Source organism: Streptomyces monticola (assembly GCF_042665355.1).
In the GTDB taxonomy this organism is placed as follows: Bacteria; Actinomycetota; Actinomycetes; order Streptomycetales; family Streptomycetaceae; genus Streptomyces; species Streptomyces monticola.
Map to the genome: position 1 here is coordinate 57,672 of NZ_JBHTCF010000008.1, position 113,322 is coordinate 170,993.

At 71.0% G+C, this 113,322-nt stretch carries 102 protein-coding genes and 1 tRNA gene (2 of these 103 running past the window's edge); 57 read left to right on the forward strand and 46 right to left on the reverse strand.

Going from position 1 to position 113,322, the window contains the following annotated elements:
* The 3 genes from pepN to ACFQVC_RS19890 all read left to right on the forward strand — a co-directional run.
* On the forward strand, window positions 1-2,116 hold the 3' portion of the coding sequence (pepN, locus tag ACFQVC_RS19880; protein ID WP_381831836.1) for an aminopeptidase N. The gene continues 398 nt to the left of window position 1, outside the view; 2,116 of the gene's 2,514 nt are visible here — the last part of the coding sequence; the start codon falls outside the window, past its left edge; the stop codon is at window positions 2,114-2,116.
* A 388-nt stretch (window positions 2,117-2,504) separates the two neighbouring features.
* Window positions 2,505-3,869, forward strand: a complete 1,365-nt coding sequence (locus tag ACFQVC_RS19885) for a pyridoxal phosphate-dependent decarboxylase family protein (protein WP_381831837.1) — start codon at window positions 2,505-2,507, stop codon at window positions 3,867-3,869.
* On the forward strand, window positions 3,866-5,308 hold the full coding sequence (locus ACFQVC_RS19890) for a lysine N(6)-hydroxylase/L-ornithine N(5)-oxygenase family protein (protein ID WP_381831838.1): 1,443 nt from the start codon (window positions 3,866-3,868) through the stop codon (window positions 5,306-5,308). The genes ACFQVC_RS19885 and ACFQVC_RS19890 overlap by 4 nt, the downstream gene beginning before the upstream one ends.
* Before the next feature lie 12 nt (window positions 5,309-5,320).
* On the opposite strand, the gene ACFQVC_RS19895 is transcribed toward ACFQVC_RS19890, so the two are convergent.
* Both ACFQVC_RS19895 and ACFQVC_RS19900 read right to left on the reverse strand, forming a co-directional pair.
* Entirely contained in the window at window positions 5,321-5,716 is a 396-nt protein-coding gene (locus ACFQVC_RS19895) for a hypothetical protein (RefSeq protein ID WP_381831839.1), read from the reverse strand.
* Window positions 5,717-7,546 (reverse strand): bifunctional metallophosphatase/5'-nucleotidase, encoded by a 1,830-nt coding sequence (locus tag ACFQVC_RS19900; protein WP_381831840.1) that lies wholly within the window; start codon window positions 7,544-7,546, stop codon window positions 5,717-5,719. It abuts the gene before it with no gap.
* A gap of 153 nt (window positions 7,547-7,699) precedes the next feature.
* Between ACFQVC_RS19900 and ACFQVC_RS19905 the strand changes: the two genes are divergently transcribed.
* On the forward strand, window positions 7,700-8,407 hold the full coding sequence (locus tag ACFQVC_RS19905) for an SIMPL domain-containing protein (RefSeq protein WP_381831841.1): 708 nt from the start codon (window positions 7,700-7,702) through the stop codon (window positions 8,405-8,407).
* Between the two features lie 156 nt (window positions 8,408-8,563).
* Window positions 8,564-10,006 (forward strand): pyruvate kinase, encoded by a 1,443-nt coding sequence (gene pyk / locus ACFQVC_RS19910; RefSeq protein WP_381831842.1) that lies wholly within the window; start codon window positions 8,564-8,566, stop codon window positions 10,004-10,006.
* Between the two features lie 61 nt (window positions 10,007-10,067).
* Here the strand turns inward: pyk and ACFQVC_RS19915 are convergent, their stop codons facing one another.
* From ACFQVC_RS19915 to ACFQVC_RS19925, 3 genes are all read right to left on the reverse strand, one after another.
* Entirely contained in the window at window positions 10,068-11,999 is a 1,932-nt protein-coding gene (locus ACFQVC_RS19915) for an alkyl/aryl-sulfatase (protein WP_381831844.1), read from the reverse strand.
* Between the two features lie 120 nt (window positions 12,000-12,119).
* Window positions 12,120-12,863: a helix-turn-helix domain-containing protein gene (locus tag ACFQVC_RS19920; RefSeq protein WP_381831845.1), complete on the reverse strand. Its 744-nt coding sequence runs from the start codon at window positions 12,861-12,863 to the stop codon at window positions 12,120-12,122.
* A gap of 110 nt (window positions 12,864-12,973) precedes the next feature.
* Window positions 12,974-13,046, reverse strand: a tRNA-Leu gene (locus ACFQVC_RS19925).
* A 102-nt stretch (window positions 13,047-13,148) separates the two neighbouring features.
* On the opposite strand from ACFQVC_RS19925, the gene ACFQVC_RS19930 reads away from it, so the two are divergent.
* Window positions 13,149-13,787, forward strand: a complete 639-nt coding sequence (locus tag ACFQVC_RS19930) for an ANTAR domain-containing response regulator (RefSeq protein WP_381831846.1) — start codon at window positions 13,149-13,151, stop codon at window positions 13,785-13,787.
* 294 nt (window positions 13,788-14,081) lie between these two features.
* Here ACFQVC_RS19930 and ACFQVC_RS19935 read toward each other — a convergent pair whose 3' ends face one another.
* The 8 genes from ACFQVC_RS19935 to ACFQVC_RS19970 all read right to left on the reverse strand — a co-directional run bounded on the left by ACFQVC_RS19935 (window position 14,082) and on the right by ACFQVC_RS19970 (window position 23,508).
* Window positions 14,082-14,798, reverse strand: a complete 717-nt coding sequence (locus ACFQVC_RS19935) for an ABC transporter ATP-binding protein (protein WP_381831847.1) — start codon at window positions 14,796-14,798, stop codon at window positions 14,082-14,084.
* On the reverse strand, window positions 14,795-15,682 hold the full coding sequence (locus tag ACFQVC_RS19940) for an ABC transporter ATP-binding protein (protein WP_381832368.1): 888 nt from the start codon (window positions 15,680-15,682) through the stop codon (window positions 14,795-14,797). Before ACFQVC_RS19940 ends, ACFQVC_RS19935 begins: the two co-directional genes overlap by 4 nt.
* 5 nt (window positions 15,683-15,687) lie before the next feature.
* Window positions 15,688-17,478 carry a branched-chain amino acid ABC transporter permease gene (locus tag ACFQVC_RS19945; RefSeq protein WP_381831848.1) on the reverse strand — a complete coding sequence of 597 codons (1,791 nt, stop codon included), beginning with the start codon at window positions 17,476-17,478 and terminating at the stop codon, window positions 15,688-15,690.
* A 5-nt stretch (window positions 17,479-17,483) separates the two neighbouring features.
* Window positions 17,484-18,413 (reverse strand): branched-chain amino acid ABC transporter permease, encoded by a 930-nt coding sequence (locus ACFQVC_RS19950; RefSeq protein ID WP_381831849.1) that lies wholly within the window; start codon window positions 18,411-18,413, stop codon window positions 17,484-17,486.
* Between the two features lie 102 nt (window positions 18,414-18,515).
* Window positions 18,516-19,730: a branched-chain amino acid ABC transporter substrate-binding protein gene (locus tag ACFQVC_RS19955; RefSeq protein WP_381832370.1), complete on the reverse strand. Its 1,215-nt coding sequence runs from the start codon at window positions 19,728-19,730 to the stop codon at window positions 18,516-18,518.
* Window positions 19,731-20,141: 411 nt separating this feature from the next.
* Complete coding sequence (locus tag ACFQVC_RS19960) at window positions 20,142-20,561, reverse strand: hypothetical protein (protein ID WP_381831850.1); 420 nt, start codon at window positions 20,559-20,561, stop codon at window positions 20,142-20,144.
* Window positions 20,562-20,675: 114 nt separating this feature from the next.
* The gene (locus ACFQVC_RS19965; RefSeq protein ID WP_381831851.1) at window positions 20,676-21,146 is read right to left on the reverse strand and encodes a PaaI family thioesterase; all 471 of its coding nucleotides are present in this window, start codon (window positions 21,144-21,146) and stop codon (window positions 20,676-20,678) included.
* 79 nt (window positions 21,147-21,225) lie between these two features.
* Entirely contained in the window at window positions 21,226-23,508 is a 2,283-nt protein-coding gene (locus tag ACFQVC_RS19970; protein WP_381831852.1) for an FdhF/YdeP family oxidoreductase, read from the reverse strand.
* Between the two features lie 131 nt (window positions 23,509-23,639).
* On the opposite strand from ACFQVC_RS19970, the gene polA reads away from it, so the two are divergent.
* The 5 genes from polA (at window position 23,640) to pgfA (ending at window position 31,140) form a co-directional block, all read left to right on the forward strand.
* Complete coding sequence (polA, locus tag ACFQVC_RS19975) at window positions 23,640-26,375, forward strand: DNA polymerase I (RefSeq protein WP_381831853.1); 2,736 nt, start codon at window positions 23,640-23,642, stop codon at window positions 26,373-26,375.
* A 475-nt stretch (window positions 26,376-26,850) separates the two neighbouring features.
* Window positions 26,851-27,825, forward strand: coding sequence for a serine hydrolase (locus tag ACFQVC_RS19980; RefSeq protein WP_381831855.1), 975 nt, complete (start codon window positions 26,851-26,853; stop codon window positions 27,823-27,825).
* A 279-nt stretch (window positions 27,826-28,104) separates the two neighbouring features.
* Window positions 28,105-29,817, forward strand: coding sequence for a lytic transglycosylase domain-containing protein (locus ACFQVC_RS19985; RefSeq protein WP_381831856.1), 1,713 nt, complete (start codon window positions 28,105-28,107; stop codon window positions 29,815-29,817).
* A 165-nt stretch (window positions 29,818-29,982) separates the two neighbouring features.
* A complete protein-coding gene (locus ACFQVC_RS19990; RefSeq protein ID WP_381831858.1) occupies window positions 29,983-30,117 on the forward strand; it encodes an SPW_0924 family protein in 135 nt (44 codons plus the stop codon).
* A gap of 15 nt (window positions 30,118-30,132) precedes the next feature.
* The gene (gene pgfA, locus ACFQVC_RS19995; RefSeq protein ID WP_381831859.1) at window positions 30,133-31,140 is read left to right on the forward strand and encodes a cell envelope lipid trafficking protein PgfA; all 1,008 of its coding nucleotides are present in this window, start codon (window positions 30,133-30,135) and stop codon (window positions 31,138-31,140) included.
* Window positions 31,141-31,153: 13 nt separating this feature from the next.
* Here pgfA and hrpB read toward each other — a convergent pair whose 3' ends face one another.
* Window positions 31,154-33,688, reverse strand: a complete 2,535-nt coding sequence (hrpB, locus tag ACFQVC_RS20000; RefSeq protein WP_381831861.1) for an ATP-dependent helicase HrpB — start codon at window positions 33,686-33,688, stop codon at window positions 31,154-31,156.
* A gap of 87 nt (window positions 33,689-33,775) precedes the next feature.
* Between hrpB and ACFQVC_RS20005 the strand changes: the two genes are divergently transcribed.
* Window positions 33,776-34,945, forward strand: a complete 1,170-nt coding sequence (locus ACFQVC_RS20005) for a glycoside hydrolase family 6 protein (RefSeq protein WP_381831862.1) — start codon at window positions 33,776-33,778, stop codon at window positions 34,943-34,945.
* 3 nt (window positions 34,946-34,948) lie between these two features.
* Here the strand turns inward: ACFQVC_RS20005 and ACFQVC_RS20010 are convergent, their stop codons facing one another.
* Window positions 34,949-35,836 carry a class I SAM-dependent methyltransferase gene (locus ACFQVC_RS20010; protein WP_381832373.1) on the reverse strand — a complete coding sequence of 296 codons (888 nt, stop codon included), beginning with the start codon at window positions 35,834-35,836 and terminating at the stop codon, window positions 34,949-34,951.
* 321 nt (window positions 35,837-36,157) lie between these two features.
* Between ACFQVC_RS20010 and rpsA the strand changes: the two genes are divergently transcribed.
* The gene (rpsA, locus tag ACFQVC_RS20015) at window positions 36,158-37,681 is read left to right on the forward strand and encodes a 30S ribosomal protein S1 (protein ID WP_381831863.1); all 1,524 of its coding nucleotides are present in this window, start codon (window positions 36,158-36,160) and stop codon (window positions 37,679-37,681) included.
* Window positions 37,682-37,804: 123 nt separating this feature from the next.
* Here the strand turns inward: rpsA and ACFQVC_RS20020 are convergent, their stop codons facing one another.
* Entirely contained in the window at window positions 37,805-38,782 is a 978-nt protein-coding gene (locus ACFQVC_RS20020; protein WP_381831864.1) for a right-handed parallel beta-helix repeat-containing protein, read from the reverse strand.
* A 277-nt stretch (window positions 38,783-39,059) separates the two neighbouring features.
* On the opposite strand from ACFQVC_RS20020, the gene ACFQVC_RS20025 reads away from it, so the two are divergent.
* From ACFQVC_RS20025 to ACFQVC_RS20040, 4 genes are all read left to right on the forward strand, one after another.
* Window positions 39,060-40,586, forward strand: a complete 1,527-nt coding sequence (locus ACFQVC_RS20025; RefSeq protein ID WP_381832375.1) for a flavin monoamine oxidase family protein — start codon at window positions 39,060-39,062, stop codon at window positions 40,584-40,586.
* 159 nt (window positions 40,587-40,745) lie between these two features.
* The gene (locus ACFQVC_RS20030; protein ID WP_381831865.1) at window positions 40,746-41,684 is read left to right on the forward strand and encodes a PAC2 family protein; all 939 of its coding nucleotides are present in this window, start codon (window positions 40,746-40,748) and stop codon (window positions 41,682-41,684) included.
* 130 nt (window positions 41,685-41,814) lie between these two features.
* Complete coding sequence (gene coaE, locus ACFQVC_RS20035; RefSeq protein WP_381831866.1) at window positions 41,815-42,423, forward strand: dephospho-CoA kinase; 609 nt, start codon at window positions 41,815-41,817, stop codon at window positions 42,421-42,423.
* 11 nt (window positions 42,424-42,434) lie between these two features.
* Window positions 42,435-42,818, forward strand: a complete 384-nt coding sequence (locus ACFQVC_RS20040) for a DUF3592 domain-containing protein (protein WP_381831868.1) — start codon at window positions 42,435-42,437, stop codon at window positions 42,816-42,818.
* 87 nt (window positions 42,819-42,905) lie between these two features.
* Here ACFQVC_RS20040 and ACFQVC_RS20045 read toward each other — a convergent pair whose 3' ends face one another.
* The 4 genes from ACFQVC_RS20045 to ACFQVC_RS20060 form a co-directional block, all read right to left on the reverse strand.
* On the reverse strand, window positions 42,906-43,298 hold the full coding sequence (locus tag ACFQVC_RS20045) for a tetratricopeptide repeat protein (protein WP_381831870.1): 393 nt from the start codon (window positions 43,296-43,298) through the stop codon (window positions 42,906-42,908).
* A 49-nt stretch (window positions 43,299-43,347) separates the two neighbouring features.
* Entirely contained in the window at window positions 43,348-43,662 is a 315-nt protein-coding gene (locus tag ACFQVC_RS20050) for a DUF6343 family protein (protein WP_381831872.1), read from the reverse strand.
* 47 nt (window positions 43,663-43,709) lie between these two features.
* Window positions 43,710-44,849, reverse strand: coding sequence for an alkaline phosphatase PhoX (locus ACFQVC_RS20055; protein WP_381832378.1), 1,140 nt, complete (start codon window positions 44,847-44,849; stop codon window positions 43,710-43,712).
* Between the two features lie 162 nt (window positions 44,850-45,011).
* Window positions 45,012-45,992, reverse strand: a complete 981-nt coding sequence (locus tag ACFQVC_RS20060) for an SGNH/GDSL hydrolase family protein (protein ID WP_381831874.1) — start codon at window positions 45,990-45,992, stop codon at window positions 45,012-45,014.
* Window positions 45,993-46,122: 130 nt separating this feature from the next.
* Here ACFQVC_RS20060 and ACFQVC_RS20065 point away from each other — a divergent pair, with 130 nt between their 5' ends.
* The 7 genes from ACFQVC_RS20065 to ACFQVC_RS20095 all read left to right on the forward strand — a co-directional run bounded on the left by ACFQVC_RS20065 (window position 46,123) and on the right by ACFQVC_RS20095 (window position 53,837).
* Window positions 46,123-47,427, forward strand: coding sequence for a PucR family transcriptional regulator (locus ACFQVC_RS20065; protein ID WP_381832381.1), 1,305 nt, complete (start codon window positions 46,123-46,125; stop codon window positions 47,425-47,427).
* Window positions 47,417-48,373, forward strand: coding sequence for an acyltransferase domain-containing protein (locus ACFQVC_RS20070; RefSeq protein WP_381831876.1), 957 nt, complete (start codon window positions 47,417-47,419; stop codon window positions 48,371-48,373). Before ACFQVC_RS20065 ends, ACFQVC_RS20070 begins: the two co-directional genes overlap by 11 nt.
* Window positions 48,374-48,640: 267 nt before the next feature.
* The gene (locus tag ACFQVC_RS20075) at window positions 48,641-49,501 is read left to right on the forward strand and encodes a trypsin-like serine peptidase (RefSeq protein ID WP_381832384.1); all 861 of its coding nucleotides are present in this window, start codon (window positions 48,641-48,643) and stop codon (window positions 49,499-49,501) included.
* 95 nt (window positions 49,502-49,596) lie between these two features.
* Window positions 49,597-50,289, forward strand: coding sequence for a class I SAM-dependent methyltransferase (locus ACFQVC_RS20080; protein ID WP_381831878.1), 693 nt, complete (start codon window positions 49,597-49,599; stop codon window positions 50,287-50,289).
* 145 nt (window positions 50,290-50,434) lie between these two features.
* Window positions 50,435-50,914 carry a DoxX family protein gene (locus tag ACFQVC_RS20085; protein ID WP_381831879.1) on the forward strand — a complete coding sequence of 160 codons (480 nt, stop codon included), beginning with the start codon at window positions 50,435-50,437 and terminating at the stop codon, window positions 50,912-50,914.
* 124 nt (window positions 50,915-51,038) lie between these two features.
* Window positions 51,039-53,324, forward strand: a complete 2,286-nt coding sequence (locus ACFQVC_RS20090; RefSeq protein ID WP_381831880.1) for a xanthine dehydrogenase family protein molybdopterin-binding subunit — start codon at window positions 51,039-51,041, stop codon at window positions 53,322-53,324.
* Between the two features lie 57 nt (window positions 53,325-53,381).
* Window positions 53,382-53,837: a (2Fe-2S)-binding protein gene (locus ACFQVC_RS20095; RefSeq protein WP_381831882.1), complete on the forward strand. Its 456-nt coding sequence runs from the start codon at window positions 53,382-53,384 to the stop codon at window positions 53,835-53,837.
* 30 nt (window positions 53,838-53,867) lie between these two features.
* On the opposite strand, the gene ACFQVC_RS20100 is transcribed toward ACFQVC_RS20095, so the two are convergent.
* Window positions 53,868-54,281, reverse strand: coding sequence for an RNA-binding S4 domain-containing protein (locus tag ACFQVC_RS20100; RefSeq protein WP_381831884.1), 414 nt, complete (start codon window positions 54,279-54,281; stop codon window positions 53,868-53,870).
* Between the two features lie 69 nt (window positions 54,282-54,350).
* Between ACFQVC_RS20100 and ACFQVC_RS20105 the strand changes: the two genes are divergently transcribed.
* Window positions 54,351-55,049 carry an SDR family NAD(P)-dependent oxidoreductase gene (locus ACFQVC_RS20105; protein WP_381831885.1) on the forward strand — a complete coding sequence of 233 codons (699 nt, stop codon included), beginning with the start codon at window positions 54,351-54,353 and terminating at the stop codon, window positions 55,047-55,049.
* Between the two features lie 36 nt (window positions 55,050-55,085).
* Window positions 55,086-55,793 carry a uracil-DNA glycosylase gene (locus tag ACFQVC_RS20110; protein WP_381831887.1) on the forward strand — a complete coding sequence of 236 codons (708 nt, stop codon included), beginning with the start codon at window positions 55,086-55,088 and terminating at the stop codon, window positions 55,791-55,793.
* 22 nt (window positions 55,794-55,815) lie between these two features.
* Here ACFQVC_RS20110 and ACFQVC_RS20115 read toward each other — a convergent pair whose 3' ends face one another.
* Window positions 55,816-56,223, reverse strand: coding sequence for a RidA family protein (locus ACFQVC_RS20115; RefSeq protein ID WP_381831889.1), 408 nt, complete (start codon window positions 56,221-56,223; stop codon window positions 55,816-55,818).
* Between the two features lie 158 nt (window positions 56,224-56,381).
* Here ACFQVC_RS20115 and ACFQVC_RS20120 point away from each other — a divergent pair, with 158 nt between their 5' ends.
* Complete coding sequence (locus tag ACFQVC_RS20120; RefSeq protein WP_381831891.1) at window positions 56,382-57,320, forward strand: NADP-dependent oxidoreductase; 939 nt, start codon at window positions 56,382-56,384, stop codon at window positions 57,318-57,320.
* 111 nt (window positions 57,321-57,431) lie between these two features.
* Here the strand turns inward: ACFQVC_RS20120 and ACFQVC_RS20125 are convergent, their stop codons facing one another.
* The 3 genes from ACFQVC_RS20125 to ACFQVC_RS20135 form a co-directional block, all read right to left on the reverse strand.
* Window positions 57,432-58,688: an MFS transporter gene (locus ACFQVC_RS20125; protein WP_381831892.1), complete on the reverse strand. Its 1,257-nt coding sequence runs from the start codon at window positions 58,686-58,688 to the stop codon at window positions 57,432-57,434.
* A 104-nt stretch (window positions 58,689-58,792) separates the two neighbouring features.
* Entirely contained in the window at window positions 58,793-60,235 is a 1,443-nt protein-coding gene (locus ACFQVC_RS20130) for a carotenoid oxygenase family protein (protein ID WP_381831894.1), read from the reverse strand.
* 127 nt (window positions 60,236-60,362) lie between these two features.
* Window positions 60,363-61,310: a S1 family peptidase gene (locus tag ACFQVC_RS20135; RefSeq protein WP_381831896.1), complete on the reverse strand. Its 948-nt coding sequence runs from the start codon at window positions 61,308-61,310 to the stop codon at window positions 60,363-60,365.
* A 116-nt stretch (window positions 61,311-61,426) separates the two neighbouring features.
* Between ACFQVC_RS20135 and ACFQVC_RS20140 the strand changes: the two genes are divergently transcribed.
* Window positions 61,427-62,869, forward strand: a complete 1,443-nt coding sequence (locus ACFQVC_RS20140) for a membrane-associated oxidoreductase (RefSeq protein WP_381831898.1) — start codon at window positions 61,427-61,429, stop codon at window positions 62,867-62,869.
* A gap of 36 nt (window positions 62,870-62,905) precedes the next feature.
* The gene (locus ACFQVC_RS20145) at window positions 62,906-64,528 is read left to right on the forward strand and encodes an MFS transporter (protein ID WP_381831900.1); all 1,623 of its coding nucleotides are present in this window, start codon (window positions 62,906-62,908) and stop codon (window positions 64,526-64,528) included.
* Between the two features lie 40 nt (window positions 64,529-64,568).
* On the opposite strand, the gene ACFQVC_RS20150 is transcribed toward ACFQVC_RS20145, so the two are convergent.
* Window positions 64,569-65,183 carry a hypothetical protein gene (locus ACFQVC_RS20150; RefSeq protein ID WP_381831902.1) on the reverse strand — a complete coding sequence of 205 codons (615 nt, stop codon included), beginning with the start codon at window positions 65,181-65,183 and terminating at the stop codon, window positions 64,569-64,571.
* Window positions 65,184-65,472: 289 nt separating this feature from the next.
* Between ACFQVC_RS20150 and ACFQVC_RS20155 the strand changes: the two genes are divergently transcribed.
* Window positions 65,473-65,988 (forward strand): lytic polysaccharide monooxygenase auxiliary activity family 9 protein, encoded by a 516-nt coding sequence (locus ACFQVC_RS20155; RefSeq protein WP_381831904.1) that lies wholly within the window; start codon window positions 65,473-65,475, stop codon window positions 65,986-65,988.
* Between the two features lie 203 nt (window positions 65,989-66,191).
* On the opposite strand, the gene ACFQVC_RS20160 is transcribed toward ACFQVC_RS20155, so the two are convergent.
* Window positions 66,192-66,929, reverse strand: a complete 738-nt coding sequence (locus tag ACFQVC_RS20160) for an MmyB family transcriptional regulator (protein ID WP_381831905.1) — start codon at window positions 66,927-66,929, stop codon at window positions 66,192-66,194.
* 430 nt (window positions 66,930-67,359) lie between these two features.
* Here ACFQVC_RS20160 and ACFQVC_RS20165 point away from each other — a divergent pair, with 430 nt between their 5' ends.
* From ACFQVC_RS20165 to ACFQVC_RS20175, 3 genes are all read left to right on the forward strand, one after another.
* Window positions 67,360-68,040, forward strand: coding sequence for a helix-turn-helix domain-containing protein (locus ACFQVC_RS20165; RefSeq protein WP_381831907.1), 681 nt, complete (start codon window positions 67,360-67,362; stop codon window positions 68,038-68,040).
* Window positions 68,041-68,178: 138 nt separating this feature from the next.
* Window positions 68,179-68,742 carry a toxin-antitoxin system, toxin component gene (locus ACFQVC_RS20170; RefSeq protein ID WP_381832387.1) on the forward strand — a complete coding sequence of 188 codons (564 nt, stop codon included), beginning with the start codon at window positions 68,179-68,181 and terminating at the stop codon, window positions 68,740-68,742.
* Between the two features lie 6 nt (window positions 68,743-68,748).
* On the forward strand, window positions 68,749-69,936 hold the full coding sequence (locus ACFQVC_RS20175; protein ID WP_381831909.1) for an MAB_1171c family putative transporter: 1,188 nt from the start codon (window positions 68,749-68,751) through the stop codon (window positions 69,934-69,936).
* A gap of 7 nt (window positions 69,937-69,943) precedes the next feature.
* On the opposite strand, the gene ACFQVC_RS20180 is transcribed toward ACFQVC_RS20175, so the two are convergent.
* A complete protein-coding gene (locus tag ACFQVC_RS20180) occupies window positions 69,944-70,450 on the reverse strand; it encodes a DUF3574 domain-containing protein (protein WP_381831911.1) in 507 nt (168 codons plus the stop codon).
* A gap of 238 nt (window positions 70,451-70,688) precedes the next feature.
* Window positions 70,689-71,648 (reverse strand): endonuclease/exonuclease/phosphatase family protein, encoded by a 960-nt coding sequence (locus tag ACFQVC_RS20185; RefSeq protein ID WP_381831913.1) that lies wholly within the window; start codon window positions 71,646-71,648, stop codon window positions 70,689-70,691.
* Between the two features lie 100 nt (window positions 71,649-71,748).
* Here ACFQVC_RS20185 and ACFQVC_RS20190 point away from each other — a divergent pair, with 100 nt between their 5' ends.
* The 3 genes from ACFQVC_RS20190 (at window position 71,749) to ACFQVC_RS20200 (ending at window position 73,945) form a co-directional block, all read left to right on the forward strand.
* Window positions 71,749-73,116 carry an amidohydrolase gene (locus tag ACFQVC_RS20190; RefSeq protein WP_381831914.1) on the forward strand — a complete coding sequence of 456 codons (1,368 nt, stop codon included), beginning with the start codon at window positions 71,749-71,751 and terminating at the stop codon, window positions 73,114-73,116.
* A gap of 19 nt (window positions 73,117-73,135) precedes the next feature.
* Window positions 73,136-73,687: a hypothetical protein gene (locus ACFQVC_RS20195; RefSeq protein ID WP_381831916.1), complete on the forward strand. Its 552-nt coding sequence runs from the start codon at window positions 73,136-73,138 to the stop codon at window positions 73,685-73,687.
* A gap of 75 nt (window positions 73,688-73,762) precedes the next feature.
* Entirely contained in the window at window positions 73,763-73,945 is a 183-nt protein-coding gene (locus tag ACFQVC_RS20200) for a hypothetical protein (protein WP_381831917.1), read from the forward strand.
* 24 nt (window positions 73,946-73,969) lie between these two features.
* Here ACFQVC_RS20200 and ACFQVC_RS20205 read toward each other — a convergent pair whose 3' ends face one another.
* Complete coding sequence (locus ACFQVC_RS20205; protein WP_381832390.1) at window positions 73,970-75,973, reverse strand: ABC transporter ATP-binding protein; 2,004 nt, start codon at window positions 75,971-75,973, stop codon at window positions 73,970-73,972.
* Between the two features lie 499 nt (window positions 75,974-76,472).
* Between ACFQVC_RS20205 and ACFQVC_RS20210 the strand changes: the two genes are divergently transcribed.
* The 3 genes from ACFQVC_RS20210 to ACFQVC_RS20220 all read left to right on the forward strand — a co-directional run bounded on the left by ACFQVC_RS20210 (window position 76,473) and on the right by ACFQVC_RS20220 (window position 79,766).
* On the forward strand, window positions 76,473-77,447 hold the full coding sequence (locus tag ACFQVC_RS20210) for a thiamine pyrophosphate-dependent dehydrogenase E1 component subunit alpha (RefSeq protein ID WP_381831919.1): 975 nt from the start codon (window positions 76,473-76,475) through the stop codon (window positions 77,445-77,447).
* 95 nt (window positions 77,448-77,542) lie between these two features.
* Window positions 77,543-78,556 (forward strand): alpha-ketoacid dehydrogenase subunit beta, encoded by a 1,014-nt coding sequence (locus ACFQVC_RS20215; protein WP_381831921.1) that lies wholly within the window; start codon window positions 77,543-77,545, stop codon window positions 78,554-78,556.
* A gap of 1 nt (window position 78,557) precedes the next feature.
* Entirely contained in the window at window positions 78,558-79,766 is a 1,209-nt protein-coding gene (locus ACFQVC_RS20220) for an acetoin dehydrogenase dihydrolipoyllysine-residue acetyltransferase subunit (RefSeq protein WP_381831923.1), read from the forward strand.
* Here ACFQVC_RS20220 and ACFQVC_RS20225 read toward each other — a convergent pair.
* Window positions 79,748-80,176 carry a hypothetical protein gene (locus ACFQVC_RS20225; RefSeq protein WP_381831925.1) on the reverse strand — a complete coding sequence of 143 codons (429 nt, stop codon included), beginning with the start codon at window positions 80,174-80,176 and terminating at the stop codon, window positions 79,748-79,750. The genes ACFQVC_RS20220 and ACFQVC_RS20225 overlap by 19 nt on opposite strands.
* Window positions 80,177-80,323: 147 nt before the next feature.
* Complete coding sequence (locus ACFQVC_RS20230; protein ID WP_381831927.1) at window positions 80,324-80,818, reverse strand: ATP-binding protein; 495 nt, start codon at window positions 80,816-80,818, stop codon at window positions 80,324-80,326.
* A 304-nt stretch (window positions 80,819-81,122) separates the two neighbouring features.
* Between ACFQVC_RS20230 and ACFQVC_RS20235 the strand changes: the two genes are divergently transcribed.
* The 3 genes from ACFQVC_RS20235 to ACFQVC_RS20245 all read left to right on the forward strand — a co-directional run bounded on the left by ACFQVC_RS20235 (window position 81,123) and on the right by ACFQVC_RS20245 (window position 83,173).
* Window positions 81,123-81,983, forward strand: a complete 861-nt coding sequence (locus ACFQVC_RS20235; protein WP_381831928.1) for a helix-turn-helix domain-containing protein — start codon at window positions 81,123-81,125, stop codon at window positions 81,981-81,983.
* Window positions 81,984-82,247 carry a DUF397 domain-containing protein gene (locus ACFQVC_RS20240; RefSeq protein WP_381831930.1) on the forward strand — a complete coding sequence of 88 codons (264 nt, stop codon included), beginning with the start codon at window positions 81,984-81,986 and terminating at the stop codon, window positions 82,245-82,247.
* Window positions 82,248-82,348: 101 nt separating this feature from the next.
* Window positions 82,349-83,173, forward strand: coding sequence for an SAM-dependent methyltransferase (locus ACFQVC_RS20245; RefSeq protein ID WP_381831931.1), 825 nt, complete (start codon window positions 82,349-82,351; stop codon window positions 83,171-83,173).
* 9 nt (window positions 83,174-83,182) lie between these two features.
* On the opposite strand, the gene ACFQVC_RS20250 is transcribed toward ACFQVC_RS20245, so the two are convergent.
* On the reverse strand, window positions 83,183-84,250 hold the full coding sequence (locus tag ACFQVC_RS20250; protein ID WP_381832393.1) for an SGNH/GDSL hydrolase family protein: 1,068 nt from the start codon (window positions 84,248-84,250) through the stop codon (window positions 83,183-83,185).
* A gap of 183 nt (window positions 84,251-84,433) precedes the next feature.
* Window positions 84,434-85,867, reverse strand: a complete 1,434-nt coding sequence (pdxR, locus tag ACFQVC_RS20255) for a MocR-like pyridoxine biosynthesis transcription factor PdxR (RefSeq protein ID WP_381831933.1) — start codon at window positions 85,865-85,867, stop codon at window positions 84,434-84,436.
* A gap of 41 nt (window positions 85,868-85,908) precedes the next feature.
* Here pdxR and ACFQVC_RS20260 point away from each other — a divergent pair, with 41 nt between their 5' ends.
* Entirely contained in the window at window positions 85,909-86,511 is a 603-nt protein-coding gene (locus ACFQVC_RS20260; protein WP_381831935.1) for a carboxymuconolactone decarboxylase family protein, read from the forward strand.
* 172 nt (window positions 86,512-86,683) lie between these two features.
* Window positions 86,684-86,935, forward strand: coding sequence for a DUF5999 family protein (locus tag ACFQVC_RS20265; protein WP_381831936.1), 252 nt, complete (start codon window positions 86,684-86,686; stop codon window positions 86,933-86,935).
* A gap of 194 nt (window positions 86,936-87,129) precedes the next feature.
* Here the strand turns inward: ACFQVC_RS20265 and ACFQVC_RS20270 are convergent, their stop codons facing one another.
* The gene (locus ACFQVC_RS20270) at window positions 87,130-88,725 is read right to left on the reverse strand and encodes a glutamate synthase subunit beta (RefSeq protein ID WP_381831938.1); all 1,596 of its coding nucleotides are present in this window, start codon (window positions 88,723-88,725) and stop codon (window positions 87,130-87,132) included.
* A 399-nt stretch (window positions 88,726-89,124) separates the two neighbouring features.
* Between ACFQVC_RS20270 and ACFQVC_RS20275 the strand changes: the two genes are divergently transcribed.
* On the forward strand, window positions 89,125-90,033 hold the full coding sequence (locus tag ACFQVC_RS20275) for a D-2-hydroxyacid dehydrogenase family protein (RefSeq protein ID WP_381832396.1): 909 nt from the start codon (window positions 89,125-89,127) through the stop codon (window positions 90,031-90,033).
* Window positions 90,034-90,602: 569 nt separating this feature from the next.
* Here ACFQVC_RS20275 and ACFQVC_RS20280 read toward each other — a convergent pair.
* Both ACFQVC_RS20280 and ACFQVC_RS20285 read right to left on the reverse strand, forming a co-directional pair.
* On the reverse strand, window positions 90,603-91,406 hold the full coding sequence (locus tag ACFQVC_RS20280; protein WP_381831940.1) for a DUF2293 domain-containing protein: 804 nt from the start codon (window positions 91,404-91,406) through the stop codon (window positions 90,603-90,605).
* Window positions 91,407-91,435: 29 nt separating this feature from the next.
* On the reverse strand, window positions 91,436-91,918 hold the full coding sequence (locus tag ACFQVC_RS20285) for an anthrone oxygenase family protein (protein WP_381831941.1): 483 nt from the start codon (window positions 91,916-91,918) through the stop codon (window positions 91,436-91,438).
* 219 nt (window positions 91,919-92,137) lie between these two features.
* On the opposite strand from ACFQVC_RS20285, the gene ACFQVC_RS20290 reads away from it, so the two are divergent.
* From ACFQVC_RS20290 to ACFQVC_RS20300, 3 genes are all read left to right on the forward strand, one after another.
* On the forward strand, window positions 92,138-92,776 hold the full coding sequence (locus tag ACFQVC_RS20290) for a nucleoside/nucleotide kinase family protein (protein WP_381831943.1): 639 nt from the start codon (window positions 92,138-92,140) through the stop codon (window positions 92,774-92,776).
* 267 nt (window positions 92,777-93,043) lie between these two features.
* Window positions 93,044-93,463 (forward strand): CBS domain-containing protein, encoded by a 420-nt coding sequence (locus ACFQVC_RS20295; RefSeq protein WP_381831944.1) that lies wholly within the window; start codon window positions 93,044-93,046, stop codon window positions 93,461-93,463.
* Window positions 93,464-93,750: 287 nt separating this feature from the next.
* Window positions 93,751-94,545: a methyltransferase domain-containing protein gene (locus ACFQVC_RS20300; RefSeq protein ID WP_381831946.1), complete on the forward strand. Its 795-nt coding sequence runs from the start codon at window positions 93,751-93,753 to the stop codon at window positions 94,543-94,545.
* Window positions 94,546-94,810: 265 nt separating this feature from the next.
* On the opposite strand, the gene ACFQVC_RS20305 is transcribed toward ACFQVC_RS20300, so the two are convergent.
* Both ACFQVC_RS20305 and ACFQVC_RS20310 read right to left on the reverse strand, forming a co-directional pair.
* Window positions 94,811-95,656, reverse strand: a complete 846-nt coding sequence (locus ACFQVC_RS20305) for a carbohydrate kinase family protein (protein WP_381832398.1) — start codon at window positions 95,654-95,656, stop codon at window positions 94,811-94,813.
* A 113-nt stretch (window positions 95,657-95,769) separates the two neighbouring features.
* Window positions 95,770-96,675, reverse strand: a complete 906-nt coding sequence (locus ACFQVC_RS20310; RefSeq protein ID WP_381831947.1) for a pseudouridine-5'-phosphate glycosidase — start codon at window positions 96,673-96,675, stop codon at window positions 95,770-95,772.
* 116 nt (window positions 96,676-96,791) lie between these two features.
* Here ACFQVC_RS20310 and ACFQVC_RS20315 point away from each other — a divergent pair, with 116 nt between their 5' ends.
* Window positions 96,792-97,226 (forward strand): VOC family protein, encoded by a 435-nt coding sequence (locus ACFQVC_RS20315; protein WP_381831949.1) that lies wholly within the window; start codon window positions 96,792-96,794, stop codon window positions 97,224-97,226.
* A 169-nt stretch (window positions 97,227-97,395) separates the two neighbouring features.
* Here ACFQVC_RS20315 and ACFQVC_RS20320 read toward each other — a convergent pair whose 3' ends face one another.
* Entirely contained in the window at window positions 97,396-98,253 is an 858-nt protein-coding gene (locus ACFQVC_RS20320) for an ABC transporter permease (protein WP_381831951.1), read from the reverse strand.
* A complete protein-coding gene (locus ACFQVC_RS20325; protein WP_381831953.1) occupies window positions 98,250-99,266 on the reverse strand; it encodes an ABC transporter substrate-binding protein in 1,017 nt (338 codons plus the stop codon). Before ACFQVC_RS20325 ends, ACFQVC_RS20320 begins: the two co-directional genes overlap by 4 nt.
* A 184-nt stretch (window positions 99,267-99,450) precedes the next feature.
* Between ACFQVC_RS20325 and ACFQVC_RS20330 the strand changes: the two genes are divergently transcribed.
* Window positions 99,451-99,615, forward strand: coding sequence for a hypothetical protein (locus ACFQVC_RS20330; protein WP_381831954.1), 165 nt, complete (start codon window positions 99,451-99,453; stop codon window positions 99,613-99,615).
* An 11-nt stretch (window positions 99,616-99,626) separates the two neighbouring features.
* Complete coding sequence (locus ACFQVC_RS20335) at window positions 99,627-100,028, forward strand: cupin domain-containing protein (protein ID WP_381831956.1); 402 nt, start codon at window positions 99,627-99,629, stop codon at window positions 100,026-100,028.
* Between the two features lie 64 nt (window positions 100,029-100,092).
* Here the strand turns inward: ACFQVC_RS20335 and ACFQVC_RS20340 are convergent, their stop codons facing one another.
* From ACFQVC_RS20340 to ACFQVC_RS20350, 3 genes are all read right to left on the reverse strand, one after another.
* Window positions 100,093-101,424 (reverse strand): MFS transporter, encoded by a 1,332-nt coding sequence (locus ACFQVC_RS20340; RefSeq protein ID WP_381831958.1) that lies wholly within the window; start codon window positions 101,422-101,424, stop codon window positions 100,093-100,095.
* Window positions 101,425-101,558: 134 nt separating this feature from the next.
* Window positions 101,559-102,128 (reverse strand): methylated-DNA--[protein]-cysteine S-methyltransferase, encoded by a 570-nt coding sequence (locus ACFQVC_RS20345; RefSeq protein WP_381831960.1) that lies wholly within the window; start codon window positions 102,126-102,128, stop codon window positions 101,559-101,561.
* A 67-nt stretch (window positions 102,129-102,195) separates the two neighbouring features.
* Window positions 102,196-103,110, reverse strand: coding sequence for a glycerophosphodiester phosphodiesterase (locus ACFQVC_RS20350; protein WP_381831962.1), 915 nt, complete (start codon window positions 103,108-103,110; stop codon window positions 102,196-102,198).
* Window positions 103,111-103,377: 267 nt separating this feature from the next.
* Between ACFQVC_RS20350 and ACFQVC_RS20355 the strand changes: the two genes are divergently transcribed.
* From ACFQVC_RS20355 to ACFQVC_RS20380, 6 genes are all read left to right on the forward strand, one after another.
* Window positions 103,378-104,289 (forward strand): MHYT domain-containing protein, encoded by a 912-nt coding sequence (locus ACFQVC_RS20355; protein ID WP_381831964.1) that lies wholly within the window; start codon window positions 103,378-103,380, stop codon window positions 104,287-104,289.
* Between the two features lie 137 nt (window positions 104,290-104,426).
* The gene (gene uvrB, locus ACFQVC_RS20360) at window positions 104,427-106,580 is read left to right on the forward strand and encodes an excinuclease ABC subunit UvrB (RefSeq protein ID WP_381831966.1); all 2,154 of its coding nucleotides are present in this window, start codon (window positions 104,427-104,429) and stop codon (window positions 106,578-106,580) included.
* 205 nt (window positions 106,581-106,785) lie between these two features.
* Window positions 106,786-107,364 carry a TerD family protein gene (locus ACFQVC_RS20365; RefSeq protein ID WP_381831967.1) on the forward strand — a complete coding sequence of 193 codons (579 nt, stop codon included), beginning with the start codon at window positions 106,786-106,788 and terminating at the stop codon, window positions 107,362-107,364.
* Between the two features lie 92 nt (window positions 107,365-107,456).
* Window positions 107,457-109,493 (forward strand): TerD family protein, encoded by a 2,037-nt coding sequence (locus ACFQVC_RS20370; RefSeq protein ID WP_381831968.1) that lies wholly within the window; start codon window positions 107,457-107,459, stop codon window positions 109,491-109,493.
* Window positions 109,494-109,795: 302 nt separating this feature from the next.
* Window positions 109,796-110,881, forward strand: a complete 1,086-nt coding sequence (locus ACFQVC_RS20375; protein WP_417851985.1) for a TerC family protein — start codon at window positions 109,796-109,798, stop codon at window positions 110,879-110,881.
* A 112-nt stretch (window positions 110,882-110,993) separates the two neighbouring features.
* Window positions 110,994-111,914: a siderophore-interacting protein gene (locus ACFQVC_RS20380; RefSeq protein WP_381831970.1), complete on the forward strand. Its 921-nt coding sequence runs from the start codon at window positions 110,994-110,996 to the stop codon at window positions 111,912-111,914.
* 20 nt (window positions 111,915-111,934) lie between these two features.
* On the opposite strand, the gene ACFQVC_RS20385 is transcribed toward ACFQVC_RS20380, so the two are convergent.
* Window positions 111,935-112,393, reverse strand: a complete 459-nt coding sequence (locus ACFQVC_RS20385) for a hypothetical protein (RefSeq protein WP_381831972.1) — start codon at window positions 112,391-112,393, stop codon at window positions 111,935-111,937.
* A 274-nt stretch (window positions 112,394-112,667) separates the two neighbouring features.
* Window positions 112,668-113,322: the 3' portion of an MBL fold metallo-hydrolase gene (locus tag ACFQVC_RS20390; RefSeq protein ID WP_381831974.1), read on the reverse strand. It continues 2 nt past the right edge of the window; 655 of the gene's 657 nt are visible here — the last part of the coding sequence; only part of the start codon is in view: it crosses the right edge, with 1 base visible at window position 113,322; its stop codon occupies window positions 112,668-112,670.

Genomic DNA, 113,322 nt, shown 5'->3' on the forward strand with positions numbered 1-113,322 from the left:
GGACGACGCGCAGAGCGTCTTCGCGGCCTTCGACCAGCCCGACCTCAAGGCCGTCTTCGCGTTCACCGTCACCGCGCCGCCCGAGTGGACCGTCCTCGGCAACGGCATCGCCACCCAGGACGGACCCGGCCGCTGGACCATCGCCGAGACCCCGCCCATCTCCACCTACCTCGCCGCGATCGCCGCAGGCCCCTACCACTCGATCCGCACCGAGTACCGCGGCCTGCCCTTCGCCCTGCACTGCCGCCGCTCCCTCGCCCCGTTCCTCGACGCCGACGCCGCCGAACTCCTCGACATCACCCGCGCCTGCTACGACCGCTACCACGAGAAGTTCGAAGAGCCCTATCCCTTCGACTCCTACGACCAGGCCTTCGTGCCCGAGTTCAACGCCGGCGCCATGGAGAACCCCGGGCTCGTCACCTTCCGCGACGAGTTCGTCTACCGCTCCGCCGTCACCGACACCGAACGCCAGACCCGCGCCATGGTCATCGCCCACGAGATGGCCCATATGTGGTTCGGCAACCTGGTCACCCTGGCCTGGTGGGACGACATCTGGCTGAACGAGTCCTTCGCCGAGTACATGGGCTACCAGACCTGCGCCGAAGCCACCCGCTTCACCGACACCTGGACCGACTTCGGCATCACCCGCAAGGCCTGGGGCTACGACGCCGACCAGCGGCCCTCCACCCACCCCGTCGCCCCCGACCCCGAACTCGTACCCGACACCGCGTCCGCGATGCTCAACTTCGACGGCATCTCCTACGCCAAGGGCGCCTCCGCGCTGCGCCAACTCGTCGCCTGGCTCGGCGAGAAGGACTTCATCGCCGGTATCAACACCCACTTCAAGCGGCACAAGTTCGCCAACGCCACCCTCGCCGACTTCCTGGACAGCCTCGCCGCCGGCACCGACCGCGACGTCCACGCCTGGGCCGAGTCCTGGCTGCGCACCACCGGAGTCGACACCCTCACCCCCGCCGTCGCCGACACCGACGGCGGCTGGCAGCTCACCGTCACCCGCGACGGCAGCCGCCCGCACCGCGTCACCGTCGGCGCCTACGACCGCGACCTCGTCGACGGCACCCGGCTCGTCCTGCGCGAACGCTTCGAACTCGACCTGCCCCAGGACGCGCCGCACACCCGCCCCGGCCTGAGCCCGGCCCTCGTCGTCCTCAACGACGGCGACCTCACCTACGCCAAGGTGCGCTTCGACGAGGTCTCCGAAGAGTCCGCCCTGCGTGATCTGTCCCGAATCCCCGACCCCCTGACCCGCGCCGTCATCTGGAACGCCCTGCGCGACATGGTCCGCGACGGCCAGCTCGCCCCCGGCGACTACCTGGAGACGGCCCGCGCCCATCTGCCCGCCGAAACCGACCTCGCCCTCGTCCAGGGCGTCCTCACCTTCGCCGCCACCCAGGTCGCCGACCGCTATCTGCCGGCCGTCGACCGCCCCGCCGCCCTCGCCACCCTCAGCGACCTGTGCCGCGACCTCATCCGCCGCACCGAGGACGGCTCCCACGCGGGACTGCGCCTGATCGCCGTACGCCACTTCATCACCGCCGCCGCCCAGCCCGACACCATCCGGGACTGGTTCGACTCCGGCAGCGTTCCGGGCGGCCCCGAACTCGACCCCGAACTGCGCTGGCGCATCCTCGGCCGGCTCGCCGTACTCGGCGCCATCGACGACGCCGTCATCGAGGCCGAACTCGCCCAGGACCCCAGCGCCACCGGCCAGGAAGGCGCCGCCCGCTGCCGCGCCGCACTGCCCGACCCGCAGGCCAAGTCCGCCGCCTGGCAGGCCATGTTCGAAGGGGACACCCTCTCCAACTACCTGTTCACCGCCACCGCCCAGGGATTCTGGCAGCCCGAGCAGCTCGATCTCGTACGCGACTACATCCCGCGCTACTTCACCGCCGCCACCGAGGTCGGCGCCCGCCGCGGCCCCGCCATCGCCGACGCCGCAGGCCGCTGGGCCTTCCCCGGCGTCGCGGTGACCCAGGACACCCTGCGCCTGGGCCGCGACTGCCTCACCACCGGCGCCCCGTCCCCGAGCCTGCGCCGCAAGCTCGCCGACCAACTCGACGACCTGGAACGCGCACTGAGGGTCAGAAACGCCTAGGCGGCTTCGGGGGGGTCCGGCGCGGTTCATCGTGCCCCGTAAGGGGCGCGGGGCTGTATCGATATGCGGCTCCGCCGCGATGGGGGTCCCCCCTGCTCGAGCGGAGCCGAGAGCTTGGGGGAGCGACCAGCCACGACGCACCCGCAGATGTCACACCGGACTTCCCGCGGAGCGCCTACGCGGCAGCCGCAGGCAAGCGGCGGGGCCGCCGCAGGGAAGGGGCGGGGCCGCCGCAGGGAAGGGGCGGGCCAGGGGAGTGGCCCAACTCCCCCTCCCCGCACGGCAGTACCACTTTCGGGTTCAGCTCGTTGAGCTGACGGACACCACGCCACCACGACGTCCAGGCTGGTGCCCGCACCATCGCACACCCCCGAAGGACCCACCGCCGATGCCCACCCCACCCCTGTCCGGCGGCCCCGCAGGCCCCACCCACCTGCGCCCTCTGCTCGCCACCGTCCTCGACGCCCTGCAAGAAGGCGCCCGCAGCCGCCCCGGCCCCCTGCCGCCCGGCGGCCCCGCGGCCGTCACCGCCCAGGTCCACCACACCATCGGCGACGCGCTGCCCGAGGACGGCACCGGCGCCGAGGAGGCCCTGCGCGCCCTGACCACCCTCCTCGCACACGGCGCCGCCGACCCGGCCGACCCGCTGTGCGCCGCCCACCTGCACTGCCCGCCCCTCGCCGTGGCCACCGCCGCCGACCTCGCCGCGTCCGCACTCAACCCCTCGATGGACTCCTGGGACCAGGCACCCGCGGCCTCCGCCCTCGAAGAGCTGGTCACCACCGCACTCGCCGCCCACGTACACCCGGGCGCCACCGGACTCGTCACCACCGGCGCCACCGAAGCCAACCAGCTCGCCCTGCTCCTGGCCCGCGAACACCACGGCCCCGTACAACTGCTGGCCGGCGAGAACGCCCACCACTCCCTGCACCGCGCCGCCTGGCTGCTAGGCCTGCCCGAACCCGTCACCCTGCCCGCACCCGCGGGCACCCTCGACCCGGCCGCCCTCGACGAAGCCCTGACACAGCTGCACCAGCCGCTGCTCGTCGCCGCCACCGCGGGCACCACCGACGCCGGACTCATCGACCCGCTCGCGCAGATCGCCGACCTCTGCGACCTGCACGGCGCCCGGCTGCACATCGACGCCGCATACGGCGGCCCGCTGCTGTTCAGCGACCGTCACCGCCCGCTCGTCGACGGCCTCGACCGCGCCCACACCGTCGCCCTCGACCTGCACAAGCTCGGCTGGCAACCCGTCGCCGCCGGACTGCTCGCCGTACGCGACCCCGACGAGAGCGAGGCCCTCGCCCACCGTGCCGACTACCTCAACGCCGACGACGACACCGAAGCCGGCCTGCCCGACCTCCTCGGCCGCTCCCTGCGCACCACCCGCCGCCCCGACATCCTCAAGGTCGCCGTCACCCTGCGCGCACTCGGCCGCACCGGCATCGGCACCCTCGTCGACCAAGTCTGCGCGACCGCCGCGGAGTTCGCCGCGCTCATCGACGCGCACCCGCACTTCGAGCTGCACGCCGCACCCACCATCAGCACCGTCCTGTTCCGGCCACGGCACAGCGACGACACCGCCGTGGCCCATATCCGCAGACAGCTGCTCACCGAAGGACACGCCGTACTCGGCCGGGCCCGCCTCGACGGGCGGCTCTGGCTCAAAGCCACCCTGCTCAATCCGTACACACAGCCCGCCGACCTCGCCGGGCTCCTGAAACTGGTGGAAGGACACACCCCCCGATGAGCGCCACGCCCCCAAGCGCCCCGCCCCCCGCCACCGAAGAGCCCCGCGATCTGGTGGGCGTCGGCATCGGCCCGTTCAACCTGTCGCTCGCCGCCCTCGCCCACGGCCTGCCCGAGCCCCTCAGCACCGCCTTCTACGACCAGCGGCCCGCCTTCCACTGGCACCCCGGGCTCCTCATCGACGGCGCCACCCTCCAAGTGCCCTTCCTCGCCGACCTGGTGACCCTCGCCGACCCCGCGAGCCCCTGGTCGTTCCTCAGCTATCTGCGCTCCATCGACCGGCTCTTCCCGTTCTACTTCGCCGAGCGCTTCCACATCCGGCGCGCCGAATACGACGCCTACTGCCGCTGGGTCAGCGAAAACCTGCCCGGACTGCACTTCGGCCACCAGGTCGACGCCGTGCGCTGGAACGGCGAACGCGCCCTGTTCGAGGTCGACTTCACCCAGCTCGACGCCGAGGGGGAAGCCGACGCCCTCGGCCGTACCTACGCCAAGAACGTCGTCCTCGGCGTGGGCACCACCCCCTACGTGCCCGAGCCCCTCAAGCCGCTCGCCGAAGCACCCACCGTGCCCGTCGTCCACTCCGCCGACTACCTCAAGGAACGCGAACGCCTGCTCGCCGCCGAGCACATCACCGTCATCGGCTCGGGACAGTCCGGCGCCGAAGTCTTCCTCGATCTGCTCAAGGCCCGTCCCGCCGGCCGCGAGAAGCTGCACTGGCTCGCCCGCACCGAGGCCTTCGCGCCCATGGAGTACTCCAAGCTGGGCCTCGAACACTTCACACCCGACTACACCCGCTACTTCCACGGCCTGCCCGAATCCGTACGCGACCGGCTCGTCCCCCAGCAGTGGCAGCTCCACAAGGGCATCGACGCCGACACCATCGCCGCCATCCACGACGAGCTCTACCAGCGCACCCTGCACGGCGGCTGGCCCGACGCCACCCTCACCCCCGGCGTCAGCGTCCGCACCGCCGGGCGCGTCGCCACCACCAAGGTCGAACTCCACCTGGAACACCTCCAGCAGGGCACCCGCTCACGGCTCACCACCGACGCCGTCGTCCTCGCCACCGGCTACCGCGAACGCCCCCTCGGCCAGATGCTCGCCGGGCTCGACCCCTACATCCGCCGCGACGCGAGCGAACGGCCCCGCATCGACGCACAGCACCGCCTGGTCCTCGACCCGTCCGTGACCGGCGCCGGCAGCAACGTCTACGTACAGAACGCCGAACGCCACACCCACGGCGTCGGCGCCCCCGACCTGGGCCTCGCCGCCTGGCGCGCGGCCCAAATCCTCAACTCCCTCACGGAGAAGAATCCTTACCCCTTGCCGGCCCGCACCGCCTTCACCACTTTCGGCATCGGCGCCCAGGACGCCAACGACCCCCACAAGGCCGACGCCCGGCAGCAGCGCGGCACCCTCGTCCGCCTCAAGGGCTGACGGCGCCCGGCCTCAAAGGCCCGCAGCGTCCCCCAGCTCTCCGATCCCGGCGAACACCCCGCGGCCACGGGGGCACGACCACACGGCCGTGCCCCCACGCACTCCCGCTTCCAGCGGATGCGAGTCCGGATGCGCGGGACACTGCGGCCACACCGCGGGGCGCCCCGCACCCCACAGCGCCTCCACCGCCCACTCCTGCGCCTGCTCGGCGAGATGGGCCAGCTGCTCGGCGCCGTCACGCAGCCACTCGACCGGTGTCACCATCAGGCCCGAGCCGTCCGGTTCGTACAGGAACACCCCCGGCAAGCCGTCCGCTTCAGCCGTACGCACCACCGGCCGTACCGCACACGTCGCCTTCAGATCCCGCAGCACCGGCTGCAGCGCCGACTCGACCTCCGCACTGTCCATTCAGTCAGTGAACACCGGCGTCCCGTCCCGTGTCAGCTTCCATTCCACCGACGCGAACGCGGCCGGATCGATCGTGCCCTTCTCCTGCACCCACGTGATGATGGTGTTGCGGATCTCGTCCGAGTCCGCCCACAACTGCTTCGCCCCCGGCACGTGCGGGAAATTGCCGCCGCCGCTCGCCCGGTAGTTGTTCACGGCGAGCACGAACTGCGCGTCAGCCGCCACCGGCTTCCCGTCGAACGACAGCCCCGCGATCCGCGAACCCACCGGCTTCGCGATATCGATCTCGTACGAAACCCCGTACACCGCGTCGTAGTTGTAGTCCGGAATGCCCTCCGCGTTCGTCAGCTTCGCCGGATCCACCGGACCGCCCGCCGGCGTCCGCACGTAATAGCGTGCCGAATACTCCAGATACTCCTTCAGCTGCGCACCCGTGATCAGCCGCGCCTCCAGCGTGTTCTCGAACGGATAGAGACCCGCCGCGTCCCTGATCGTCACCTCGCCCGCCGGAATACCCGCCGTACGCGAGAAGCACGAGGCCTGCGAAAGCACCGGCAGCTTCGCCCACTCACCGCCCGCAAGCGCCGCCTTCACCGTCTCCGCCTGCACATGGCTGATCAGATCGATGATCGGCACATCCTTGACCGGGCCCTCGGCCGTCGACATCGCCGCCTTCGACGTACCGATCACCTGGTTCACATACGCCACGACCTTCTCGTGCTCATCCCCGAGCAGCCCCGTGATCCGCGGATCCTCCGCCACCACATTGGAGTTGAGCACCTTCGCCGCGACCTTCTCGACCGTCCAGCGGCCCTTCGCCCACACCAGATCGAAATCGAAGAGCGTAAGGCGCTGCCCCCACTTCAACGGCTCGGAAAGCACCACCCGCTTCCCGGTCTCCTTGTTCGTCACGAAATACTCGGGGATCTCCGTATGCGCATGCCCCACCAGAATCGCGTCGATCCCCGGCACCTGCTCCGCCACCAGAGCGGCCGCGTTCTCGATGTACGGCAGCTGGTCGCCGTACGACGACGTCCCCGACGAACCACTGTGCGCCGACACGATCACCACGTCGGCGCCCATCGACCGCAGCTTCGGCACCCACTTCGCGGCCTGCTCCTCAAGCCCAGGAAACACCATCTTTCCCTGGACGTTCGCCTTGTCCCACAGCGCGATCCCCGGATTGGTGAGACCGAGGACCGCGACCCGCACAGCACGCCCGTGCGGAGTGCGAAGGCGGTGCATGCTGTACGGCGGGAAAGCCGGCCGCTGGGTCTTCGCGTCGAGCGCGTTCGCCCCGAGCAGCGGAAAGTCGCACTGCTCCTCGAACTTCCGCAGCACCGGAATGCCGTAATTGAACTCGTGGTTGCCGAGCGCCGCCGCGTCATAACCGATCGCGTTCATCGCCTGGGCCATCGGATGCACCGGACCGCGCTCCGCCGTGATCGGGTCGATCTTCGCGTAGTAGTACGACAGTTGAGTGCCCTGGATCGTGTCACCCGCGTCGATGAGCAGCGTATTGCGCCGCCCCTTCTCCTCGCGGACCTGGTTCACGAGCGTCGATATCTTCGCCAGGCCCACGTCGTTGTGCGCCTTGTCGTCGAACTCCTTGTCCGTGAAGTAGTCCCAGTTGAAGACATTGCCGTGCAGATCGGTGGTGCCGAGCACGGTGAAGGAGTACCGCTTCCCGTGCCCGCGGCCGGAGTCATGACCGGACGGGCCGATTGCGGGCGCCGCCGCGGCGGACGGTGCGCCGGCCGCACCCGCGAGGGCCGCGCCGACACCGGTGACAGCGGATGTACCCAGGAACTTCCGGCGGTTGAGTGGCATGGGTGAGCTTCCTCCGTAGACCGTGGTAACGCGCGTAGACAGCGCACGACGTAACGCGCGTAGATTCTGACCCGTCCGCCGCCCCCGCAACAGACCTCCCACGTTTCGATCCGGTGACTGTCCCGCGCGCACCCGCAGTGCGACAGTGGCCGCATGGACGCGACCCCCACCACCCCGAACACCCCCTACGGCACCCCCGACGCACCCCGCGTCGCCGTCCGCGGCGAAGCCCGCCTCGAAGTCGACCCCGAAGTCGCCCGCATCGGCATCACCGTCTCCGCCCGCGGCCGCGACCGCCGCCACGCACTCGACGACCTCACCCGCCGCAACGCCACCGTCCTCGACCTCATCAAGACCTACGGCGAAGCCGTCGAGAAACTCGAGACCGGCTCCTTCACCCTCAGCCCTCAGCTCACCGAGAAGGGCCGCGGCGAACGCGTCCGCGCCTACCACGGGCGCGTCCACATCACCGCCGAACTCGCCGACTTCACCGCACTCGGCGAACTCACCACCCGCCTCGCCGACCTCGAACTCACCCGCGTCGACGGCCCCTGGTGGGCCCTGCGCCCCGACTCGCCCGCCCACGCCCAGGCCAGGCGCCAGGCCGTCCACGAAGCCGTCCAGCGCGCCCGCGAATACGCCGACGCCCTCGGCACCCGCCTCGACGCCCTCGTGGAACTCGCCGACATCGGCGCCGACAACGCCCCGCCGCCCTACCCGCCCGCCCCCGGCGGCATGATGCGCTCCGCGGCCTACGGCGGCGCCACCGAGACCGCCGCCGCCCTCGACCTCGAACCCGAACGCCAGACCGTCCACGCGCACGTCAACGCCCGCTTCACCATGGTCCCGCCCCAGCTGTGACAACCGGTCGCGAATGTCCCTGAAATAGTCACCGGGGTGCTCCTATGAGCACCCCAGTGCACAATTCAACACTTGTCAATAACCCTTCACACAAAGGTTGTTGAGTAGTCATGCTCGGCCAATTCTCTACCCGCCGGTAAGGCCTAGGCTCGAACCATGCGCCGAGCAAAGATCGTCTGTACCCTGGGCCCCGCCACCGACACCTTCGACCAGATCAAGGCACTCGTCGAAGCCGGAATGGACGTAGCCCGCTTCAACCTCAGCCACGGCACCTACGCCGAACACGAGGAGCGCTACCAGCGCGTACGCAAGGCCGCCGAAGAAACCGGCCGCAGCGTCGGCATCCTCGCCGACCTTCAAGGCCCGAAGATCCGACTCGGACGCTTCAGCGAAGGCCCCGTATTCCTTGAACGCGGCGACAGCTTCACCATCACCGTCGAAGACGGCGTCCAAGGCGACCGCCAGACCTGCGGCACCACCTACGACGGCCTCCACGAAGACGTCACCACCGGCGAGCGCATCCTCGTCGACGACGGCAAAGTCAGCCTCGAAGTCACCGCGGTCGACGGCCCCCGCGTCCACACCACCGTCATCGAAGGCGGCATGGTCTCCGATCACAAGGGCCTCAACCTCCCCGGCGTAGCCGTCTCCGTCCCCGCACTGTCGGAAAAGGACGTCGAAGACCTCCGCTGGGCCCTGCGCACCGGCGCCGACATCATCGCCCTCTCCTTCGTCCGCAGCGGACGCGACATCGAAGACGTCCACCGCATCATGCGCGAAGAGGGCCGGCGCCTCCCCGTCATCGCCAAGGTCGAAAAGCCCCAGGCCGTCGACAACATCGAAGACATCGTCGCCGCCTTCGACGGCATCATGGTCGCCCGCGGCGACCTCGGCGTCGAAATGCCCCTGGAGCAGGTCCCGATCGTCCAGAAGCGCGCCATCAAACTCGCCAAGCGCAACGCCAAGCCCGTCATCGTCGCCACCCAGATGCTCGACTCGATGATCGACAACTCCCGCCCCACCCGCGCCGAGGCATCCGACGTCGCCAACGCCGTCATCGACGGCACCGACGCCGTGATGCTCTCCGGCGAAACCAGCGTCGGCAAATACCCCATCGAGACGGTCAGGACCATGTCCCGCATCGTCGCCGCCGCCGAGGAAGACATCCTCGCCAAGGGCCTGCCCCCGATCACCGAGCGCAGCAAGCCCCGCACCCAGGGCGGAGCGGTCGCCAGGGCCGCAGCCGAGATGGGCGACTTCCTCGGCGCGAAGTTCCTCGTCGCCTTCACCCAGTCAGGAGACACGGTGAAGCGGCTCTCCAGGTACCGCTCGCCGATCCCGCTCCTGGCCTTCACCCCCGACCCCGCCACCCGCTCCCAGCTCAACCTCACCTGGGGCGTGGAAACCTTCCTCGGCCCCCACGTCGAATCCACCGACGCCATGGTCGCCCAGGTCGACGAACAACTCCTGAAGATCGGCCGCTGCCAGCGGGGCGACATCGTCGTCATCACCGCCGGCTCACCCCCCGGCGTCCCCGGCTCCACCAACCTGGTCCGCGTCCACCACATCGGCGAGGACGACAGCCCCAAGCAGACCTGAGCGTCCACGGGGCGCCACGGCTCGCCACGGGCGCTACGGAGCCGTCGCAACGGCGCGGTCGCTACGGCGTGACGATCGCGAACACCGGATCCGGCTTGTCCACCACACCCAGCAGCCGCTGCAGCAACGACGCATCACCCTCGACCTCGATGTCCCCCAGCCCCTTGCCGCCCAACAGGCCAAGGAGCTGGGGCTTCGTCATGGTCAGCGTCACCCCCGCACCCGGATCACGCTCCGCACCACTGCGATACGTCAACACCCCATGCGCCAACCGCAGATGCCACACCTTGCCGAGCGAAGGCAACACCCAGTCCATCGACAGCTCGACATCCCACGCCTTCGGGCCATTCACCCGCACCGCCACCGAATCGATCAGCTGATCCACCGACAACGCCATCAGCATGTCGCCACCCGTGGTCGAAGAATCCGGCTGCGCAACCCCCACACGCAGCTCCTGCGCCCCCGTGAGATAGAAATTCCGCCACACCGCGTTCTCACAGCCGTACGCCAACTTCTCGTACACCCGGGCCAGTTCTGAACGAGCCTGCCTGCTGTCGGGCCTCGCGAACACACAGTGATTCAGCAACGTCGCCGCGAACCGCACATCACCCTCGGCGCTGAACCTCCGCGCTTTGCCGATGGTCGCCCGCAGACCGCCCATCGCCGATACATAACGCTTCGCCTCCGCGACCGGCGGATGCTCCCACAAATGCGCGGGATTCCCGTCGAACCACCCCATGTACCGCTGATAGATCCCCTTCACGTTATGACTCAGCGACCCGTAATACCCCTTGTTCGCCCACACATCCGCCAACGCGGGCGGCAACTCCAGCTCCTCGGCGATCTCCCGCCCCGTAAGTCCCTGATTGATCAGCCGCAACGTCTGGTCATGCATGTAGGCATACAGATCCCGCTGCGCACCGAGGAGTCCGGTGATGTTCTCGGACCCCCAGGTCGGCCAGTGATGCGACGCGAACGCCACATCGGCCTTGTCGTCCCCGAACAGCTCGATCGACTCACCCAGATACCGCGCCCACTGCCGCGCATCACGCACCTGCGCACCCCGCAACGTGATGATGTTGTGCATCGTGTGCGTCGCGTTCTCCGCCATGCACACCGCCCGCAGCTCCGGGAACAGAAAGTTCATCTCCGCCGCGGCCTCGGTACCCGGCGTCATCTGGAACTCGATCCGCACCCCGTCCAACGTCTCGACCTGCCCGGTCCTGGTGACATACCGGGTGGGCGGAATGAGCCCGATGGTGCCGGTCGAAATCAGCTGCCCGAGCCCACAACCGATCTGCCCCTCCGGCCCTTTGGGCAGCTGCGCCCCGTACATGTAGACGGACCGCCGTGACATCGCCGTACCGGCATACACATTCTCGGAAACGGCATGCTCCATGAATCCCTCGGGCGCGAGCACGGGAACGCCGTTGCCGGCCCCGTCGGCCCCGTCGGCCCCGTCGGCATCGGGGAGTACGCCCCGGCAGCCCCCGAAGTGATCCACGTGCGGGTGGGTGTAAATAAGCGCGGTGACCTTTCGATCCCCCCGGTGCTTGCGGTAAAGCCCGAGGGCGGCGGCAGCGGTCTCGGCGGAGATCAGCGGATCGATGACGATGACCCCTTCGTCCCCCTCGACCAGAGTCATATTCGACAGGTCGAGCCCGCGCACCTGATAGATCCGGTCGGTCACCTTGAAAAGGCCCTGCTTGGCCGCGAGCCGGCCTTGCCGCCACAGGCTCGCGTTCGCCGTATCGGGGGCCTCGCCCTTGAGGAAGTCGTAGGCGTCGTTGTCCCACACGACCCGCCCCTTGGCGTCCTTCACGACCCCGGGCTCCAGCTTCCCGATGAACCCGCGCTCGGCGTCGGCGAAATCACTGCCAGTGGGCACGGCGCTCTCCTTGCCGGTATGCGTATGCGCGGCGGCGGTCCAGGGATTGAGGCTGACGGCGGCCGCGGCGGCGGTCACGAATGCTCGGCGATTGATCGGACTCATGCGCCCGAATCTCGCCCTGGCCCGACACCCCGGTCAACGAGTCCGCCACGAATTGGGAGGGGTCCCTGGCGGGGTGACCGTGGACTGTGACGGGTCACATCGGCGGGGGCGCGTGGGGGATCAGTACTTGGGGCCTACGTGGGTGTCCATGAGGGCTACTGAGGCTTTGCGGGCGACGGAGATGTTCACGGAGTTGGACCGCTTCCACCGCACTCCGAGTGAGTCCAGGGTCTTGGTGCAGAGGCCGATGATGTCGGCCGACTTGTTGGTGAAGAAGTACCGGGGGTACTCATAGCGCTTCACCTCGCCGGCGACGAGTCGGGTCGTCCAGTTCGTGATCCGGCAGCCGTCGGAGTGGATGAGGCCGCGGATGAACTCCCACGGATGGGCGTCGACGATGGCCTGCTGCCAGGGCTCCAGGGTGATCCTGCGCTCGTGCTTCTTGCCGGGGGCGTGCTGGGGGAAGACTTGCGGCCAGTGGCGGTAGTAGCTGGTCACCGCTACGTAGCCCTGTCTCTGGAGCAGGTGGACGCCGACCTCGGGCCGGACAGCGGTGATGGCTTCGCGGCACAGCTCGATCAGGCCGGGCCATGCGTCCGCGCAGGCGATACGGAGGTAGTAGCCCTTGCGCGGGTGCGGGCTGATGCAGCCGTCGCCGAGATACAGGCCCAGCAGGTACGAGTACGCCGCATCGTCCACAGGCGGCCCGGGGTCCGCCGACCGCATCCGGGGCAGCGGCTCGATGCGTGCCAGCCACGAGCTGATCGCAGCGCGCGATATCCCGGTCTCTTTGCTGACGGAGTTCAGGCTGCGGCCCTGGGCGACCAGGGCGAGGGCGCGTCTGCGAGTGCCGATGTCGTACATGTGCACGAGCCTTGTCGGCTGCGCGTCGATGTGCCGGAAGTGGGGGCTTGACTCACGTAAACCGGTGAATCCAAGACGTTTCGCTGGCGACCTTAGAATTAAACGAAAAGTGCCCCGGGTGGGATTCGAACCCACGCTTGATGGTGTTTGAGACCATTGCCTCTGCCACTGGGCTACCGGGGCTTCCTGCGAAACGAAGGTTATTGGTCACCCGCCGCATCCCCACCTTACCGCAGCTAGGTAGGCTCTTGGAAAGCAGTTCCTGCCCCGTAACAAGGAGCCCCCGTGACCGCCCCCGAGTCCCCCCAGCCCGATGACGACAAGTCGCACGTGCCTCCGCTGACGACCCGTGTCGTCATCGCCGAGGACGAGGCGCTGATCCGCCTCGATCTGAAGGAGATGCTCGAGGAAGAGGGCTACTCCGTCGTCGGTGAGGCGGGTGACGGTGAGAAGGCCATCGAGCTCGCCCGTGAGCACCGTCCGGATCTGGTGATCCTGGATGTGAAGATGCCGGTGCTCGACGGCATCTCGGCGGCCGAGAAGATCACGGAGGAGTCGATCGCCCCCGTGCTGATGCTCACCGCGTTCTCGCAGCGCGACCTCGTGGAGCGGGCGCGGGACGCGGGTGCGATGGCGTATCTCGTGAAGCCGTTCAGCAAGGGTGATGTGGTGCCGGCGATCGAGATGGCGGTGTCGCGGTACACGGAGTTGAAGGCGCTCGAGCAGGAGGTCGCGGACCTTTCGCAGCGCCTTGAGACGCGGAAGCTGGTGGACCGGGCGAAGTCGATTCTGCAGACGGAGTACGGCTTGAGCGAGCCTGCCGCGTTCCGGTGGATCCAGAAGACGTCGATGGACCGTCGGATGTCGATGCAGCAGGTGGCGGAGGCTGTGATCGAGGATTCCGAGGAGAAGAAGGCCAAGTAGCCAAGTAGAGGCCACGTAGGAGTACGCGGCAGTTGTAGACGCACGGGCGAGGCCCGTACCCCGGCTCACGCGCGGGGTACGGGCCTCTTCCTGTGTGCGGCGCGGCCCTAGGCCCTCTCTTGCGGATCATCCCGGCGTCGCGGGGCCTGGACGCACATCTGCGGCGTTGTCGTCGGTTGCCAACGCTCCGCGTTGTCGCCCTCCTCCGCCTTGCAGCTGCACGCACCAGGCCCCGCTCGGGCCACCCGAAAGGGCACCGCCCCCACAGAGCCGGGCTGATCCGAAAGAGAGGACCTAGTCCTCGCCGAGGTACGCCTTGCGTACGGACTCGTCGTGCAGGAGGTCCTGTCCTGTTCCGGAGAGGACGATCCTGCCGATTTCCATGACGTGGCCGTGGTCGGCGAGGGAGAGCGCGGCTTGGGCGTTCTGTTCGACGAGCAGGATGGTGGTGCCCTGGGCCTTGAGTGCGGCGATGGTCTCCATGATCTTCTGCATCATGATCGGGGAGAGGCCCATGGAGGGTTCGTCGAGCATGAGGAGCTTGGGCTGGGACATGAGGGCGCGGCCCATGGCGAGCATTTGCTGCTCGCCGCCCGAGAGGGTTCCTGCGGCTTGTTTCCTTCGTTCTCCGAGGATGGGGAAGAGGTCGTAGGCGCGCTGGATGTCCTTCTCGATGCCGTCCTTGTCGTCGCGGAGGTAGGCGCCGAGGCGGAGGTTGTCGGTGATGGTGAGGCGGGGGAAGATGTGCCGGCCTTCGGGGGAGTGGGCGAGCCCCATGGCGACGATCTTGTGGGCGGGGACGCCGGCGAGTGGCTTCCCCTCGAAGGTGATCTTCCCGGCGAGTGGCTTGAGCAGGCCTGAGAGGGTGCGCAGGGTGGTGGTCTTGCCTGCGCCGTTGGTCCCGATGAGGGTGACGACCTGGCCGGCTTCCACGCTGAAGGAGATGCCCTTGACGGCTTCGATCTTGCCGTAGGCGACCTTGAGGTCCTCGACCTCGAGCAGTGCGGTCACTGGGCTTCCTCCGTGCGGGAGTTGGTGCTGGGTGCTTCTTCCGCGGCCGATGTTCCGGCCGATGCCTCGGCGGCTTCGACTTCGGCTACTTCTTCGTCGCCGGGTGCGCCTTCGAAGGGGGTGCCGAGGTAGGCGGCGATGACGCGTTCGTCGGCCTGGACGACCGCGGAGGTTCCTTCGACGAGTTTCTCGCCCTGTACGAGGACGGCGACGCGGTCGCAGAGGTTGAAGATGAACCGCATGTCGTGCTCGATGACGAGGACGGCGATGCCCTGGTCGCGGATGGCGAGGACGAGTTCTTCGGTGGCGCGGGTTTCCTGGGGGTTCATGCCGGCGGTGGGCTCGTCCAGGAGGAGGAGTCCCGGTTCGCTGGCCATGGCGCGGGCGATTTCGAGTTTGCGTTGTTCGCCGTACGGGAGGTTGCGGGCGAGGTGGTCGGCTTTGTGGGCGAGGCCGATGAACTCCAGGAGTTCCATGGCCCTTTCGTGGGATGCGGCTTCGGCTTTCTTGAAGCCGGGTCCGCGCAGGAGTGCCGACCAGAGGCCTTCTTTGGTGCGGGTGTGGCGGCCGACGAGGACGTTTTCCAGGACGGTCATGTTGGCGAAGAGCCGGATGTTCTGGAAGGTGCGGGCGATGCCGGCGTTGGTGACGAGGTGGGGCTTGGGCGGCAGGACGGTGCCTTTGTAGGAGACCTTGCCCTCGGTGGGGACGTAGAGGCCGGTGAGGCAGTTGAAGAAGGTGGTCTTTCCTGCGCCGTTGGGGCCGATGAGGCCGACGATCTCGCCGCTGTTGACGGCGAGGTCGACGGAGCGTACGGCGGTGAGGCCGCCGAAGCGCATGGTGACGCCGCTGGCTTCGAGGACGGTGGTGGCTGTGGTGGTCATGGTGGTCACGCCCCCGCCTTGGCGGTGCCGACGTCTGTGCTGTCGGGCAGTCGTTGTTCTGGCACGTCGAGTTGGCCGGTTTCGTGGTATTCGAGCTGGGCGCGCTTGTTGGCGACGAGTCCTTCGGGGCGGAACCGCATCAGGAGGATGAGGGCGAGTCCGAAGAGGATCAGCTGGAAGTCCTCGAGGAACTGGAGCTTGGCCGGGATGAGGTAGAGCAGTGCGGCGCCGAGGAGGGGGCCGCTGATGGTGCCCATGCCGCCGAGGATGACCGCCGCCAGGAGGAAGGCGGAGTTGGGCGGGACGGTGTTGGCGAAGAGGTACTGCTCGGGGGTGATGCTGTAGGACACGTGGGCCTGGACCGTGCCGGCGAATCCGGCGAGGGTGGCGCCCAGGGCGAAGGCGATGAGCTTCACGCGGAATCCGTTGATTCCCATGGCGGTTGCGGCGGTCTCGTCCTCGCGGACGGCGACCCAGGCGCGGCCGATACGGGATTCGCCGGAGCGGCGGAAGACCATGACGACGACGGCCGTGAAGAGCAGCATCAGCAGGTAGTAGTTGCCTGATCTGCCGAGGGTGAAGCCGGCGATGTCGTGCGGTGTCCCGAAGTTGAATCCGAAGAGTTCGAGGTCGGGAATGTTGGGGATGCCCTGGGAGCCGTTGGTGACGTCGGGTCCCGCGCTTCCGTTGAGGTTGTTCATGGTGATGCGGAAGATCTCGCCGAAGCCGAGGGTGACGATGGCGAGGTAGTCGCCGCGCAGCCGCAGGGTGGGGGCGCCGATGACGACGCCGAAGACGAGGGAGGCGGCGGCTCCGGTGAGGACGGCGGCCCAGAAGGGGAACTGGACGCCGAAGGTGGACTGCGGGGAGCCGGAGACCAGGGCCGCGGTGTAGGCGCCGACGCCGAGGAAGGCGACGTATCCGAGGTCGAGGAGTCCGGCGAGGCCGACGACGACGTTGAGGCCGAGGGCGACGGTGGCGAAGATCAGGATGTTGGCGCCGATGAGGGCGTAGGACTCGTCGGTCTGGGTGAAGGGGAAGCAGGCCGCGGCGATGAGTGCCGCGGTGAGGGTGATGGTGCGGTGTTTGGCGGTGAGCCGGTTGAGGCGGTCGACGAGGCCGGCGCGGAAGAGCGCGGTGGCGCCGAGTGCGGTGGTGATGAGGAAGCCGACGAAGAGCTCGGAGTAGGCGTCGATGCCGTAGGCGAAGATGTAGAGCCCGGTGCCGAACGCGGCGGTGATGATGAGGATTTCGACGCTTGCGGGGAGTTCCTTGGCGCGGCTCGCGGGGGGTGCTTTGAGCGCGTTCTTGAAGCGTCCCCAGGTGCCGGTGGTGTCGGTTTCGGCTCGTGGCACGTCGGCGGGCAGACCGAGGGCGGCGATGACGGCGATGAGTGCGCCGATGCCGGAGACCCAGGCGCCGGGTTCGAGGTTGACGATGCCGCCGAGCTGGGCGGAGATGGCGGCCAGGGCGTAGCCGGTGGTGCCGAGTACGCCGAGGGCGGTGAGCAGTACGGGGCTGTTCTTGCCGCCGGGGGTGAGCCAGGTGAGGCCGCGGATGCCCATGCCGGAGAGGGTGAAGAGCAGGGTGAGCAGGGCGCCGACGAGGGTGACGACCTGGAGGCCGCCGGGGTAGCCGGTGACGGTGAGGTCGCCGGGGAATTCCTCGGTCCAGGTCCAGGCGAGGAAGGTGCCGATGAGGGCGAGTGCGGCGCCGGCGAGGACGCCGGTGCGGGCTGCGCCTGTGGGCAGGGGGATGAGCGGGGCGTGGGCCTTGGTGGTGGTGTGGGTGGTCATGGGTATCACGCCCGATCCGCGACGCGTTCGCCGAGGAGTCCTTGTGGTCTCAACAGCAGTACGAGGATGAGGAGGCTGAATGCCCATACGTCCTTCCAGGCGCCGCCGCCGAAGAGTTCCATGCCGGGGATGTCGCCTATGTAGCCGGTGGCGAGGGATTCGGCGATGCCGAGGACGAGGCCGCCGAGCATGGCTCCGTAGATGTTGCCGATGCCTCCGAGTACGGCGGCGGTGAAGGCTTTGAGGCCGAGGATGAAGCCCATTTTGAAGCCGACCTGGCCGTTGTGGAGGCCGTATCCGACGGCTGCGATGGCGGCGAACGCGGCGCCGATGGCGAAGGCCATGACGATGATGCGGTCGGTGTTGATGCCCATCAGCTTGGCGGTGTCGGGGTCTTGGGCGGTGGCCTGCATGCCGCGTCCTGCGCGGGTTTTGTTGACGAAGAACCCGAGGGCGATCATGCAGATGGGGGCGGCGATGAGGACGAAGAGGCTGCCGCGCTGGATGTTGGCGCCGAAGATGTCGAAGGGGTCTCCGTCGAACTGCGGGAAGGAGCGGTCCTTCTTGGCGTCGGGGTACCACTTCCAGACGGCTTGCTGGAGCAGGATGGACAGGCCGATGGCGGTGATGAGCGGGGCCAGGCGTGGGGCGCCGCGCAGGGGCCGGTAGGCGAAGCGTTCGGCTGCGGTGCCGACGGCTACGGAGCAGATCATGCCGCCGATGATCATGAGTGGGATGGCGGCCATGAGGGAGAAGCCCTCGGGGAGCAGGAGGTAGACGGTGAGTGCGCCGAATCCTCCGATCATGAATATCTCGCCGTGGGCGAAGTTGATGAGCTGGACGATGCCGTAGACCATCGTGTAGCCGATCGCGATGAGTCCGTACATCGCGCCGAGGATGAGTCCATTGGCCAGCTGTTGCGGCAGTTCGTGCACCGCAGGGCCTCCGTGGAGTGGTTCGGATATGGCGCCGCGCGGGAGCGCTGGTAGCGCTCCCGCGCGGTCTGGGTCAATGCCGGGGCCGGGAGGGCCGATGCCTTATTCGGGCTTGTAGGCCCCGCTGAACTTGGACTTCCACGTCTTATCGTCGACCTCGTAGGCGGTCATCATGGTGTTGGTGGTGTCGCCGTACTTGTCGAAGGAGACCGGGCCTGTGACACCGTCGAACTTGACCTTGGCCATGGCTTCGAGGACCTTGGCGCGGGCGTCGTCGGGGAGCTTGCCGTCGTTCTCGTCGACGACGAGCTTGACCGCCTCGATGATGGACCAGGCGGCGTCGTAGGTGCTGCCGCCGTAGGCCTCGTAGGCGTCCTCGTATCCGGCTTCCTTGTAGTCGGCGATGAACTTCTTGGCCGAGTCGAGTTCTTCGACGGGCTTGCCGACGGAGGTGGCGAGGTCGCCCTGGGACTTCTTGTTGAGCTTGATGAAGTCGGCGGAGTAGATGCCGTCGCCGCCCATGAGCGGGATCTTGGCGCCGCTGTCCTTGAGCTGCTGGCTGAGCGGTCCTGCGGCGGGGTATTCACCGCCGTAGTAGACGGCCTTGGCGCCGGAGTTCTTCACCTTGGCCACGACGGAGTTGAAGTCGCGGTCCTCGGGGTTGACGTGGTCGCTCGCGACGATCTTTCCGCCGAGCTTGGTGAAGGTGTCCTTGAAGGAGGCGGCGAGGCCGGCGCCGTAGGTCTTCTGGTCGTCGATCAGATAGACCTGCTTGATCTTCGCCTTGTTGTAGAGGTACTTGGCGGCGAAGTCGCCCTGGACCTGGTCCGTCGTGGCGGTGCGGAAGAAGGTCTTGAAGGGGCGCTTGAGATCGCCGGTCTTCCAGCCGTCGCCCTGGGTGAGTTCGGTACCCGTGTTGGCGGGGGAGACCTGGACGAGGCCCGCGTCGTTGAACGGCTTCTGCATCGACTGCGAGACGTTGGAGTTCAGCGGGCCGACGACGCCGAGAACTTCCTTGTTGCTGATGAACGTCTGGGCGTTCTGCTGGCCGACGGAGGGCTGGGCCTGGTCGTCCTTGGCCTCGAGCTTGAACTCGACGCCGTCGACGGTCTTTTCCTTGTTGGCGGTCTTCACGGCCAGGTCGGCGGAATTCTTGATTCCGAGGCCGAGGGCGGAAAGGTCACCGGTCAGGGGCGCGTCAACGCCGATCACGACCGTGGTTTTGCCCCCGCTGTCGCCGCCTTTGTCTTCGTCGCGCGATCCGCAGGCGGTGAGCGTGAGTGCCCCAGTGGTCAACACCGTGGTGAGTATGAGCAAGGAACGGTTTCGCACGATTGGTCCTTTCCCTGGCGCGGCCTCCTCACTTGCGAGGTGCCGTGTGATCGCCGGGCCGTACTGGAAGTGGTACAGGGCCGTGCAATTCAGTTCGCGCCCGGCGGCGCGGTGACTGGCGGTGACTCTAAGCGCAGGTGAAGGAGTGCGGGAGCAGGGAAGGGCAGGATGTGACTCTCTTGTTATGCGAGGTGAAACGGCGACGGTGCAGGGCGGGCCAAACGGACTTCTTGCCTGGCCTCCGATTGCTCACATACTGAGAATTGGCAGTTCCGCTAAGGGGCTTGAGGTGATCTTGCTGCTGACAGGCGGGGCGAATCCTGAAGTGTGAATGCCGGATTTCGCCGGAGTCCCTCTTTGTGAACGGATTGTGTCTACGGAGCCCGCGCCGGTTACTCAGCGTGATGTCGACGAGGGGGTGGGATCGCGCCAGATCCCCTCGCTCGGCTTGCCGTGGCGGTAGCGCTCGGCGCACTTCCGCTTGACCTGACGGTCTATCACCTTGTGGGCGGCGGCCGTCCCGTGGCGCTTCTTCTCGGCCTCCGCCGCGGCCACGGCGGCGATCAGGATGTTGTTCTGCCCGTTGGACAGGCCCTTTTGCATGAAGTCGCGGCCGGAGTCCGCACGGTCGTCCAGGACTTGCTTCGCCCAGTACGACACCAGGTTCACGCAGATCTCCGTGTCGGATGTGGCCCGCGGCGAAGGGCTGGATCCGGCCGCGCCGCCGGCGTCCGTGCAGCCGCTCAGGACGGCGGGGGCGAGCAGTGCGGCGAACAGGGCGAAAGTGGCCGTACGGTGCGGCCCGTGGCGCCTCATGGGGCGACGGTAGCGGGGCCGGGTGCGGGCGGCAACGGTCTCAACAGGCGGACGGGGCGCACCACTTGGGATGTCCCTGGTGGTGCGCCCCGTCCGGGGTCGGGTGCGCGGGTCCTAACCGATGGCGCCCGGGTCCGCGTCGCGCAGCAGGCAGGTCAGGCGGGCGGTGCAGACCCGCTTGTCCTGCTCGTCGGTGATCACGATCTCGTACGTCGCGGTGGAGCGGCCCCGGTGGACGGGGGTGGCGACACCGGTGACCAGGCCGGAGCGGGCGCCGCGGTGGTGGGTGCAGTTGAGGTCGACGCCGACCGCGAGCTTGCCGATGCCGCCGTGCAGCATGGACCCGACGGAGCCGAGGGTCTCGGCGAGCACCGCGGAGGCGCCGCCGTGCAGCAGGCCGTAGGGCTGGGTGTTGCCCTCGACGGGCATGGTGCCGACGACGCGGTCGGCGGCGGCCTCGAGGATCTCGATGCCCATCCGGGTGCCGAGGTGCCCGGCGGAGAACAGGGCGGGCAGGTCGACACCGAGCGTGGCGTACTCGTCGATGACTTCCTGCGGGAACTTGACGGTGTGCTTCTCGCCCATGGGCCTCGGCTCCAGTTTCGTCGTCGTATCGGCGGCGGACCGGTTCGGCCTGCGACCGCCCCGCCGCCTGAGCAAACGCTTAGACGGTTGCCGATTGTTCCAGACGTACGACGACGGACTTGCTGGCGGGCGTATTGCTGGTGTCCGCGGTGGCGTCCAGGGGCACCAGGACGTTCGTCTCCGGGTAGTAGGCGGCGGCGCAGCCGCGTGCGGTGGGGTAGTGCACGACGCGGAAGCCGGGCGCGCGCCGCTCCACGCCGTCGGCCCATTCGCTGACCAGGTCGACGTACGAGCCCTCGGCCAGGCCGCCGAGCTCGCGGGCGTCGGCGGGGTGGACCAGGACGACCCGGCGGCCGTTCTTGATGCCGCGGTAGCGGTCGTCCAGGCCGTAGATGGTGGTGTTGTACTGGTCGTGGGAGCGCAGGGTCTGCAACAGCAGCCGCCCCTCGGGCAGTTCGGGGTACTCCACGGGGGCGGCGGTGAAGTTGGCCTTGCCGGTGGCGGTGGGGAAGCGGCGTTCGTCGCGCGGGGCGTGCGGCAGGGCGAAGCCGCCCGGCTTGGCCACACGGGCGTTGAAGTCCTCGAAACCCGGCACCACGCGCGCGATGCGGTCGCGCACGGTGGCGTAGTCCTTCTCGAACTCCTCCCAGGGAGTGCTGCTGCGCTCGCCCAGGACGCGGCGGGCGAGACGGCACACGATGGCCGGCTCGGACAGCAGATGCGGGCTCGCGGGCTCCAGGCGGCCGCGTGAGGCGTGCACCATGCCCATGGAGTCCTCGACGGTCACGACCTGCTCGCCGCTGCCCTGCAGATCACGCTCGGTGCGTCCGAGCGTGGGCAGGATCAGGGCGCGGGCGCCGGTGACGGTGTGCGAGCGGTTCAGCTTCGTCGACACGTGCACGGTGAGCCGGGCACGGCGCATCGCGGCCTCCGTCACCTCGGTGTCGGGCGAGGCGGAGACGAAGTTGCCGCCCATGGCGAAGAAGACCTTCGCCTGCCCGTCGCGCAGGGCACGGATGGCGCGCACCACGTCCAGGCCGTGCTCGCGCGGAGGGGCGAAACCGAACTCCTTCTCCAGGGCGTCGAGGAACGCCGGCGCGGGCCGCTCGAAGATCCCCATGGTGCGGTCGCCCTGCACATTGGAGTGGCCGCGCACCGGGCACACCCCGGCGCCGGGGCGGCCGATGTTCCCGCGCAGCAGAAGGAAGTTGACGACCTCGCGGATGGTGGGCACCGCGTGCTTGTGCTGGGTCAGGCCCATCGCCCAGCACACCACGGTGCGCTTCGAGGCGAGCACCATGGCGAGTGCCTCTTCGATGCGGGCCCGGTCGAGGCCGGTGGCGGCGAGGGTCTCGTCCCAGTCGGCGGCGCGTGCGGCGGCCGTGAACTCCTCGAATCCGTGGGTGTGTTCGCGTACGAACTCTTCGTCCACGGCGCCCTCGGTGTCGAGGATCAGCTTGTTGAGGAGGCGGAAGAGCGCCTGGTCGCCGCCGAGCCGGATCTGCAGGAACAGATCGGTCAGGGCGGTGCCCTTGAGCAGGCCCCGCGGGGTCTGGGGGTTCTTGAAGCGCTCCATGCCCGCCTCGGGCAGCGGGTTCACGGTGATGATCTTCGCGCCGCCGGCCTTGGCCTTCTCCAGGGCGGAGAGCATGCGCGGGTGGTTGGTGCCCGGGTTCTGCCCGGCCACGATGATCAGGTCCGAGCGGTAGAGGTCTTCGAGCAGGACGCTGCCCTTGCCGACGCCGATGGTCTCCGTCAGCGCCGAACCGGACGACTCGTGGCACATGTTGGAGCAGTCCGGCAGGTTGTTCGTGCCGAACTCGCGGGCGAACAGCTGGTAGAGGAACGCCGCTTCGTTGCTGGTACGGCCCGAGGTGTAGAACACGGACTCGTCGGGGGAGCCGAGGGCGGCCAGTTCCTCGGCGACGATGTCGAAGGCCCGCTCCCAGGTCACCGGTTCGTAGCGCTCGGCGCCCTCCGCGAGATACATGGGCTGGGTGAGGCGGCCCTGCTGGCCCAGCCAGTACCCGCTGCGGCGGGCCAGATCGCCGACGGGGTGCGCGACGAAGAAGTCGGGTGTGACCCGGCGCAGCGTGGCCTCTTCGGCGACGGCCTTCGCGCCGTTCTCGCAGAACTCCGCCTTGTGCCGGTGCTCGGGCTCGGGCCAGGCGCAGCCGGGACAGTCGAAGCCGTCCTTCTGGTTGACCCGGAGCAGGGTGAGGGCGGTGCGCCGCACCCCCATCTGCTCCTGCGCCATGCGCAGCGTATGACCGATGGCCGGCAGTCCGGCGGCCGCGTGCTTGGGGCCGTCGACCTGGGGCGCGTCCTGGACGGGATCGCCGGCGGGGGGCTTGCCTGCCATGACCGGACTCCTTCGAACAGTCACTGTCTGCGTACGGTTTGATCCTCCCACGCAGCGGAAGGGGTGCCGCGGACGGCGGTGCGCATCTCGCCCAGTAAGAAATGTCAGTGGGGCGTGGCAGGATCGGGGGCGTGGCAGAGACAGCATCGAAGAAGACCCCCGCCCCCAAGACGAAGCCCGCCGCGGCCAAGCGCCCGCGCCTGATGCTCATGGACGGGCATTCCCTTGCGTACAGGGCGTTCTTCGCGCTGCCCGCGGAGAATTTCACGACGGCGACGGGCCAGCCGACGAACGCGATCTACGGCTTCGCGTCGATGCTGGCGAACACGCTGCGCGACGAGGAGCCCACGCACTTCGCGGTGGCCTTCGACGTCTCGCGCAAGACCTGGCGTTCCAAGGAGTTCGCGGAGTACAAGGCGAACCGTTCGAAGACCCCGGACGAGTTCAAGGGCCAGGTCGAGCTGATCGGCGAGCTGCTCGACGCGATGCACGCGGAGCGGTTCGCGGTGGACGGCTTCGAGGCGGACGACGTCATCGCCACGCTCGCCACCCAGGCCGAGGCCGCCGGCTTCGAGGTCCTCATCGTCACCGGTGACCGTGACTCCTTCCAGCTGGTCAGCGAGCACGTGACGGTGCTGTACCCCACCAAGGGCGTCTCCGAGCTGACCCGGTTCACCCCGGAGAAGGTCGAGGAGAAGTACGGCCTGACGCCCGCCCAGTACCCCGACTTCGCGGCCCTGCGCGGCGACCCGTCGGACAATCTCCCGGGCATTCCCGGCGTCGGTGAGAAGACCGCCGCGAAGTGGATCAACCAGTTCGGTTCGTTCGCCGACCTCGTGGAGCGCGCCGACGAGGTCAAGGGCAAGGCCGGGCAGAACTTCCGCGACCACCTGGAGGCGGTGAAGCTGAACCGCCGCCTGACCGAGATGGTGCGGGACGTGGAGCTGCCGAAGACGGTCGAGGACCTGGAGCGCGCGGCGTACGACCGCAAGGCCGTCGCCGTCGTCCTGGACACCCTGGAGATCCGTAACCCCTCGCTGCGCGAGCGGCTGCTCGCCGTCGACCCGGGCGCCGAAGAGACGGACGAGGCGCCGGCCGCCGAGGGCGTGGAGATCGACGGCACGGTCCTCGGCTCGGGTGAGCTCGCCCCGTGGCTGGCCGAGCACGGCAAGGCCGTCCTCGGCATGGCCACCGTCGACTCCTGGAAGCTCGGCACCGGCGCGGTCGCCGAGGTCGCCCTGGCCGCGGCCGGGGGAGCGGCCGCCTGGTTCGACCCGTCCCAGCTGGACGAGGCCGACGAGAACGCCTTCGCGGCCTGGCTGGCCGACCCCGACAAGCCCAAGGTCCTGCACGACGCCAAGAGCACCATGCGGGTCTTCGCCGAGCACGGCTGGGTGATCGAGGGCGTCACCATGGACAGCGCCCTGGCCGCCTATCTGGTCAAGCCGGGCCGCCGCTCCTTCGCCCTGGACGCGCTGTCCCTGGAGTATCTGGGCCGCGAGCTCGCCCCCACGGCAGAGGCGGACGGCCAGCTGGCCTTCGGTGCGGACGACACGGCCGAGGCCGACGCCCTGATGCACCAGGCCCGCACCATCCTCGACCTGGGCGAGGCCTTCGGCGAGCGGCTCGAGGAGGTCGGCGCCGCCGAGCTCCTCACCGACATGGAGCTGCCCGTCTCCGCGCTCCTGGCCCGCATGGAGCGGCACGGCATCGCCGCCGACCGGCCCCACCTGGAGTCCATGGAGGAGCAGTTCGCGGGCGCGGTGCAGCAGGCCGTGAAGGAGGCGCACGCCGCCGCGGGCCATGAGTTCAACCTCGGCTCGCCCAAGCAGCTGCAGGAAGTCCTCTTCGGCGAGCTGGGCCTGCCCAAGACGAAGAAGACGAAGACCGGGTACACCACGGACGCCGACGCCCTGGCCTGGCTCGCGGCCCAGACGGACAACGAACTCCCGGTGATCATGCTCCGCCACCGTGAGCAGGCCAAGCTCCGCGTCACCGTCGAGGGCCTGATCAAGACGATCGCGGCGGACGGCCGGATCCACACCTCGTTCAGCCAGATCGTCGCCGCCACCGGCCGGCTGTCCTCCACGGACCCCAACCTGCAGAACGTCCCGGTGCGCACCGACGAGGGCCGCGCCATCCGCCGCGGCTTCGTCGTCGGCGAGGGCTATGAGTCCCTGATGACCGCCGACTACAGCCAGATCGAGCTGCGCGTGATGGCCCACCTCTCGGAGGACGAGGGCCTCATCGAGGCGTTCTCCACCGGCGAGGACCTGCACACCACGGTCGCCTCGCAGGTGTTCGGCGTGGCCGGGTCCGATGTCGACGCCGAGATGCGCCGCAAGATCAAGGCGATGTCGTACGGCCTGGCGTACGGCCTGTCCGCCTTCGGCCTCTCCCAGCAGCTGAACATCGAGGCGGCCGAGGCCCGCGCCCTGATGGACACCTACTTCGAGCGCTTCGGCGGCGTCCGCGACTATCTGCGCCGCGTCGTCGACGAGGCCCGCGCCACGGGATACACCGAGACGATCCTCGGCCGCCGCCGCTATCTCCCGGACCTCAACAGCGACAACCGCCAGCGCCGCGAAATGGCCGAGCGGATGGCGCTGAACGCCCCGATCCAGGGCACCGCCGCGGACATCGTGAAGATCGCGATGCTGCGGGTCGGCCAGGCCCTGGAGAAGGCGGAGCTGACCTCGCGGATGCTGCTCCAGGTCCACGACGAAATCGTCCTGGAAATCGCCCCGGGCGAGCGCGAGCAGGTGGAGGACCTGGTCCGCCGGGAAATGGCGGGCGCGGTGTCCCTGCGGGCCCCTCTGGACGTATCGGTGGGCGTGGGCCGCGACTGGGAGTCGGCCGCACACTGAGTCTGTTGAGCCTCAGCGTCCGGTATGACAGCACCTGCGGGTGCGTCGTGGCTGGTCGCGCAGTTCCCCGCGCCCCTTTGGGGGCACGGGGAACCCGCACCAGCAGGCTGGCGTGCGCTTGCCCAATCAGCCCGTCCGGCGTTTGAGGACGAGCCCGCAGGGCGATGTAGCAGCACCGCACACGCAGGGTGCCGAGACCCGCGCACCGCACACGCAGCTCGCACCGCACACGCAGGGTGCCGAGGCCCGCGCACCGCACACGCAGCTCGCACCGCACACGCAGGGTGCCGAGGCCCGCGCACCGCACACGCAGCCCGCACCGCACACGCAGGGTGCCGAGGCCCGCGCACCGCACACGCAGCCCGCACCGCACACGCAGGGTGCCGAGGCCCGCGCACCGCACACGCAGGGTGCCCCAACCCGGATGGCCCCCGTTCTCATGCCACCCCCAGCCACAAGCGGCACCGTGGCAGACATGGCACCTCACACGCGCCGCACGGCCCTCGTAGCAGCCGTCGCCGCCTCCACCCTCCTCGTGCCGATATCCGCGGCAGCGGCCGTCTCCGACGACCGCTCCGGCCGGCGCGCCGCGACCTGCCGCTCCGCCCGTGATCCCGAACTCGCCGCCCGGATGTCCAAGGACCTCCGGGCGGCGCTGTCGTCCCGGCGCGGCACCGTCTCCCTCGCCGTGCACGACGACAACAGCGACCTGTGGTGCGCCCTCGACGGCGCCCGGCGCTATGACTCCGCCAGCGTCGCCAAGGTGCTGATCATGGAGACGGTGCTACGGCGCGCACAGGAGCTGCGCCGGCATCTGACCCGCTTCGAGGCACGCAACGTACGCCCCATGATCACGAGTTCGGACAACGGCGCGGCCCTGCGGCTCTGGCAGGACCTCGGCCACCAGCGCCTGCAGAGCTATCTGCGGAAGGCGGGAGCACGCTCCACCACCCCCGGCCCCTACGGGCTTTGGGGCCTGACCCGGACCACCGCGGCCGACCAGATGCGGCTGCTCGGCGTGCTGAGCAAGGCGCCGTCGATCCTGCGCGAACGGGCCCGGGGCCTGAAGCTGATGAGCCAGGTACGGCCCGGCCAGCGCTGGGGCGTGCCCGCGGGGCGGCCGCGCGGTGTGGTCGCCCACCTCAAGAACGGCTGGCTCCCGCGCGCCACACACGGCTGGCGGGTGCACAGCGTCGGCGTGTTCACCGGCGCCGGGCGCAACTACCGCATCGTGGCCCTGTCGCACGACAACCCGACGATGGCGTACGGGGTGCGCACCATCGAGCGGATCGCGCACGCCGTGCACCGCGGCCTCAACAAGGGCCGCGCCGCGGGCACGGACTACACGCCGGAGAGCGAGATCAGCGAGCAGTCGGACGGATCGGTTCCGGAGGGTCTTCCGGACGATTTCGAGCTCCCTGAAGAGCCCTCGCACGACGACGGCGCGTAGCGGCAGCCTGCCCTGCCGCGCGCCCGTACGCCCCGGGAAGCCGCCTCCCGCACCTCGGCGTGCCAACTCCCGCACCACATGCGGCTCTTCCGCTCCGTCACGCCCCGGTCGCTGTACGTAAGTGTTCGCGCGGCTCTGTGAAGGAGCCCGGCACAGCCCCATGGCCAACCGGTAAAAAGCGGTCAGGAACGGGTGTCTGCACCCAGGAAGTTGTCGTAGTGTCGCCTGGGTCAGCGCGCTGGGGAGTGTGCGCGGTCTCGACCGGAGGGGATCAGACGTATGGCAGCGCTCTACGGCCGACGGCTGCGCAAGACAGCGGTGACCGCGGCGGTGGCCGCGGCCGCGGTGGCGGCGCTCTCCGCCTCGCAGGCCCCGGGGATCACCGACACCCCGCAGGGCCGCAAGGCCACCGACGCCACGCCGCCGCCCGCGGAGGACTCCGCGACCGGCAACTCCCCGTACTACACCGACCTGCCGCCCTTGAAGAGCCCGCAGCCGACGGGCGACGCGGGCGGCCCCGACGCCACCGGCGCAGCCGAAGCGGGCATCCCGGCCACGGTCCTCGACGCGTACAAGAAGGCCGAAGCGGCCCTGGGCGACAGCAAGCCCGGCTGCCGGCTGCCCTGGGAACTCCTGGCCGCGATAGGCAAGGTGGAGTCGGGGCAGGCCCGCGGCGGCCGCGTCGACAGCGCCGGTACCACGCTGTCGCCGATCCTCGGTCCGCAGCTCAACGGCAACGGCTTCGCCGACATCAGCGACACCGACGGCGGCGCCTACGACGGCGACACCACGCACGACCGGGCGGTCGGCCCGATGCAGTTCATCCCCTCCACATGGAAGAACTGGGCGCAGGACGGCAACGGCGACGGCAAGAAGGACCCCAACAACATCTACGACGCCGCGCTCGCCGCGGGCCGCTATCTGTGCGCCGGCGACCGCGATCTGTCCACCACGTCCGGGCTGCACCGCGCGATCCTCAGCTACAACCACTCCCAGGACTATCTGCGCACCGTCCTGTCGTGGCTGGAGTTCTACCGCGAGGGCACCCACGAGGTTCCCGACGGCACCGGCGTGCTGCCGGGCGGACGCAGCGACGACGGCAGCCCGGGTCCCGGCCCGTCGCCGACCGACAACTCCACCAGCCGTCCGAAGCCGTCCCCGTCGCCGTCCCAGTCCGGCAGCGGCGGCAGCAGCGACAAGCCCTCCGGGCCCTCCGAGACCCCCGGCAGCCCGAGCCCAGGACCCAGCGACCCGGGCGGACCGTCGCAAGGCGGATCCGGCAGCCCGAGCCCCGGCCCGTCGCCGTCCCCGGCCGACCGGGTCGCGCGCCTCGCGGACGCGGGCACCGGCAAGCTGACCGCCACCGCGGGCACCGCCTTCACCACGCGCCCCGCTGTGAAGGCGTACGGCGCGAATGGTGCGGGCGTCGCCAAGGTGAAGGTGCGCTTCGAGGTCGTGGGCGACACGGATGCGCGCTTCGACGGCGGCGCCAAGACGGTCACGGTCACCACGGACAGCACCGGCAAGGCGCTCTCCCCGAAACTCAAGGCGGGCGAGCGGACCGGCGAGTTCACGGTCCGCGCCAAGGTCGAGAGCCGCACTCTGCCGGGCCTCGACTACACGGCGACGGTCACCGCCCGCCAGGCCGACGCCCTCGCCCGGGTCGGCGACAAGGAGCTGACCTGCGCGCCCGGCGCCGAGTTCGCCGAACCCGTCGAGGTCAAGGCCACCTACAAGGGCGCGGCCGCGGCCGGTGTGGAGCTCACCGCCACCATGATCAAGGCGGCGGACGACCCGGCCGTCAACGACAAGGGCCCCCACTTCAAGGACGCGGACGGCAGGACGATCCGTACGCTCAAGGGCCTCAAGACCGATGCGAACGGCGTCCTGAAGCTCCCGAAGATCTACGCCGACGACGCCAAGGGCACCTATCTGCTGCGTCTGAACGCCATCGGCGGCGGCACCCTGACCCTGGAGCTCAAGGTCGCCTGACGGCCGTACCCGTACGGGAGTTGCCCGCACCGCCCCTGAATCCCACCGGATCCAGGGGCGGTGCAACGTGTTCTCATCTCGCCTTCGCGTTGCTACGGTGCCCCAGCCCTGACGCCATATCAGGTCGCCGTGACGGCAGGCCTGTTGACCCCTGGGAGGCCGAGCGTGCGTGCCCTGATCTCCGCCGGCATCGGCCTTGTCGCCGCACTCGCCCTGGTCTTCGCCATCACGGCGGTGGGTGCCCCACCGGGCGAGACCTCGCCCAAGCCGCTGCTCACCCAAATCCCCGAGCACCCGTAAGGGAGGGCCGCGCCGATGCGCCGCAAGGCCAGCCTGATCCTTCTCGCCTTCGCCGTGTTCTTCACGGCACTCTCCCCGCTCATGCGCTTCTACGCCTTCCCGCGCCTGGCGAAGATCCCGCCGAGCCAGTACCAGAACATGGTCCTTGAGGCCAAGCCGCTGACGCTCGTCGACTACGGCACGATGTCGCCCAAGAAGGTCTCCAAGCTCTCCATCGTGCAGACCCTCAAGGGCAACGTCGAGGAGGCCAAGAAGATCAAGGAGCGCACGGGCCGCGATGTCGTCGTCTGGGACGCCCTGTCGTACGCGGAGGGCCCCGACGGCAAGATGGTCACCAAGATTCCCGAGCGCTATGTCTTCGACGCACACTCCCAGGAGCCGGTGAACGTGCCCGGGGAGCACGCCGACGGCCACAAGGTCAAGCGTGAGGGCATCGAGTTCAAGTGGCCCTTCCTGACCGAGAAGCGGGACTACACCTACTTCGACGCCCGCTCGCGCACCTCCGCGCCCATCCACTACAAGGGCACGCAGGACTTCCGCGGCGTCGAGGTCTACTACTTCGAGCAGACCATCCCCTGGGTGAAGGTCGACTACCCCTCCAATATGCCGATCAAGGGCATCACCGCGAAGACGGCCGCGCAGAGCGGCACGGAGATGTGGTACACGACCGTCCGCAAGTTCTGGGTCGAGCCGGTCACCGGCGCACCCGTCTACGGTGAGGAGATCCACAAGGAGGAGATGCGCGGCGGCAATCTCGTGCCCGAGGGCAAGGAGAAGGTCACCGTCTTCGACGGGCACGTCAAGATGCGCGAGGACTTCATCAAGTCGACCGTCGACCTCGTCTCGTCCCAGCGCACCCTCGTCCTGCTCATGACCTCGTATCTCCCGTGGGGCTTCCTCGGCCTGGGCGCTGCCCTGCTGACCCTGTCCCTGATCCTGGAGGCCCGCAGCCGCAGGCCCGGCGGCCCGGACGACGACACCGACACCGAGCCCGCACCCGACCCGGAACCGGTCAACGCCTGAGCCGCGCGTACGGTCAGCGCTTCAGCCGCGCGTTGGTGTGCCGGGTCGGCGCCGCCGTCGCCGGGTCCTCAGGCCACGGATGCCTGGGGTAGCGGCCGCGCAACTCGGCGCGCACGCCGCGGTAGCCGTCCCGCCAGAACGACTCCAGGTCGGCGGTGACCGCGGCGGGGCGCCCGGCGGGGGACAGCAGATGCACCACGACCGGCACCCCGGCGATCTCCGGGGTCCGGGCGAGGCCGAACATCTCCTGCAACTTCACGGCGAGCACCGGCTGTTCGGGGTCGGAGTAGTCGACCCGGATACGGGAACCGCTGGGCACCGCAAGCCGCTCGGGCGCCAGCTCGTCGAGCCGGGCCGCCTCGCCGCCCGCCCAGGGCAGCAGCCGGTTGAGGCACTGGCCCGCGTCGATCCCGGCGAGCGCCGAGCGCCGCCGCGCCTTCGACAGCTCCGGCTCCAGCCATTCGTCCACGCGCGCGTGCAGCGCGCTTTCCGATACGTCGGGCCAGGGCGCCCCCAGCCGCAGATGCAGAAACGCAAGCCGCTGCCGCAACTCCACCGCGTCACGGGACCACTTGAGCAGCCCCGTGCCCTCCTGCCGCAACCCGGTGAGCAACGCCTCGCGCACCAGTCGTGGACCGGGATCCTTGAGCGGACGTACCGCCAACTCCACCGCCCCCAGGCGCTCCACGCGCCGCGCGACCACATCGCCGTCGGCCCAGCCGACCTCGTCGCCGGAGCGGTGCAGGGGGCGGGCCGCGCGCAGCGCCGTGTCCTCGTCGATGACCGCACCGAGCCGCACGCGCGCGTGGGCCGCGCCCACGGGACGGTCCGCCACCGCCACCGCGAGCCAGGGCGCGTTGTGCAAGGGCGATCCGGCGGAGACTTCGGCGGCCGTGCCGGACACCATGAGGAACGCGCCCGCGCCACGCGTGCGTGCGACCCGTTCCGGGAAGGCGAGGGAGGCGATGAGCCCCGCCACGTGATCGTCCCTCTTGCCCGTGGCCTTCCCCGGGGAGGTGCCGCTCTTGCGGCCCGAGTCGCCCGCGTCCACGGCCGACGTCAGCCGCCGTACTTCCTGGCGCCACCGCGCCCCGTACGCGTCGTTCCCGCGCCGCGCGGCCCGTAGCGCCGCCGTCAGGTCGTCGCCGTAGTCGCGCGGCGGCTCCTCGCTCAGGAGGGCCACGACCTCGGCCGCGGGCCGCGCACCGGCCTCCGCGGCGCCGTCGAGCAGGGCCCGCGCGAGCCGCGGGTGCACCCCGGCACCGGCCATCCGCTTGCCACGTGCGGTGACCCGGCCGGTGTCCGCGTCCACGGCTCCCAGGGCGGCGAGCACTTCCCGCGCGGCGGCCAGCGCCCCGGCGGGCGGGGCGTCCAGGAGAGCGAGCCCGGCAGCGTCCGGATCGCCCCAGCAGGCGGCCTGCAGGGCGAACGCCGCCAGGTCGGCCACCTTGATCTCCGGCGCGGGGAACCGGGGGAGGCGGCCGTCCTCCGCCTCCGCCCAGCAGCGGTAGACGGCGCCCGGCGCCTCGCGTCCCGCGCGCCCGGCCCGCTGGCGCCCCGCGGCCTGCGAGGCCCGCACCGTGGTCAGGGCGCTGAGCCCGCGCGCATGGTCCGTACGCGGCTCCCGCGCGAGGCCGGAGTCCACCACCACCCGCACCCCCGGCACCGTCAGGGACGACTCGGCCACCGACGTGGCGAGCACGACGCGCCGCCGCTGCCCGGGCGCGAGCACCGCGTCCTGCACCGCCGCCGGGGCCCGTCCGTGCACCTGCAGTACGTCCACGCCGCCCAGATCGCCCAACTGCCCTGCCACGCGGGCGATTTCCCCGACGCCCGGCAGGAAGCACAGCACGTCCCCGTCATGCTCGGACAGGGCCCTGCGCACCACCGACGCCACATGGGACAGCAGCGCCGGATCCACGCGCATGCCGTGCGGCGGCCGCACCGGACGCGCGGGCGGCGCCCACACCACCTCGACCGGGTGCGCGACGCCCTGCGCCTCGACGACGGGCGCGTCGCCGAGGAGCCGCGCCCACCCTTCGGCGTCGGTCGTCGCGGAGGCGGCCACCAGCTGCAGCTCGGGGCGGAGCGCGGCCCGCACGTCCAGGAGGAAGGCGGCCACGGTGTCCGCGTCGAGATGACGCTCATGACACTCGTCGAGTACGACCACGTCGACGCCGGCCAACTCCTGGTCCCGCTGCAGCCGTTGAAGCAGCACCCCTGTGGTGACCACCTCCACGCGCGTGTGCGGCCCGACGACGCGCTCCCCGCGCACCGTGAACCCCACGCTCCCGCCGGCCTTCTCACCGAGCAGCCACGCCATCCGCCGGGCCGCCGCACGGGCCGCGATCCGCCGCGGCTCGGCGACGACGACGCGGCGTGCCGGGCCGTCGCCGACGAGGCCCGCGAGCACCAGCGGCACCAGCGTCGTCTTGCCGGTGCCGGGCGGCGCGCACAGCACGGCCGCGCCGTGGCCTTCCAGGGCGGTACGAAGGGCGGGCACGGCGCCGCGTACGGGCAGCTGCTCCAGGACGTCGCTACGGATCACACCCCCAGTCTCCCGGACCCCCGGCCCACGTCCCCCGGTCGGCCCCGCCCGGTGGGCACCCGCCGCGGCGTCGGCAACTGTGGGTGCATGCCAGGCCGCAGACCGACGCCCCTCATGCTCGCCCTCGCCGCCACCCTCCTGTGCCTGCTCGGCACCAGCACTCCGGCCCCCGCCGCCCCGCAGGCCTTGCCGTCCCGCACGGACACCGCCGCGCAGGATCTGGCGTCCCGCACGGACACCGCCGCGCAGGATCTGGCGTCCCGCACGGACACCGCCGCGCAGGATCGGGCGTCGCGGACGGACACCGGCCCGCAGCCCCCGCCGCCCCGGTCGGGCACCGCCCCGCAGGACCTGGCGTCCCGCACGGACACCGCCCCGCAGCCCCCGCCCTTCTGGGCGGATCCGCAGGCCGACGCCGCGCGTCAGGTCGCCGCCTGGCGGGCCGAGGGGAGGGCGGCCGATGCCGAGCTGCTCGCCGAGCGGATCGCGCGGCACCCGACCGCGACCTGGCTCGCCGACCCCGACCCGGTGGCGCCCATCCGCCGCGCGGTGCGGGGCGCCGCCGCACGCGGCCAGACCGTCGTCCTCGTCGCGTACCGCGTCCCGCACCGCGACTGCGGTCTGTACTCGGCGGGCGGGGCGCGCGACGCGGCGGACTACCGGCGCTGGATCGACCGGTTCGCGGACGCGATCGGCGACGCCCCCGCCCTGGTCGTCCTGGAGCCGGACGCGGTGCCGCACATCCTCGACGGCTGCACACCGCCCGAGCACCACGCGGAGCGCTACCGACTCCTCTCAGAGGCGATCGCACGCCTCAAGAAGCAGCCGCGCACCACGGTCTACCTGGACGCCGGGCACCCCGCCTTCGTGACCGAGCCCTGGCGCCTGGTGCCGCCCCTGATGCGGGCGGGCATCGCGAAGGCGGACGGCTTCGCGCAGAACGTCTCCAACTTCCACACCACCAAGGACGTCCTCGCCTACGGCGCCCGCCTGGGCGAACTCCTCGGCGGCAAGCACTTCGTGCTCGACACCAGCCGCAACGGCAGCGGCCCGCCCGACTTCCGCGAGGCCCTGGCCTGGTGCAACCCGCCGGGCCGCACCCTGGGCGCGGCCCCCACCCGCAGCACGGGCCATCCCCTCGCCGACGCCTACCTGTGGGTCAAGCACCCGGGCGACTCCGACGGAGAGTGCCGCGGCGGGCCCCAGGCAGGGCACTGGTGGCCCGAGTACGCCCTGGACCTCGCGCGCCGATCGTGAGCGTCAGTCCCGTTCGCACACGAAGATCGCCGTACCCGGGATCAGGCTCCCGCGCAGCGGCGACCAGCCGCCCCACTCCTGGCTGTTCCACTGCGGCCACTCCGGCTCGACCAGGTCGACCAGGCGGAAGCCGCCGGCCACCACGTCACGGACCCGGTCACCGACCGTCCTGTGGTGCTCGACGTAGACCGCGTTCCCCTCGTCGTCCTGCTCCACATAAGGAGTGCGGTCGAAGTACGAGGCGGACACCGACAGTCCCTCGGGTCCCGGTTCGTCCGGGAAGGCCCAGCGGATCGGGTGCGTGACGGAGAAGACGAAACGGCCGCCGGGGCGCAGCACGCGGCGCACCTCGCGCAGCACGAGCACCGGGTCGGCGACGAAGGGCAGCGCCCCATAGGCGGAGCAGGCCAGGTCGAAGGAGCCGTCGGCGAAGGGCAGTGCGCCGGCGTCGGCCTGCACGAGGGGCGGCGGCGCGGCCGCGCGCAGTTCGTCGATCCGCAGGGCGTGCTGGAGCTGGCGGTGCGAGAGGTCGAGGGCGACGGGCTGCGCGCCCTGGGCGGCCAGCCAGCGTGAGCACTGTGCGGCGCCGGCGCCGATCTCCAGGACGCTCAGGCCCTTCAGCTCGTCGGCGGGGCCGAGCAGCTCCGCCTCGACCTCGTCCAGGCCCTCGGGACCCCATACGAAGCGGTCGTCGCCGAGGAACGTGCCGTGCTCGCCCTGGTACTCGTCGGCATTCCGGTCCCACCAGCCGCGGTTGGCGCGACTGCTCTCGGTGACATCGGCGTCACGCCGGGTGGCCTCGGGCTCGGGGGCTCCGGGCGGCTCTTGCTCTTGGATGATCCGCTCCCTCGTCGTACTCTTCCGTCGAACTTGCCGCCGCGGAGCGCCAATGGGGCCGCGTTGGCCTCGTGCGACAGTTCTTGTGCCGGGTATGCGGCGATCCGCCCCGGGTGTGCGCCTTCGCGCATTGACCCTGCCCGGCAGCCCCCGTATGCTACAAGTTGCGCTGGCGGCCTGCGCTCCTCAGACAGAGCAGGGTGCGCTCGCATCTGTTGTATGTCCCCTCGGTTGTCGAGGCGATTCCGTTTTTCCTCTGGGAAATCTCTGGTGGGAAAAGCGCGCCTCCTGACTGTCCGGCTTCTTCAGGGCGAAATGGGCTCTCGGCGTAGCAGTACCTACGACTTCAATGTCCGTACCGGAGCCCTTTCCCACATGACGAGCAGCACCGAGACCACCGCCACCACGCCGCAGGTAGCGGTCAACGACATCGGTAACGAGGAAGCCTTCCTCGCCGCGATCGACGAGACGATCAAGTACTTCAACGACGGCGACATCGTCGACGGCGTCATCGTGAAGGTCGACCGGGACGAGGTCCTGCTCGACATCGGTTACAAGACCGAAGGTGTCATCCCGAGCCGCGAGCTCTCGATCAAGCACGACGTCGACCCGAACGAGGTCGTGGCCGTCGGCGACGAGATCGAGGCCCTGGTTCTCCAGAAGGAGGACAAGGAAGGCCGCCTGATCCTCTCGAAGAAGCGCGCTCAGTACGAGCGTGCCTGGGGCACCATCGAGAAGATCAAGGAAGAGGACGGCATCGTCACCGGTACCGTCATCGAGGTCGTCAAGGGTGGACTCATCCTCGACATCGGCCTCCGTGGCTTCCTGCCGGCTTCCCTCGTCGAGATGCGCCGCGTCCGCGACCTCCAGCCGTACGTCGGCAAGGAGCTCGAGGCGAAGATCATCGAGCTGGACAAGAACCGCAACAACGTGGTCCTGTCCCGCCGCGCCTGGCTCGAGCAGACCCAGTCCGAGGTCCGCCAGACGTTCCTCACCACCCTGCAGAAGGGCCAGGTCCGCTCCGGCGTCGTCTCCTCGATCGTCAACTTCGGTGCGTTCGTGGACCTGGGTGGCGTCGACGGTCTCGTCCACGTCTCCGAGCTGTCCTGGAAGCACATCGACCACCCGTCCGAGGTTGTCGAGGTCGGTCAGGAAGTCACCGTCGAGGTTCTCGACGTGGACATGGACCGCGAGCGCGTCTCCCTGTCGCTCAAGGCGACCCAGGAAGACCCGTGGCAGCAGTTCGCCCGGACCCACCAGATCGGTCAGGTCGTCCCGGGTAAGGTCACCAAGCTCGTTCCGTTCGGTGCGTTCGTCCGCGTCGACGAGGGCATCGAGGGCCTGGTCCACATCTCCGAGCTGGCCGAGCGCCACGTGGAGATCCCGGAGCAGGTCGTCCAGGTCAACGACGAGATCTTCGTCAAGGTCATCGACATCGACCTCGAGCGCCGTCGCATCAGCCTCTCGCTGAAGCAGGCCAACGAGGCCTTCGGTGCCGACCCGTCCACGGTCGAGTTCGACCCGACCCTGTACGGCATGGCCGCGTCCTACGACGACCAGGGCAACTACATCTACCCCGAGGGCTTCGACCCCGAGACCAACGACTGGCTCGAGGGCTACGAGACCCAGCGCGAGGCCTGGGAGACCCAGTACGCCGAGGCGCAGACGCGCTTCGAGCAGCACCAGGCTCAGGTCATCAAGTCCCGCGAGGCCGACGCCCAGGCCGAGGCCGAGGGTGCTGCGGCTCCCGCGGCGACCGGCGCCCCGGCCGGCGGCAGCGGTGGCCAGGGTGGCGGCGGCGGTTCGTACTCCTCGGAGACGGCCGACAACTCCGGCGCGCTTGCCTCGGACGAGGCGCTTGCCGCGCTGCGCGAGAAGCTCGCGGGTGGCCAGAGCTGAAGCTCTAGCCGCTGGCTAGCTTCGTTCGCTGGCTGACAGGCGGGCCCGTACCCCTTGTGGGGTGCGGGCCCGCCTTTGCGTTTGCCTGTGGGCGCCACGCCCCTGCGAGAAGAGGGCAGGCGGCTACGGCGTGACCGGGATGTTGGTCAGGCCCTTGCCCGCTGTCACTGTGTTGCTCGCGTAGACCGTCGTGGGGCAAGTGGGGGTGTGGTTGGTCGCGTTGATGGCCAGCTGCTTGGGGCCCGTGGCGCCGGTCAGATCCGAGGTGTTGCCGCGGAAGACCGTGCCGCAGCCCCAGCCGGGCTGCTGAGTGCGGGTCTCGTAGCCGTTGTTGGTGGTGCGGGTGCCCTTGTTGTTCTCCACGAGGACGTCGTTGCCTTTGATGTCGACCCAGGAGTCGTCGTAGTTCGCTCCGGTCAGGCCGCTCCCGTCGAAGGTGTTGCCGACGATGCGGGCTCCGGTCGTGCCTTCCTTGATGTCGATGTTCTCGCCGCCGACGCCGGGGCCGATGGTGTTGCCGGTGATCTGGACCCGGTCGCTCTTGTCGGTAAGGGTGTTGGCACTGCCGACGTAGACGCCCTCGCCCATGCCGCGGCCGTCGTTGCCGGTGTCGTGGATCCGTGAGTTCTTGATGATCCCGTCGGCCGACGACTTGCGGAAGTGGACGCCCTCCATGTCCAGGCCGTGGACCGTGACCCCGTCGACGACGACGCCCCGCGCCGCGTCGATCATGATGCCCTTCTGGCCGCCGGTCACCGTGATGCCCTGCACGGTCCAGTACGCGGCTCCGTCGAGGTGCAGACCGTAGCCGCCGCCTGCCGTGAGGACCGCCTTCGAGGTGCCGGTGAGGGTGATCCGGGCGTCGGAGCGGGCCGCTGTCGTGGTCTTGAAGTTCCCCGTGTACGTGCCGTCGGCGAGGCGGATCGTATCGCCGGCGCGGGCCGCGGTGAGGGCCGACTTGAGCTGTGCGGCGGTGGAGACGTCGATGACGGCTTCGGCGGCGGCGGACGGAGCGGCCAGGGCGGGGGCGGCCGTCGCGGCGGATAAGGCGAGCAGGGGGAGGAGAGGGAGGAGCGGCAGAAGCAGGGGCCGGGGGCGCATGTGGAGTTCTCCTATCTGAATGGTGAGTGTGTTCATGAACGTGCACTGCTTGGGGGAACGCAGGAAAGGGGCATGTGCGCGTCAAGGTCTGGACCAGGACGCGAGGCGTGCGGAGAGGGAAACGTGGCAGATACACGAGTAACTCACGGGCCGTAACAGGCAGTTGTGAGGATCCCCGGATCGTCCAAGATCAGGAGGGGATCCGGGTATGGCCCACCACACCACGAGCCGCCGCGCGTTTCTGCGCAACGTAGGGATCACCGGTGGCGCGGGCGCGATGTTCGCCACCATGGGCGCCCTCGGGCTCGCCCCCACCGCGCAGGCCACGAGCCGCGAAGCCGCCTTCAGGGCGCCGCAGGGGAGCGATTTCACGCTGACGGGGCGCGGGGCCGCCAAGGTGGTGATCGTCGGCGGTGGCATCGCCGGGCTCGCCACGGCGTACGAACTCGGCAAGGCCGGCTACGACTGCACGGTCCTGGAGGCCAGAGGGCGCACCGGTGGCCGTAACTTCACGGTGCGGTCCGGGGATTCGACCGTCGACAGCTACGGCAACCGGCAGACCGCGCGCTTCAGCGACGGGCAGTACATGAACGCCGGTCCTGGCCGGATCCCGCAGTGGATGGTCACGATGGACTACTGCCGCGAACTCGGCGTCCCCCTGGAGGTGTTCACGAATACGAACGCCAACGCCTATGTCTTCAACGAGAAGGCGGGCATGAAGGCCCCCGTCCGCTACCGCACCGCCAAGGCCGACGTCTACGGCTATGTCTCCGAACTCCTCGCCAAGGCAACCGACTCGGGCGCCCTCGACAAGGCGCTGACCGGCGAGGACCAGGACCGTCTGATGGAGTTCCTCAAGGACTTCGGCGACCTGGGGGACAAGCTCTCCTACGACGGCAGCGAGCGCCGCGGCTTCACCGTCGACCCGGCCGCCGCCGGTACGCCGGGTGTCCCTCTCGGCGCGGTGCCCACTGCCTCCGAGGTGTTCGCGAGCGGCGTCGGGCGCTACTTCTCCTTCGAGTTCGGCTACGACCAGGCCATGCTGATGTTCCAGCCCGTCGGCGGCATGGACCGGATACCGGTGGCCCTCACCAAGGCCGTGGGCGGACAGCGGATACGTACGGGCGCCGCCGTCACCGAGATCACCGACCGGGCGGACGGGGTCTCCGTCACCTACACGCACGGCGGCCGCACCCGCACCCTGGACGCCGACTACTGCGTCGCGGCGCTGCCGCCCAACATCCTCGCCAAGACCCCCCACAACCTCGGCCCCGCCGTGCAGAGCGCCCTGGAGGCGTGCAAGCCGTCCTCGGCCGGGAAGATCGGCCTGGAGTACCGGAGCCGCTGGTGGGAGCGCGACCACCGGATCTACGGCGGCATCACCGAGACCGATATGGACCTCGCCCACATCTGGTATCCGTCCTACGGCTTCCACGGCGAGCGCGGCCTTGTCATCGGCTACTACAACTACGACCGGCAGGCCGACGCGTACGCGAAGCTCACCCCGCGCGAGCGCGAGGCGCGGGCCGTTGCCCAAGGCGTGAAGATCAACGGCGAGAAGTACCGCAGCGAGCTCGCCTCCTCCTTCTCCCACCACTGGCGCCAGACGCCCTATCTGGAGGCCGCCTGGCACTCCATGGAGGGCGGGCCCGACGCCGCCGTGTTCGCGCCGCTCAACAAGGCCGCGGGCCGGGTCTACTTCGCGGGCGACCATCTCAGCCACACCGACGCCTGGCAGCACGGGGCGTTCACCTCCGCGCGCAAGGCCGTCACGGCCCTGCACGCGCGCGTTCTGGCGGGGTGAGAGCGCCCCATGAGTCTCCAGTGACCCTGCACGCGCATGTGGAGACCGCTTTAGGAGCGCTTGAGTCGACACTGGCAAGGTGCTGACAGCGGGCGCGGGCGGGAATGCCCGCGCCCTGTGGCGCGTTCTGGAGTACGAACACGAGGAGGAGCGGTCACTGTGCTTGATCCCCAGGGTTTGTACACATGGGAGCCGAAGGGCCTCGCGGTCGTCGACATGGCGCTCGCGCAGGAGTCGGCGGGACTCGTCATGCTTTACCACTTCGACGGGTACATCGACGCGGGCGAGACCGGCGACCAGATCGTCGAGAAGCTGCTCGACACGCTCCCCGGACAGGTCGTCGCGCGCTTCGACCACGACCGTCTGATCGACTACCGGGCCCGGCGCCCGCTGCTCACCTTCGAGCGCGACCGCTGGACCGACTACGAAGTACCCGCACTGGAGGTCCGCCTCCTGCAGGACACCACCGGAGCGCCCTTCCTGGTGCTCTCCGGGCCCGAGCCCGACGTGGAGTGGGAGCGCTTCGCCGCCGCCGTGCAGCAGATCGTCGAGCGGCTCGGCGTCCGCCTCGCGGTGAACTTCCACGGCATCCCCATGGGCGTGCCCCACACCAGGCCCGTGGGCCTGACGCCGCACGGCAACCGCAGCGACCTGGTGCCCGGACACCGCAGCCCCTTCGACGAGGCACAGGTCCCCGGCAGCGCCGAGGCGCTCGTCGAGTACCGCCTGATGCAGAACGGCCATGACGTCCTCGGCGTCGCCGCGCACGTGCCGCACTACATCGCGCGCTCCGCCTACCCGGACGCGGCCCTGACCGTCCTCGAGTCGGTCACCTCGGCCACCGGCCTGGTGCTGCCGTCCGTCGCGCACTCGCTGCGCACCGAGGCACACCGCACCCAGACCGAGATCGACCGGCAGATCCGCGAGGGCGACGAGGAACTGGTCTCCATGGTCCAGGGACTTGAGCACCAGTACGACGCGGCGGCCGGCTCGGAGACCCGGGGCAACATGCTCGCCGAACCCGTCGAGATCCCGTCCGCGGACGAGATCGGCCGGGAGTTCGAGCGGTTCCTCGCGGAGCGCGAGGGCGACATCTGAGCGGAGTGGGAGAGCGACGCCCGAGCGGGGCGGGCGGGCACAGCACCTTCCGTGTCTCTGCTCACTCTCTGCCCATGGTTCTGCCCATACCTCTGTACGGCGCACCTGTCCCGATCTATATGCTGCCCGCATGCTGAAGGTGGGACTGACCGGCGGAATCGGCTCCGGCAAGAGCGAAGTGTCGCGGCTCCTGGACTCCTACGGCGCGGTCGTGGTCGATGCCGACCGGATCGCACGGGAGGTCGTGGAGCCCGGAACTCCGGGTCTGGCGGCGGTCGTTGAGGCCTTCGGCGAGGAGATCCTGGCCCCGGACGGCACGCTGGACCGGCCCCGGCTCGGTTCCATCGTCTTCGCCGACCCGGACAGGCTCGCCGTGCTCAACGGCATCGTGCACCCCCTGGTGGGCGCGCGTTCCGCCGAGCTCGAGGCCGCCGCCGGGCAGGACGCCGTCGTCGTGCACGACGTGCCGCTGCTCGCGGAGAACAGCCTGGCGCCGCTGTACGACCTGGTGATCGTCGTCGACGCCGCCCCCGCCACCCAGCTGGACCGCCTGGTGCGGCTGCGCGGGATGACCGAAGAGGACGCGCGGGCCAGGATGGCGGCGCAGGCCACCCGCGAGAAGCGCCTGGAGATCGCCGACATCGTGATCGACAACGACGGCCCGCTCGACGCGCTCGCCCCGCAGGTGCGCGCCGTATGGGAGGACCTCGCGCAGCGGGCAGCGGCGGCGGGCGCCTGAGGGGGCGGGGCGTGGTCGTCCTCGCGGCGGTCACCGCCTTCGGCGGCCTGGTCGCGGTGCTCGCCGGCGGCTACGGCCTGACCAGGACCCGGCGTATCACCGCGTCGGGGCAGGCCGTACTGGCCCTGGTCAAACCCCCGCAGCCGGGCTCCGACCGGCCGCTGCTGCAGTTCGAGACGGCCGACGGACGCGTCATAGAGGTGGTCTCACCGGTGCCGCGCACCCGGCGCAGGCCGCTGGCCGACGGCCGTGAGGTGCTGCTCGCGTACGACGCCGACGACCCGCGCGAAGTCGTGCTGCTCGGCAGCGAACGGATCCGCCTCGACCAGGGCTTCATGGTGGCGGGCGCGGCGCTCGTGCTGCTCGGCGCGGTGCTTGGGATTGTGTTGCCGTAGCGGTCACTTGTCGCCATGCGGTCGGCTCACGTGCCGTCGCGCAGTTCCGCGCGCCCCTATGGGGCGCACTCAGCCTTGGGGAACAGCTCAGCTCGCGTCGTCGAAGCGGGCCGCCGCGAGGTACTCGGGGTTCGGGTCGAGTGCGGCGGCGAGCCGGAAGTGCCGGCGGGCCTGGTCCGGCCGGTTGGCGCGTTCGTAGGTGCGCGCCAGGGCGAAGTGGGCGAAGGCGTTGTCGGGTTCGCGCTCCAGGACGATGGAGAACTCCAGCTCGGCGGGGCGCAGTTGGGCCGCGGCGAAGAAGGCGCGGGCGCGCAGGAGGCGGGCCGCAGTGTTCTCCGGGTGGGCGGCGATCACCTCGTCGAGCAGCTTCACCGCACCGCGCGGGTCGCGGGCGGCGAGCAGCTGCTCGGCCGCCCGGAAGTCGATGACATGGGTTTCCGGATTACGTCCGCCGCTGGTTCGGCCATTGCTTTCGGGCACGACTGCTTCCTTCCCTTACTGCCCGCCTTCAACGCGGCCACCAGCGCCGCTATTCCGCCCCCGCGCCGCGCCCCGGTCCGCCGCGGTCCGGTGCGCCGCGGCGCGGTCCGCCGCGGTCCGGTTCGTACGGCGGGATGTCGCGGCCCGGCTGGTAGTGCGGGCCCTGGCGGATGTGGCGCAGGATCATCACCAGGTCGACGGTCACGATCAGCCACAGCACGCCACACGCGGCCGCCCACCCCGGGCGGCCCGCCAGGGCGAAGGCGATGGTGCCGACCGCCGCCCAGACCAGGCCCCACAGGCTGAGCCAGAACCGCATCCGGAGGGGACTGCGCGCTGTCACCGGTTCACTGCCCGTGCGCATCACCGCTCACCTCCCGGATACCGGGATGCACCTCCAGGATGCACCCGTCAGTGCCGGAACGGCCCCCTCACTTCGTACGTCACCCCGCCCGAGCCCGTTGTCTCGCCGCTGCTGCCGCGCTGCGACGAGAAGTACAGACGGCTGCCGTCGGGGGAGAAGGCCGGGCCGGTGATCTCCGACTCCGGGTGGCCCTCGATCCGCAGCACCGGGGCCACGGCGCCGTCACGGGTGATGATGTTGATCTCCATGTTGCCGCCGTCCTCGGCGACGTAGAGGTCCCCGGCGGTGGTGCCCGTGATGTTGTCCACGCCGTCGAGGGTGCCGCCACCGCCGTAGAGCGCCGTCACCGTCTGCGAGGCCGTGTGGTAAGCCCACACCTTCTTGTCGCCCTTCGCGGTGAAGTAGCACACGCCGCCCGCGTAATGGCAGCCCTCGCCGCCGTCGAAGTGGCGGGCGGCATCGACCTGGTGGCGGGTCTGGGTGAGCGGCGCCGAGGGGTTCGGGACGGGGCGCCACTCCACCGCGTCGCCGCCCTTCGCGCACAGCACGTCGAGCCGGCCGCGGGAGAGATCGCCCCACACGTCGGGCGTGAAGCGGTAGAAGCAGCCGTCCTCCTCGTCCTCGGTGAGATAGACGACGCGGTGGTCCGGGTCGCAGGCGGCGGCCTCGTGCTTGAAGCGGCCCATCGCGTGACGGGCGACGGCGGACCTGTTGCCGTAGGGGTCGGTCTCGAAGACCCGGCCGCGGTAGATCTCCTCGCAGGACAGCCAGGTGTGCCAAGGGGTGGCGCCGCCCGCGCAGTTGAGGTTGGTGCCGGACAGGATGCGGTACGCGCGGTCGACGGAGCCGTCCGCGCGGAACCGGATCGAGGACGCGCCGCCGACCAGGGGGAGTTCGGAGTTCGATACGTAGATCCAGCCGGCGCCGTCCGGGTAGCAGGCGCCGCCGTCGGGCGCCGAGTGCCAGAGCGAGCCGCCGACGGACCGCAGGGACCGGGCGACCACCCGGCTGCTGAAACCGGACGGCAGGGCCACCCCGTTGGCGTCGGCGGCGAGCAGCGGGCCGTAAGGGCTCTCGGCCGCGGTGGCGGCGGGCAGGGCGGCGGCGGCTTCGTGCCACAGCGCGCCGGAGAAGGCGACCGCCGAGGCGCCCGCGGTGACCGAGCGGAGGAAGGTGCGGCGGTGCAGGGGCATGAACTACTCCTGTTCATGGGCTTGTTCATGGGCCTGCTCATGGGCTTGCTCATGGGCCTGTTCGGGGAGAGGGGTGCGGGGTGGTCGGGGCGGGTCCGGGGCCGGGCCCGCCCCCTGGCGTGTGCTGCCGGTCCAGCCGCCGGTTCAGCTGCGGGCTCAGCCGCCGGTGAGATGCGCGGCGATGATCCGCGCGTAGTTCTCCTCGCCCGCCTGGTTGGGGTGCAGGGGTGCGGCGGGGGCGGTCGGGACGTAGCCTTCGACCCACTTCGCCGACGGGGCCTGGCAGGCGTCGTGGCCCTTGCTCGGCCCGGCGAGATCGATGTACTCGGCGCCGTGTGCGGCCGACTGGGCGGCGAGCACGCCGTTGAGGCGGTTCACGTTGGCCTGCAGATAGTCCGCGTCGACATTGAGGACCGGCTGGTACGGGAAGCAGCCGCCGGGCTTGATGTAGAGGCCGTAACCCGCCACGAGGATCCGGGCCTTGGGCGCCTTGGCGCGGATCGCGTCCAGGACGGCGGCCACCTTGGGGGCGACCGCGTCGACGCGCTGCGCGACCTGGTCGACGCCGCCCTCGGTGTACTTCTCCTTGCAGGGTGTGGCGTTCGGGTCGACCGTCATACAGCTCTGCGCGATCCCGACGAGCCCGGCGTCGTTGCCGCCGATGGTGAGGGTGACCAGGGTGGTGCCTGCGCTCAGGGCGTTCAGCTGCGGGGGCGCCTCGCCCATGGGGATACCGCCGAGCGACAGCTTCTGCGGCTCGAACATGTCCTTGGTGTCGGCGCCGGAGCAGGTCACGTCGCGCAGGGCGGCGACGTCGAGGCGGCCGGCGAGTTCATGCGGGTAGTTGTTGGTGGAGCGGCCGCAGGCCAGGGGGCCGGTCGGCAGCGGGATGAGCGGGCCCGACGCCATGGAGTCGCCGAGAGCGACATACGCCTCGCCGGCGGTGGCGGTGGCGGTCGAGGCGGAGGGGGGCGCGGCCGAGGCGGGTGCGGGGGCGGTGGCGAAGGTGAGGGCCAGGGCCGCGAGGGCGGCGCCCCCGGCGACGTACGACCGTCCGGCCCTCGCGGAGCGCCTTCCGGCCGAGGCGTACGGACTTCTGGCTGAGCGGCATTTCCCGGTGCGGTTCGAGGAGTTCACGGTGGCTCCCGACGTCGTGGAATGTCCGCCGGTCACTATGCAGATTCCCGCGCCGCTCTTTAACTGGTGGGTAACGCAGACTTACCGGGGGAGCGTTGTGACGCATGACAAAGTGCGGGGAGACGGGGAGATCCGGATCGGCGGGCGGCCCGCCGCCGCGTATCTGCGGGCCCGCGTGCCCGGCCTCGCCCGCCGTGTCCTGACCCGGCTCCGCGCCGAACTCCCGGTCTACGCCGAGCTTCCCGTCGAGGAACTCACCGGTGACATCGCCGACATCGTGCAGCACAACCTGCGCCTCTTCGCCGATGTCATCGAGCACCGCAGGCCCGCCACCGACCGTGAACTCGACCGGCAGCGCGACTCGGCGGCCCAACGCGCCGAGGAGGGCGTGCCGTTGGACGCCATTCTCACCGCGTACCAGATCGGTACGGCCCTGTGCTGGCAGGAGATGGCGTCCGGGGCCCGCCCCGAGGAGCTGGCCGATGTGCAGGAGGCCGTCAGGCACATCATGGAACTGCAGCGGCAGTTGACCTCCGCCGTCAGCGGCGCCTATCTGGAGGCCCGGCAGATTCTCGACAGCCAGGAGCACGGCGGCCGGCACGCACTGCTCGCCGCGCTTCTCGCCGGGGAGCCCGCCGAGCTCAGACCGGCGGGCCCGCTGCCGGCCGCGCTGTATGTCGCGATGACCCTGGAGCTCGGGCCGCACCCGGACGAGACGATGACCGGGCCCGGCGCGTCCATCGCCGCGCGGCGCAAGATCCGCCGGGTGCGGTCCGTGCTCGACCGCCACACCGGCGAACCGGCCCTGACCGCGCTCGACAGCTCCGGCGGCACCGTGCTGCTGCCCGTCACCGCGGAGCCCGCGTGGCCCGAGCTGTGCGCACTGGTCGGGGCCGCCCAGGAGTCGGCGGGTGTGCCGGTCCTCGCGGCGGCGGCCGTGGTCCCGCCCGGTGAGGTGCCGGAGGCGGTCGCGCGCAACGCGGAGATCGTCGACCTGGTGCGGTGTACGGGGCGCGCGCCCGGCCTGTACCGGCTCGCCGACGTACTCCTCGACTACCAGCTCAGCCGCCCCAGTGCGGCCCTCGGCCAACTCGCCGGTCTGCTCGGCCCGTTGGCGGCCAAGCCGGATCTGCTGCGCACGCTGGAGACGTTCCTCGCGTACGGACTCGACCGGCGCGCCACTGCCGCGGCGCTGCACCTGCACCCCAATACGGTCGACTACCGGATCCGCCGCATCACGCGGCTCACCGGTCTGTCGCCCTCGCGTCCGCCGGACCTGCAGCACATCGGGGCGGCGCTGGTGGCACGCCGGGCCCTGGCCGGGCGTTCAGCGGGCACAGCGGCGGGCGCAGCGGTAGGCACGGCGGCGGGCGCAGCGCGTTCAGCGGGGGCCGGGCGTTCATCCGGGGAGGGAAGGGAGACAGATGGATCTTGAGGCGGGGTTTGTGGAGGCCGACGAGCTGGCCGGCGTACTGCTCGACCTGGCCGTGCCGCACGAGGACGTCAACGCGCTGGTGGCGGGGCGCGACCAGCTGCTCGACGACCCGGCGCGGCGCGCACTGCTCGGGCGCCGCCTGCGGGAGCTGACGCGGGACATCGGCGAGATCGGCAAGGGGCCCGAACGCGGCTTCCTGGGCGAGGAGACAGGTGTGCCGGGTGTATCGGGTGTCCCGGCCCCGGAGGCGGCACGGCAGGACTGGCGCTTTCCCGTGTACGTCTTCGTCGCGGCGCTGCCGCACATCCGCGCGTACCACCGGGCCCGGGGAGTGCCCGACGACGTCGCGCGCCGCACCCTGGCCGACCTCGGCCGGCAGATGGCCGTGCACCGCAGGCGTCACGGGCACGGCGGGCTGCTCGGGCCGCGCTGGCTGTCCCTGCACTTCCGCGGTGAGCTCTACCAGCTGGGGCGGCTGCAGTTCCAGCGCGCCCGGCTCGACGAGCCCACCGGCGCGGCGGTCGCGGCCGCCGGATATCCCGCCGGGCCCGGCGACGGCGTCCTCAATCTGCATATCGCCGACTTCAGCGGACCCCTGTCGCCCGAGGCCTGTGACCGCTCCCTCGCCCTCGCCCGGGAGTTCTTCGCCCGGCACTATCCCGAGGAGACCTACGCCGTCGCGGAGTGCCGCTCCTGGCTCCTGGACGGCCAGTTGGCCGCGTATCTGCGGAAGGACGCCCATATCGTCCGCTTCCAGGACCGGTTCAGGCCCATAAGCCACGGTCACGCCGAACCCGAGGACGCCGTGCCGGTGGACTTCGTCTTCGGCGACCCGGGCCTTCCGGTCGCGGGGCTGCCGCGGCGCACCTCCCTGGAGCGGGCCGTCGGTGACCATCTGCGGGGCGGCGGGCACTGGTATGTGCGCCATGGCTGGTTCCCGCTGTGAAGGATTTGCGGAGGCCGGATTCGACCACGTGAACCCGGGGGATGCGGCCCCAACAGCGTTGGCGCGGCATGCTCCTGACAGAGTGTCGAATCCGTGCCACGCTGCCGGTGCAGGCATCAGCTCCGCACCTTCGTACCTCCGCACCTCGTAGTTCCGCGCGGGTCCCGCGCGGCCGTCGTATAAGGAGAACGCAGCGTGAGACACGGCCTTCGAATACCCCACCGCGCCCTGGGCGCGCTGGCCGCGACCGGCGCTCTGGTCGCCGGGATGCTGCTGCAGACCGGGTCCGCATCCGCGGCCCCTTCGGTGGAGGACTTCTGGACGCCCGAGCGGATGCGCGCGGCCGAGCCGCTCGACGTCCTGCCCGTGCAGCCGGACGACCTGGCCGACGTCAAGAAGGGCGCCGAGCTGCTCGTGCCGCCGACCGGGGCGCCGGGCACCAAGGCGTTCCCGCAGAAGGGCGGCGCGTGGACCGGTGGCGGCAAGGTCGCAAGCACGGCCGGCCGGGTCTTCTTCACCTATCAGGGCCGCCAGGCCTCCTGTTCCGGCAACGCCGTCACCAGCGCCAACAAGTCCACGGTCCTCACGGCCGGGCACTGCGTGAAGATGGACGGCGCCTGGCACACCAACTGGGTGTTCGTGCCCGGCTACAAGGACGGGCAGGCCCCGCACGGCAAGTGGACCGCGGCCAAGACCCTGTCCACGCCGCAGTGGACGGCCAGCGAGGACATCAACTACGACGTCGGCGCCGCGGTCGTGAACCCGCTGGACGGCAAGAAGCTCACGGACGCCGTGGGCGCCCAGGGCGTGGCCTTCAACTCCGGCTACAACAAGAAGATGTACGCCTTCGGCTGGCCGGCCGCCGACCCGTACGACGGCACGAAGCAGATCTACTGCAGCGGGAACTCCATCCGTGACTTCCTGCTCTCCACGGACCACGGCCTGTCCTGCGACATGACCGGCGGCTCCAGTGGCGGCCCCTGGTTCCAGGACTTCAACGAGTCCACCGGCACCGGCCTGCAGACCTCGGTGAACAGCTTCGGCTACACCTTCCTGCCGGGCTATATGTTCGGGCCCTACTTCGGGAACGACGCGAAGAACCTGTACGACAAGGCGCAGGCGAGCTGATCGGCCCTTTGAACCGCCCCTGCAGGGGAACTCCCCTGCGGGGGCGGTTCGTTGGTGCTGCACGGGCGAAGCGATGCGTGAGGGGTGGAAAAGGGATGCGTGAGGGGTACGCGGGCACGGGACCGGGAGCCATCACCCCGGACGGCTGCGCGGTCGATCTGTACGCACGCCTGAGGCCCGGTGACGAGCCGGAGGTGATCGCAGGCGCGGTGCCGCCGGGAGCGCACATACTCGAGCTGGGCAGCGGGGCGGGGCGGCTGACGCGACCTCTCGTCGAGCGCGGCTTCACGGTGACCGCCGTCGACGAATCAGCGGAGATGCTCGCGCATGTCGAGGCCATGGGCGCGACGGTGCGTACGGTCCGCAGCCCCATCGAGAGCCTCGACCTCGGCGAGACCTTCGACGTCGTCCTGCTCGCCTCCTTCCTCGTGCACAGCCCCGAGCACAGCGTGCGTGACGGCATGCTGCGGGCCTGCCGCAGCCATGTGAAGGACGACGGCTGTGTCCTGATCCAGCGCGAGGGCGCCGACTACCACACGAACCTGCCCCGCGAGCGCGTCGACCCGGCCGGGTACACGGTGCGCATCGAGTCGGCCACCCCGGTCGGCGACGGGGTGAACTCGGTGCACGCGCGGTACATCTGGCCGGACGCGACCTGGACCCAGACCTTCCTCGCACGGGTGCTGAGCAAGGAGGAGTTCGAGGGGCATCTCACGCGGGCGGGCCTCGCGGTGGACCGCTATCTGACCGATGACGGAATCTGGGTGCGGGCCAGGCCCGTCACATGACCTTTGCGGGCCCGGCCCAACGCCTGACCGCTGCGGGGCGGCGCGAGATTCTCCGTGCAATTCCGCGCGCACGCCGATGAGTTCGGGCACCGCGCCCGGTCTACCTCTGTGACAGCACACGCACCGTCCACTTGAGGAGACCGCCATGTCCGAGGCCATCTTCGCCACTGCCGCCGCCCCTTCCACCACCACCGCCTCCGCCGCCGACCGCGTCGACGCCGGCGCCCCGGTGCGTGGCCGGGGTGTCACGATCGGGCTGCGCGTTCTGCGGGTCCTGTTCGCGCTCTTCTACGGCTGGGCGGGCGTGCCCAAGGTCATCGGTGACGCCGCCTCGCGGCAGGGCTTCCGCGAGATGGGGTTCGCGGACTGGTCGATGCATGTCATCGGCGGTCTCGAAGTGCTCGGCGCCATCGCTCTGCTGATCCCGCTGCTGTCCGGGATCTCGGCCCTCGCCTTCAGTGCCCTGATGGTCGGCGCCTCCCTCTCGGTGCTGACCACGATGGGCGGAGCCGCGGCGCTGATGCCGCTGCTCCTGATCGTGCCGCTCGCCGGTATCGCCAGGGCGCAGCGTAGGGAAACCGCCAAGTTCGTGAAGCTCCTGCGGCAGGCGGTCCGGCGGGCGTAGCCGGGGTGCCCGGGGTGTGATAGCTACTTGACGTGTCGTCAACAACGGCTCGTCGAGTAGCTGTTACAGCCCGCTGAGCACTACGGCGCGCACCGCGCCGCCGACCCCCGGGAGTCCATCCGCCATGGCCGAGCACGCACAAGGCGAGCACGCAGGAGGAGAGCACGCAGGAGGCGAGCACGCGGAGGGCGAGCGCCCCGGAGTCGAGCGCCGCACCCTCCTCGCCTATCTGGTCGCCGCGCCCACGCTGACGGTCGCCGTCCGCGTGGGCGCCGACGTGTCCGCCCCCGCCGAGGCCGCGGCGCAGACCCCGGCACGGTCCCCGGCACAGCCGGCCGGGGCGCTGCCCGAGCTTCTGCCCGACCTCGGTGAGGTCCTCATCCTCGCCGGGCTGCCCACCGCGCATCTGCTCACCCTGGAGATCAAGGACGACGGCAGCGCGCACTTCGGACTGCCGCGCGCCGAGGTCGGACAGGGCCTGACCACGGCGGTGGCGATGCTGATCGCCGACGAACTGGAGCTGCCCCTGGACAAGGTCCGGGTCCGGCTCGACGATGCCCGGCCCGAGCTGCTCTTCAACCAGCTCACCGGCAGTTCCAACTCGATCCGCTCGCTGCACCGCCCCATCCGCACCGCTGCCGCCGCCGCCCGGCTCCGGCTCGTCGCCACCGCCGCCCGCCGCTGGGGCGTCGCCGCCCAGGACCTGACCACCCGTGACGGCGCCGTGCACGCCCCCGACGGCCGCAGTGCCGGATACGGCGAGCTGACCGTTCAGGCCGCGGCGCCCCGTACGGCCGAAGCCCCCGAGGCCCCCCTCAAACCCGCCGCCGAGCAGCGTGTCGTCGGCCGGCCCACGAACCGGATCGACGCCCGCGCCATCGTCACCGGCCGCCAGGAGTACACCCTCGACCTGGACGTCCCCGGTGCGAAGCCGGCCATGGTGCGGCGCGCCCCCACGGTCAACGGCACCGTCGAGAAGGTCCTCAACGCAGACGACGTACGGGCCATGCCCGGCGTACTCGACCTCGTGGTCGTCCCCACCGGGGTGGCCGTAGTCGCCGAGACCTTCGGGCAGGCCCTGGCCGGCAAGGAGGCGCTGCGCGTCGACTGGGGTCCCGGCACCGTCGACGAGCTGTCGGGGGACGACATCAAGGCCAAGCTGCGCAAGGCGGTGCCCGGCTTCCTGCCGCCGCTCCTCGTCGAGGAGATCAAGGCGGAGTTCGACTTCGCGCCGGTCAGCCACGCGCCCCTGGAGACCAACTGCGCGGTCGCCGACGTGCGTTCGGACCGCGCCACGATCTGGACGGGTGCCCAGTCCCCGATCGCCGCCCGGCACGCGGTGGCCAAGGCGGTCGGCCTGCCGTCGTCCAAGGTCGAGTTCCGTGTGGTGCAGGCCGGCGGCTCCTTCGGGCGGCGGCTGTTCTTCGACGCGGCCCTTGAGGCGGCCCGGATCTCGAAGGGCGCCGGGCGGCCGGTGCGCCTGATGTGGTCGCGCATCGACGACATGCGGCACGGCCGGATGCGCCCGCCCACGCACCACAAGCTGCGCGTGACCTATGCGCGGGGCAAGCCGCTCTCCCTGCAGCACCGGATGGCGTCCGTCGAGACCGACGTACGCCATGGCATCGGCGATGCCCTGACCGCCGGGCTCACCGAACTCCCGGTGGGCAACGAGACGTTCGCGCAGACCATGTTCCGCCTTTCCGTCCATTCGCCCTACGACCTCGGGACCACCGCGCAGACCCTCACCGAGCTGCCCCTGAAGATGCACACCGGCTCCTGGCGCAGTGTGTACTCGGGCACCGCGCGCGCCGCCGAGGAGATGTTCCTCGACGAGGTGGCCGGGCGGCTCGGCGCGGACCCGGTGGAGTTCCGGCGTACCCGTCTGAAGAACGCCGCACAGCGGGCCGTCCTGGACAGGGCCGTGGCCGACTGGGGCAGGGCGCTGCCCGCCGGCTGGGCGCAGGGCGTCGGCTTCCACGAGGAGTACAAGTCACGCACGGCCTGCCTGGTCGAGCTCGACGCCCGCGACCCGAAGGCGCCGCGCGTGACGCGAGCGGTGATCGCGGTCGATGTGGGCCGGGCGGTGAACCCGCGCGGTATCGAGGCCCAGATGCTCGGCGGGCTCACGGACGCGATCTCCACCGCCCTGCGCGCGGGGCTGCACTTCGACAAGGGCCTGCCGCTGGAAGGCAGTTACTCCCAGTTCCACTACGCCCGGCAGAAGAACTCCCCGACGGACGTACGTATCCATGTCATCGAGTCCGGTGGCGACCCGGGCGGTGTGGGCGAGCTCGGGGTGCCCGCCGCGGTCGCCGCGATCGGCAACGCCTATGCGCGGGCGACCGGTACGCGACCGCGCAGCTTCCCCGTCAACTTCGACATCGACTTCGAGCCGTTCCCGCGCTGAGGCGCGCCCCCCCTGCGTCCCGCTGCGCCCTCCGCGCACGCATCCGAGGAGTTCTCCGTGCCCGCACAAAGCTTCACCGTGAACGGCGAGAAGGTCACCGTCGACGCCCCCGACGATCTGCCGCTGCTGTGGGTCCTGCGTGACCTGCTCGGCATCCGCGGCCCCAAGTACGGCTGTGGCATCGACGTCTGCAAGGCCTGCACCAGCCATCTCGACGGCGAGGCCGTCAACCCGTGTGTCGTGCCGGTCGCCGAGGCGGCGGGCCGCGAGGTCACGACGATCGAGGGCCTCGCCGACGGCGACACGCTCCACCCCGTGCAGGAGGCCTGGCTTGAGCAGGACGTCGCCCAGTGTGGCTACTGCCAGCCCGGCCAGATCATGGCGGCGGTGGCCCTCCTGAAGCGGACGCGTGAGCCGTCGGACGCGGAGATCGACGCCATTGCGAATGTCTGCCGGTGCGGCACGTATGTCCGTATCCGCGAGGCGATCAAGGCTGCGGCGGCGCGGATGTGAGGTCCGGTGGCGGAGTCCGCCCGGGCGCCGTCACCGGGAGGGCTCGGCGGGCGGCGGGGTCGCCAGGCCGCGGAGGCGCTCCATTTCGCGGCGGTCGCGCTTCGTGGGACGGCCCGTGCCGCGGTCACGGATGCCGGCGGGCGCGACCGCCTCGCGGGGCGGCGGCGGGGGGCTGTTGTCGACGTAGCACTCCACGGCCACCGGAGCCCCGACCCGCTTGCGGATCACACGCTTCACCACGACCACCCGGTCCCGGCCCGCCTGCCGAAGCCGCACCTCGTCGCCGGCCTTCACGGTGTGCGCGGGCTTGACCCGGTCGCCGTTGACCCGGACATGGCCGCCACGGCAGGCCGTGGCGGCGGCGGAACGCGTTTTGGTCAGGCGTACGGACCAGATCCAGCTGTCGACCCGTACGGCGGCGGTTTCCGAGGCGTCCGAAGTCATGCCCCGACCTTAATGCGCCGCCGCACACCGCAGAAAGCGATGAGACGAAGCGATACGTACGGTGGACGTATGAGTGATTCCCGGCGCACCGTCGCCCTCGTCACCGGCGGCAACCGCGGCATCGGCCACGAGGTCTGCCGTCAGCTGGCGGGCCTCGGCCACACCGTGCTGCTCGCCGCCCGTTCCGCGGAGGCCGCCGAGAAGGCCGCCGCCGACATCGGCCCCGACACCTACCCGGTTCAGCTCGACGTGACGTCCGCGCAGGACATGGAGCGGGTCGCGGACGAGGTGAAGCGCAGGTTCGGGCGGCTCGACGCGCTCGTCAACAACGCGGCCATCACCTACGACACCTGGCAGCGCGCCGCCGACGCGGATCTGTCGGTCGTGCGTGAGGCCGCCGAGACCAATCTGTACGGGCCGTGGCGGCTCACCCAGACGCTGCTGCCGCTGCTGCGGGCCAGCCCGCGGGGCCGCGTGGTCAATGTGTCCAGCGGGGTCGCGTCCCTCGCGGACATGGGCACCGCACCCCCGGCCTACGCGACCACGAAGGTCGCGCTCAACGCCCTGACGCGGATGCTCGCCGCCGAGCTGCGGGCCGACGGCATCCTGGTCAACTCCGTCTGCCCTGGCTGGGTGGCCACGGACATGGGCGGCGCGGGCGGCCGCCCCGTCGCCGAGGGCGCGGCGGGTGTCGTCTGGGCGGCCACCCTGCCCGGCGGCGGTCCCACCGGGGGGTTCTTCCGCGACGGGGTGCGGGTGGAGTGGTGAGTGCGGGGGAGGGCCGGCTGGGGGCGGAGCGCCGTGGTGAGTGCGGCCTGTGACCTCGGTGCGCTCGACGCCGCTCTCTCCGAGTGCCGGGCCTGCCCGCGTCTCGTCTCCTGGCGGGAGGAGGTCGCGCGGACGAAGCGGGCCGCGTTCGCCGAGGAGACGTACTGGGGCAGGCCCGTGCCGGGGTTCGGGCCCGCCGACGCCGCGATGCTGGTGATCGGACTCGCGCCGGCCGCGCACGGCGGCAACCGGACCGGGCGGATGTTCACCGGTGACCGCTCGGGCGATGTGCTCTACGCCGCGCTGTACGACGTCGGGCTCGCCTCGCAGCCCACCGCCACCGGGCCAGGCGACGGTCTCGCGCTGCACGGTGTGCGCGTCACCGCACCGGTGCACTGCGCGCCTCCCGCCAACAAGCCGACGCCGCAGGAACGGGACAACTGCCGTCCCTGGCTGGTGGAGGAGCTGCGGCTGCTGAGCCCCACCGTGCGCTCGGCCGTCGTGCTCGGCGCCTTCGGCTGGCAGGCCGCCCTGCCCGCCTTCGCCGCGGCCGGCTGGGAGGTGCCGAGGCCGCGCCCCGCCTTCGGGCACGGCGCCCGCACCACCCTGCACGGCGAGCCGGGGCGGCTCGATCTCTTCGGCTGCTATCACGTCAGCCAGCGCAACACGTTCACGGGCCGGCTGACCCCCGCGATGCTCCGTGACGTGCTCACCGAGGCGGCCGCGGCGGCGGGCCTGCGCTGACGACGGGGGCGGACCGGGTCCGCTACGGCACCACGGCCGTCGCCGTGATCTCCACCAACTGCCCTTGATAGCCGAGCGTCGGCACCCCGAGCAGGGTGGAGGAGTGCGGGCCGGAGGAGCCGGTGGCGAGGCCCGAGGCCTCCACCACGTCCCATACCTCGGAGAGCGGGCCCGGCTCGTCGGCGACCACGTACACATCCGTGTAGACGACGTGCGCCAGGTCGCTGCCGATGCTCTTCAGCTGCTCCTCCAGGTTCGCCACGACCTGCTCGGCCTGGCGTACGTGGTCGCCGTCGCCCACGAGGTTCCCCTCGGCGTCGAGCGGTACCGAACCGGCGAGGAAGGCGAGCCGGGTCCCGGCCTCGACGACCGAGGCGTGGGTGTAAGTGGGCGGCGCGAAGAGGGTGGGGACGACGGTGCGCTTGATCACGGGGGGGGGCTCGCTTCCTGGGGGTGCCGGCAGGGGACTCCGCAGGGATCATGGACGTGGGCGCGGGCCGTCCGCACCTGAATTTCCCGGGAATGCCCGTCGGTTCCCGGGGAACACCCGCCAGGAATGTTCCACTCCGCCGGAAGGTTGCGCAGAGCATGAAGGCCATTGCATTGGACAAGTACGGATCCGCCGACGATCTGCGTGTCACCGACCTCCCCGAACCCAAGGTCGCACCCGATGAGGTGCTGATCCGGGTGAAGGCGGCCGGAGTGAACCCCGTCGACTGGAAGCTCGCCGCCGGAGGTCTCGACGCGATCGTGGGGAGCGGCTTCCCGCTGATCCCCGGCTGGGACGTCGCGGGTGTCGTGGAGCGCGGCGGCTTCGACGCCTCGGAGTTCGCCCCGGGCGACGAGGTCTACGGATATCTGCGCAAGGACTGGGCGCAGAACGGCACTTACGCGGAGCAGGTCTCGGCGAGCGTACGGATGCTCGCGAAGAAGCCCGCGTCCCTGAGCTGGGAGCAGGCCGCGGGTGTGCCGCTCGCGGGGCTCACCGCCCTGCAGTCGCTGCGCCGGATCGGGGTGGGCCGCGGCGACACGGTCCTGATCCACGCGGCCGCCGGCGGTGTCGGCTCGTTCGGTGTGCAGATCGCCGTCGCCGCGGGCGCCCGGGTCATCGGCACCGCGAGCGAGCGCAACCACGAGTTCCTGCGGTCCCTGGGCGCGGAGCCCGTGACGTACGGCGACGGGCTCGCCGAGCGGGTGCGGGAGCTGGCCCCTGAGGGCGTCGACGCCGTGCTCGACTACGTCGGCGGCGGCATCGTCGACGTATCGCTTCCGCTGCTCAAGCAGGCCACCGGGCCCGGCGGGCTGCTGCGGATCGCGTCCGTCGCCGACGGCGAGGTCGCGGACCGCGGCGGTCACTTCGTGTGGGTCAGGCCGGACGCACAGGGCCTGACCGAGCTGACCGCGCTCGCCGACGCCGGGAAGCTGACCGTGCATGTGGACCGTGCGCTCCCGCTCGACCAGGCGGCCGAGGCCTGGCGCCTGAACCAGGAGGGGCGTACCCGCGGAAAGATCGTGCTGACGGTCTAAACGGCTTGGGGGAAGTCCGGTGCGGTTCTTCGTGCCCCAAAGGGGCGCGGGGAACTGCGCGACCGGCCACGACGCACCCGCAGGTGTCATACCGGACTTCCCGCGGAGCACTTAGGTGGCTCTCGCACCGTCGGCCCGCCCTCCGGCCGTCCCCGGGCAGGCGCGGAGCCGCTCGCGTTCCGCCCATCGCACCGCCGGGGCCACCGCGAGCCCCGCCGCCAGGAACAGGCCGCCGAGGATCAGCCAGCCCGCGGTACCGAGGCCGAGCAGCAGCGTGGTCAGCAGGAGCGGTCCGAGCATCCGGGCGATCTGCGGGCCCATCCCGAAGAAGCCCTGGTACTGGCCCTGTTGGTGCTCGGGGGCGAGCCCGAAGCCGAGTTCCCAGGCGCCCGCGCCCTGGGCCATCTCGCCGTACACCTGCACCCCGGCCGCCACGAGCAGCACCGCCACCGCCGCGACCGCCCCGATCCGGCCGCCGGTCGTCGCGTACAGGACGCACGCGGCGAGCATCAGCAGGCCCGCGCGGCCGATCGCCCGGGACGCGCCCCGGATATCGGTGACCTCGCGGGCGACCCGCACCTGGAACACCACCACGCTCAGCATGTTGACGACGAGCAGCGTCGCGGCCATCGGCTTGGGTGCGTCGGTGCGCTCCACGATCCACAGCGGCAGGCCGAGGCTGAGCAGCGGCATGTTCAGGTAGAGGACCGCGTTGAGCAGGGTGACCAGGGCGTAGGGCCGGTCGCGGAGCACCGCGAGCCGGGGCTCGCCCGCCGTCCGCACCACGGGGGACGGCGCCACTTCCGGCACCCGGCACAGGACGAGCGCGGCCGCGGCGAAGCTCGCCGCGTCCAGGGCGAACACCGTCAGATAGGCCGCCTCGCTGTCCAGGCCGAGAGCCACCGCCCCGAGTCCGGCACCGACGGCGAGGCCGGCGTTGAGCGTGGACTGCAGCTGGGCCCGCACCCGGGTGCGCTCACCGGCGGGCACCAGACCGGCGAGGAGCGCCTGCCTGGCCGAGGTCAGTCCGCTCTGGCAGCAGGTGTAGACGCACACGACCAGGAGGAACAGCGGGAAGGACCGGACGACGAGAAACGCGGCGAGCGCGGTGGCGGTCACCACCGCGAGCAGCACGGCGGTGCGCCGAGGGCCCCAGCGGTCGGCGGCATACCCGAGCGGCACCCCGGCCAGCATGCCGAGTCCCCAGCCCAGGGTGAGGGCGAGCCCGACCCGGGTCGGGGACAGGCCGACGACCTGAGTGAAGAACAGCGCCGAAGTGGCGTAGAAGGCGCCGTCACCAAGGGAGTTGGCGAGCTGCGCGAGAGCCAGGACGCGGGGCGGCCCTGGGGCCGGGAGGATACGGGGCATGGGCCCATTCAAACCGCGGGAATGGGCCGGCAGAAGTGACAATCCAAGGGCTTGGGATTGGGCCAATCACCGGACCGTCCGGTACGGATGGCCCGGTGTGCGGCCTACTCGTCCGGCATCCAGTTGCCGTGGAAGCCGACCGGGACCCGGGCCGGCAGATGCACCGCGGCCACCGGCTCGCCCGAGATGTCCTGGGCGGAAAGGATCAGCAGGTCCGTGGCACCGCGCACCGGGTCGAAGGAGTACGCGAACAGCCAGCCGTCGTCCTCGGCGGCGTCCGGCCCGCCCGGCTCCGCCGGTACGAAGGCGGCCTCGCCGACATCGCCGTCCGGGTGCACGCGGTGCACTTCGCTGGTGCCCCGCTCCAGGTCGAACTTGACGATGCCCAGGCCCATTTGGCCCACGGGCGGGCCGCCCGCCGTCGCCTCGGTGACATGCCGCGCCGCGCGGGTGTCGCCGTAGCCGTCCGTCGGCTGCTGCACGCCGTAGCCGTAGCGGTGCCTGGCCGTGGTGCGCCGCGGATCGATGCGGGGGAACTCCACCGGCCGCTCGTCCAGGCCCTCTTGGCGCACCCGGCCCGCGTTCACATCCACCGTCCAGCGCTCCAGGCGCGGCGGGCACTCGTCAGGACCGTGCCGGCCGTCGGCGAACATCCGGTCGTAGCGCACGAGATGGATGACCAGGCGCAGACCGCCGTCCGGTGTCCGCTCCTCGAACGCGCTCATCGGGTGGAAGACGAAGCAGGGGTCGATGTCGATCCAGCGGATGCCGCCGGCACCGGTGTCCGTCGCGCGCGGGAGCAGGCCGATCCTGGCCTGCTTCTCCGGCTGCCAGGCGTACGGCAGGCCCGCGCCCGCGATCGCGGCGTCCATGCTGAAGCCCACCGGCAGGTCGTAGAGGACGACATAGGACTCGGTGAGCGAGAAGTCGTGCATCATCGGGCTGCCCTCGACCGGCACGTCCACCCGCCGCTTGATGCGTCCGTCGGTCCCGGCGACCAGATACTCGACGTAGGGGTACGCCCAGCAGTACGCGACCGCGTGCAGATCGCCGCTCGCCGGGTCGACGAGGGTGTGCGCGGCGAAGCCGCCCGGCAGGGTGCCCTGGAAGTCGTAGGGGCCCAGGGTGCCGAGTTCCTCGTCGAGTTCGTACGGGAGGGCGCCGCCCTCGACCGTGGCGAGGATGCGGCCGCCGAAGCGCAGGACGTGAGTGTTGGGCGCGAAGTCCATGTCCTGGTGGCGCGGGCCGCGCAGCTGCTTCTCGCCGAGCTGCCCGGCCACGGAGTCGCTGCGCACCCAGCGGTTGCGGTACCACTCGGCCCGGCCGTCGCGCAGGCGCACCCCGTGCACCATGCCGGGGCCCGTGAACCAGTGGTACGCCGCGGGGTCGTCGACGCCCAGCGGATTGGGGCCGTTGCGCAGATAGCGGCCGTTCAGGCCGTCCGGGATACGTCCCGTCACCGGCAGGCCGAAGGCGGTGACCTCGTCGCGCACGGGGGCGAAGAGACCGGTGAGGTAGGGGTTGGAGGGGCGGTCGTCGTCCGTCATGACGGGTCTCCTCGGTCGGGATCGGCAGCCGACAACGAAGCGCCCCTCCAACGTACCTGCGCGGGCCGGTTCCGTACCCTTGGCCGCTACGGCCCGACGCGGATACTCCTGCGGCCGCTCCGCGCCGCTACTCCTTTGCGGGCTTGGGGAGTTCACATCCCGGAGCGCTCAGGTCGATCTTGTTGCCGACGCCCACGCAGGGCACGATCTGATACGTCTGCTGCGCGTAGTTGATGCCCTGGCGCACGGTCACCTTGCCGCTCTCGTCGACCTCGCAGGGGTTGTTGACCGTGCACTCCTCGCCGCTCTCGTTGCCGGTGTTGTTCACGGCGACGACCTTGCCGGTGGCGTCGTCCACGACGGGTGAACCCGAGGTGCCGCCGATGGTCTTGCAGGCGTCGGTGTAGCGGACCGAGTCCTTCCAGGTCCAGTCGCCCTCCTTGAGGCGGTACGCGAAGCCGTCGATGCTGCAGCTGTACGTCTTCTTCCAGTAGCCGGAGACCACGGTGATGGCCTTGCCCTGAGTGGGGCGGGCGGCGTCGAGCTCCAGGGCCTTGATGCCGTACGAGCTCTCTATCTGCTCGTAGGTGCTGGTGAGTTCGTACAGTGACACGTCGGTGTCGGTCATCGTGCCGTAGGCGACCTTGCTCGCCTTGAGGGTGGCGGCCTCGTTGCCGGAGGCGTCCAGGAGGTCGAAGGTGCGGCTGGACGGCTGGTCGACGATCACTTCGCCGGGGCCGGGGAAACCGCCCTCCAGGCAGTGCCCGTTCGACATCACGAGCGCCGGGTCCTGCGGCTGCGAGTCGGGCATCCGGACGACCGACCCGGAACAGTTGCTGAGCGCCACGGTGCCGGCGAAGTCGACGGCCTTGGGCTTCGCCCTGCCGTTGAGCGCGCTGTCGAGGCCCTTCGTGAGGCCGGTCATGAGGCCGGTCCCGGTGTCCGCCTTGAGGTCCGCCTCGGCAGTGGCGCTCTTGCCCGGTGCCGCGTCCGTGTCGTGGGCCACGGCGGGCGCGGCTCCCGCCGCCGCGAGCAGGAGCCCGGCCGCGAACGCGCCGATGAGAGGTTGCTTCATGTGGGGGTCCCCTCTGCCGCCGGGGGCCTGGCTGCCCCCGGCTTTGTCATGCGCATTCTTATGGGGTGGAGTGTGTGCGGACAACAGGGCGCGGCTATCGGACAGTTGGGGGAGCGGTGGAGATCGGTGATCTGACGGCTGCGGAGGTGCGGGTGTGGGAGGCGTTCGCACGGGGCGAGACGGTTGACCTGGGCGGCGACGCGGTACGTGGCGAGGTGCTGCGGGAACTGCTGCTCGGCGACCACCGGCGCCAGGGGGAGGTGGCCGCGCTGCGGGTCACCGCCGCCCGCGTCACCGGGCGCCTCGATCTGCAGTACGCCACCGTCGACAGCCCCGTGCACCTGTGGGCCTGCGTCTTCGACAACGTGCTCGACCTGTACGGCGCCCAGACGCGCCAGCTGAGCCTGGGGGAGTCGCGACTGCCGGGCCTGCACGCGATCGGTCTGCGGGTCGACGGCACGCTGCGCATGACCCGCTGCCGGGTCACCGGACCCGTCCGGCTCGCCGCCGCCCGGATCGCCGGCGCCGTCTTCCTGGACGACGCCCGCCTCGGGGACGCGGCGGATCCCGCGGACGAGCCGGCGCGTGCGGACGAGTCGGTCCTGCAGCTCAACCGGATCACCGTCGAGGACAGCCTGTCCGCGCGCCGGATGACGGTCCACGGCAAGGTCCGCCTCGACGCGGCCGTGGTGGGCGCGAGCCTCAACCTCGACGACGCCGAGCTCCACAACCCCGGCGACACCGCCCTGCAGGCCCCCACCCTCAGCGTCGGCTCCGACTTCAACGCCATGCGCCTGACCGCCCATGGCCGGGTCAATCTGCGCGGCGTCCGTATCCCGGGCCACCTCAACCTCGGCCGTGCCCGCCTCTCCAACCCCGGCCACATGGCGCTGCGCCTGAGCGGTGCGGTCGTGGGCGAACTCCTGCTGCGCGGCGCCGAACCCATCCGCGGCGAAGTGACGCTGCGCCGCAGCCAGATCGACTTCATCTACCTCGCCCCCGAGGCCGCGCCGCCGACGGTCTGGCTCGAAGGCCTCACATACACCACGCTCGCCCCGCACGAACCCGCCGAGCGCCGCCTCCCCCTCCTGGAACGCGAGAAGCACGGCTACGTCCCGCACGCCTACGAACAACTCACCGCCGCCTACCGGCGCATGGGCGACGACGCCGCGGCCCGTACCGTGCAGCTCGCCAAACAGCGCCGGCACCGCGGCACCCTGCCCGCGTACGCCAGGGCCTGGGGGCATCTGCAGGACGCGACCGTGGGCTACGGATTCCGGCCGGTGCGGGCCGCCGCCTGGCTCGTGTCGCTGCTCCTCATCGGCTCGGTCACGTTCGGGCTGCACGAGCCGCGGGCCCTCAAGCCGGACGAGGCCCCGGCGTTCAACGCGCTCGCGTACACCCTCGACCTGCTGCTGCCGATCATCGACTTCGGGCAGGAGAAGGCGTACACACCGGACGGCGCCGCGCAGTGGCTCGCGTACGGACTCATCGTCACCGGCTGGGTACTCGCCACGGCCATCGCCGCGGGTGTCACCCGGACGATCAGCCGTCAGTGACGGGCCCATGGACGCCCCGCGGAGGATGATCCGGACATGAGCGAAGGCGAGCCCCTGCCCGGCACCCTGCGGACCAAGAGCGCCGCGGGCCGCTGGGTGCTCCTGACCACCGTGCTCGGATCCGGCATGGCGCTGCTCGACTCGACGGTCGTGAACGTGGCCCTGCGCCGTATCGGCGCGGATCTCGACGCCGACCTCGCGGCCCTGCAGTGGACCGTCAACGCGTACATGCTCACGCTCGCGGGCCTGATCCTGCTCGGCGGTGCGCTGGGCGACCGGTTCGGCCGCCGCAAGGTCTTCGTGACCGGCGTCGTCTGGTTCGCGGCCGCCTCGCTGCTGTGCGGACTCGCCCCGAACGCCGGGGTCCTCATCGCCGCCCGCGCCCTGCAGGGAGTCGGCGGCGCGCTGCTCACACCCGGCTCCCTCGCCCTGATCCAGGCCTCCTTCCACCCCGACGACCGGGCCAAGGCGGTCGGCGTGTGGTCGGGCCTCGGCGGCGTCGGCGCCGCCGTCGGCCCCTTCCTCGGCGGCTGGCTCGTGGACGGGCCCGGCTGGCGCTGGGTGTTCCTGCTCAACGTGCCGCTCGCCGCGGTGTGCGTACCCGTGGCCCTGCGGCACGTACCGGAATCCTCGGCATCCTCCGGGGCCGCGGTGGGCGCGGTGGGCCATGACGGTGCCGATGGGACGGTCGGCGCGGTGGGCCATGAGGGTGCCGATGGGACGGTCGGCGCGGCGGGCCATGAGCGCAAGCCCTTCGACGTCCTCGGCGCGGTGCTCGGCGCGCTCACCCTCGCCCTGCTGACCTACGCCCTGATCGCCGCGCCCGACGGCGCCTCGTCGCCCGCGGTCATCGGCGCCGCGGCCGCGGGCCTGGCCCTCGGGGTGTTCTTCGTCCACGTCGAACGCCGGCGTCCCGACCCGATGCTGCCGCCGTCCCTGTTCACGGCCCGCGAGTTCACCGCCGTCAACGTCGTCACCCTGTGCGTCTACGGCGCGTTCGGCGGCTTCTTCTTCCTCTCCGCCCTCCAACTCCAGGTCGTGGCGGGCTACTCGGCGCTCGCCGCGGGCACCGCGCTGCTGCCCACCACCGTCCTGATGCTGTTCCTGTCCGCCCGCTCGGGGGAGCTTGCCCAGCGCATCGGGCCCCGGCTCCCGCTCACCGTCGGCCCGTTGCTGTGCGCGGCGGGCATGCTCCTGATGCTGCGCGTGGACGGCGCGCACACGTCGTACGCCGCCGACGTGCTGCCCGCCGTCTCGGTGCTCGGCCTGGGCATGGTGACTCTGGTCGCCCCGCTCACCGCCACCGTCCTCGCCTCCGTCGACACCGCACGTGCGGGCCTGGCCAGCGGCGTGAACAACGCGGCCGCCCGCGCCGCGGGCCTGATCACGGTGGCCGCGCTGCCGCTGCTCGTCGGCATGGGCCCCGAGGCGTACCGCTCCGCCGACGAGTTCGGCGCCGCGTTCCGGCGCGCCATGCCGCTGTGCGCCGGGCTGCTCGCCCTGGGCGCGGTGATCGCGTGGCTGACGGTGCGCGGCCCCGGGACGGAGCCGCCCGAGGACCGCCGACCCGAGTGCCACAGCCACTGCGCGGTGGCGGCACCGCCGCTGGAGGCACCGCCGTCGGAGGCGCCGGACGCCTCGTCCGAAGAGGACAGGTAGGCGCGCGCTCCGAGGTGGCCGGGGCGGGGGCCGCCGCGCGTCAGCGGTCGCCTTCCAGGAGCCCCTGGTCGGCCTGCCGGAAGGTCCACCGGCCGGTCCCGGCGTCGTACCGGAAGAGCCAGACCAGGTCGAAGCGGTCCGATGGCCAGCGTCGCGGCGGCGCTGCGGGACCGGCGTCCCTGGCGCCCAACGCCCGTACGAGGGACGGGATATGACTGTGCTGCCAGCAGATGAGGACCGGTGACGCGGCCCCGGCGAGGACGGCCTCGGCGAGTGCGCGCTCCTGCGTCTTGCCGCAGTCGGTGCGTACGGGCAGACCCAGCTGCTCGGCGAGCGGCGTGACGGTCTGCGCGAGTCTGCGCGCACCGCCCGCGGGCCCTCTGCCGGCCGCGTAGACGGCGGCGGGCAGGGGCAGCGTCCGGTCGTCGGTGCCCTCGCCGTCGCTGCCGTTCTCGCCGTCGCTGCCGCCACCGCCGTCGTCGGCGGGGGCGAAGAGGCCCGGGAGCTTGCGCGCCCGGTCCCAGCCGCGGGCGGTCAGCGACTTCTTGTCCGGATTCAACCGCTCGTCCACGCCCGGGTGTTCGGCATCGGGCTTCTCGCCGTGCCGGATCACCATGACGGTCAGATCGCCGACGGGCTTCGGTACAAGTCGCACAAAGGGGATGTTAGGCGCGTAAAGGGTGTGACCGAGCAATGCGCGCGGGGGGCGCGGGGAGTACGGAGAAAAGTAGTTGACCTCTTGACCGTGGCCAGACAACCGCTATGGTCTAGCCCAAGGTCTAGACCAGGAATGAGCGTGAACTCCCTGTACCGGCCGCCTGGTTGGCGCGCCCTGGTGCCGTGCGGGGAAGCGCACTTTCACGCTCCTTCACCTCCCCCCACCGAGTGGAGCCGTCGCGTGACCCCCACGAGCAGCGGCGGCTCTTTGCAGTGAAGGAGTAGTCATGCACAAGAACCGCAAGCTCGCCGTCGCCGTCGGCGCGGGCATCGCTCCCCTCATCGCCCTGACCCTGTCCACCGGCTCGGCCAGCGCACACGGCTACGTCAACTCACCGGCGAGCCGCCAGGCCCAGTGCGCCCAGGGCACCGTCTCCTGCGGTGACATCACCTATGAACCGCAGAGCGTCGAGGGCCCGAAGGGGCTCAAGAGCTGCAGCGCGGGGATCTCGCGCTTCGCCGAGCTCGACGACGACAGCAAGGGCTGGGTCGCCACTCCGGTGGGCAAATCCCAGGCCTTCACCTGGACCCTGACCGCCGCGCACGCCACCAGCACGTGGGAGTACTACGTCGGCGGCAACAAGGTCGCGGAGTTCGACGACGGCGGTGCCCAGCCGGGCTCCACGGTCACGCACCAGGTCGACTTCGGTGGCGCGAGCGGCAAGCAGAAGGTGCTCGCGGTGTGGAACATCGCCGACACGGCGAACGCCTTCTATGCCTGCATCGACGTGAACATCGGCTGAGCGCGGCGTAGTCACCCGCGCCCCTCTGGGGTGCGCCGGACCGCGCCGGACCTGACACCAGTGAGCCCTGCCGGGCACCACCCGGCAGGGCTCACTGGTGCTGCTCCGGTTCCGGCGCCGGGGCCTGTTTCCCCCGTACCCCCCGTGCCCCCGTACCCCGGCGCCGGGGTTCCGCAGCCCCCCGCTGTTCCCGGCCCTGGGTCCTACGGCCCGGCCGGGACGACTCTGAGGTGGGGCGCGGCGGGGCGCCGCCCGGTGGTGCCGTGCGGGCGCGCGGACGGGGCCTCGCGCTGCTGCGGGACCGACGGAGCCGTGCTCTGCGCGTGCAGGACCAGCGTCATCCGGGTGAGTCCGAGGCTCTGCAGGGTCGAGGGGGTCTCCGTCACCACCCGGCACGTGGTGCGCCCCCACGGCGGGTCGGGGTGGTGCAGCGGGCGTACCGCCCCGTCGTGGTCGAGGGCGCGCGCGCCGACCAGGCGCATCCAGCGGGGCAGGCCCTGCTGGTAGGCGGCGTTCATCAGCGCGTCGTCCGCGATGTGCCGGCGGATGTCCTGCAGCGTGGCGTCCTGCGCATGCGTCTCGAGCGCCGCGGAGAACTGTGCGAGCAGCGGTAGACACCAGCTCGTCTCGTGCTCCCGCAGGACATCGGCCGCGTCCGGGTGGAAGAGCACGAAGCGCAGGAAGTTCTGGCCGGGCATCGCGGTGGGGTGCGGTCCTGCCTCGCGGAACAGCGTCTCGTAGCCCCGGTTCGCCGCCGTCACGTTCCAGCTGTGGTCGATCAGAAGTGAGGGGTGCGGTGTGGCGTCCATCATCGCGGCGTAGTCACGCAGGTAGGAGCGCTTCTCGAACTCCCGCTCAGGGGAGGCGGGTTGTGAGGAGAGGGCGTTGCCGGGCCGGGTCTGTGCGGGACCGGGCAGTCCTGCTGCGGGGTCATTCGTCATCGAGATCATTCGCCATCGAGACGCTGTCCCTCCCGTGGTGAGACCGTGCTCAACTGCTGCTTGCAGAGCGCTGGTTCAGCAGTGCTCCGCTGCCGTGCCGCTGTGCTCCGTCGGCGGTGTTTTGTTGAAGGTGATACTCCTGGCCCCGCACTGTACGTGTCAATGATCGTGGCATTTCCTGGTCCTGAGCGAACGCTTTGCGCCACAGCTGTGGCAAGGTCTGGCTGCGATTCGACGGAACGGCTAGCCTCCGGGCAGCCCCAGGTGTTGTCTGGAACCGGAACGTCCTGGGGTGTGCCCAGGTGTGGTGCACCATGTGCCGCAGGTGTCGGGGGAGACGGTGGCAGCAAACGGGGTGCGACACCTGCAGACAGCTGTAGCTGAACGACAGTTGACCGAATTCGATCCACTCGATGTAGGAGATCCGCCGGTGGCTGATGACTTCACGGGTCCGGGCCGGGCGGCTGCCGGCCCGCTGGCCGCGGTCGTCGCCCGTGTCGCCGAACTCGCCGACCGGGTCGGTGTGAGTCGTGACGAGGCGTTCCACCTGCCGCGCCTGTCCGCGGAATCCGGGGTCCCCGTCGCCGTGATCAAGGACCTGCTCGAAGGGCGGCCGGCCGGCGAGCCCGATCTGCAGGCCCGCTTCCTGCAGCGGTTCGCGCTGCTGCGCAAGACCCGCCTGAAGCCGGACGGACGCCGCTTCACACAGCAGGAGATCGCCGACGGGGCGCGGATGTCGCGCCAGCAGGCCGGCGCGCTGATCAACGGCGACCGGCGGCCGACCATGGAACACTGCGCCGCCATCCAGCGCTTCTTCCAGGTGCACGCCGGCTTCCTCACCGCGGAGGACGCCGACGCGCTCGCCGGCGCCCTCCAGCGCATCGAACAGGAGCTTCAGCTCAGGCGCTCCGAGGAGGCCGAACCCGAGCCGGCCGCCGTGCCCGAGGGTCCGGGCGAGATGCCCGAGGACCCGCTGGAGCGGCTGCTGCAGGACCACGGCGTACGCGGGATCGCCTGGCGGGCCGCCCAACTGCCCACGGACAAACACCGGGACAAGGTCACCGAGTGGCTCGACATGCTGCTCGAGAACGTGAAGCGGTCGGAGTCGTGATGGCGTGCCGGGGTGTCAGGTGATGGACGGTGTTTCGCGGTCTTCCATGACGGACGGCCTCCGGCCGTACCGGGGGCCGGGGAACGCGGCGGCAACGGCGACAGAGGCACAGGGAGAACGGTGGGCATAGGCAGGGACATGCGTCGGCTCTGCGGCGAGTTGGTCGCCGGGATCGAGCTTCCCGCGCCGGCCGAGCCCAGAGATCTGCACGACGCGCTGTGCGGCGTCATGAGCAGCCGCAGGGGCCGGCCGGTCCGGCACCGCACGGCCGCGTTCCCGCCCAGGACGGCGAGCGGGCTCTGGCTCGACATGGCGGACCAGGATCTGATCGTGATCGAGGAGCAGACCGCGCCCGATCACCAACTGGTCATCCTGGGCCACGAGTTGTGGCACATGGAAGCCGGTCACTGCACCCACCACGTCACGGGCGCCGGAGTCGCCGCTCGGCTCCTTTCCGACGACGCCGATCTGCAGGCCACCGTCCAGCGCGTGGCCGCGCGCACCCACTTCGACCAGGCCGACGAGAACGACGCCGAGAGCTTCGGGCTGCTGCTCGCCAGCAAGTGCCGCCCCTGGCTCGCGGGCGGCGCGGTGGGGCGCGGGGCGCCGGGCCGGGACGCCGTCGCCGGCCGGATCGAGGCCTCACTCGGCTACCGGGGACCGCAGGGCCCGCACGGACCGCCGCCGGCACCGCAGAGCTGAGCCGGCGTGAACAGCCTCGGCTTCTATCTGCCGGCGGCGCTGCTCGCCACCGCGCTCGCCGTCAAGTTCCCGGCGATGCTGCAGGACTGGCACGATCCGCTGCTGCGGTCCGCCTGCTGGCTGCTCTTCGTCGGCGGCACGGTGTTCTTCTTCGCCGCCCCGCCGACGATCTCGACGGTCAACCGGATCACCGGCGTCCCCAACTTCTCGGCTCCGCTCACGTACTGCGTCCTGTCCGCCTTCAGCGCGTCCTGCGTGCTCCTGATCGTCAACTGGCGCGGCGGGCCACCGGAACGCACCCGCCGGGCCTCGCACTGGTGCATCGGCAGCTACATCACCGTCATCGTGGCCATCGCCGTGCTCTTCTCCCTCGGCGACGCCCCCGTGGAGCGCCTGCGCGACCTGGACACGTACTACGCGAACACGCCTTTCATCCGCGAAATGATCGTGGTCTACCTGCTTGCGCACTCGGCGGCCGGTGTCGTGGTGACCGTGCTGTGCTGGCGCTGGCAGCGCGAAGTGCACGGCTGGCTGCGGGCGGGCCTGGCCTCCATCGTGACCGGCTATCTGCTCGACCTCTGCTACGACGTGTGCAAGATGGCGGCCGTGGGCGCGCGTTGGGCGGGCCACGACTGGGACTACCTGAGCACCTATGTGGCGCCGCCGTTCGCCGCCGCGGCGGCGATCTTCGTGGCCGCCGGGTTCATCCTGCCGCTCACCGGCCAGCGGCTCTCCGAGAACCTGCGGGAGCGGGCCGCGTACCGCCAGCTCGGCCCGCTGTGGAAGGAACTGCGCCGCGTCGCCCCGCACCCGGCGAGCTCCATCCGGCTGCCCTGGTGGGCGCCGGTGGGACTGCGCCTCACCCAGCGCGAGGCCGATATCCACGACGGGCTGCTCACCCTCAAGCCGTATGTGGACCGCTCCGTGCGCACCCTCGCCCACGACGCGGCGACCGAGGCGGGAGCGGATCCCGAGGAGGCGGCCGCGGTCGCCGAGGCCGCGGTCCTCACAGCGGCCATCGCGGCCCGCACGGACGACCCGGACGGCGAACGCCCGCCCCCCTCCCCGCCCTGGGACGAACCGCCCCCCGACCTCGTCCGCGTCTCCCGGGCTCTGCGCCACTCCCCAGTGGTCGAAGCGATCCGCAGAACATCCCCGAAACCGGAAACCGGCGCCCACGAGTCCATCTGGTAGCGGCAGTTCAGAAGTCGACCTTCACATGGTCGTCGAGGCGGGCGACCGACTCCTGGCCGTAGGCGTGGACGTAGGCCTTGCGGATGGCTTCGAGCTGCGGGTCGCGCTCGGTGGCCTCCGTGGCGGGGTACAGCAGGATCAGCTCGTACGAACGCTCCCGCTCTATGCGGCCGTTCGCGTCCCGCCACTGGCCGCGGCCGTCCTGGACGGTGAGGCCGTCAGGGAAGCGCGGTGTCACCTCGCGGTCGATGAACCGCATGAACTGCTTGTCGGTGACGTCCGGTCCACCGTCCGGCCGCTCCGTGCCGAAGAACAGCCGGGTCTCCAGATACTTGTCGGCAGGCGCCGACGCCGCCTGCGGGCGTTCGCCGTCCAGCGAGGCGTACGCGGCCGGCGCGCCCACCGTGAGCACGGTCAACGCGGCCGCGGCGACGGCGAGTCGGGGGCGGGAGAGGGCGGTACGACGCACGGCGGTACGAGACAGGGTGCTGCGCGGGATGGCGGTGCGGGGCATGGGTCCGTCCCTTGGTCGGAGGGCGGTGGCGGTGCCCTGGCGCTGCGGGGGCGCTACGGGCGTCGCTCACTATCGCAAGGACCCGCTCCCGCCGCGGCCGTACGCGGTGAATCCGGCCGGAACCCGCTGCCGTTGACCGTCCTCGTGGCCGACGCGCCGCCGGGGGCCGACGCACCGCCGACTCCTCCGCGCCGCCGGTCCCCCCTCTCACCGTCGGCCCTCCGCGCCGCCGGTGCCCTCACACGTCGGCGTCGATCCAGACCGGCGCGTGGTCGGAGCCCCGGGCGTCCCGGCGCGCGGCCGGGTCCTCGCCGACCGACGGCAGCTCCGGCGCCCCGGCCGCGTCGGGCAGACCCGTGCCCGCCGCGCGCGTCAGGCGCAGCGCCTCGTGGCTCACCAGGATGTGGTCGATCAGCTCACGGCGGCCCGCGTGGATACGGGAGTAGCGCCGGTCCGCGGGTATGCGGGGCGCGATGTTCCACAGCCGCAGGTCGTCGCCCTTGTCGGGCCTGTCGTGACCAGGGGTGCCGATCTCGGAGCCCGGCGGGCCCTGCAGGATCTGTGTCGTGGCCGCCGTCACCTCGTCGTTGAGGTCACCGAGCACGACGAGCCGGTCGCTCTTCCCGCCGCGGTGCCGCAGGAAGTCATCGGCCACGGCGCGCACCGTGGCGGCCTCGGCGGCCCGCCGGTTCAGGGCGTACGCCGCGTACCGCGCCCGCTCGCCCTCGTCCCGCGGCGTGAACCGCCCGCCCGGGTAGGAGAGCAGCTTCGACTTGAGATGGCAGACCGCGACCGTGACCCAGTGGCCGCGGGTGAGCCAGCTCGCAAGGAGCACCCCACGCCCCATCCGGTCGGCCCGCCGCCCCGCGTCATTGCTCTGCACCGGCAGGAGCGGCTCGGGGAAGGCGGCCGTGTCCGTGCCCTCGCTGAGAGCGATCCGGCTGAGGAAGCCCACCCGGATGCCCCGGTCGTCGGGGAACCGGGAGAGCAGCGTGTGCCACTGGCCGTCGAGCATCCCGGCCAGATCGTCCAGGGCCTCGGGGTCACCGACCTCCTGGACACCGAGGATGCTCGGCCGGAGCGCGTCGATCGTGGCGGCCAGGGAGGCCAGCTTCGCTTCGTACGCCGCCTTGTCGGTGGGGCCGAAGGGGCCGCCCGGGCGATAGAGGTTCTCCAGGTTCCAAGTACCGATGATCATGGCGGGCTCCGTCCTCCGCGACGGTGTGGAGCGCCAGAGTGCCAGCCCGGTGGCGGCCCGGACAGGGATCCGGGATGCGCACTCCCGCTACCTTGGCGGCATGACCGCGACTGATGCGTACGGCCCCGCCGATCTCATCATCTCCGGGTGCGCCGCCCTCCTGCACGACGATCAAGGCCGGATCGGCTTCGCCGAGGACCGTGCCGTCGTCGTGCGCGCGGGTGCCATCACCGCCGTGACGGACAGCGCCGCCGCCGCGGCACTGCCCGCGGCCGAGCGCATCGACGCCGCCGGGCAGCTCGCCATGCCGGGACTGATCAACTGCCATACGCACAGCCCGATGGTGGCGCTGCGCGGTATCGCCGAGGACCTTCCGGTCGAGCAGTGGTTCAACGACTGGATCTGGCCCATCGAGTCCAATCTGACCGCCCGCGACGTGCGGCTCGGCGCCCGGCTCGCCTGCGCCGAGATGATCCGCGCCGGTGTCACCTGCTTCGCCGACCACTACTTCGCGATGGACGAGGTCGCCGCCGTCGTCACCGAGTGCGGACTGCGCGCGAATCTCGGCGCGGCCTACTTCTCCAGCCAGGGGGAGGAGGGCAGGGCCCGCTCCCTCGACTTCGCGCTGCGCCACCGGGGCACCGCCGACGGCCGGATCAGCACGTGTCTCGCACCGCACGCCCCGTACACCGTCGACGACACCGATCTCGCCGCCACCGCCCGGCTCGCCCGCGAGCACGGTCTGCCGGTGCACATCCACGCGGCCGAGAACCGCGAGCAGACCGAGAGCAGCCTGGCCCGCACCGGCCGTACCCCCATCGAGACCCTGGACCGCGCGGGCCTGTTCGACGACGGCATCGAGCTGCTGATCGCGCACGGTACGGGCATCGTCGAGCGTGATCTGGAGGTGCTGCGCCGGGCCCGTGCCCGGATCGCCGTGGCCAGCGCGCCCAAGGGCTATCTGAAGTTCGCCTGGGACACCACACCCGTGCGCGCACTCGCCGAACTGGGTATCCCCGTCGGCCTCGCCACCGACGGCGCCGCCTCCAACAACACCCTCGACGTCTGGGAGTCCATGGCCCTGACGGCGCTCGTGCAGAAGCAGACCGAGGGCGACCCGGCCTGGCTCACCGCGCGGCAGGCCCTGCACCACGCCACCGTGCAGAGCGCCCGCGCGGTCGGTCTCGGCGACAGTGCCGGTGCGCTCGCACCCGGCCGCCGCGCCGATCTGATCCTGGTGGACCTGAGCGGCCCGCACACCCAGCCGGTGCACGATCTGGCCGCCACCCTTGTGCACAGTGCCCGCTCCGCCGATGTCACCACCACGATCGTCGACGGCCGGGTCCTGATGCGCGACCGGCGGCTCCTCACGCTCGACGTGCCGCAGACCGTGGCCGAACTGGGGGAGCGGCTCCCGGAGTTGACGCGCCGGGCGCACGGGCGGCGCATTCAGGACTATCGGGCCTGAAGTGGCTAATTTGGTCCCTGTGAACCGTACTCACCGCTCAGCGGCCGTCATCCTTTGTCTCCTCACCGGACTCGGCAGCCTCGGCGCCGCCGCGCCGGGGGCCGACTCCGCCCCTCACCCCGCTCCTCACCCCGCCCCTCTCCGGGCCCCCGAGCCCGCGCTGACCGCCACCGCGGACCGGGCGGACGTCACCCAGTGGCAGGAGTTCAAGATCTCCGGCTCGGCCCACGGCATCAAGCCCGGCACGCCTCTCGCCCTGGAGCAGAAGACCACCGTCACCCCCGATGGCCAGGGGACTTCCGCCGAGGACCGGACCGCGCTCACCCGCTGGAGCGCACTGCCCGCGAGCGTCAAGACGCGTACGAACGGCACGTACGCCATGCGCGTCAAGCTCGGCCGCACCGGCGTGAACGAGCTGCGCATCACCGGCGGCGGCGCCGCGTCCCCCGTCGTCACGGTCACCGTGCGGCCCGCGCCGTGTGCCGCCGCCGAGACCGCCCCCGAGACCGCCCCCGAGACCGGTACCGACGCCGCCGAGCGTCCCGGATCGGAATCGACGAGGTGTCAGTAGCGTCACATCCCGCACCCGTACCACCCCCGAATGCGTCTTAATAACCGGGTACAAGGTCGACAACGGGGGTGCCCCATGAACAAGTGCGGCGGACGTGTCGTGCTCCAGCAGTTCCCGGCGGGCGGGCCGCGAGGCTCCTGGCCCGCGGAGGAGTTCGCTCAGGCCAGACGGCTTGAGGGCCAGCAGGCCGAAGTCGTGATGGATCTGCTCGCCGATGCCTTCCTGGTCGTCGTGCCGGGGTCCGAGGGCGGCGACTGAACGGCCGGCGGCCGGGCCGACCGGTCAACTGCCTTTAGTGGGGTGCCCGTTGCGCGAAGGCTGCGCGGGCACCCCTTTCGCGGGCATCTCCTTCGCGGGCACCCCTTTCGCGGGCGCTTCCCGCCCCGGCGCTTCCCGCCCCGGCACTTCCCGCCCCGGCGCTCCTCGTCCCGGCGCCCCCTCCGCGAACTGGCTCGCCTGCAGCGCGTACAGCTCCGCGTACACACCCCCGGAGTTGAGCAGCTCCTCCGGCGTCCCGGACTCCACCAGACGGCCCGCGTCCAGGACATGGACCAGGTCCGCGTGCCGCACCGACGCCAGCCGGTGCGTGATCAGGATGACCGTCTGGCCCGAGCCCGCCAGCGCCCGGATCTTCTCGAACACCTCCAGCTCCGCACGGGCGTCGAGCGCCGCCGTCGGCTCGTCCACGATCAGGATCCGGCCCTTGCGGTACGCCGCACGCGCGATCCCGAGCCGCTGCCACTGACCGCCCGACAGCTCGTGCCCGCCGCTGAAGCTGCGCGCCAGCAATGTGTCGAGGCCGCGCGGCAGACCGGACACCACATCGCCCGCCCCCGCCTCGGCGACGGAGGCGTCCAGGCGCCCGTCCGACATCTCCGCCCCCGGCCTGCCGATGGCGATATTGACCCGCGCCGTGAACGGCCAGCGCTTGAAGTCCTGCGCCACCATGGCGATCCGCTCCGTGAGCCGGGTGCGCTCCGCGTCCGCCGCGTCCACGTCGTCCCACCAAATGCGGCCCTGCTGCGGTGAGTAGAGCCCGGCGAGCAGCTTGACCAGGGTGGTCTTGCCCGAGCCGTTCTCCCCGACCAGAGCGACGATCTTGCCGGTCGGGATGGACAGGGAGACCTCGCTGAGCGCCGGGCGCGCGTCCCGGCCCGGGTAGGAGAACGTCACCTTCTCGAAGCGGATCTCGCGCGGCTCCGCGGGCAGTTCGCTGCCGCCGCTCGGCACGGCCCAGTCGGCGGCCTTCACGTACAGGCGCTCCAAGTCGCCCACGAACAGGGCGTTCTCGTGCAGCTCGTTCACCTCGAGGACCAGGGTGTTGAGGTTCGACGAGCCGGTACGGATGGCGATCACGGCGGTGCCCGCGACGGCCAGGGACATCGCGCCGAGCAGCAGAAGGCCGCCGAGCGTCGCGTACGTCGCGGTCGCGGCGAGCCCCGTCAGGGACGCCGCGATCAGCCCCGTACGGGCCGCGAGCCGGGCCAGGCGCGCCTGCTCCGCCTCCGCCGACTCCGACATGGACCGGAAGTGCCGCAGCAGGAACGGGCCGACGCCGTGCACCCGGATCTCGGGGGCCGCCCGGGTCTCCGTGAGCAGACTGCTGATCAGACGGCCCGCGCGGGCGTGCTGCACCCACGCGTGGAACGAGCGGTAGCGGCGGCGCGCGATGGTCAGCGCCGCCCAGGCACTCGGCAGGGTCATCGTCACGAGCAGCGGTAACAGCACCGGATGCAGCACGGTGAGCACACCGGCGGCCGCGGCGAGCGAGATCGTCGCGTTCACCACCCGCGTGGCGATGGCGATCATGCGCCGGGCCGACGCGGCGCCGTACTGCGCGGTGTCCAGGAGCTTGTGGAACGCGTCGTCCTCGATCGCCGCGAGCTCCACGGCCGCGGCCCGCTCCAGATACTGCTCGGTCGCCACCCGCTCCACCTTCGGCTCCAGGCGCCCTGTGGCATAGGTCGACGCGGCCCTCAGGAGCGCCGCCACCAGCATCACGCACGCCACCGTCACCAGCGCGGGCACGGCGCCGCGCAGTCGTGCCTCCATGGAGCCCTGCGTCATCAGCCGGGCGAGCACGCTGTTGACCGCGAGCAGGTTCACCGCCTGTGCGACGCCGCGGCCGAGCTCGGCGGCGATGACGATGCGCGCGGCGGCCCGGTCGGCCTGCCAGGCGAGCCGGAAGCTGGAGGCCAGGAGCGCGGGCAGCCGCTTCACCATGACCCGCAGATTCATCTGCAGAAAGGCCTCTTCGTGCTGCGCCCAGCCGGTGTCGTAGCGCAGGGGGCCGCCGAAGAGGAGCTCTTCCGAACCCCGGGGCGCGCCGGTCGCGGAGCCCGCGCCGCCGTTGTCGGCCGCGCCGCCCGCGCCTCGGGCAGCGCCCGCGCCTCGCGTATCGGCAGCGTCTTCCGCGTCGCCCGCTGCACTGTCCGCGGTCCGCGCCCCCCGTATGAATTTCACGTAGCACCCTCCGGTCATCGCGCTCGTCCCGCCGGCCGTACCTGCCGCACCGTCCTGCCGGTCGCGAACGGACGCTCACTATCGCGGTGTCGGAGTCAACAACCCAGGGCGCGCGGGAAGTCCGCCACGGAGCACCCGGAGCACGAGGGGGAACACGCCTCCCGAGCGGTGCCTCCGAGTGAGGTCTCCGGGCGGTGCCTCCGGTCGGTACCTGCCGGGCCGGCCGGCCCGCTCGCAACCCCGGGCAACCCTTGCCGCCCGCCACCGCGGGTGACATGACGGTCACAGCACCCCAACAGGCTCCCCACGGCAAGGAGTTGCCATGGAAGAGAAAGTCCTGCTCCGGGCATACCGCACCATGCGCACCATCCGCGCGTTCGAGGAACGCCTCCACACCGAGTTCGCCACCGGCGACATCCCCGGCTTCGTACATCTCTACGCCGGTGAGGAGGCCTCCGCGACCGGCGTGTGCATGCACCTCGACGACGACCGTGACGCCATCGCCTCCACCCACCGCGGCCACGGTCACTGCATCGCGAAGAACGTCGACGTCAAAGCCATGATGGCGGAGATCTACGGCCGCACCACCGGCTCCTGCCACGGCAAGGGTGGCTCGATGCATATCGCCGACCTCGCCAAGGGCATGCTCGGCGCCAACGGCATCGTCGGCGGTGGACCGCCGCTGATCTGCGGCGCCGCACTGGCCGCCAAGCAGCGCGGCGACGGCGGTGTGGCCGTGGCGTTCTTCGGCGACGGCGGCTCCAACCAGGGCACCACTCTGGAGTCCCTGAACCTGGCCACGGTATGGCAGCTGCCCGCCGTGTTCGTCGCCGAGAACAACGGCTACGCCGAGGCCACCGCCGCCTCCTGGTCGGTGGGCGGCGGCTCCATCGCGGCCCGCGCGAGCGCCTTCGGCATGCCGGGCGTCACGGTCGACGGCTTCGACTTCTTCGCCGTGCACGAGGCCGCGGGCGAGGCCGTCGAACGTGCCAGGAGCGGGGCGGGCCCCACCCTCATCGAGGTCCAACTCACCCGCTATTACGGCCACTTCGAGGGCGACCAGCAGACCTACCGCGCCACCGAGGTGCAGGAGGCGCGTGCGCATCTCGACTGCCTGAAGCGGTTCCGGGCCAGGGTGACCGAGTCGGCCGAGCTCACCGCACCGGAGCTCGACGCCGTCGACGCGGAGGTGGCCCGGCTCATCGACGAGGCCGTGGCGGAGGCGAAGGCGGCACCCGAGCCGACCCGGGCCGACCTGGAGACCGACGTCTACATCTCGTACGGAATCCCGCACTGAACCGCGTACGGAATCCCGCACTGAACCGCGTACGGAATCCCCTACGCAAGCCCGTACGGAATTCCGTACCGACGAACCCAGGAGGCGAAGAGACCATGGCGCGAAGGATCAGCTGCCGCGAGGCACTCAACGAAGCGCTGGCCCAGGAGATGGAGCGCGACCCGTCGGTGCTCGTGATGGGCGAGGACAACGCGGGCGGTGCGGGCGCACCCGGCGCGTCCGACGCCTGGGGCGGCGTACTGGGCGTCACCAAAGGACTCCAACCCCGCTTTCCGGGGCGGGTGTTGGACACGCCCATCTCGGAGTCGGCGTTCGTCGGAGCCGCGGTCGGAGCGGCCACGCGCGGCCTGCGGCCCGTCGTGGAGCTGATGTTCATCGACTTCATGGGCGTCTGCTTCGACCAGATCTTCAATCAGGCCGCCAAGTTCCGCTACATGTTCGGCGGCAAGGCGATCACCCCGGTCGTCGTACGCACCATGTACGGGGCGGGACTTCGGGCCGCGGCCCAGCACTCCCAGTCCCTGTACCCGGTGTTCACCTCCGTACCGGGCCTGAAGGTCGCCCTGCCGTCATCGCCGTACGACGCCAAAGGCCTGCTCATCCAGGCCATCCGCGAGGACGACCCGGTGATCTTCTGTGAGCACAAGGCGCTCTACGACATGGTGGGCGAGGTGCCCGAGGAGAGCTACGCCGTGCCCTTCGGCGAGGCCGCCGTGGTCCGTGACGGCGAGGACGTGACCATAGTGGCGCTCGGCCGCATGGTGTCCGTCGCCCTGGAGGCGGCCGCCGAACTGGCCGGCGGCGGCGTGCGCTGCGAGGTCGTGGACCCGCGCACCACCAGCCCGCTGGACGAGGACACGATCCTGGAGAGCGTCGAACGCACCGGCCGCCTCGTGGTCGTCGACGAGGCGGGACCGCGCTGCGGCCTGGCGGCGGACATCGCCGCCCTGGCCGCACGGCAGGCGTTCGGCGCCCTGCGCGCACCCGTCGGGACCGTCACACCCCCGCATACGCCGGTGCCCTTCAGCGCACCCCTGGAGGACCTGTACATCCCGGACGCGCAGCGCGTCACGGCGGCCGTGAAGAGTGTCATGGACTGGAAGGCGTGAGATGCCGGGCGGTGCGGACAGTACGAACCCGGGCAGTGGTGCCATCCAGCATGTGGTGATGCCCAAGTGGGGCCTGTCGATGAAGACCGGGCGCATCACGGAGTGGCTGGTGGCCGAGGGCGACACGATCGAGAAGGGCGCCGACCTCGTCGAGATCGACACCGACAAGATCGCGGGCACCCTGGAGTCCACGGAGAGCGGCGTCCTGCGCCGGATCGTGGCAGGACCGGGCACGGACGCCCCCGTCGGCTGCACTCTCGCCCTGGTCGCACCGGCCGAGGTGGCGGAGGCGGACATCGAGCGGGCGGTACGCGTCGCCGAGGAGCAACTCGCCGACGGCACACCGCAGTCGGCGGACGGCCCCACCGAGGGCACGGTCGAGGTGGCGGGCCGCCGGATCGCGTACTGCGTCATGGAGAAGGAGGGGGGCCAGGAGAAGCAGGGGGACCGGGAGAGCCAAGAGAACCAGCGGGTCCCGGAGGGGCAGGGCGCCGACGACATGAGCGTGACCGTCCTCGTGCACGGCTACGGCGGCGACAAGAACTCCTGGCTGTTCGTGCAGGAGCCGCTGTCCGCCGGCCATCGTGTGTACGCCCTCGACCTGCCAGGACACGGCGACTCGGCCAAGGACGTGGGCGACGGCGGCCTGGAGACGCTCGCCGCGACGGTCACCGGCTTCCTCGACGCCCTGGGCATCGGGCGCGCGCACCTCGTGGGGCACTCCCTGGGCGCCGCGGTGGCCACGGCGGTCGCGGCCCGAGTTCCCTCGCGCGTACGGTCGTTGACCCTGGTGGCGCCCGCAGGCTTCGGCGTCCCGGTGGACCCCGGCTATCTGCGCGGCTTCGCCACGGCGGCCACCCGGCGTGAACTGCGGCCGTACCTGGCCCAGTTGTTCGCCGACCCGGGGCAGGCCAACCGGCAGCTGGTGGACGACGTACTGAGGTACAAGCGCCTGGACGGTGTGGCCACGGCCCTGAACACGCTCCTGGACACCGTCCTCGCCCTGGACGTGACCGCACTGCCGCCCGGAGCCACCCCGGCGGTCGCGGTCTGGGGCACCGCCGACCGCGTCATCCCGCACTCCGGCGCGGCCGCACTGCCCGCGGGCTGCGCGCTGCACAAGGCCGAAGGGGCGGGCCACATGGTCCACATGGAGGCACCGGGCGCGGTGGTGACGGCGGTACGCGAGGCTTACCGGCTCGCGGACTGAGAAGACGGTGGCGGTGCCGTCGTACGCATCCACAGCGGCACCGTCCCCGTGATCCGGCACAGCGCCAGGTACAGCGGGATCGGCGGGGTGTAGGGCGCCGCACCCGCGACGCCGGGGCGGCGGATCAGCCGGGGCGTACGGGTCCCGGCCGGAACCACCGCCCCGACGGCGTACCGCAGGGGCACCGGCCAGTCGAGCGAGACCGCGGAGTCCGACGGCACGATCCACCACCAGCGGGCACCGTCGGCGAACACGCACCCGATCTGCGGAAGGCGTGCCTCGGCCTGCCGGCCGTACTCCTCGGGCATCCCCACGGCGTCGCAGCCGAGCGACGCCGTCATCCCGTCGGGCAGTTCCAGCGGTACGTCGCCGGAGCCGCGCGCCAGCGAGGCGAGCGTCGTCAAGGTCATCACACGCATCCCGCCACCCAGGCCCCCGTCACGGTGCGCATTCGCCTGCCGGGATCCCATCACTGTTCGTGCACAGCCATCCAGGATCCGTCACCGTCGCCGCCCCCGCCGCGTGTGCCGTCGCCGTGCTCGACCCGTTCCGTCGTCTCATGCCGCCGCCTCCGCGGCGCCCGCCTCGGCAGCGCCTGCTTCTTCCGTCGCGCGCGGCAGGACGGCCCAGACGAGGAGCCCGAGCTCCTCCTCCTGCGTGCCCCACGCGCTGCTGACCGCGGAGACGAGCAGCAGCCCGCGCCCGTGGTCCTCGTCGCCCGCCCGTGCCGGGTGGGGGTGGCGGCGGCCCTCTCCGGGGCCCTCGTCGCGTACCGCTATCCGGACGGTGTCCCCGGCCGGGTCGTCGGTGAGATCGCAGACGATCCTGCGGCTCACCGTGTGCACGATCGCGTTGGTGACGAGTTCGGAGACGACCAGGGCCGCCGTGTCGCAGGTGTCCGCGCACACGTCCCTGGCCGACAGGTGTTCGCGCGTCAGGCGCCGTGCCCGGGACACCGCGTCAGGGTGCGCGGTCAGTTCGAAGCGGCAGCGGTGGTCGCCGAAGGGCGCCCCGGCAGGGGGCTGCGCAGTCTGGGTCTTACCGAGTGCCACGGCCGGTTCCTAACGGGGCGGACGGGTTCACGTATGCCACTATCTCCCCGCCGCGAACACTTGGCAAGCGTCACTCTGAAAAGTGCAGAGTGCAGTGTGCCTATCGGGCCGCCCGTGGCAGACTGCTCCAGCGAACTCCAGCGAACTCCAGCGAACAGCGACCGGACCGTTACCCGACGGCGACCGGATATGGACCGGGCAGTGGCTGGACAGTGACTGGTCCACGGGCGGACGCTGGAACTCCACGGCGGCCGACCAACGCAAAGACCCACGCACCACCGACCACAGGCGACGGGAGACAGCAGTGAGCGAACCGCGGTCCGCTCCCACCGTGGGCCAGGTGGTCCTGGGCAGACGTCTGCAGGAACTGCGCGAGAGCGCCGGGCTCAAGCGCGAGGAGGCCGCCCGCGTTCTGCGGGTCGCGCCCGCCACCGTCCGCCGTATGGAGACCGCCGAGGTCACCCTCAAAATCCCGTATCTGCAGCTGCTCCTGAAGGCGTACGGCGTCGAGGACGAAGAGGCCGACTCCTTCGTCACGCTCGCCGAAGAGGCCAATCAGCCCGGCTGGTGGCAGCGTTACCACGACATCCTTCCGTCCTGGTTCAGCATGTACGTCAGCCTGGAGGGCGCCGCCAGCCTGATCAGGTCGTACGAACCCCACTTCGTGCCCGGCCTGCTGCAGACCGAGGAGTACGCCCGGGCCGTGATGCGCTCCGGCGCCATCGGCCAGACCAGCGAGGACGAGATCGAACGGCATGTGGCCCTGCGTATGCAGCGCCAGGAGCTGCTCGACGAGGACGACGCCCCGCGGCTGTGGGTCGTCGTGGACGAGACCGTCCTGCGCCGCACCGTCGGCGGACCCGAGGTCATGCGCGGCCAGATCGACCGGCTGCTCAAGGCCACCAAGCTGCCCAATGTGACCCTGCAGGTCGCGGAGTTCTCGAAGGGCCACCACCCGGGCACCTACGGCCCGTTCGTGCTCTTCCGCTTCGGGGTCCCCGAACTGCAGGACATGGTCTACGCCGAGTATCTGACCGGTGCGGTCTATCTGGACCGCCGGGCCGAGGTCGTGACGTATCTCGAAGTCATGGACCGCATGGCCGCGCAGGCGGCGACTGCACATCGCACGAAGGAGATTCTCCGGAGTCTCCGCAAGGAGCTGTGAATGGATCGCATAAGCGTGGACCGCGAGCACGGCCGCGTCTACAACGGCATGCCCGCGCGCGAACTCGGCTCGGAGGGCTGGCACAAGCCCTGGAGCGGTGGCAACGGCGGCAATTGCGTCGAGGCCATGAAGCTCTCCGACGGCCGCGTCGCGGTACGCCAGTCCGCCGACCCCGACGGGCCCGCGCTGATCTACAGCCGCGGTGAACTCCATGCGTTCATCCAGGGGGCGAAGTCCGGGCAGGCGGATTTCCTGCTCTCCTGAGCTCCTTCCCCCCACGCATCCACACATCCACAGATCCCTGCCGCCACACATCCCCCCGCACCTCCCTTCATCCCTTCTGGAATTCCACTTCTGGAGCGACTATGACCGGGTACGAGACCGAGGCCGCCGAGTCCGCGCGGATCGACACCACCAAGCCGCACCCCGCGCGGATGTACGACTGGTTCCTCGGCGGCAAGGACAACTACCCGGTCGACGTGGAGATGGGCGAGCAGCTCGTCGCCATGGACCCGCGCACCCTCACCATGGCCCGCGCCAACCGCGCCTTCATGGAGCGCGGTGTCCGCTGGCTCGCGCAGAACGGCGTACGCCAGTTCCTCGACATAGGCACCGGCATCCCCACCGAGCCCAATCTGCACCAGATCGCCCAGCGGGTCGCCCCCGAGTCCCGGGTCGTCTACTGCGACAACGACCCCATCGTCCTGCGGCACGCGGAAGCCCTGCTGCGCTCCACGCCCGAAGGCGTCACCGAGTATGTGCAGGCCGACGCGCGGCAGCCGGAGACCATTCTCGAACAGGCCGGCAAGGTCCTGGACTTCGAGCGGCCCGTAGCCCTGTCCCTGATCGCGCTGCTGCACTTCATCTCCGCCGAGCAGGGCGCGTACACCCTGGTCGACCGGCTCATGTCCGAGCTGCCGTCCGGGAGTTATCTGATGCTGTCCCACGGCACCGCCGAGTTCACCCCGGAGACCGGCAGGACGGCCACCGAGATGTACAAGGCCCGCGGCCTGACCCTCGCCCTGCGCGACCGGACCGAGGTCGCCCGCTTCTTCGAAGGGCTCGAACTCGTCGAGCCCGGCGTCGAGATCGTCGACCAATGGCACCCGGAGCTCGGCGAGGACGAGCCCGCGGTGGACCCGTCGAAGGGGCCGACTCCGGGCTTCGTGGGCGTGGGACGCAAGCCGTAGCCGCCGGTGCTATGACTCCTTCGCCGCCGCCACGGCCGCCAGATGCCGGTCGACCGTGGCGGCGATCGCCTGGCAGTAGCGCAGGACGCCGGGCGAACGCACCGGACAGGGCTGGGAGTTCTTCGTGGTCGCGGCCAGACAGAAGTGCAGATAGTCGTCGTCCCGGTGCAGGCGCGTGGTGTCGCCTCCGGTGCAGTACGCGGGGTGGGCGCGTTCGTACGCGGTGCACGGGAGGCTCTCCACGTAGGTGTAGCGGTCGCCCGCTCGGCTCACCCGCGCACCCGCGTCCGCCGTCAGGTCGCCGGCGGCCGAGGCCTGTGCCGTGTAGACGCCGTTGACGCGGCGGATCCGGTCCGGGGACATCGCGTCCGGGCCCTGCAGGACCCACACCAGCTTCGGCCGCGGGATACCGGCCTCGCGAGCCGCCGAGGCGATCTGCTCCGTCAGGGCGCGGGCATCGGCGGCGTACCGCTCGTAGTACGCCGGAGTGCCGGAGCCGACCGTGCCCATGCACGGCGTATAGCCCCATGAGTTGCCCCAGAACTGCAGCACCACGACCTGCGGCCGCTCCTCGCGCACCAGCGCCGCCGCCTTGTGCTGCGGCGGCACGAGGGAACGTTCGCGGCGGCCCTCCAGGTAGTCGCAGAGCGTGGTGCCGGAGTGCGGTGCGCTGCGCAGCGTGGCCCGGCCCGAGTCCTTGACCAGCTTCGCGAGGACGTCCTGGTTCTCCATGGCGAGGGAGTCGCCCAGATAGACGGCGCGGGAGCGGGACGGGGCCGCGGCGGACCGGCCGGGCTTCTCGCCCTTCTCGTTCTTCTCGGTGCCGCCGGTGCCGCCGGTGCCGCCGGTGTCGGCGGTGTCGGCGGTGTCGCCGTCCGGCCGCTGGGCGGGCGCCGGCTGCTGGTGCTGTGAAGCCGTACCCGGCGGTGGTGCGGCCGCCGCGCCGGACGGGTCGGAGGCGAACACCACCCGCCAGGCGAACGCGCCCACCGCCAGCAGACCGAGCACCACGAGCACCGCGCCGAGCCGCCCGCTGCTGCTGCCGCTGCCGCTACGGCTCAACCGCCGCTTGTCCATGGCCACTTCACGCCCTCCACCGGTCGCGCACCGCTGTGGGCGCACCACAGTGGCGGCTGGGGACGCTGACGTCCAGAGACGTGCGTGACTGTGTCCGGTCTTGGGTGGGTGCGGTGGCCGAGGGAGGGCCAGGGTGCAGGTGACTGTGGACTGCCGGCGCGGGGTGGCCGTGGACTTGTCGGCTCAGGGCGGGGTGCCGTCCGGTGGCAGAGCCGCGCACAGCGCGTCGAGAGCCGCCGGGTAGACGCTTTCCGGCGGCGTCGTATACCCCACGACCAGGCCGTCCCACACCGGACCTGTCGCGTCCGGGTGACGGAAATCCGCCAGGCCGTCCAGGGCGACCCCCTGCCAGTGGGCCGCCTTGAGCGCCGACTGCTCGGTGCCGGGCGGCAGCCGCAGGACCGCGTGCAGACCTGCCGCGACACCGGTGGCCCGGATGTACGGGGCCCGCTCATCGAGTACCTGCGCGAGCAGATCGCGGCGCCGCCGGTAGCGCTGCCGCATCTGCCGCAGATGACGGTCGTACGCCCCCGAGTCCAGGAAGTCCGCGAGCGTCAGCTGATCCGTCACCCCCGCCCACGCCTCCCGCTCGCCCTTGACCCGCAGCACCTCGTCCACCAGGTGCTCGGGCAGCACCATCCAGCCGAGCCGCAGGGCGGGGGAGAGGCTCTTGCTGACCGAGCCGATGTACACCACCCGCTCCGGATCGAGGCCCTGCACGGCGCCCACAGGACGGCGGTCGTAACGGAACTCCCCGTCGTAGTCGTCCTCCAGAACCAGACCGCCACGCGCGCGTGCCCAGTCGACCACCGCCGCCCGCCGCTCCGGGTGCAGCGGACCGCCGGTCGGGAACTGGTGGGCCGGCGTGAGCAGGACCGCCCGCTGCGTCCCCAACCCGTCTACGCGCGCGCCGTCTTCGTCCAGCGGCAGCGGCACGGTGCGCACTCCCGCGGCGGTGAGCAGCTGACGGTGGAAGCCCAGGCCGTACTCCTCCACCGCGAGAGGACCGGACAGCGCTCCGCGCCCGGAGCCGCCCGCGCCGCCGAACAGCAGCCGCAGCGCATGCGCGAACCCCGAGCAGACCACGATCCGTCCGGGCTCGGTCCGCACACCGCGCGTGCGCGCCAGATACCCGGCGAGCGCCGTGCGCAGCTCGATACGCCCCTGCGGGCCACCGGGCCCGAACGCCTCGTGCGGCGCCGCGTTGAGCGCCCGCCGCGCCGACGCCAGCCAGGCGGTACGGGGGAACGACATGGCGTCGGGCTGTCCCTGCCGCAGATCGAAACGGGGCCCACGCGCGCGTGCCGGTGCCTTCTTCGGTACGCGCACGGGCTTGCCGGGGGAGGCACGCTCGGCGACCCGGGTGCCCGAGCCCTGGCGGGCGGTCAGCCACCCCTCGGCGACGAGTTCGGCGTAGGCCTCGGCGACTGTGTTGCGGGCGACGCCGAGGTCCGCGGCGAGCGCACGGTAGGGCGGCAGCCGGGTGCCGGGCGAGAGGCGTCCGGTGCGCACGGAGTCGCGCAGTGCGCGGATGAGCGCGGCACGACGGCTTCCGGACGGTGCGAGGTCAAGATGCAGATCGACCCCGGAATCGGAATTGACCTCAAAATCTGCCATGAAATTGAACCCTACAGGTGGTCTTTCCGGCCCGTAGATTCATGGTCATGACGAACAACACGATGAACACCACGGCGACCACAACGGACAACACCACGGACAACACCATGGAGGTCAACGCAATGAACACCACGGCGGTCAACGCGACGAACGGCTCGGCGAACGGCACGGGCTCCGCACCCGCAGGCCTGCCCCGCGTGAACGTCGCGGCGGCCGCCCCCAAGGCCTTCAAGGCGCTGATCGGTTTTGACGCCGCCGCCCGAGCGGGCCTCGATCCGGCCCTGGTCGAACTGGTCCTGATCCGCTCCTCGCAGCTCAACCACTGCGCGTACTGCCTCCACATGCACATCTCGGACGCCCGCAAGGCCGGAGAGAGCGACGAGCGTATGCACATGGTCGGCGTATGGCGGGAGGCCCCGCACTTCTTCACCGCGCAGGAGCAGGCCGCCCTCGCGCTCACCGAGACCATCACGCTCGTCGCGGAGAACGGCGTACCGGATGAGGTCTACGCCCGTGCCGCCGCCCACTTCGACGAGGAGGGCCTGGCCCATCTGATCGCCCTCATCTGCGCCATCAACACCTGGAACCGTCTCGCCCTGGCCGGCGCCAAGATCGCGGGCAGGGACGAGCGGGCGGGCCGGTGATCTCCGCTCCCGCCCCGCGAATCCGCTCGCGAAGGAGTTCGCGAAAGAGTTGGCGAAATCCGGTGCGGGAGCGATGAGTCCAGGAGGCCGTCGGAGTCGTATCAGGTACCAGAAGCCCTTGGCCCTCGTACCAGAAGTCCACGGCTCCGACCCTTCCACCAGGAGGTGCACCATGTGCCAGCACAAGCCTTCGTGCCCGTCAGCCCACCGACCCGACCGCGACGCCGCGCGCATCGTGGCCTCCCACCCCGAGCAGGGCTGGAACCTGCTGTGCAACGGCGCGATCGTCTTCGACGACTCCGGCGAACTGTTGCCCGACGGCAGCGTGATCGCCCCGCTGAGCCCGCTCCTGCCGGCCCTGCCGGCCCTGGAGGCGTCCGGCACCCGCATCCCCGTCTCCGTCCCGGTCCTCGCCGCGGCGTGAGGAGGTGCGGGAGGAGCCGGGGATCAGGGGGAGCCGGTGGAGCCGGTGGAGCCGGTGGAGTCGGCGGGCCGGCGAGCCGGGGGAGTGCGGCGGAGGTGCACCGTCGGCGAGGCCCCGCGGGGGTGGGCCTCGCCGAACGGCCGACTCCCCGCACGCCCCGGCTGAACGGGCACCCCGGCTGAACGGGCGCCCGGCTAAACGGACATGGGGCGGTCCTTCGCCGTGATCGATGCGGGCAGCCTGCTGCTCCCCGTCAGATACCGGTCCACCGCCGCCGCCACCGAACGCCCCTCCGCGATCGCCCAGACGATCAGCGACTGCCCGCGTGCCGCGTCCCCCGCGGCGAACACCCCGGGCACATTGGTCGCGAACCCGCCGTCACGGCGAATGACCCCGCGCCCCCCGGCAGAGCCGTCAGGTGCCCCGGCAGAGCCGTCGGGTCCGCAGAGGTCGAGCCCCAACTGGTCGATCAGACCGTCCTGCCGGCCGGGGCCGGAGAAGCCCAGGGCGAGCAGTACCAGATCCGCGCGCAGCACCCGCTCGGTCCCCGGGCGTGGCCGCCTTGCCCCGGCCGTCACCTCGACCAGGTGCAGCTCCCGCACCCGCCCCGCGCCGTCACCGCCGAACCTCAGCGTCGACGCCGCGAACAACCGGGCGTCCGCATCCGCCGTCTGCGCCGTGCCCAGATCCCGGGCCTCCTCGTGCGCCGCGGAGAGCCGGTAGACCTTCGGATACGTCGGCCACGGCTCGGTATCCTCGTCGCGCTCCCTGGCGGGCAGCGGGTAGATGTCCAACTGCGTCACGGAGGCCGCGCCCTGCCGTACCGCCGTCCCCAGGCAGTCCGCACCGGTGTCACCCCCGCCGACGATCACGACATGCCGCCCGGCCGCACTCAACTCGTCGAAACCGCCCGGCTCCTCGCCCCTCTCGCCTCCCCGCTCCCTCTCGCCTCCCCGCTCCTTCTCGCCTCCCCGCTCCTTCTCGCACATCCGGTTGGCGTGCGGCAGATACTCCATCGCCTGATGGATACCGGCCAACTCCCGCCCCGGCACCGCCAGTTCCCGCCAGGCCGTGGCGCCCGTCGCAAGCACCACCGCGTCATACCGCCCCCGCAGCTCATCCGCCGAGATGTCCCGCCCGACCGTCACGGACGTACGGAACTTCGTCCCCTCCGCCGCCATCTGCTCGATCCGGCGGTCCAGATGGCGCTTCTCCATCTTGAACGCGGGGATGCCGTACCGCATCAGTCCGCCGATCCGGTCGTCACGCTCATACACCACGACCGTGTGCCCCACACGGGTCAGCTGCTGGGCGGCGGAGAGCCCGGCCGGTCCTGAACCGACCACCGCCACGGTGCTGCCGGTGAGCCGGTCCGGTGGCTGCGGTGGTGCGTAACCCCGCTCCCAGGCCCGGTCGGCGATGGCCACCTCGACGTTCTTGATGGTGACCGCCGGCTGGTTGATCGCCAGGACGCACCCCGACTCGCAGGGCGCCGGGCACAACCGCCCGGTGAACTCCGGGAAGTTGTTCGTCGCATGCAGCCGGTCGCTCGCCGCCCGCCAGTCGTCCCGCGCCACCAGGTCATTCCACTCGGGGATCAGATTCCCCAGCGGACACGCCTCGTGACAGAACGGAACGCCGCAGTCCATGCACCGATCCGCCTGGTCGCCGATGATCGGGAGCAGCGCCCCGTGGACATATACCTCGTCCCAGTCCCGGACCCGCTCCTGCACGGAACGGCGCGGCCAGTCCGCACGGGAGGTCGTGAGAAAACCCTTGGGGTCGCCCATGGCCGTCTCCCTTGCCACGGTTCCCTAGCGGTCCTAGTCCCTACGGTCTTCGGCTCGCCCTTCTCGTCACCATACGTCGCCTCCCCGCACCCGGCGACCGTTGCCGACGTCCCTCCACCGCGCCCCCGCCGCGGTCTACGCTGGCCGCCGAAAACGGGAACGATCAAGGAGTGGCGAGCCATGAATGTGCACGCGGGAGCGGGGTCGGATGCGGGCCGGGACGCGGTGGCGGGATCGGGACCGGACGCGGGGTCGGGCTCGGTGGCGGGAGCGGGAGCGGGAGCCGGCGCAGGTGCGGAGGCGGGTGCCGCCGCCGGGGGTGCGGGCTCGGGCCTGGGCTCGGGCTCGGGCAGGCTGCGGTGTGCCGTCCTTGACGACTATCAGGGCGTGGCCCTGTCCATGGCCGACTGGTCGCCCCTCGCCGATGACGTCGAAGTCCACGTCATACGCCACCACTTGGGCGACGAAGCGGCCGTCGCCGCGGCCCTCGCCGACTACGAGATCGTCGTCGCCATGCGTGAACGCACCCCCTTCCCCGCCTCCCTCTTCGAGCGCCTGCCCCGCCTTCGCCTGCTGATCACCTCCGGGATGCGCAACGCCTCCATCGACCTGGCCGCCGCCGCCCGCCACGGCGTGACCGTGTGCGGTACGCCCAGCAACTCCGAACCGCCCGCCGAACTCACCTGGGCGCTGATCCTCGGCCTCGCCCGCCAGGTACTGCCGGAAGGTGCAGCGCTACGCGACAACGGCCCCTGGCAGAGCACCCTCGGCGCCGATCTGTACGGCCGGCGCCTCGGCCTGATCGGGCTCGGCCGTATCGGAGCCAAGGTCGCCCGGGTCGGCCGGGCCTTCGGCATGGATGTCCTCGCCTGGAGCCAGAACCTCACCGCCGAGCGCGCCGCGGATGCCGACGCCCAGCTCGCCGACTCCCTCGACCACCTCCTCTCCACCAGCGACTTCGTCTCCATCCATGTCCAGCTGGGCGACCGCACCCGCGGTCTCATCGGCGCCGCCGAGCTCCAACGCATGCGCCCCACCTCCTATTTGGTGAACACCTCCCGTTCCGCCGTCGTCGACCAGGACGCCCTCGTCCAGGCCTTGCACCAGGGCTGGATCGCCGGCGCCGGCGCCGATGTCTTCGACACGGAGCCCCTGCCCCCGGCGCACCCCTTGCGCACCGCCCCCAACTTCCTCGGCCTCCCCCACCTCGGCTATGTCACCCGCCGCAACTACGAGGGCTACTTCCAGAGCGCGGTAGAAAACATCACGTCCTACCTGACCAACACACCGACCCGCGTCCTCTCCTGACAGGGAGAGGGAGGGGGAGGCTGAGGGAGAGGGAGAGGGAGAGGGAGAGGGAGGGGGAGGCTGAGGGAGAGGGAGAGGGAGAGGGAGAGGGAGGGGAGGGAGCGGGAGCCGAGGTTGGGGGGCTCGGGAGCCCGGGACTTGGGGGCGGGAGTCGGGAGCCGGGCCCGGGGGCCGGGGCCGGGGCCGGGGGCGGGGGAACTGGGGGCTCAAGAGCCGGAGCCGAGGGCTCGTGAGCAGGAGGCCTGGGGCCCGGAAGCCGGAGCTGGGGACTTGGGGCGGGGAGTCGGGAGTCGGGCAGGAGGCCGGGGGTTGGGGCCCGTGAGTCGGGAGTCGGGGGCAGGAGGCCGGGGCCCGGGAACCGGGGAATTGGGGGCCGGAGAGCCGGGGTTCGGGAGTCCGGAGGCGAAGGCTGGGGACTGGAGAGCGGGGTTCGGGAGTCCGGAGGCGAGGTGGGGGCCGAGGATCTGGGGGGAGGCTCTCCCGCCGGGCAACCATCAGGGAGAGGGGCCGCCCGCGCCGCCGGGTGCGGTCTCTGGTCCTGTCGGCGCCCGCGCCCGCGGCTGGCGAGCTCATGCGGTGTCGGTGCGCCAGCCCGCCAGGATCTGCTCCACGGCGGCCGCCACCTGCCGTCGCGCCCTGCCCCTTGGTACTCCTCCCATCAGCAGCGAGTCGTAGTCGGTGTCGTCGTGCCGCACCGCGGCCCGCACCGCCGCGGTGACCGCCCCCGTGTCCAGCGCACGCCCCGCCGCGCTGCGCCCCACCCGGCCGCTGCCCCGCTGTGAGGCATGCGCCGCGATCCGCTGCGCACGCTCAGTGGGACAGCCCGGATGGAGCCGCTGTATCTCCCGCGCGAACTCCGCGGTGAACCGCACATCCTCGGCCGCCCTGCGCACCGCGTCCCGTTCCCTGCGCCGTGCCCGCGCCTCCGCGTCCGCCAGGCAGCGCTCCTCGGCGAGCGCAAGAGCCACCTCCTCCACAAGTACGCCCTGGCGTTCGTACCGCTGGCGGCGGCGGTTGCGGCGCACCACGACGACGGAGAGCGAACTGCCTTCCCTCGCACGGCGGGTGAGCGCCGTGTTGCCGCGCGGCAGATACACCAGGTGGCCGAGGTCGGCGCAATCCAGGCAGTGCGGCTCACCGTCCGACATCACCAGCAGATCCAGCGGCCCGGTATGACACTCCGCGCAGTGCCGCCGCCCCCGCGGTTCGACCGCCACAAGGTCGTTCCGCGACAGCCCACTTGGCGGTTCGGCCCGTTCGACCCGTTCGGCCCGGCTGGTCTCGCCGACCCCGCCGACCCCGTCGACCCCGCCGACCCCGCCGACCCCGTCGGCCGGGGCCGGCGAACCCGGTCGGCTGGCTCGGCTCGGCATGCCCGGAACGTACCCGCGCCACCGCCCTCTCAGGCGGCCAGGGCGAGTATCAGCGAGGCGCAGGCCGCCAGGGACGCGCCGCCCCGCACATGGTTCCAGGCCGTCCACTCCGTCACGTACTCCCGCCACTGGTCGGCGCTCTCCGGCGCTTCCGGGTCGAGCTTCGCCATTGCGTCATTGCGCGGGATGTTGGCCGCGACACTCACTCCCAGCGTGCCGAACAGGTACAGGCCACAGCCGACCAGCAGCTCGATCGTCCCCTTGTCGGGCCACAGTACGAACGTCACCACGGCCACCACCGCGCACAGCCCCGCGGTACCGATGAACACCCCTATGAACAAAGGGTTGATGATCAGCACATTCAGCTTCTGCATGGCCGCCAGGCCCTGCGGGTGGGGCAGCGCCGCGAGCGTCTTCATCACGGATGTGGAGAAGGCGAAGAAGACGCCGGCCATCAGGCCGCTGCCGAGCGCCGCCAGCAGAGCCAGCACGAAATAGGGTCCCTCGATCATGGCAACTCCCGGTTTTGTGCGGGGTGATGGGCCAGCCGCTTCAGCGCAGAAGGTCATCTTCCCGGAGCGGAAGATCCTGCACGGCAGCCCCTATCCCTCACAAGTCAAATCCTGAACAAGGCGCATGGCCATGGCCGAACCGCGCAGCCCCATACGCGAACGTCTCCGCTCCCCGGCCTCGGCTCCCGCCCCTGCGCCCGGCATGTGCATCATGGCCCCGTGCGACTCGAACCGATCAGCTGGGAACGACTCACCGACACCCTCGCCGACCGCATCGACGGCCTGAAGGCCGAGGACGGCAGCGCTTGGCTGCGGGTGGCCGTCGACGGCGCTCCTGCCGCCGGGACCGCCGACCTGGCCGGGCGCCTGGCCGACGCTCTGCGGGTCCGGGGGCGCTCGCCCCTGGTGGTCGGCACCCAGGGATTTCTGCGGCCCGCGTCGCTGCGGTTCGAGTACGGACACAGGGACGCCGACTCGTATTACGACGGGTGGTTCGACACGGGCGCGCTGTGGCGTGAAGTGTTCGGCCCGCTCGACCCCGGTGGCACGGGCCGGGTGCTGCCCGACCTCTGGGACGCCGCGGCCGACCGGGCTACCCGCAGCGCCTATGCGGAACTCCCGCCCGGCGGCGTGCTGCTGCTGCACGGGCCGCTGCTCCTGGGGAAGTGGTTTCCCTTCGATCTGACCGTGCATCTCAGGCTCGGTCCGGCGGCACTGCGGCGGCGCACCGTGGATGACGAGCAGTGGACCCTGCCGGCCTTCGCCCGCTACGACGACGAGGTGGCGCCGGCCGACGCGGCGGATGTGCTCGTCCGCGCCGACGATCCGCGGCATCCGGCGTGGAACGGCGGCGCGTGACCGATCCGGGCGCGGGTCTGTGTTCGGGTGAGGGGCCGTGTTCGGGTGTTGGCGCCGGTGCGAGGGTCCGCGTAAGGCCCTTCGAAGGGTTACGCACCGTAGCGCTTTCACTGAGCGGCGCGGGATCACCGACCGTGACGGTTTCACGGAGCGTGGCGCCGGGCCGTCCGCGAGTGCGGTCCGCGGGCAGCCGGATGAGAATGATTCCGCCGGTACCAGCGGCGCCCTCCGCGCCGTGCCGGCCGCCGGGCCCATGGGAGGCACATCATGACCACTGCCGGAGACATCATGCACCGCGGCGCTCAGTGGATCCCCAGGCACGAAACGCTGGACCGCGCCGCACAGCTGATGCGTCAGCTGAATGTCGGTGCGCTGCCGATCAGCGATGAGAACGAGCGGCTCTGCGGCATCCTCACCGACCGGGACATCGTCGTGGGGTGTGTGGCCATGGGGCATGACCCGGCGAAGGTCACCGCCGGCGAGATGGCCAAGGGCACGCCCCGGTGGGTCGATGCCGAGGCGGATGTCGACGAGGTGCTCCATGAGATGAAGGGGCACCAGATCCGGCGGCTGCCGGTGATCGAGAACAAGCGGCTCGTCGGAATGATCAGCGAGGCCGATCTGGCCAAGCATCTTTCCGAGGAGCAGATCGCGGGCTGGGCGGAGCGCGTCTACGCGAAGGGCTGAACCGGTCGTGGCGCTCGCCGGGCGATGGGCCCTGCGGGAGGCGAAGCGGTGTGCCGACCGGGAGCGACGAGAGGACCAGGAGCGTCGAGTGGGCCGGGGGCGTCGAGTGGGCTGAGCGGGCAGCGAGTTGGTGTTCATGTCTTGTGTACACCGCTCGGACCGCGGAGGTTCCCACTTCCCCGGAACGAATTCGCGTCCGCCCCCGCCCCACCCCTCGAGCCGACGGGCTTCGCCGACGTACAGCCCAATGACCCGTAACAAAAGGGGTCAACTGGGATGATCTCGGTATGACGCGAACCGACGGTTATCTCCTGGACCCTCGTCAGGCCGAGGCCGAGCAGCGTTACGACGCTCTCGCGGCCCTCTTCGACGCGACCACCTTCCGGCACTTCGAACGGCTCGGGGTCGGCCCCGGCTGGCGTTGTTGGGAGGTCGGCGCCGGCGGCACATCGGTGCTCAGCTGGCTCGCCAAGCGTGTCGGCCCCACCGGCAAGGTGATCGGTACCGACATCGACACCGCACGGGCCGATGTCGCGGCCCGCCCGCCTGTCGAGGTGCTGCGCCACGACGTGGGCGCGGAGGAGCCGCCCGGCGACAGTTTCGACTTGGTCCACGCCCGGCTCGTCCTGGTCCATGTGGCCGACAGGGACCGGGCGTTGCGCTCCATGATCAAGGCGCTGCGGCCCGGTGGCCGACTGCTCATCGAGGACGCCGACACCGCTCTGCAGCCGCTGATCTGCCCCGACGAGCACGGTCCGGCACAGCGCCTCGCCAACCGGCTGCGCCACGGCTTCCGCGCACTGCTCGCCGAGCGCGGCGCCGACCTCGCCTACGGCCGCAAGCTGCCGCGCATTCTGCGCGAGGCCGGCCTGGTCCAGGTCGAGGCCGACGCTCATTTCCCGCTGACCTCATCGGCGTGCGCCGAACTGGAGACCGCCACGGTCAATCAGGTCCGCGACCGTCTCGTCGCCGGTGGTTTCGCCTCCGACGCGGACATCGACCGCCACCTCGCGCATGTCGCCGGCGGCTCGATGGACCTCGCCACCGCGCCGATGATCTCCGCGTGGGGCCGCAAGGCATAACCGTACGTACGCGTACTGGCCCGCGCCGGCCCGTACTGGCCGCGTAGTGGCCCGTGCAGACCGTTGCTGTACGTACGGGTGCACCTGCCCGGAGGGCACCTCTCGCCCTCCCCGCGATGCCCCTCCCGGTCACGCCCGGTCACGCCCGGTCACGCCCAGCCATGCCGGGCCCGACGGCGCCCGCCCCGACAGTGTCACCTTCGGCGGCGGGCGTCGTCGGTGGCGGGCCACCCGGTTCGGTGACGGGGGGGCGGCCCGGTCGTCCTCACTCCGGCCGCCCGCCCACTCGCTCGACCGCCAGGGCTCCCGCCCTGCACCCCTCGGCGGCCGCCTCCGTGGCGGGGGCCCTGTTGAGCCGGGCGCAGAGGAAGGCCCCGGTGAACGCGTCGCCCGCGCCCGTCGTGTCGCTCGCCGTCGCGGGCACGGGGGGAATCCTGACGGGCGTCGAGCCGGCGCTCGACACCACCGCGCCTTCCGCCCCCTGCTTGGCCACCACGAGCGGGAACTGGTGGCTCAACTTCGCCGCCGCGTCCAGGGGATCGGGCAGCCCGGTCAGCAGCTCGGCCTCGTCGTGGCTGGGCAGCAGTACGTCCACCCCGGCGGTCGCGGCGAGAAACCGGTCCACGCCCGTCTCGGCGAGGAAACCGGCCGATGCCGGATCCACGCTCACGGACACACCACGCGCGCGTGCCGCCGCCAGAGCGGTCGTCGCCGTCGTCCTGCCGGGCTCCGCGAAGAAGAGATAGCCGGACAGATGCAGATGGGCCACCCCGTCGAGGAGCCCGGGCGACCAGTCGGCGGGATCCAGACGCAGGACGGCGCCGCTGTCAGTGAGGAACGTCCGCTCCGCCGCGGCGTCCACCAGACAGATCACGGTACCGGTCGGCGCCTCGTCGTCGACGGCGAGCAGGGGGCGTACTCCCGCGTCACGCAGGGCCTTTGCATGCCAGTCGGCCGACTCGGCGCCGACCCGTCCCAGAAGTCGCACGTCCGCACAGCCCCAATAGGCCGCCCAAGAAGCGACGTTGGCGCCTGCTCCGCCCGGCACCAGTCGGATGGCCGCGGCCGTGTCGGTGCCCTTCCTGAGCGGCGCACGATGGCGTGCCACCACGTCCGTGACGACGTCACCGACGACGAGGAGCGCACCGGGCCCGGAGGCCGCGGGGCCGGCCGGTCCGTCGGGCCGGGAGGGTGCGCTGTCAGCCGGTTCCTCAGGCCGGGATGTCACGGCGCCGACCAGGAAACCGCGATCCGCGCGGCCAGGCGCACATTGCCGCGTACAGCCGCCAGATTCGCGCTGAGCGACGCACCGTCGGTGCGTCGCACCAGATAGTCGAGGAGGAAGGGCGTGACCGCCTGGCCGCTGATGCCGCGCTTGTCGCACTCCCGCAGCGCTTCGGCGAGCACGCGCGCGTGCAGCCCGGGGTCGAGTTGCTGCGACACATCGACCGGATTGGCCACCACCAGCGCCGAGTCCGGGCCGCCGAGCAGGTCCTGGGCGCGCAGCACCGCGGCGACGTCGTCGGGGGAGCGCAGGGTCCAGTCCACCGGGTGGCCCGAGTCCGTGAGGTAGAAGCCGGGAAACCGGTCCGTGCCGTACCCGGCGACGGCCACCCCGAGGGTCTCCAGGCGCTGCAGTGTCGCGGGCACGTCCAGGATCGACTTCACGCCTGCGCACACGACCGCGATCGAGGTGCGGGCGAGCAGCCGCAGGTCGGCGGATTCGTCCTGGTCGGCGGTCCACTGCCGGTGCACGCCGCCGAGGCCGCCGGTCGCGAAGATCCGGATACCCGCGCGGGCCGCGAGCAACGCCGTCGCGGACACCGTGGTGGCCCCGCTCGCGCCGGCCGCGACAGCGAGCGCGAGGTCGCGGTGGCCCAGCTTCCGGATGCCCTCTCCCGCCGCGATCCGCTCCAGCTGCTCCTTGTCGAGACCGGCTCTCGCCTGCCCGTCGACGACGGCGATCGTCGCTGGTACGGCGCCTTCACGGCGTACCAACTCCTCCAGTTCCAGGGCCACCTGGAGGTTCTGCGGGCGTGGCAGCCCGTGCGCGATGATCGTGGACTCCAGAGCCACGACCGGACGCCGCCGCTCCACCGCTTCCCGGACCTCTTCCGACACGCTCAGCACCTGTCGCCTCCCATCGCTGCGGCTTTCCTCATCCCTGGCGGCTGCGGCACCCCGCCAAACCAGCACCGCACGACTGGCTCTTGCAGCGGGCGGGGTGGGAGACGGAGTCTGGCCCCATGAAGGACAACACCGCACGCCTCGACCATGTCGTCCTGTGGGTGAACGACCCGCTCGCCGCCGTGGAGTTCTATGAGAAGACGCTCGGCTTCACACCGGTACGGGCCGACGCGTACGCGGAGGGCAAGGCACCCTTCCCCTCGGTACGCCTGAACGACGAGACCATCTTCGACCTGATGGCGCGGGAGAAGGCGCCGCGCATGGCCATGGTCCCGGAAGCCGCCGCCAGCTCAGGGCACCCCGTCAACCACATCTGCATCGCCCTGACGGCGGTCGGGTTCGACGCGCTGCACGCCCGTCTGGAGGAGCACGGAGTGCCGATGTCGGAGATCTCGCACGACGCGTTCGGCGCCCTGGGCAACGCGCAGCGCAGCTTCTACTTCCGTGACCCGGACGGCAACATCTTCGAGGGCAGGCACTACGACACGGCCTGAGACGCCGCACAGCGCCCGGTCCTGAGAGCGAGGAGTTCGCCGTCCCTTCGGTTCTCGGCTGCGGATGTGCGGATGTTCGGCCGTGCGCAGGGCGGAGTCTGCTGCCGGAGTACGGATCCGGCCCTGTGCCGCGCAGGGGCAACGGCCGAAGACGGCGGGCCGGGAAGGGCTACGGACGGTGCGCACGCGCCCATGGCATGAGGCGCCTTTCCGCCGCAGTGAGCAGTGTGTTGACCGCGAGGCCGAGCAGGCCCGCCCACAGCGTGCCCGCAAGGACGTCAGTGGTGCCGTCGGGCACCTGGGAAGCCTGCGCGATGAAGGTGCCGAGCCCTTCGCCGAAGCCGGAGAGGATTTCCGAGGCCACCGCGAGAATCAGCGCTACAGAGGCGGATATGCGGATGCCCGCGGCGATGAACGGCGCCGTCGCGGGCAGCGACACCCGCCACAGGACCTGCAGCCGTCCGAAGCCGAAGGCCCGCAGCGTGTCCCTGGCGACGGGATCGACATCGCCGAGGCCGTACACCGTGTTGAACAGCACCGGCCAGACGGAGGCGTACGCGATGACCGTGATCTGCATCCGGGCGCCGGTCCCGAGCAGCAGCGCCACCAGCGGAATCAGCGCCACCGAAGGGATCGGCCGCAGAAACTCGACCACCGCGCGGGCCGCCGCGTCGACCTTGGGGACGCTGCCGAAGAGGACGCCGAGGGGGACGGCGACGGCACAGCCGAGCAGCAGTCCGTACGCCCACACGCTGAGCGTCGCCGCGAGCCCGTCGAGGAAGAGCCCGTCACCGGCGAGCCGGGCCGCGCGCTCCACGACTTCGGACGACGGCGGCAGATAGGCGCGCTGCACGATTCCCGCCCGCCCGGCCGCCTCCCCCGCCGCCAGGACGCCCAGAACGCCCGCGGCGCCGAGCAGCCGACGGCGCGGCCGGGAGAGCGCGACAGGGCGCTTCCTGCGCCGTGCAGGGGCCCGCACGCCCGCCGCCTCGGGGCGGGCCGGCTCCCGTGCCGCGGGAGAGGTCATGCGGGCTCGGCCCGGAACAGCAGCTCTGCCGGGTCCGGCCGCTTCTTGAGCAGACCCCCTTCGGCCATCATCTTGATCAACTTCCCCATGCGCTCAGGGCTGTTGGACGCGGGGTAGCCCGGCAGCGTGATGGCCCGGGCCGTCCCGGCGTCCAGCTTCGTGTAGTCCGGCAGCACCTGTTCGACCGCCCGGCGGTCCTCACCCGCGTCCCGCTGCGCCCTCTGGATCGCCCGCTGGAACGCCGCGGCCGTCTTCGGGTTCTTCTCGACGAAGCCCTTCGTCGTCTCGTACCCGGAGAGCGGAAGGCTCTGTGCGGGGCGGCTCGCGCCATTCACCACCACGCGCGCGTGCAGCCTGCGTTTGGCGTCCGTCAGAAACGGCTCGGTGATGTCGGCCGCCTCGACCTGTCCCTTCTCCAGCGCCGCGGCCATCTGCGGGAAGGGCACCTGCCGGTAGTCCACCGGCTCGGCGCCGTGGCCCTGCTCTTCGAGGATGGCGTCCAGGCGAAGCGACTGGATGCTGTGCAGGACGTTCTCGGCGACCTTGCGGCCCTGGAGATCCTTCGCCGTACGGATCGGGGAGCCGGGCAGCACGACGACGTCCATCGAGTGCGGCGCGAGCACCACGCCGTCGGCAAGGACACGCAGGCTCAACGTGCCCTTTTCCTGGGCCTGCAGCATCGTCACGTAGTTGCCGCCCGCCACGATGTCGACCTGCCCGTTGGCCAGGGCGGGGATGGCCTGCACGCTCTGCTGTACCGGGCGTACCCGCACCTGCAGGCCCTCGGCCTTGAAGTAGCCGCGTTCCTGGGCGATATAGAGAGCGGCGCTATCCACCAAGGGCGTGGCAGCCACTGTCACCGCGGCTCTCTCGAGCCCTTTGCCCGAGCCGCCCTCACTGTTCTCACCGCCCTCTCCTGAGCCCCCGCAGCCGGACACCGCGAGCAGCAGGACGGCGGTCACCAGCGCCAATGTGCGGCGCGAACCGGTGTTGGCCGTGGTACGTGCGGTCATGAGCGTCCCCCGTCAACTCCCCTGTGCCAGAGGGTACTTGGATAGTGCATGGGGTGGCGCGACTTCAAGACCGCCACCTGCGCAAAGAGGCAAGAACACGTACGAAGCGGCTCGGGGGAGCGACCGGCTACGACGCACCCGCGGGTGCCGTACCGGACTTGCCGCGGAGCGCTGGCGTGGACCCATGCGCGAGCCCACCACGCGGTCCTTCTACGACGAACTCGCCGCCGACTACCACCTGATCTACGAGGACTGGGGGAGGAGCGCCACCCGCCAGGGCGCCGCCCTCGACGCAGTGGCGAAGGCGGAGTTCGGAGCCGCCGTCGGGAGGACGGGCCGTGCGGCCTAGAGTGACCGGCCATGACAACTGATCATGCCGCCGCCTCTGCTCCCGCTCCTGACGCCGCCGCCCCGACTGCCCCCGCCTCCTTCGTCGTGCACATCCCGGACGCCGAACTCGAGCCGGAGCCGCTCGACCCGGACCAGATCGTCTCGGGCGACCCGGTGGTGACGGGCAAGGTCCTGTGGGAGTCGGCGGACGGCCGGCAGGTGCGCGGCATCTGGCAGATCACGCCCGGCGTGGTGACCGACACCGAGGCGAACGAACTCTTCGTGGTCGTCAGCGGCCGCGCCACGGTCGCGGTGGAGGGCGGCGACGTCCTGGAGGTGGGGCCGGGCGACGCGGCGGTGCTGCGCGAGGGCGACCGCACGACCTGGACCGTCCACGAGACCCTGCGCAAGGCGTACCACATCAGCCTCTAGAGAGCCGGTTGCGTTCCGCCGCCCCTGGCTCCCGGCCGACTGCCCGGCTCACCGGCGCACGGCCTCAGGCAGTGCCGGACGCGCCGCCTCCCTCGCCTTCGTCGCTCTCGTCGTTCTTCGCGGGCACCCCGCCATCACTGCCGCGGCTCATCGAGAACAGTGCGAGTGCGGCGAGCGGCAGGAGCAGAAGGGCGGCGAACAGGTTCAGCCAGCCATAGCCGGCCTGCGCGACCACAAGGCCCGCCGCGATGCCGCCGATCCCGGCCGCGGTGTTCATCGTCAGGTCCGACAGGCCCTGCGCCGCGGCCCGGGCCGGGCCCGGTATGGAGTCCGTGAGCAGCGCGGACCCGGAGACGAGCCCCGCCGACCAGCCGAGGCCGAGGACGAAGAGCCCCGCGGCCGTCTGCGCGTGGTGCGGACCCGCCGTACCCGCCAGCAGCGCGGCCAAGCCCAGAAGCCCGACGGACAGGCCGATGACGGAGAGCCTGCCGAGCCGGTCGGACAGTCGGCCCATCACCGGCGAGAAGGCGTACATGCCCGCGATGTGGCCGCTGATGACCAGACCGATCAGATCGATGCTCGCTCCGTGGTGGCCGAGGTCGACCGGCGTCATCGACATGATCGAGACCATCGCGGTGTGCGAGACGGCCACCGTGGCGAGTGCGAGCCGGGCGCGCGGCGACGCCGCCACCGCGGCGAGACCGGCACGCAGCGAGCGCCCTTCGGGGGACTGATCGGCGGCCGGAGCGAGCGCACGCGCGGTCAGCAGCGGGTCGGGCCGCAGCAGCACCGAGACCAGGGCGGCCGAGATCACGAAGACACCGGCGGCCCACAGGAACGGTCCGGCGGCCTCGGGGATGCCGAGCCCTGAGACGCTACGGCCCGCGGGTGCCGCGATGTTGGGCCCGAGGACTGCGCCGATCGTCGTGGCCCAGACGACGTTCGAGATCGCGCGGGCGCGGTGTTTCGGCTCGGCCAGATCGGCGGCGGCGAACCGGGCCTGCAGATTCGCGGACGAGGCGGCGCCGAAGGCGGCCATTCCGGCCAGGAGCAGCGGGAAGCTGCCGATCGCCGCGGCGAGGACGACGACCCCGGCCCCCAACGCGCCGATCAAATACGCCAGTACGAGTCCGGGCCGGCGTCCGCGCGCCGTCATCAGCGCGGCCAGCGGCATCGACAGAAGGGCCGTCCCGGCAACCGTCGCGGTCGGCGCGAGACCGGACAGTGCCTCGGTGCCGCTCACCTGCTGTGCGAGGACGGCGGCGAGGGCAATGCCCGTGGCGACCCCGAGTCCGCCCAGGATCTGACTGGCGATGAGCACCGCCGAGGTGCGCCTTCTGAGCCGGGGCAGCTGTGCGGGCTCGACGGATATGAGAGGGCGTTCGGTCGCGGTCACCGCGCGGGCGCCTTGTCGGAGGATGAGGTCACCGGCGCAGTGTGCCAGCAGCCACACCCTCGTGAACACGTCATTTCACGGCTCCGACGTCACGGCCCCGACTTCAGGATCCCGGCCAAGTTCCCCGGATCCGCTCAGAACAGCGGCTCCGGAAGCACCCCCTCCAGTGCCAGCAGCCGGCGCTTCGTCTCCAGGCCGCCGCCGAATCCGCCGATCCCGCCGTCGCTTTCGACCACGCGGTGGCAGGGCACGACGACCGGCAGCGGGTTGGCCCCCATGGCCATGCCGACGGCCTGGGCCGCGCCGGGCTGCCCGACGCGGCTTGCCAGGTCGCCGTAGCCGACCACCGAGCCGTACGGCACGCCCGTGGCCAGTTCGCGCAGCACCGCGCGGTTGAAGCCCGAGATCAGGGTCCAGTCCAGGTCGAGCGTGAACTCGTGCAGTTCGCCCGCGAAGTAGGCCGCGAGCTGGCGTATCGGCTCGGCCAGGCGCGGGGATCCGGGCGCCTCGGCGGGCTCTCCGCCGAAGCGGTCGGCGAGCCGCGCCACGGCCTTGTCGCGCACCGTCGCATCGGCGTGGAAGGCGACCTTGACCAGGCCCTGGCCGGTCGCGGCCAGGAGCAGCGGGCCGATGTCGCTGCCGACAACGGTCCACTCGACATCGAAGGGCCGGCCGGCGGTCTGCGGATCACGGTTCGTGTTCACGCAGACCACCGTACGGCCGGGCACTGACAACCGGCCCGGCTTCGCCCAAGAGGGCGTGAGCTCGGACTCAGTCGTCGTCGCCCACCGCGTCCCGCACCACATCGGGAGTGTTCGTGATGATGCCGTCCACCCCGAAGCCGGCGACGCGCTGGGCGGCGGCCGCGGTGTTCACGGTCCAGGTGAAGATCTCGAGCGGCTTGCCGTGCGCGCCCTTCAGCGCGTGGATCGCCTTGACGTAGTCGGCCGAGATCGTCGTGTGGCTGGAGTTGACCTGGTCCGCGAACTCCGCGTACTTGGGCAGATCCGCGACGGCGGGCGTACCCAGGAAGCCGATCTTTATGTCGGGCCGCATGGCGTGCACGGCCTTCACGCTGTCGGCGCTGAAGCTCTGCACGACGAGCTTGCTCTTGACGTGGCTCTTGTCCAGCCAGCCCTCCTGCCGCAGGACGCGCAGGGTGTCCAGCTCTATGCCGGGGTAGAGCTCCGGCTTCTTGATCTCCAGGACGAGCTTCTGGTGGTTGTGCGACACCCGGTTCATGTACTGCTTGAGCGTCGGCACGCGCGCGCCGGCGTACTTCGCGTCAAACCAGCTGCCGGCGTCCAGCTTGGCTATCTCCGCGGAGGTGAAGTCCGCCACCTTCCACGGCGCGCGGTCGGGGAAGACCTCCTCGACGTTCGTCGTCCGCTTCAGGTTGTCGTCGTGCACGATGACGAGCTCGCCGTCCTTGGTGCGCTGCACGTCGTTCTCGACCCAACGGAAGCCCATGTCGCGGGCCTTGTCTATGGCCGCGAGAGTGTTCTCGGGCGCGTAGGCCGAGGCGCCGCGGTGCGCCACCACCAGTGGTCTGTCGGTCTCGGTGGTGGCCTGGGCGAGTGAGGCGGCGTTCTGGGGTGCGGCCGCCTGGGCCGTGGCGGCGGGGAGGAAGAGCGCGCCGACTCCCAGGAGCGCTGCGGTGGTTGCTGCGGCAGGGCGTGCGTACACGTGAAACTCCTCAGGTCGAGAGGTCGCGGACCGGTTCGAGGGTTACAGCCGTGGACCAACGGAAAACAGGCGCAGGATGGCCACGGGTTGAACGGAGTTGCCCCGAAGCCGCCCGAACACGCCCATCACGCCTGATTCTTTGCCGAAAAATCGCTCGTACGTTCCTCGGTGCGCTCTAATCTCTGCTCAACCACATCCACTGCGGCGGTGGTTGCACGGGGGCTCGGAGAGCATTGCTGGAATCTCAAGGCGGAAGGGCTACCGCGCATGCAGGGGACGATCGACGGATTCAGTTACGGGCTTGTCACGCCCGTGGTCGCGTACCTCATGGCCTGTCTCGGCGGTGCGCTCGGTCTGCGCTGCACGACCAGGTCGCTGCTTGTCGCCAACTCCTGGCGGCCCGGCTGGCTCGCCCTGGGGTCGGCCGCCATCGGCTCCGGCATCTGGACGATGCACTTCATCGCGATGATGGGCTTCAAGGTGAAGGAGGCGCCGATCCGCTACGACGCCCCGACCACCTTCGCCAGCCTGGGCGTCGCCATCGTCATGGTGGGCATCGGCATCTTCATCGTCGGCTACCGCGGCGCGACCGTCATGGCGCTGTTCACCGGAGGCACCATCACGGGCCTGGGTGTCGCCTCCATGCACTATCTGGGAATGGCCGGAATGCGTCTTCGCGGGACGCTCAAGTACGACACGTTCACCGTTTCCGTCTCCGTGGTGATCGCCATGGTCGCGGCGACCGCCGCTCTCTGGGCGGCGGTCCAGGTCAGGGGATTCCTGTGGAGCCTGGGTGCGAGCCTTGTCATGGGCCTCGCGGTGAGCGGCATGCACTACATGGGCATGTCCGCCATGAAGGTGCATCTGCACGGCGCGGTCAGCAGGCCGCCCGGTGACTCACCGGCGGAACTGCTCGCGCCGATGATGATCGGCCCGCTCGCCTTCCTGCTCCTGGCCGGAGTGGTCGTGATGTTCGACCCGCTGATGGTGATGGGCAAGCCCGACTGGCAGCGCGAGCAGCGCGTCGCGCGCCCGGGCGCCGTCAGCGGCAGCCCCCTGGGGCAGCACGTCGGCACCCCGGTACCGCGAGGCGTCAGTTCCCGCGGCCGGCTGCCCCGGCAGCGCCGAGGCACCGCCCCCGCACCACCGCGCGGCCCCCGCTCCCGCCAGGGCCGGTGACCAGGCCGCTGAGCCCTCGGCGGCCAGGTCGCGGAGCCCTCCGGCCAGGTCGCTGAGCGCCGGGTGACCAGGCCGCTGAGCCTCGTGGCAGGGGATTCCGCAGCCGGTTGTCAGTGGGGGGTCGTACGGTGGATTCCATGCGGCCCGTATCCAAGATCGAACGCACGGTGGCACCTTTCGAGGTCGTCAGCCCGTACCAGCCAAGCGGCGACCAGCCGACCGCCATCGCCGACCTCGACCGGCGTATCCGCGCAGGTGAGAAGGATGTCGTCCTGCTCGGCGCGACCGGCACCGGCAAGTCGGCCACCACCGCGTGGATGATCGAGAAGCTGCAGCGCCCCACCCTCGTCATGGCGCCGAACAAAACCCTCGCGGCCCAGCTGGCGAACGAATTCCGCGAGCTCCTGCCGAACAACGCGGTCGAGTACTTCGTCTCGTACTACGACTACTACCAGCCCGAGGCATACGTCCCGCAGTCGGACACCTACATCGAAAAAGACTCCTCGATCAACGAGGAAGTGGAGCGCCTGCGCCACTCCGCGACCAATTCCCTGCTCACCCGCCGTGACGTCGTGGTGGTCGCCTCCGTCTCGTGCATCTACGGCCTCGGTACGCCGCAGGAGTACGTCGACCGCATGGTGCAGCTCAAGGTCGGCGACGAGATCGACCGCGACCAGCTCCTGCGCCGCTTCGTCGACATCCAGTACACGCGCAATGACCTGGCGTTCACCCGCGGCACCTTCCGCGTCCGCGGTGACACCATCGAGATCTTCCCGGTATATGAGGAACTCGCCGTCCGTATCGAGATGTTCGGCGACGAGATCGAGGCCCTCTCCACCCTGCACCCGCTCACCGGCGAGGTGATCAGCGACGACGAGCAGCTGTACGTCTTCCCGGCCACCCACTACGTCGCGGGCCCGGAGCGCATGGAGAAGGCGATCAACGGCATCGAGAAGGAGCTCGACGAGCGCCTGGCCGAGCTGGAGAAGCAGGGCAAGATGCTGGAGGCCCAGCGCCTGCGCATGCGCACCACGTACGACCTGGAGATGCTCCGCCAGATCGGCTCCTGCTCCGGCATCGAGAACTACTCGATGCATTTCGACGACCGCGACCCCGGCACGCCCCCGCACACCCTCCTCGACTACTTCCCGGACGACTTCCTGCTCGTCCTCGACGAGTCGCATGTCACCGTGCCGCAGATCGGCGCCATGTACGAAGGCGACGCCTCCCGTAAGCGCACCCTCGTCGACCACGGTTTCCGGCTGCCCTCCGCTCTCGACAACCGCCCTCTCAGGTGGGAGGAGTTCCAGGAGCGCATCGGCCAGACCGTGTATCTGTCGGCGACCCCGGGCGCGTATGAACTCTCCCGCGGCGACGGGCACGTGGAGCAGATCATCCGCCCCACCGGCCTGGTCGACCCGGAGGTCGTGGTCAAGCCCACCGAGGGACAGATCGACGACCTGGTGCACGAAATCCGCACCCGCGCGGAGAAGGACGAGCGCGTCCTCGTCACCACCCTCACCAAGAAGATGGCCGAGGACCTGACCGACTACTTCCTCGAACTGGGCATCCAGGTCCGCTACTTGCACAGCGACGTCGACACCCTGCGCCGCGTCGAGCTCCTGCGCGAACTGCGCGCCGGTGAGTACGACGTCCTGGTCGGCATCAACCTCCTGCGCGAGGGACTCGACCTGCCCGAGGTGTCCCTGGTCGCCATCCTCGACGCCGACAAGGAGGGCTTCCTGCGCTCGGGCACCTCCCTGATCCAGACCATCGGCCGCGCGGCGCGCAATGTCTCCGGCCAGGTCCATATGTACGCGGACAAGATCACCCCGGCGATGGAGAAAGCCATCGACGAGACCAACAGGCGCCGGGAGAAGCAGATCGCGTACAACAAGGAGCGGGGTATCGACCCGCAGCCGCTCCGCAAGAAGATCAACGACATCGTGGCGACCATCGCGCGCGAAGAGGTCGACACGGAGGAGCTGCTCGGCTCCGGATACCGCAAGAGCAAGGACGGCAAGAGCGCCAAGGCTCCGGTGCCCGCGCTCGGCTCGGCGAAGGCCGGCGCAGGCACGGCGGCCAAGGGCGGCAAGTCCGCCAAGGGCAAGGCCGAGCAGACGCCCACCGACCGCCCCGCCGCCGAACTGGCCGAGCAGATCGAGGAGATGACGGAGCGCATGCGCGCCGCGGCCGCCGACCTGCAGTTCGAGATCGCCGCCAGGCTGCGTGACGAGGTCTCCGAAATGAAGAAGGAACTGCGGCAGATGAGGGAGGCGGGGCTGGCCTGACACAAGGGCCGGAAGCACGGTGCGGACGGCCGGTTCCAGGGCCCGGCCGCCCGCCCGTGACGCAGATGCGGGCGCACCCCGGAAGTGTGTTGCAAGAACGCCACAAATCGCGGACCAGGGTGCGGTGGGGTCACGACCACTGCGTAGGGTGCTGGGCAACCGCAAACACAGGCGGTTGTGGGGATTGCTCGAGAGGGGACTGCGCGTGACGGTCAACATGACCAAGGGTCAGGCCATCAGCCTGCAGAAGAACGACGGGGGCACCCTGACCGCGGTGCGCATGGGGCTCGGCTGGCAGGCGGCACAGCGCCGCGGCCTCTTCGGTTCCCGGACCAAGGAGATCGACCTCGACGCCTCGGCGGTGCTCTTCGCCGACAAGCAGCCGGTGGACGTGGTGTTCTTCCGCCACCTGGTCAGCGACGACGGCTCGGTCCGGCACACCGGTGACAATCTGGTCGGCGGCGTCGGCCAGGGCGGCGACGACGAGGCGATCCTCGTCGACCTGCAGCGCGTACCGGTCCACATCGACCAGATCGTCTTCACGGTGAACTCCTTCACCGGCCAGACCTTCCAGGAAGTGCAGAACGCGTTCTGCCGCATCGTCGACGAGACCAACGGCCAGGAGATGGCCCGCTACACCCTCGACGGCGGCGGCCAGTACACCGCCCAGATCATGGCCAAGGTGCACCGCGTGGGCGCCGGCTGGTCGATGACGGCCCTGGGCACCCCGGCCAACGGCCGTACGTTCCAGGACCTGATGCCCTCGGTCCTGCCGCACCTGTAAGCCGCGAGCCGCCGCTGCGGGACGCCGGTCTTGTCAGTCGTTCTGTGAGCGCCGGCCACACCTGAAAAGAAGTGACGAGGGGGACGAAGGCGATGACGGCCGAACTGGTCAGGGGGCAGAACCACGTTCTGCCGCAGACCCGGCTCGAGATCAGGGTGTCGGCCGGCAAGCCGATCGTGGCGGGAGCGACGCTCAGCGACGAGCAGGGCAAGGTGCGCGGCACCGACTGGGTGGCCCACCCCGGCTCGCACCAGCTGCCCGGCCTCGAGGTCTCCAAGCAGGCCGCCGCCGACCATCGCCTCGCTGTGGACCTCGGCGCCCTGCCGGAGGGCGTCGAGCGGGTCAATGTGCTGCTCGCGCTGCCCGTCGGCGTCGGCGGCCCGGTCAGGTTCGGCGCCCTGGCCGCGCCCTTCGTCGCGGTCACCGGCCTGGACGGCTCCGAGGTCGCCAGCTACACGATCACCGACCTCGACGCCGAGTCCGCCGTCGTCGCACTCGAGCTCTACCGCAGGCAGGACCTCTGGAAGGTACGCGCGGTGGGCCAGGGCTACGCGGGCGGCCTCGCGGAGATGCTCACCGACCAGGGCCTGCCCGGCGCCCAGGAGATCGCCACCGAGATCCTCGACGCCGTGGCCGGCGGCATGGCGCGTTCCGTGGCCGCACCGCCGCCCCGCACAGCGGAGGGCGACCGCGTCCGCCGCACCGCGAACGCCACCGGCCCCGGCCACCCGGCGGACGGCCAGAATCCGCCGCCCGGCACCGCCCCGCAGAGCCGGCCCGAGCAGACCGCGCACCCCCGTCCCGAGCACCCCCAGCCAGGGCACCCCCACCCCGAGCACCCCGGCGGCGTACCGCACCCCGCCCCGGCCACCGGCGGCCCCGTCGACTACACCCACCCCGCCCGTCGCCCCACCCCGCCTCCCGCCCCCGCGACGACCGCCCCGCCCGTGCCGCCGCAGCAGCCCGCCCAAGCCGCACAGCCGGGTCAGCCCGCGCAGCCCATCGCGGGCGACGCGACCGGCTGGTCCATGGAGGAGCGGCTCTACAACCAGGTGTGGGGGATGTTCGAGGACCTGGCCCGCACCGCGGCGGCGTACCGCAGCGCAGTCGACTTCGCCGAGTCCCGTATGGAGCAGGAGCTCGACAAGGTTCTGTCCGATCCGCGCAGCCGTATCGGCGGCCAGGGCGACGCCGCCCGCGAAGAGGCCCGCACCAAGCACACCAAGCTGGTCGAGCAGGCCAGGGCGGCCCTTGAGCGTGATCTGGCCCAGCTCGCCGCCGAGTCGGATGTGGTCGAGCCCGCGCTGCCGCCGTCCTTCGCCGCCTGGGACAACCCGGTCTGGCACGCCTACCGCGTCCCGATGGAGATCCCCATGGCCCTGCGCCTCGGCGATCTGCATCTGCCCGAGCGGACCGATCTGCGGATCCCGCTGCTGGTCAGGCTGCCGCTCGAGCGCGGTCTGTGGATCGACAGCGGGCGCACGGCGTCCTCTGCGACCGCGTCACTCGCCGACAGCGACGAGATGCGCCGCCTCGCGATGGACACCGCGGTGGCACACGCCGCCCGGCTCCTCGCCGTATACCCGCCGGGCGATTTCGCCGTGCATGTCATCGACCCCGCGGGTGCCGCCGCACCGTCCCTGGCGCCGCTCAAGGAGGCCGGCGTGCTCGCCGGGCCGCCCGCCGCAGGCGCCGCCGCGGTCTCCGAGACGCTGGCGAAGCTGACCCAGCGGGTCGATCTGGTGCAGATGGCGGTGCGCGCGGGAGCGGCCGATTCGCTGCCGCCCGATCTGGACACCGCCGAGCAGCTGCTGATCGTCAGTGACTTCCCGCACGGTTTCGACGACCGCGCGGTGACCCAGCTGCGCTATATCGCGGACGAGGGGCCGTCCGTCGGCGTCCACCTGATGATGGTCGCCGACCGTGAGGACGCCGCGGAGTTCGGCCCGGTCCTCGACCCGCTGTGGCGCGCGCTGCTTCGGCTCACCCCGGTCCCGGACGACCACCTCGCCGATCCGTGGGTGGGCCACGCGTGGACCTATGAACCGGCGCTCACGCCGCCCGGCAGCGAGGTGCTGCAGCAGGTGCTCGGGCAGGTCGCGGACGCCCGCAGGGCCTGGGGCCGCTGACCTCCCCGGAGGGCCCGCCTCACGGGCGGGGAAGGACCTTTTGCTGAAGTCTCCTGAGCAAAAGCCTCTTGACCTGGGCTTTTGGTATGTGCTTTACCTCACCCTTTACCTTTCCTTGGTGTTTCAAGTACTGTTCTTTACGCGGAGGGGAGTACTCCTGACTGCGGCGTTCCCGTCAATACGGACCTGGCCAGGTCCCGGGGCGTCGGCCCGCTAAGCGCCGTTCACGTGCGCCTCGGGTGGAAGAGACCTCCGGCAGCGACGACGCTGGAATTGTGCCGTTACGTACTGCCGGAGGCGCAGTGGATGTTTCCCTGACCCTGTGGGTCTTGACGATCGTGGGCCTGACCGCCCTGATCGCAGTCGACTTCTTCATCGGGCGCAAGCCCCATGACGTATCCATCAAGGAAGCCGGGATCTGGACGATCGTCTGGATCGTTCTGGCGGCCTTGTTCGGCCTCGGGCTGTTGCTCTGGGGCGGCGGCCAGCCCGCCGGTGAGTTCTTCGCGGGCTACATCACAGAGAAGTCGTTGAGCGTCGACAACCTCTTCGTCTTCGTTCTGATCATGGCCAAGTTCGCGGTGCCCACGCAGTACCAGCAGCGGGTGCTGCTCGTCGGCGTGGTGATCGCCCTCGTACTGCGCACGATCTTCATCGCCGCCGGCGCCGCGATCATCGCGAGCTTCTCGTGGATCTTCTACATCTTCGGTGCCTTCCTGATCTGGACCGCCTGGAAGCTGATCCAGGAGGCCAGGGCCGAGGAGGACGACGAGGACTGGGAGGAGAACAAGCTGCTCAAGGCGGCCGAGAAGCGCTTCGGCGTGGCCGACCGCTACCACGGCACCAAGCTGTGGATCGAGCAGAACGGCAAGAAGGTCATGACGCCGATGCTGGTCGTCATGCTGGCGATCGGCACCACCGACATCCTCTTCGCCCTGGACTCCATCCCCGCGATCTTCGGCCTGACCCAGGACCCGTACATCGTCTTCACCGCCAACGCCTTCGCTCTGATGGGCCTGCGGCAGCTGTACTTCCTCATCGGCGGCCTGCTCAAGAAGCTGGTCCACCTGAGCTACGGCCTGTCGGTCATCCTCGGCTTCATCGGTGTGAAGCTGGTGCTGCACGCCTTGCACGAGAGCGGCGTGCACGTCCCGGAGATCTCCATTCCGTTCTCTCTGGGTGTCATCTGCGCGGTGCTGATCATCACGACGATCACCAGCCTGATCGCCTCCAAGAAGCAGAACGAGGCGGCGGCCGCGGCCGGTGCGACCGGCGGGGACGACGCCGGGGAGACCGGCAAGGGCAGCGAGAGCGGCTCGCCCGACGGGACGGGCAAGACTGCCGAGAGCAGCGCCGCACAGCGCAGCAAGAACGACATAGAGGCCTGACGGCCCCGGCCTGCCCGGCCACCGAACAACCGGCAGCCCGCCCGCACCCGCACACAGGGGGTGTAGGCGGGCTGTCGACGTCCTGTCGACGGCGCCTGGGAGCGTCGGCGCCATGACGTACGAAGCCCAGCAGCTGCCCATCCGTTTCATCGAGGTCACCGGGGTCCGGCGGATCACCCCGCGCATGGCCCGGATCACCTTCGGCGGCGCCGACCTCGCCGACTTCCGCATCGCCGGGCCCGATCAGCAGGTCAAGCTCTACTTCCCCAAGCCGGGCCAGGCCCGGCCCCGCCTCCCTGAGCGCGGGGGCGACGGCACCGGCGACACCGACGGCGCTCACGGCGATCTGATCCGCTGGTACGAGGCGTACACCGCCCTGCCCGAAGCCGAACGCCCCTGGATGCGCAGCTACACCGTGCGCGCCCACCATCCTCAGGAAGCCGCCGTCGACATCGACTTCGTGCTGCACGGCGACAGCGCGCAGGACGCCGCGAGTGCGGACGGCCCGGCCACCCGCTGGGCCGCCGCAGCTCAACCCGGCGATGTACTCGGCATGTTCGGCCCCTCGGCCTACTTCACCAAGCCGGTTCCGCTCGGCACCACCGACTGGACGCTGCTGGCCGGAGACGAGTCGGCGCTCCCGGCCCTCGGCACGATCATCGAAGCCCTGCCCGAAGGCGCACGCGCGACGGCGTACGTCGAGATCGCCGACGCGGACGAGGAGCAGGCGTTCACGACGGAGGGCGACGTGACCGTGCACTGGCTGCACCGTGCCGCCGGTCCGGCGGGACACGGCAGTCTCCTGCTCGACGCCGTACGCGCCGCCGAGTTCCCCGCCGGATCGGTGTACGCCTGGCTGGCGGGGGAGTCAGGGGCGGTGCGCGGGCTGCGCCGGCACCTGGTGGACGAGCGCGGTATCGACAAGTCGGCCATCGACTTCGCCGGTTACTGGCGCCGTCGGCTCACCCGGGACGACGCCCCCACCGCCGAGGACCTCGCCGACGCACAGGAACTCCTGGGACGCGAGGCCTGAGTCCGGGGCCCTCACCCCGTTCACACCAGGGCGGCGGCCTCCCGCACCGGCAGGCCGCCGCCCTGCGCGTACGCACGCTCGTACTCCGCCGTGCCGAGAGCCGCGCGCAGCTCGGCCTCCGTGACCGCCCGCAGCTCCGCGGGGTCAGGGAACGGGCGGAAGCCGAAACTCCCGCTCACCGCGTGCCGGTCGTACGCGCCGAGGAGCCGCGCCCCGTCCGCGCACGCACCGAGCCGCGCCTTGGCCCGGGCGGCGGTGAGGAACTGGTCGACGACGAGCCACGGTGCGACCAGATGCGCGAAGGTCTCAAGGTGTCGCACCGCGTCCTTGACGTGCCCGGCGGCCCGCTCGAACTCGCCGTCCCGGCAGTCGAGCCAGCCGCGTAGCCCGGCGAGAATGCCGACGAACAGCGCGGGCGCAGCGCCCGCGTGGTTCCGAGCACGCGGTAGTCCACAGTCACCCGCCCATTGTCCAGGCACCGACCGGCCACGGTCCCCGCGAAACCGCCGGGCGGCGCCCCACTCCGGGAGTGCGGTCAGCGGCCGTCACCGGAAGGCGGACGCCCCCCCCAGGAACGCCGAAGGCGGCACTACGCGCGCGTGCCGCATCGGCACAACAACGCACGCGTGCAGCAATGGCGCTACGGGCGCGCGTGCAGCAGCGGCACAACGCGCGCGTGCAGCAAGGTCGTTGGCGTGCGGGAAGAGCAGCCAGGACTTGGCGTGGCCGCGGCGCCTCCGCCGCGGCCCGCCCCTACCAGCCGCGCTCGCGCCACTCCGCGAGGTGCGGGCGCTCGGTGCCGACCGAGGTGTCGTTGCCGTGGCCCGGGTACACCCACGTCTCGTCCGGCAGCTGCCCGAAGATCTTCGTCTCGACGTCGTCGACGAGGCTCGCGAACGCCTTCGGGTCGCCCCAGGTGTTGCCCACGCCGCCGGGGAACAGGCAGTCACCGGTGAAGACGTGCGGGTGGCCGTGCGGGTCGTCGTAGACCAGGGCGATGGAGCCCGGGGTGTGGCCCACGAGGTGGCGGGCGGTCAGCTCCACGCGGCCCACCTGGATCGTGTCCCCGTCCTCGACGAGGACGTCGGTGGACACGGGGATGCCCTCCGCGTCGTACCGCCCCGCATAAGTGCGGGCGCCGGTGGCGTCCACGACCTCGGCCAGGGCACCCCAGTGGTCCCCGTGCTGGTGCGTGGTGACCACGGACGCGAGACCGCTCTCACCGACGAGGTTGAGCAAGGTGTCCGGCTCCGCGGCCGCGTCGATGAGGAGCTGCTCGCCGGTGGCCCGGCAGCGCAGCAGATACGCGTTGTTGTTCATGGGGCCGACGGCGACCTTGGAGATCATCAGGTCCGCGAGTTCATGGACATCCGCGGGTCCGCCGACCTTCACCACTCCGCTGTACGTC

Excerpts from the sequence above, each read along its gene's own strand:
- ACFQVC_RS20225 (WP_381831925.1), bottom strand. The coding sequence starts at position 80,176 with ATGACCTTGACGACGCTCGCCTCGCTGGCGCGCGGCTCCGGCGACGTA.
- ACFQVC_RS19940 (WP_381832368.1), bottom strand. The coding sequence starts at position 15,682 with ATGACCACCACAGCCACCACCGTCCTCGAAGCCAGCGGCGTCACCATG.
- ACFQVC_RS20270 (WP_381831938.1), bottom strand. The coding sequence starts at position 88,725 with ATGGGCGACCCCAAGGGTTTTCTCACGACCTCCCGTGCGGACTGGCCG.
- uvrB (WP_381831966.1), top strand. The coding sequence starts at position 104,427 with ATGCGGCCCGTATCCAAGATCGAACGCACGGTGGCACCTTTCGAGGTC.
- ACFQVC_RS20025 (WP_381832375.1), top strand. The coding sequence starts at position 39,060 with ATGTTCGCCACCATGGGCGCCCTCGGGCTCGCCCCCACCGCGCAGGCC.
- ACFQVC_RS20120 (WP_381831891.1), top strand. The coding sequence starts at position 56,382 with ATGAAGGCCATTGCATTGGACAAGTACGGATCCGCCGACGATCTGCGT.
- ACFQVC_RS19980 (WP_381831855.1), top strand. The coding sequence starts at position 26,851 with ATGGCACCTCACACGCGCCGCACGGCCCTCGTAGCAGCCGTCGCCGCC.
- ACFQVC_RS20125 (WP_381831892.1), bottom strand. The coding sequence starts at position 58,688 with ATGCCCCGTATCCTCCCGGCCCCAGGGCCGCCCCGCGTCCTGGCTCTC.
- ACFQVC_RS20320 (WP_381831951.1), bottom strand. The coding sequence starts at position 98,253 with ATGACCTCTCCCGCGGCACGGGAGCCGGCCCGCCCCGAGGCGGCGGGC.
- ACFQVC_RS19895 (WP_381831839.1), bottom strand. The coding sequence starts at position 5,716 with ATGGACAGTGCGGAGGTCGAGTCGGCGCTGCAGCCGGTGCTGCGGGAT.
- pgfA (WP_381831859.1), top strand. The coding sequence starts at position 30,133 with ATGCGCCGCAAGGCCAGCCTGATCCTTCTCGCCTTCGCCGTGTTCTTC.
- ACFQVC_RS20330 (WP_381831954.1), top strand. The coding sequence starts at position 99,451 with ATGCGCGAGCCCACCACGCGGTCCTTCTACGACGAACTCGCCGCCGAC.
- ACFQVC_RS20105 (WP_381831885.1), top strand. The coding sequence starts at position 54,351 with ATGAGTGATTCCCGGCGCACCGTCGCCCTCGTCACCGGCGGCAACCGC.
- ACFQVC_RS20185 (WP_381831913.1), bottom strand. The coding sequence starts at position 71,648 with ATGATCATCGGTACTTGGAACCTGGAGAACCTCTATCGCCCGGGCGGC.
- ACFQVC_RS20170 (WP_381832387.1), top strand. The coding sequence starts at position 68,179 with ATGCGTCGGCTCTGCGGCGAGTTGGTCGCCGGGATCGAGCTTCCCGCG.
- ACFQVC_RS20370 (WP_381831968.1), top strand. The coding sequence starts at position 107,457 with ATGACGGCCGAACTGGTCAGGGGGCAGAACCACGTTCTGCCGCAGACC.
- ACFQVC_RS19915 (WP_381831844.1), bottom strand. The coding sequence starts at position 11,999 with ATGAGTCCGATCAATCGCCGAGCATTCGTGACCGCCGCCGCGGCCGCC.
- ACFQVC_RS20285 (WP_381831941.1), bottom strand. The coding sequence starts at position 91,918 with ATGATCGAGGGACCCTATTTCGTGCTGGCTCTGCTGGCGGCGCTCGGC.
- ACFQVC_RS20315 (WP_381831949.1), top strand. The coding sequence starts at position 96,792 with ATGAAGGACAACACCGCACGCCTCGACCATGTCGTCCTGTGGGTGAAC.
- ACFQVC_RS20220 (WP_381831923.1), top strand. The coding sequence starts at position 78,558 with ATGCCGGGCGGTGCGGACAGTACGAACCCGGGCAGTGGTGCCATCCAG.
- ACFQVC_RS20335 (WP_381831956.1), top strand. The coding sequence starts at position 99,627 with ATGACAACTGATCATGCCGCCGCCTCTGCTCCCGCTCCTGACGCCGCC.
- ACFQVC_RS19965 (WP_381831851.1), bottom strand. The coding sequence starts at position 21,146 with ATGGGCGAGAAGCACACCGTCAAGTTCCCGCAGGAAGTCATCGACGAG.
- ACFQVC_RS20380 (WP_381831970.1), top strand. The coding sequence starts at position 110,994 with ATGACGTACGAAGCCCAGCAGCTGCCCATCCGTTTCATCGAGGTCACC.
- ACFQVC_RS20005 (WP_381831862.1), top strand. The coding sequence starts at position 33,776 with ATGCCAGGCCGCAGACCGACGCCCCTCATGCTCGCCCTCGCCGCCACC.
- ACFQVC_RS20260 (WP_381831935.1), top strand. The coding sequence starts at position 85,909 with ATGGTCATGACGAACAACACGATGAACACCACGGCGACCACAACGGAC.
- ACFQVC_RS20250 (WP_381832393.1), bottom strand. The coding sequence starts at position 84,250 with ATGGACAAGCGGCGGTTGAGCCGTAGCGGCAGCGGCAGCAGCAGCGGG.
- ACFQVC_RS20280 (WP_381831940.1), bottom strand. The coding sequence starts at position 91,406 with ATGCCGAGCCGAGCCAGCCGACCGGGTTCGCCGGCCCCGGCCGACGGG.
- ACFQVC_RS20245 (WP_381831931.1), top strand. The coding sequence starts at position 82,349 with ATGACCGGGTACGAGACCGAGGCCGCCGAGTCCGCGCGGATCGACACC.
- ACFQVC_RS19970 (WP_381831852.1), bottom strand. The coding sequence starts at position 23,508 with ATGGCAGGCAAGCCCCCCGCCGGCGATCCCGTCCAGGACGCGCCCCAG.
- rpsA (WP_381831863.1), top strand. The coding sequence starts at position 36,158 with ATGACGAGCAGCACCGAGACCACCGCCACCACGCCGCAGGTAGCGGTC.
- ACFQVC_RS20075 (WP_381832384.1), top strand. The coding sequence starts at position 48,641 with ATGCTGCTGCAGACCGGGTCCGCATCCGCGGCCCCTTCGGTGGAGGAC.
- ACFQVC_RS20275 (WP_381832396.1), top strand. The coding sequence starts at position 89,125 with ATGGCCGACTGGTCGCCCCTCGCCGATGACGTCGAAGTCCACGTCATA.
- ACFQVC_RS20135 (WP_381831896.1), bottom strand. The coding sequence starts at position 61,310 with ATGAAGCAACCTCTCATCGGCGCGTTCGCGGCCGGGCTCCTGCTCGCG.
- ACFQVC_RS20325 (WP_381831953.1), bottom strand. The coding sequence starts at position 99,266 with ATGACCGCACGTACCACGGCCAACACCGGTTCGCGCCGCACATTGGCG.
- ACFQVC_RS19985 (WP_381831856.1), top strand. The coding sequence starts at position 28,105 with ATGGCAGCGCTCTACGGCCGACGGCTGCGCAAGACAGCGGTGACCGCG.
- ACFQVC_RS19885 (WP_381831837.1), top strand. The coding sequence starts at position 2,505 with ATGCCCACCCCACCCCTGTCCGGCGGCCCCGCAGGCCCCACCCACCTG.
- ACFQVC_RS20090 (WP_381831880.1), top strand. The coding sequence starts at position 51,039 with ATGGCCGAGCACGCACAAGGCGAGCACGCAGGAGGAGAGCACGCAGGA.
- ACFQVC_RS19905 (WP_381831841.1), top strand. The coding sequence starts at position 7,700 with ATGGACGCGACCCCCACCACCCCGAACACCCCCTACGGCACCCCCGAC.
- ACFQVC_RS20240 (WP_381831930.1), top strand. The coding sequence starts at position 81,984 with ATGGATCGCATAAGCGTGGACCGCGAGCACGGCCGCGTCTACAACGGC.
- ACFQVC_RS19945 (WP_381831848.1), bottom strand. The coding sequence starts at position 17,478 with ATGACCACCCACACCACCACCAAGGCCCACGCCCCGCTCATCCCCCTG.
- ACFQVC_RS20190 (WP_381831914.1), top strand. The coding sequence starts at position 71,749 with ATGACCGCGACTGATGCGTACGGCCCCGCCGATCTCATCATCTCCGGG.
- ACFQVC_RS20155 (WP_381831904.1), top strand. The coding sequence starts at position 65,473 with ATGCACAAGAACCGCAAGCTCGCCGTCGCCGTCGGCGCGGGCATCGCT.
- ACFQVC_RS19900 (WP_381831840.1), bottom strand. The coding sequence starts at position 7,546 with ATGCCACTCAACCGCCGGAAGTTCCTGGGTACATCCGCTGTCACCGGT.
- coaE (WP_381831866.1), top strand. The coding sequence starts at position 41,815 with ATGCTGAAGGTGGGACTGACCGGCGGAATCGGCTCCGGCAAGAGCGAA.
- ACFQVC_RS19960 (WP_381831850.1), bottom strand. The coding sequence starts at position 20,561 with ATGAGGCGCCACGGGCCGCACCGTACGGCCACTTTCGCCCTGTTCGCC.
- ACFQVC_RS20085 (WP_381831879.1), top strand. The coding sequence starts at position 50,435 with ATGTCCGAGGCCATCTTCGCCACTGCCGCCGCCCCTTCCACCACCACC.
- ACFQVC_RS20145 (WP_381831900.1), top strand. The coding sequence starts at position 62,906 with ATGAGCGAAGGCGAGCCCCTGCCCGGCACCCTGCGGACCAAGAGCGCC.
- ACFQVC_RS20130 (WP_381831894.1), bottom strand. The coding sequence starts at position 60,235 with ATGACGGACGACGACCGCCCCTCCAACCCCTACCTCACCGGTCTCTTC.
- ACFQVC_RS20180 (WP_381831911.1), bottom strand. The coding sequence starts at position 70,450 with ATGCCCCGCACCGCCATCCCGCGCAGCACCCTGTCTCGTACCGCCGTG.
- ACFQVC_RS20265 (WP_381831936.1), top strand. The coding sequence starts at position 86,684 with ATGTGCCAGCACAAGCCTTCGTGCCCGTCAGCCCACCGACCCGACCGC.
- ACFQVC_RS20210 (WP_381831919.1), top strand. The coding sequence starts at position 76,473 with ATGGAAGAGAAAGTCCTGCTCCGGGCATACCGCACCATGCGCACCATC.
- ACFQVC_RS20300 (WP_381831946.1), top strand. The coding sequence starts at position 93,751 with ATGACGCGAACCGACGGTTATCTCCTGGACCCTCGTCAGGCCGAGGCC.
- ACFQVC_RS19890 (WP_381831838.1), top strand. The coding sequence starts at position 3,866 with ATGAGCGCCACGCCCCCAAGCGCCCCGCCCCCCGCCACCGAAGAGCCC.
- ACFQVC_RS20070 (WP_381831876.1), top strand. The coding sequence starts at position 47,417 with ATGGATCTTGAGGCGGGGTTTGTGGAGGCCGACGAGCTGGCCGGCGTA.
- ACFQVC_RS20355 (WP_381831964.1), top strand. The coding sequence starts at position 103,378 with ATGCAGGGGACGATCGACGGATTCAGTTACGGGCTTGTCACGCCCGTG.
- ACFQVC_RS19920 (WP_381831845.1), bottom strand. The coding sequence starts at position 12,863 with ATGTACGACATCGGCACTCGCAGACGCGCCCTCGCCCTGGTCGCCCAG.
- pdxR (WP_381831933.1), bottom strand. The coding sequence starts at position 85,867 with ATGGCAGATTTTGAGGTCAATTCCGATTCCGGGGTCGATCTGCATCTT.
- ACFQVC_RS20050 (WP_381831872.1), bottom strand. The coding sequence starts at position 43,662 with ATGCGCACGGGCAGTGAACCGGTGACAGCGCGCAGTCCCCTCCGGATG.
- ACFQVC_RS20200 (WP_381831917.1), top strand. The coding sequence starts at position 73,763 with ATGAACAAGTGCGGCGGACGTGTCGTGCTCCAGCAGTTCCCGGCGGGC.
- pyk (WP_381831842.1), top strand. The coding sequence starts at position 8,564 with ATGCGCCGAGCAAAGATCGTCTGTACCCTGGGCCCCGCCACCGACACC.
- ACFQVC_RS20020 (WP_381831864.1), bottom strand. The coding sequence starts at position 38,782 with ATGCGCCCCCGGCCCCTGCTTCTGCCGCTCCTCCCTCTCCTCCCCCTG.
- ACFQVC_RS20080 (WP_381831878.1), top strand. The coding sequence starts at position 49,597 with ATGCGTGAGGGGTACGCGGGCACGGGACCGGGAGCCATCACCCCGGAC.
- ACFQVC_RS20160 (WP_381831905.1), bottom strand. The coding sequence starts at position 66,929 with ATGACGAATGACCCCGCAGCAGGACTGCCCGGTCCCGCACAGACCCGG.
- ACFQVC_RS20215 (WP_381831921.1), top strand. The coding sequence starts at position 77,543 with ATGGCGCGAAGGATCAGCTGCCGCGAGGCACTCAACGAAGCGCTGGCC.
- ACFQVC_RS20295 (WP_381831944.1), top strand. The coding sequence starts at position 93,044 with ATGACCACTGCCGGAGACATCATGCACCGCGGCGCTCAGTGGATCCCC.
- ACFQVC_RS20100 (WP_381831884.1), bottom strand. The coding sequence starts at position 54,281 with ATGACTTCGGACGCCTCGGAAACCGCCGCCGTACGGGTCGACAGCTGG.